This window comes from Flavobacterium sp. PLA-DH12 (genome assembly GCF_059511845.1).
Window position 1 is genome coordinate 346,029 of the sequence record NZ_JCAMPD010000001.1, and the last position, 115,343, is coordinate 461,371.

Consider the following 115,343-nt stretch of genomic DNA (forward strand, 5'->3'; position numbering starts at 1 on the left):
TAATGTGCAAAATATAAACAGGGTGTATTTTAATTTCATACTGTTATTATTTAGTGGATAATTGAGATAATTGTTCACGAGATATACGATATATAGGAATCATATTTTCTTTGCTTTTTTTTCTGATAATATTATTTGCATACAGAGAGTTTGCACCATCAGGCTCTATAAGGTCAGCTATTACATTGCTCATAGGCTGTTGAGAATCAATAACAAGAGCATCTTCTGGTACAGAAACTGCTCCTTCTACAATGTTTATTTGTCCGTTTTGATTTACGGCATATTGTTCTATATGATTAAACTGGAAGGGCTGTTTTATCACTTTCACCGAAACGCCCGATACTTCAAGCACTTTTTTTACTTTCTCCGATGCTGGAAAGATTATAAATGCACCAGGTTTTGGCCGAGTAATAACAGGTGACTGGTTTACATTGTAATTAGCATTAAAAACAATGGTTGTGTCAGAAACCTTGCACTTGTCTACAAAATGATAATCTCTTTTAATTGTTTCAGGTTTTGAAGTGCTTACAGAAACACGTGTAGCTTCTACAGCATTCTTATTAGCCGTTTTAATAGCAGTTCGTATTTCCGCTTCATGATCGTGTGCAATCTTTAAATATGATAATCCTGTAAGAGCTGCCGTTTCAATTCTTCTTTTAGCCGATTTTTCTTTTTCTGATAATCCGCGAATTTCCATTAACATAGAAATTCTATTTTGCAGTGCGTAATTCGTTGCGCTTGAACGTGAAGCAATACCTCCTATATTTAGCCAGACTTCATTATCTTTCATAAAGGTGGTACAATAATCTGCAACTCTTCGGCCATGGCTGGTTAAAAAAGATTTTGTTGGCTCTACAAATACTGTTTTGATTACATCGCGAATTGCAGGATCTACATTTAGATTTCCTGTATAAAGAAATAAAATATCATAAGCCGATGTATAACAATCATTTAATTCTTTAAAATCTAATCTTGCTGGTGAAAATTCATGAAAATCTACTACTACATGAGGATCAAACTTGTTAATTGCTATTTTAAGATTTGCACTTTCTTTTGCATTAAGAATCGTAAGATCCCTATTTAAATCGACACTGTTATTGCTTGCTCTTGTTTCTGCAGTTCTTCCGTCTGCATTTACCATAGGTATAACCTGCAAAATCATATTATCGAGCATGGCAGTATTTGAAGCATCATGAGTTACCAAATACATTAAATATAGCATACCATCGGTTGATAATGGTTCATTACCATGAATACCTCCTATAAAAGTGACTCTCAATTTATCTTCATCTGCTACCTTGCTTTTACGTGTCAGTAAAACCATGGGCTGATTTTTTCCTTTTTGAGTCGTTCCAATCGAACTAACCGTCATTATATCTGGGTATTTGGCCGCTAATTCCTGAATAAAAGAAATCACATCTTTATACTTAGTAAAGTAATTAAATGTCGAATTCCCTTTTGTAATTGGCAATGGCATATCTGTTGCTGGGTCTGGAAAATATTTTTGATAAATATCTTCTGTCTGCCCCTGCATTACGGAGACAGAACAGATTGTAAACATGATAATTAATAGTGACTTTTTCATTTTCGCTATAATTGAAGAGTAAACATTATTTGACCATATATATTTCCCTTTACATCAGGTGTTTTTAACATGTCTTTGTATTCCTGATAACCCACTTCGGTCTGAAGTTTTAAATTATGCCCGCTAAAATAAAAGGTTCCAACACAACTGTAATAACGGTTCATATCTGCAAAATTGGCGGTATTAGGATCATTCTCGATATATGAGTATCTGCCAGATAAGGCAAATGCATTAAAGCAATATCCCACTTGCACATTGAATCCGCTTCCAACATTTAATCGGCTAAGCACCGTATTTTCAATCTGTTCTGGAGTTTGGCCAGTATATGGCGTAAATTTTCCGCTTGTGTTAAACTCTCCCGCAATACCTGAAGGCACTTTAGCATGAGTATAAACATATTCGCCTAGAGAATACCATCCGCGATATTTGAACATGTAGTCAATTCCCGTCTTAATTAAATCAGGCAAAAGCTCATTCTGTGCTGCATCACCATAAATATACCTTCCTCCATTGGTTCCCTTTGCTGAACTAATACCATCATTATAACTAAAAGTAGGACCGATTATTAATTTCGGCACACGTTCATGCACTAAATCATCCATAAAATATTCACCTCCTTTACTAAAGGTTCCAAAAGGCAGATAATCTAAACGAATACCATATTTAAATCCGCCGTAATTCTTTTGCAAAGCAGAAGTTCCGTCTCCGGTAGTGATGGAAACATACGGTTTGAGGACATTTCCTCCAAAACGATATACGCCATAATATCTTATTCCATAATCAAATATTGGATCAAAGGCTGTAGATATGGCACTTCTTTCAATAAAGCCAAGAGACTCCCCTTCTATCCTAGCTTCTCTCGAGTCGTCATAATTGGCACGCACACCAAAATTGATTCGATGGTTGGGAGTTGGCCTATATTCTATTAATGCGTCTTGTAAAGTACCATTATAAGAACGCGATCCAGTTGTCGTGCTCTGGTAATTTCCCACTAGATTTACACGGAGTCTTACATATACTTTTTCATTGAATAAAGTTCCTCTAAAATTAAACCTAGCTCTACGAATATTAAATTCTGAACTGTACGTATCAAAGCCGTCAGTAGAATTGACACCTGCCAACAACTGCAGACTTTGCGTAAAGTTAAGCCAAGTGCTTTCAGATTCCAGCGTCAATCCATCACCTAATGAATAGCCTTTTTTCAAACGCATGGCCTCAGATACATCTTGAGTTTGAGCTGTCTGTTCAGAGTCCATTTCGTTCCTTACCTCCAGTTCGTCATCTTCCTGTGCTATTGCAAAGTAGCAGTTTGAGAAGAATAACAGCAATAAGAATAGTTTTATTTTCATATTTATCTAATCTTTCTTTTCAAAACTTCCGCGTACTAAAATTTCTTTTTCCTTCATCATAACTCTACCTCGAGCTATGACATCCGTCAAATTAAAATTGGAATCAAACAAACATAAATCGGCGTCACCTCCTGCGAAGACTCTCCCTTTTTGTGTAAGTGATAAATTACGTGCAGGACCTGATGTTACCAACTGAATAGCTTGCCCTATAGGCATATTAGCTTCTTTCACCAGTTTTTGCACCTGCTTATAATTCAGATCAATGGGTGCTTTTTTGAAGCCTACCAAATTACCATCTTTGTCATTTACTCCTAAACCAGCGTTACCATCACTGCTGAAGGTCATATTTTCTATTGGAACTCCTTTATCTAGAGCATAAAGCACTTGTTTATACGGTTCGTCAAATTTAGTTCCGCCTGTTGTTATATCAATCATTCCGCCCAGTTTGGCAAAACGAATCGCTTCCTCAAATAAAGGAGCTGTTCTGCCTACATGTGTTGGCGATATATTTCTAATAGGAAAATCGTATTGTTCTACCAAATCAAGCAATAACTGCATGTTGGTTTTGAGTGCTCCGAGATGCACATGCATAATTCCTTTTTTACCTGATGTCAAACCGCCAACATGCACATCTTTTAAAATAGACAACAGTTCTTTGGCGGTAGGAAAAGAAGAGCGTTCGTCACTGATTGCTACTTTGCATCCTAATACTTTATCTATAAACAGCATATCTTCTAATACTGAACCCATCATAGTGATTGGGGGCAAACCAAAATAGCTGGTTAGCATATAAGCGGTAATGCCTTCATTGTCTAGCGCTTTGGTTTTAGCGTAAAGTGCTTTCAGACTTTTTGTTGCTCCATCTGTACCTAACAGTCCCACTACAGTTGTTGTTCCGCAGGTAATAAATTCAGTCAAAGCAATTTCTGGCGTAAGCGACTGAAAGCCGTGCTTACCGCCAGCACCTGTAATATGCACATGCTGATCTATAAATCCTGGCGTTACTGTTTTTCCGTTTGCATCAATAATCTCAACATCTGGAAGATTTGGGTTTATTTTATCACTGATTAGCGCGATTTTTTCTCCACAAATCAGAATATCTTTTTTCCCCAATGATTCGGGAGCATATAGGATTGAATTTTTTATCAGTTTAAACATCTTTATTTAAGTTTTAAATAAAATAATGAAATACAAGCATAAACAATAAACCTACTGACATGGGAATTACGTTGCGTTTTGCAAGATCCATTGGCTGAACCTCTGCTATTTTAGCGATACCTACTATTACACCCGCAATTGGCGATACGGCTCTTCCCATGCTTGATGAAAGCTGCATTGGCAAAATAATTCCTGCTGCTGATGTATTAAATTTGGCTGCGATTCCAGGAACTAATGGCGAGAAAGAAAAGAAAGAAGCATTACCGCTACCCATGAGTACAGAAGCTAGGAAAATTATAATAGTCATTAATATTCCAATACCTACTATTCCAAGTCCTAAACTCATTGAAGCATTGGTTAAGCTATCAATAAATCCTAGTGAAATTAATCCGTTAGCGAATATTTCCGCACAAACAATTAGTGTAACAACAGATGCAAATACTTTACCCATTCCTTCCCAAAATATTTTAAGTGAAGCAAAAACTCCTTCGACATTTCGTAACCTAATTATTTCCATTGCCATAGAAATAACCAATGATATAAGCATTGCAGTTGTCGTATCAAGATGAACAGGTTTGCTAAAAATATTAAGAATTGGAGAAAATACAATTAAGAGCAATAATGGTAAAACAGGCAACACTGCATAAACCAAAGGTGTTTTTAAAACAATTTCATCAGGATTATAATTTTCATGATGTTCTTTTGGCAATTTTTGGTCATAATGTCTGTTTACAAAAAAATAGACTATCATAAGAAGCGTAGTCATCGGAATTACCAGTGGCAGCTGATACTTAATAAAATACTCTACATTATGCATATCTAGGAGTTGCGATGCACGGGCAGTATTTGCTGATGCTGGTCCCATATCAAAAACAGTACAGGCAGAAATAACAGCCACAGCCGAAACCCTACTTACTCCTAATGAAACTAATATTGGAAAAAATGATGCAACCAATAATAAACCTAATCCTGTTGCAGATGGTGTACAAATAAAAAGAACCTGACCGATAGGTATCACTATAGAAGCTGCGATGTACGGAAACTTTTTAAAAACCCCAAGCGGTTTAACAGCAACATGCACTAATGCATCGCTAGCTCCAATCGCTTTCATATAAGCAACAAATCCGCCAATTGTCATAATCATGAGCCCGACATTGGCAGTTTTATCAGATAATGATTCTTGTAAGCGTTTAAATAAGTCGAATACGAAAATTCCTGTTGGCTGCGCTACAGGAGTAATAGGGAAATTTAACAAAGTAGCCATGACCATCATCAATATGCCAGCAAAAAGAAGAACAGCTTGCGGATTGAATTTTTTCACAAGCAGATATGCTGTTACGGCTATAAATAAAATACTAACCACCAAACCTAATACATTCATAAACAATTAGATAAGTTAGACAATAAAAATATTCGATTAAATTTAGCTCTTTTTTTGTTTTATTTTAACAACCTTATTAAAATTAGCAATTAAGCAAATCACGCTCTGTTTATGCAGTTTTTTATTAATAAATCTTAAAGAGGAACACCTTTTTATGCAAATAAATCAAATAGAACGGTTTTTTCTTAAAGCCTCTTTTTCTAAAAAACATACAGCATTGACTGTAAAATACTTAACAAAAGGTAAATAAGATTTATTTTACAATATTTTCAAACCATAAGATTGTCTAAATATGAATATAGAAAAATGGAAACTTAGCTTTTTGAAGTTCATAGAAGTAACATAAAAAAAGCCTATTTTCGATGGAAATAGGCTTTTTTATTATGGTTTTAATTTAATGCTAAGCATGCTTTAACTCCATTCCGGAAACTGAGTTTTATTTAAATCCAATTTTGCAATCGCTTTCATATCAGCATCATCAAGCTTAAAATCAAATATATTTAGGTTTTCTAAAATATGTACTTTTTGAGAAGATCTCGGAATAGCCACAATACCGCGCTGGTAATGCCATCTTAAACTTACCTGTGCAGTAGTTTTACCATGCTTCTTCGCAATTTGAGTTAATACTTCATTTGTAAAAAGATCGTTTCGGCCTTCTGCAAAAGGCGCCCAAGCTTCTGTTTGGATATTATGCTGTTTTAGCACCGCATAATCATTTGTCTGCTGAAAATAAGCATGGGTTTCAATCTGGTTTACAACTGGTTTTACCTGAGCATAAGACAAAAGATCTGTCAATTGAGCTGTATCAAAATTACTAATTCCAATAGCTTTTATTTTTCCTGCTTTATAAAGTTCCTCCATTGCTTTCCAAGACCCTTTTACATCACCTCTCGGACGATGTATTAGATACAAATCAAGATAATCAAACCCCAGTTTTTGAAGCGTTTCTTCAAAACCTTTTTTGGCATTTTCATATCCAGCATCATCAACCCATAGTTTTGAGGTCACAAAAAGCTGTTTTCTATCAATTCCGCTTTGTTTTATCGCTTTTCCAACTTCTATTTCATTCCCATACACTTTTGCAGTATCGATAAGACAATAACCTGCAGATATAGCTTCTACAACAGATTTTTGACATATATCACCGCTTAGTCCGTAAGTTCCAAACCCGAGCATAGGCATTTTCAATCCATTATTCAATTTAACATCTGGAATGCCTTTAGCATTTGTATCTATCAATACATTTCCGAATACTTTAGGCGTACCTAAAATGCCCAAGTAAATTCCAACAGTCGCTAATGAAGTATTTCGTAAAAATTTGCGTCGGTTTATTTCGCTTTTTTGGTTTTGAGAATCCATGATTTTTGGTGTATTAGTCAGTTCGTAATCAATTAATAAAAATATATATTATATTTTAGATACAAGATCTATTTTTCTTCAATATTCGTCAATTAAAACACTACAAAAACTTACAAAGAACCTGCTTTTACAAAAGTCTGCCATCCGCGCATGGTTTCGATAAAACGTTCGCTAAGTCCGCCCTGTCTCAGGAAATCCGCCATTACAGGCAGCTGCGGACTATCGTACATTGGGTTTGCTTTTACCTGAAGAGGAAAATCACGCTGTAAAATTGCCGCACGCGCAATAAGCACAAAATCGCATCCTTCATCTAGAAGTTCTCCGGCACGCTGTGCACTCATAATTTTTCCTGCCGCTCCTAAACGCACACCTTTACGAGGAAGTTCTGTAAAAACACTCAACATGGTTTTTCCTTTAAAAGTTCCTTCACGAACAATTTGAGCTGAATCCCAAAGTGCTAAATCCAAATAATCAATTAATTCCCTGTCAAATATATCAGCCGTAATTTCTCGAAGTTCCTCCAAAAGCAATCCATAACGTTCAATCGACAATCTCCAACCAATCTGAAAATCGGGACCGCAAGCTCGACGAATTCCTTCAATAACCTCAATAGTAAAACGAGCGCGGTTTTCTAAACTTCCTCCATACTTATCGGTACGATCGTTTAAGTTTGGCGACATAAATTCAGAAAGAATCCATCCGAAGGCTCCGTGAACAGAGATTCCGTCAAATCCTGCCAGCTGCGCTCTTTTTGCCGCGGCAATAAAACTGTCGCGAATTCTTTCTACTTCTTCAGTCGTAATTGCTTTTATCCCTTCTAAAGTTTTACTCGAAGCTGGAGCCGGAATTCCTCCTATAGAAGGTTTAGCACGATGTCCCGCATGATGCAATTGCACCGCAGACAACGCACCACCGTCACGAATAACCGATGCCATTTGGGTTAAACTAGGCAAATGATCATCACTATGAATACCTAATTGGCGTTCGAATGCTATACCTCCAGCCTCCACTGTTGCAGCGCTGGTTTGAATTAATCCGTAACTGCCTTGCGCAAGCTGTTCCATCCAAAATTGATCGTATTGAGATGCAGTGCCATCAAATTCGCTCTGCTGGCTTGTTAAAGGTGCCAGCATAAAACGATTCTTCATTGCTGGACCATGCAGTAATGTAAGCGGTTTAAATAAATCAGAAACAGCCATTTTATTTTTTTTAAAGTTCAACTTAAGTGCATTATTATCTTATGCAAAGTTGTCAAGATCATCTCTCCTGAGAAATGGATGATTTTTACTTTATAATGGACGTTTTAAATCTAAATTCTTCTAAAAACTTCTCATAAAAATTCTCCATCATAAAGTAAATTTCCTCCATTCTCTAACAGGTATTGGCGTCAGATCTTTGCGGTGTTATTAAAACTTATTCAAATGAAAAAAACAGCTATTATTATTCTTTCTGACCCAAAAGCGGGTTCAGAAGAAGCGTTAGGACGTGTATTCAATGCTTTAGCATCAGCTTATGAATTTAAACACGAAGGTGAAGATGTAAAAATTATTTTTCAAGGTGCAGGTATCAGATGGCCTGAACAGCTTGACCAACCAGAACATCCTGTTAATGCTCTTTATAAAGAAGTAAAAGATCATGTTCACGGACTTTCTAAAGGTTGTGTTGCTGTATTTGGCACCGAAGTATCGGGTTATGAATTATTAAATGACAACAAAGTTCCTGGAACTCCAGGTCTTCCGAGTTTTGTAAACCTTAAAAAAGAAGGTTACGATATTCTAATTTTCTAAGCCAAAATTTAAACTGCCCTTTATTTAGTAACAGGGCAGTTTAAAAATTGCAATAGAATTCGACCCATCTAATCCAATAAAGCAGTTGCTTTTTTGAGTAATTTAGCTAAAACTGGATTATTCCTTAAAATCAAAATTTAAGTTTAAAGTTATGCAAGAAGATTTTCAATATTATATGCATCAATGTTTAGATCTTGCCAAAACAGCTCTTAAAGCTGGAAATCCCCCTGTGGGCGCACTGATTGTGCTTGATGGTAAAGTAATCGGTACGGGAATTGAATCTGGAAAATCAACGGGAGATATTACCAATCATGCCGAAATATTGGCGGTTAAAGATGCATTAAAAAACGGATTTTCGGATAAGTTGCATCTGGCAAAAATGTATACGACGCACGAACCCTGCATTATGTGTTCTTATATGATTCGTCATCACAAAATTGCTGCAATTATTTATGGTACATCTGTGCCTTATGTTGGCGGTTTTACTTCGAAATATAATGTTCTAAGTGCTGAAGATGTTCCTAAATGGGGACAGAAACCAAAAGTCGTTGGCGATGTTTGTGTTGATGAATGCAGTGAATTAAATGCTCAATTTTTAGAACTACTTGGCAAATTATAAAGATGTTATCACAATCTGTACATACTCTGGTTAATCAGCAAAACGGAAATTTATCTTTCAAGGTTTTTGAATTTGATAATGCTAGTTATTTTGATCATATTCAGCGTAATAACTATTTTACGTTAATTATAATTACTTCGGGAGAAGGATTAGCCAAAGTTGATCTTTCTGAATATGCATTCAAAGAAAACACTTTATTTGCCTTTTATCCGTATCAGCCTTTTATGCTAGCTTCAGAAGGGCCAATTGCTGGTGTTTCCATTCAGTTTCATCATGATTTTTTCTGTATTTATCGACATCATAAAGAAATTGCAGCAAACGGAATTCTATTCAATAATGTTTATGAGCAGCCTTTTATTCTTTTAGATCAAAATAACAAACAGACATTGATGAATATTGTCAGAGAAATTGTCAATGAGCTGAAAATGGAAGCTTTGAGAAAAGATGAAGTTCTGGTTTCTTATTTGAAAATATTCTTGGTTTTTGCCACACGAATAAAACTCGAACAACAATCTGTGAAAGAAATAAACGGAAATGAAAAACAGCTTTTTATAATTCAAAATTTAAGAAATGCTATTGAAGATCATTTCCGAACGAAACATTCAGCCAGTGAATATGCCGAAATCCTTCATGTAACTCCGGTTGTACTTGCGCGTGCAGCAAAAAATCATTTTAATATGACACTTTCTGACTTAATTACAGAACGTATCATTGTGGAAGCAAAAAGAGAATTGTACCTCACAAACAAAACAGTCAAAGAGATTGCTTATGAATTGGGCTATGATGACGAATACTATTTTAGCAGAGTATTTAAAGGCAAAACCGATATTTCTCCGCAATCCTACAGAGAAACAATAGGTTTTAACCGAGGTGCGTCTTGAAGATTCTAATACATTTATTTTTATCCTAATTATCAAATAACCAAAAACGATGCAAACAGAAAATTTAGAAATTCCGAAAATAAATTTTGATGCAAATGGAGAATTAATAATAACGGCCTCTCCCACTTCATCGAAACATGATTTTGATTTTTTTGAAGGAAAATGGAAACTTCATAATAAAAAACTCAATTCGAGATTGTCTAATTGTACAGAATGGACCGAATTTGAATCTACACAAGAAATGTATAAGGTTTTAAACGGAATCGGTAATATTGATAATTTCCTTGCCACATTTGACGGACAGCCATTTGAAGGTATGACCGTTAGATTATTTAACCCGAAAAGCAGATTGTGGAGTATTTATTGGGCCGATTCTAATGAAGGAAGATTAGACCCGCCAGTTTTAGGTTCTTTTGAAAACAATGTTGGCCATTTTGTGACTAAAGACATTTTTAACGGAAAAGATATTCTTGTGATTTTTCGCTGGGATGCAAGAGATAAAAATAACCCTGTTTGGAGTCAGGCATTTTCTGAAGATAATGGAAATTCTTGGGAATGGAACTGGTACATGTATATGTCTAAGTTTAATCCGGAAAACTAATAAAAGTAAAGCCGCATCAAACTTCCTGTTGATACGGCTTTCTTATTTTTTATTATATTTCTTTTAAATTCACTTCTTTCTTTTCCCCATCCTTATCAATAGTTACACGCTTCTCAATGTTAGCTTTATCACTATAAGATTGGCTAGCTGTGCCATAATTGGTTGTAGAACCTTGATAGCCAAAATAATTATAATAATTGGTATATCCTGATACGTATGAATAATTATAAGAATTTGTAAAATCAAAGCTCACCATAACCACATAAGTTCCCGGCATTAGATCTGCAAACTCAAAATGTCCCTGATCGTCATATACTTTGGCTTTTTTAACCGAATAACCAAAATCGTTATCCAAAGGAACTTCTGGCATTTTTTTCTGTTTTCGAATTTTCTTGTTCACTTCCAGCCATTCTTCATAATAAGCAGAACTTGGAAAAAGTGTAATTTCTGTTCCTTTTGGAGCATATTGTTTCTTAGCTGTATTAACTAAGCCTCCTAATTTTTTACCAGAATCGGATCTTGCGTAAGCGGTACCAATTATAACACCATTGCCATTAGAAATCTGTCGGGCAACTTCTTCTTTATTAAATTTGTTTTTAATAGGCTGATAATCTAATTCTTCGTTAACTGTGATTTCCCACATTCCGTTTGCCATAGACATTTCTCGCTGCCAAAGACGGTGGTCTTTTTTGTCTATAATATAATTGTAATAAGCGTTGGTGCTTTCTTCTAGAACTGAAACAATCCATGTATCGTGTTTACCAGTTCTCGGAGAATTGTAGACGTAACTTTTAACCTCTTTGATGGTGTAATATTCAACCAGCACATTTGACTCATCATTATAATAAAATTGAGGGAAACGGCCCTTATAGCCTACATCCAATGGTAATGTTCCGATTAAATGATCCGTCCAGTTGAAGTCAAAAAATTCTTCTTTAGGCTTCAATTTTAGCTTTTTATCTTTTTTGGTTTTCTTCGAATAAAAATTACCTGTAATCGTTTCGCCAAAATTAAGGTTTAGTTTTGCATTCTTCGTTTCATCAGAATAACTAATCGCTTTCAACGTGAGAGCATCTGCTGTACTAATACGCGTGGTAGGTTTTCCGTTATCTTTGGGAGTGAAAGTATTGTTTAAAGTTAATTGATTGTTGGCTAAAACAATATCGTAGGTCAATGCTCCCATGTTTTTCCATTCTGTACCTTTTACATAATAAACGGTATAAAGCGATTTTTCGGGTTTAATGTATTTGGTATTGATATCTTTACTTCCAGGAACTATCTCTTTTTGACCGAATGCAATAAATGGAAGCAGCATCATTGCATATAAAAGGGGTTTTACCAAAATTGCTCTTCTATTTTTTAAAAATGTTAATTTCATTGATAAAAAACTGCCTAAACTGTTAACTTTCATTGGAAACTATTTGATTAGGCGCAAATTTACTGACGCTATCTACAGAAAACAATACCTGATTTCATGGTTATTTCCAATCAAAATTCAGCTTCATTATCATTGTTCTTTTCTAATCTGTCCAATTCCGTTTTTATAGTTTGTTACGGCAAAATCTGGGAATCGTTTTCTAAATTTTGAGTCATCAAAAATATTGTCGTGTTCGTATCTCGGAAGCAATTCCTGTAGCTCTTTTAGCCTCTTATTGAAAAGTGCTCCTATTTTAAACACAAACTTTGGTATAACAGCATATTTTAATTCGCTCTCGTATATTTCAGAAGTCAGCGCAATAAATTCTTTATAATTAAGATGACTATCATCAACAGGTAAATGCCAAGTCTGACCAAAAGTGTCTGGTGTGTTTCCTATTAACGCAGTAGCGCGGCTTGCATCTGGTGTCCAAATTAAGCTTCTTTTTTTAGTATCACTTAAAGGCACTTTTAGTTTTTTATCTTTTCTGATGTTATCAAAGATTAAAGTATTGGTAATACTCTGTGTTTTATCTGGACCATAAAATTCAGGAGCACGACAGATAACTGCTTCTAATTGACCTGACTTTATTTCGTTTAAAACCATTTCTGCCATTTCTTTTCTAACAATACCTTTTCTTCCTACTGGTTCAAATGCTGTGTCTTCTGTAAGCCTTCTATCATCCTGCGGATACATATAAGTATTATCAAAAAAGACAAGTTTTGTTTTATTGATTTTACAAGCTTCGATAGTATTTCTTAGAATTAATGGAAATTGTTTCTCCCATAGATCAGAATCCATTGGAAGTCCTAACGTGAAATAAGCAATTTCGCTACCTTTTACAGCTTCTATGGCTTTTTCTTTATTCATTAAATCTGCTGAAAAAACCATATCGGTATCATTTACTTTTTTAGCTTTACGGCTTACAATCCGAACATCTGAAGTAAAATTTCTTTTCAGTTCTCTAGCCAGTTCTTCGCCAATCTGTCCGCTGGCTCCTAATATTGTCTGCATTCCGTTAAATTAGCTTTTCTTTAATACTTATTGTTTAACAACTTTTTTTATTCTTATAAAGAGAATAATCATTTAAAAATATTTCGAATCGCTTTTCCGATTTCAGCAAAATCATCATGACTGCTGACTGACCTTTTTTCGGTATTGTTTGAAGTAGTTTTAGAAAAAGGATAGATAAGCATGTAGTTGTTGTTATTAAATTTTAGATTTAAAAGATCTGGAATATCTCGCATTCGCGAAAAATACGAGTGCATTCCCTTATCTCCCATCATAATAATTAATCCTTCATTTTCTTCAATAGTCAGGGCGGTTTGCTGAGCATCTTCCCAATTGGAAAAAACATCAAATGTTGCTTCTATAGAGGCTTTTTTAGCGATTCGTTTTAAGATATTTAGTGTTTTTTCTTTTCCGTAGAAACTCATTTTGGCTCCAGAATTACGGCCAATATTCCAGATTCTTAACATCGAATGAAAAAATCCTGCATCCAATTCGGCATCTGCTGGAATAAAAACCAAATATCTTTTGATAGTCGCTGCTGGCTGAACCGCATGATAGACCATTAAATTGATATTTTTATTTCGCAGATAACCATTATACAAATTGTATACAAATGAAGCCGAAAAGCCTTTTCCGCCTTCCAGACCTACAATAAGATCGGTAATATCTTTTTCCTTTATCACATTGCTTATTCCCCCAGCTGTATCATTGTCATGGCGTGTAATTGGATGTAGTTCTACATCTGCAGCCGAAGCAGCTTTTATCGCGCTTTCTAGTATTCTTTCGGCATTTTTTTCAGAAGATTCATTGGCATCTTCATTAATCACATTTACGGCGTAAAGCTGTTTATTAGATGCTGTTTTTACCATCAAGCCAAGATTCACCATTTTTTCTACCGTAGCTTCATGATTCACAGCAAGCAGTATATTTTCTTTTTCTTTACTATCGCCCGACACTGTATTGTCTTTTTCTGCTTGTGCAATGCGTTGTGCACTCGCCATAGAGACAAACGATGATATGGTACAAGAAACCAAAATAAGAAGAATACTGCCGTTAAGCACATGTTCGTTTAAAAGTCTTATAGGTTCACCCGCATCATTTTCGCCAATAATTATATTGTAACCAACCATGACAGAAGCCAATGTCGCCGCCGCAGATGCCGAACTCAGTCCAAAAATTAACTGTCCTTCATCATTTGTTAGTCTAAATGTTTTCTTTGTCAGAATGGCTGCAACATATTTACCTCCTATTGATGCGACCAACATAATTGACGCTACCCATAAAGTTTCCCAACTTTGTATAAACGCATTAAAATCAATCAACATTCCAACACTAATCAAAAAGAAAGGAATAAAAATGGCGTTTCCGACAAACTCGACCCTGTTCATTAAAGATGATGTATGCGGAATTAATTTATTTAAGGCCAATCCAGCAAAAAAGGCACCAATAATAGATTCGATTCCTGCCAATTCAGCCAAAAGCGCTGCCAGATAAATCATAACCAATACAAAAAGATATTGCGAGATTTTGTCATCCACCGTTTTAAAAAACCATCTGGCAATTACCGGAAAAATGAGCAGTACAATTAAAGCAAAGACAACCATTGAAACGGATAATTTTACCCAAAAAGCTGTTCCGACTTCTCCCTGCGACATTCCAACGATAGCCGCTAAGACTAAAAGCGAAAGCACATCGGTAATCATCGTTCCGCCTACTGTTATATTTACAGCAAGGTTTTTGGCAATCCCCAAACCGCTTACCATTGGATACACAATTAAAGTATGCGATGAAAAAAGACTGGCAAACAAAATTGAGGTAAGCAGTGAAAAATGAAGTAAATAATAACCGCCTACAAGCCCTAAAGCAAACGGAACGGCAAAAGTGAAAATCGAAAAGATAATACTCTTCCATTTGTTCTTTTTAAAATCGGCCATATCAATTTCCAGACCTGCTAGAAACATGATATACAAAAGACCTGTAGTTCCTGTAACTACAACACTGCTGTCTCTAGAAAGCACTCCAAATCCATTTGGACCAATAAGAGCACCGGCAATAATAAGGCCTAGCAAATGTGGCACCTTTATCTTATTCAATAAAAGCGGAATACATAAAATAATGATAATTTCGATAAGATACTTTAAAAGAGGATCTTCGATGGGAAATGTGATATGATGTATACTCAGTAGCATAAATTACTTTTTAGTAGATGGAGTAAGTTCGACTGAGAATTTTGCGATACAATTATCCTGACCAGTTATAGTCTGTGTGCCTTTTATGATGTTTTTTTTAATATCATCTAGCACTACGCTCACTTTTATTTTGTTTTTTGAAGAGGCTTCTTTTGCAGAATCAAGGACTATTTTACTTTCTAAATATTGTCCAGCAAAAACACGTTTAATTTCGTTATTACTTAAGACGTTTGTAAACATTCCGGTAGAATCTGACACAAACTCCCAAACCTCGCTGCGCTGATCGCCAATCACATAATTGCTGCAGTTCGATTCTCTGCAGATCATCTTGCTATTCCATGCCACTTTAAGATTTTCTGGCCATTCTTTTATTTTAGGAAGTGTATCTTTTACTTTAGAAATAGATAATAAACTGTCTCTCATTTTTAAGAGCTTATCATAATCTGCTTCTTTATCTTGAAATTGTTTTTCTCTTTCTAAAAGTGCATTTTCACGCATAATAAGTTCCTGTTCTTTTTTATTGCTGCAGGAAGATAAAACAAGTACAAAAAAGATAAGGAATAGTCTGTTTATAGTCATAAAAATTGGTTTTGGATTCTACAAGATAAGCAGAAAAATCCTTTTAGCAGGCCAAAAACGGATAAAAAACAGATTTTTTTTCTCTTTCTTATGCGTAAAATCAAGATTTTGAGTGCTGTTTTTATAATAAATTTACTTTCACGCTATTTATTTTTCCTTCAAATTTAAAAGGCGCTTTTTTATAATAGCGAATAGAAACTGGTCCTCCAAGATCTTCACCAACATCAAAAGTTTCGCTGGCTGTAAAAGCTACTGGAACAGTACGTTTTACTTGCCCTTTAGCATATTCTTTGCCGTCAACTGTGATAACAATATCTGCTGGTGCACCTGGTTTTGCAATAGTCGTTAAAACCTCTATTTTATGTTTTCCTGCCGGAATTTTTTCTGAAGATTCGACATTATAGCGTTCAATAATCAGCATATTATATTCGTACACTAATTTTCCGTTATCCATAAACAAAGTCACACCGCCGCCAGAGCCTCCAAGCGCATATAAAACTCCCGAAGCATTTTCTTTTACTTCAACTTCGGCAACAACTTTATTGCTTTTTTTGCCTAAACCTGGCGCGCTAAACTCGGGCATTCTTTTGGTTGTTTCATCAAAAGTCCAAGAAGTATACGGTGCTTTAATAACATCTTCGGGATGAATGCGAAGCCAGATTCCGGCACCAATTGGATAATCTTTATTCTTTTTAGCTTCTTCATTAAAAATCTCTTGAAGCTCTTTTAATTTTTGTGGATTTTTAGCGGCTAAATCATAATACTGCGTATAATCCTCTTTTATGTTATACAATTCCCAAACATCTTTGGTCGAATCCCATTCGGCTAAACCTTTCTGAGCAGGAATCCATGGATATAAAGGTCCAAAAGTACAGGCATACCAACCGTCTTTATAAACTCCACGGCTTCCGTTATTATCAAAAAACTGAACTTTAGATACTTCTTTAGCTTTAGCATCATTGAAAGTATATTTAAAACTTACTCCATCTAATGGCATTTGTTCAAAACCATTAACCACTTTTGGTGCTTTGATATTTAAAATATCATAAATAGTAGGCACAATATCGTTTATATGATGAAACTGACTTCTAGGCGTACTATCGGGTTTAATCATTTTTGGCCAACGAACCACCATTGCATTCTGTGTTCCTCCAAAATGAGAAGCCACTAATTTGGTATGTTTAAAAGGCGTATTTCCAGCCCAAGCCCAAGCGGCATGATAATTATTCTCTAAAAGAGGTCCGCCAATTGCGTCTAATCCACCGAGTTTATCCAAAGCTTCAAGCTGTTGCTGAATGGTATTTGAAACGCCATTCTGAGCCAATAATTCACTTATAGAACCATTTTGCCCTTCGGCACTCGAACCATTATCTCCCCAAATAAAAAACACGATAGTATTGTCCTTTTGCCCATTCGCTTCAAGCGCATCCAAAACACGACCAACTTCATGATCAGCGTGTTCTACATATCCCGCAAATACTTCCATCATACGAATTTGAAATGCTCTTTCAGATTGTGGAATACTTTCCCAAGAAGCCATTGTTTTGTCACGTGCCGTAAGCATGGCGTTTTTTGGAATCCATCCCAATTCTTTCTGGCGTTTAAATACTTTTTCGCGATAAGCATCCCAGCCGTCATCAAATTTTCCTTTGTATTTGTCTGCCCATTCTTTAAAAATATGATGCGGTGCATGACCAGCCCCTGGAGCGAAATACAACAGAAAAGGTTTGTCTGCTGCGTACGATTTGTGTTGTTTCATCCATTCTATTGCGTGATCTGCCAAATCGGTTGTTAGATGATACTTTTCGTCTTTTGGAGGTTCTACTGGTGTAAAATCATTGATTAATCTTGGTTCGTATTGTGAAGTTTCTCCAGCCAAAAATCCGTAAAAATGCTGAAATCCGTAATTGACCGGCCAGTAATCAAAAGGCCCAGCAACTGTCGTTTGGTTCGCTGGCGTATTGTGCCATTTTCCAAAAGCAGAAGTACTGTAGCCATAATTCTTTAAAACTTCGGCAACGGTAGCAGCTTCTTTCGGAATAATTCCCGTGTAACCATCCCAATCTACGGCTCTTTCTGCAATTGTTCCGTTTCCTACGTGCGTATGGTTTCTACCTGTTAATAAAGCAGCACGGCTTGGAGAACAGATTGAAGTAGTATGAAACTCATTATAAGCAATTCCCTCTTTAAATACTTTGGTTAAAGTTGGCGTATTAACTCCACCTCCAAAAGTTGATGGTGTACCAAAACCCAAATCGTCCATTAAAATTATAATGATATTTGGTGCGTCTTTCGGCAAATGATCTGGCTGCGCTCTTCTTTTGTGTGTGCTTTCCGCCAATGTTTCGTTGGCAACGCTCGCACTAGGAACTGGTGGAAAAGGCAGAACATCTTGTGCATAAATTTTTGAATGACTGCTTAGAATCAAGATAAGCGATACAATCAGATATTTTTTAATGTCTTTCATAGTAGATTTACATTCTCTCTTTTAAATTTTATCCTCTATTTCAAGTCAATATCAACCTTATCAACAATTCCTGTAAACTTAAATGGAGGTTTGTACGATTTTGCAACGGGAGATCCAGAATCTTCACCAATTCCGAAAGTATCAATTCCGAAACGAGCGGCTACGGTTTTATCAACTCGCCCTTCGCCGACTAATTTATCATTGATATAAAGTTTTCCTGTTCCACCTTTTCCAGTTCCTCCGCCATCATAAGCAAAATCAAATTGCACAGTACTTTTTCCAACTGGAAGTGATTCTTTAGAAGTAATGACGTAACGGGCATCATCAAAATAATTATAGTGATAAACCAACTTTCCGTTCTGCACATATAAAGCAAATCCTGCCGAACTTCCTCCAGAAGCCACAATGATACCACTGTCTGATTTTGATTTAAGTTCAATTTCTGCTGTTATACTATGCGATTTATTTTTAGTATTTGGCGACGCTGTTTCAGCCAATCTCGTTGCTCCTGCATAAAAAGTAAAGTGTTTGCGTTTTGGGTCAGATGGCGTAGGTTTTGGCGAAATTAATCGACCAGTTCCTCTATCATCTAATGGATACACATTATACTTTTTGGCTTCTTCTGCAAAAATCTTTTTCAGTTCTTCCACTTTTTCAGGATATTTTTTAGCCAAATCAACCGATTCGCTATAATCTTCATCAATATTATAAAGTTCCCATTTGTCTTTATCCCAATTTCCTGGCGCATAATCCTGTCTCCATGGAAATGTGTGTTGGGTAGCTGCAACCCAACCATTATCATAAATCGCTCTATTGCTGAATACCTCAAAATATTGTCTAGTTCTAACTGGTTTTGCATTTTTATCACTAAAAGTAGACAAGAAAGAAACCCCATCCATAGGTTTCTGTTCAACCCCATCGACAGTTTTTGGTGCTGGCAAATGAGAAGCCTCTAAAACTGTAGGAAGCACATCAATCAGATGCACAAACTGACTGCGCATTCCGCCTTTATCCTTAATTACTTTTGGCCAGCTAACCACCATTGGGTTTCGGCTTCCTCCAAAATGAGAAGCTACTTGTTTTACCCATTGAAAAGGAGCATTTCCAGCCCACGCCCAACCTACAGGATAGTGTGGTTCTGTATCTGGATCTCCAATTTGATCAAGATGTTTTAAGTTATCTGCCAAAGGAGTGGCGATTCCGCTTAATGCTTTTACTTCATTAATTGTACCTTCCATTCCGCCTTCAGAACTAGCGCCATTGTCACCAACTATATAAAATATTAAAGTATTATCGGCATCTGGAAGTTTGCTAATGGCTTCTAAAAGGCGTCCCGTTTCATGATCGGCAAACGAAAGATAACCCGCATAATTTTCCATCAAACGCGCAAACAGTTTTTTCTGATCTGCCGAAAGTTTATCCCAAGGTGTAACCCAGTCAGGTCTTGGAGTCAATTTTGTTCCTTTTGGAATAATTCCCATTTTTAACTGACGTTCGTAGGTTTCTTGTCTTACCACATCCCAGCCTTTATCAAACTGACCTTTAAATTTGTCACGCCATTCTTTTGGTGCATGATGTGGTGCATGTGCCGCTCCTGGAGCAAAATACATCATAACTGGTTTTTGAGGTGCAACCGATTTACTATATTCTAACCAATTAATGGCTCTATCGGTCATATCGGTCATAAAATGATAACCTTGTTCTGGAGTTTTATCTGGTTCTACTGCTTTCGTATTTTCAAAAAGAACTGGATAATATTGATGCGTTTCACCACCAATGAATCCGTAAAAATAATCGAAGCCTAACCCCGTAGGCCAACGGTCAAATGGCCCTGTAATACTACTTTCCCAATCTGGCGTATTATGATTTTTTCCAAACCAACTCGTACTATATCCGTTTCCTTTTAAAATTCTACCAGATGTTGCAGTAGTTTTTGGAATCATACAATTGTAGCTTGGATATCCTGTTGCCCATTCGGCCAAGAACCCAGAACCCGCATTATGATGATTTCTCCCTGTCAACAAGGCTGCGCGCGAAGGCCCACAGATGGCTGTAGTATGAAAACGGTTATATTTTAAGCCATTTGCGGCAAGTTTATCTAATTCTGGTGTTGGAACCGGTCCTCCAAATGTGCTTACCTGTCCAAATCCAACATCATCTAAAAGAATGATAATCACATTTGGCGCTCCTTGCGGAGGCGTAACCAATTTTGGCCATTCTTCTTTTGAGTCTTTGTAGGTTTCTCCAATTTTTCCGCCAAAAGGAGGTTCTGGAATTGGCAGTATTGTTCGATCTAGTTCTCCTGAATCGGTTTTTTCTGTTACAGAATCGGTTTTCTGAGATTGATTGCAGCTGAAAAGAAATACAGCTAAAATGAAGAGCAGTTTTGGGCTAATAAACGGTTTCATATTACAAGATTTTGTTATTCGTAATAAATTTACAAACATGGGTTTTACAAAATCTTTTGATGATGTTTCAAATTATAATTTGCAACAAAGTTTTCATTATTTTCTGTTCCAACTCACCCAATCTCTCGATTAAAATCAGTAATTCATTCTATCAATATGTTATTTATATCAAAAAACGCTTTAATTAAAAACTATAGCTTTTAACCTTAAAATTATTTCATAACCCAATTGACAATCTTCGTGATACTAAAATTTAAAATGTACTATTGACACACATTTAGACAAATTCGAAACATTTATAGTAAAAACTGAAACACGGTTTTCGTAGTCCCTTTTAATTTCGCTTTAAAGATATTCAGCCAAACCGAATATCAATAAACCGATTACACTATGAAAAAAACCTTTAACCTATTTCTGGCACTTGCATTTACCGCATTAAGTTCTTCTGCAAAACCTGTTCTAGAAGATCCATCGCCACTTTGGTTTACAAAAACAACCGAAGTAATTCATTTTCAGTTAAACAAAGCCGCGCAAACTTACAAACCTGGAAAAAATCCGAGATCTGTTAATCCAGACGGAACTGTTCGTCTTGCAGGAATAACTGATTGGACAACAGGTTTCTTCCCTGGAAGTTTGTGGTACGGTTATGAACTTACAGGCGATAAAACAATGGCAGAAGAAGCGAAGAAATTTACCCTTGCTTTAGATTCTATTCGAAATATCAAAAACACGCACGATGTAGGTTTTATGCTGTATTGCTCTTATGGAAATGCCTACAGAATTACCGGAGACAAAATTTATCTCCCTGTTTTGGCAGACGGTGCTGCAAATCTTTATGCACGTTTCAGCCCTGTAGTAGGAACTATTCGCTCTTGGGATTTTCCGTGGCTGCACTATCCCGTAATTATAGACAATATGATGAATTTGGAGTATTTGTATTGGAGTGCTACTGAGTTTAATAAGCCTGAATATGCAAAAGTGGCAGATACACATGCTTTAACTACCATGAAAAATCATTTTAGAAAAGATTACAGTTCATACCATTTAGTAGATTATGATCCGAATACAGGTAAAGTTTTACGCAAAAGAACACATCAAGGTGTTACAGACGAATCTTCTTGGGCGCGCGGACAAGCTTGGGGATTGTATGGTTACACGATGTGTTATGCAAACAGCAAAAATCCTAAGTTTTTACAGCAGGCAGAAAACATTGCCAAATTTATTATGAACCATCCTACAATGCCAAAAGACAAAGTGCCTGTTTGGGATTTTGATGTTCATAATGCTTTAGATACCGACGAACTTGCTCCACGAGATGCTTCAGCTGCTGCTGTTATTGCTTCTGCTCTTTTAGATTTAAGTACTCAAGTTAAGGATGGAAAAAAATACGTTGACTATGCCGAAGAAATACTAAAATCCTTATCATCTGATGCTTATCTGGCTAAACCCGGAGAAAATCATTTCTTTTTGTTAAAACACAGCGTGGGCGCTTTTCTGTACAATTCTGAAATTGATACACCGCTAGATTATGCCGATTACTACTATCTGGAAGCATTAAAGAGATATGCGGCAATTAAAAAAATTGAAATCTAAATTAGATGAAAATGCGTCTTTTTATAAAAACTTTCGTCTTCTTCTTTATTTTACTTTTAATGCAAAAAACTTTTGCACAAGATGTTAAGATAACCAAATCTAGCTTTAATGCCATAAACTTAGATTATAAAGGACTTGAAAAAGTAAAAAAACTAGTTTCTTCATCTAAATATGAAGAAGCAGCAAACCGACTATTAGATTATTATCGAAATCGTACCGATGTTCAGCATTTGAATTTTAATGCAGCTGATGTAGAAAAATTAAAAGGGAAAAAGGTTAACAACAATACCTTAGAACTTGCCAATAATATTCTGATACACAAATTTAAACCGCATAAAGGGTATCCAGCATATGATTACGGACAAGATATTAATTGGCAATATCGTCCTGTACAAGATCAATTACTGTCTACCTTTTTACATCGAACTGCTTTCTGGGAATCATTAGGTATTGTCTACAATAGTACGGGAGATGAAAAATATGCCAAAGAATGGGTTTTAGAAGTACGCGATTGGATTAAAAAAAACAAGCAAGGCACATATTCTGACGAAAAAGATTTTGCGTGGAAAGCTTTTGTGGTTTCTTTCAGACTTAATCATTGGTCTTCGTATTTCAATATGTTTTTGAATTCGCCAAACTTTACTCCTGCTTTTTTAATGGAATTTTTGAATTCTTATAATGAACAGGCAGAATATGTATCCAACAATTATACAGATGTTGGAAATCATAGGTTGTACGAAGCCCTACATATGATGTACGCAGGTAGTTTTTTTCCTGAAATGAAAAATGCTGCTGCTTGGCGTAAAAGCGGAATTACCGTTTTAAATGAAGAAATTAAAAAACAGGTATTGCCTGATGGCATCCAATTTGAACTTTCGCCTTCTTATCATATCGGAACCATTAAAATATTTTTAGATGCTTTACAGATAGCCCAATTAAACGGAATCGAAAATGAATTTCCAGAAAGCTATAAAAATCTAGTCGAAAAAATGGTGCTTGCGGTTGGTAAATATTCATTTCCAGATTATACTTTCCCGTTGTATGGAAACTCTTTTTTAACAACCAAAAGTGCTATGTTAAAGAGTTATCAGATCTGGGAGAAAGCTTTTCCAAAAAATGAAATTATTAAGTATTATGCATCAAACTTTAAATCAGGAAAAAAGCCTGACTATTTATCAAGCAGTCTTCCATATGCTGGTTTTTATGCTTTTAGAAATGGCTTGGATACCACTGCAACCGTAATGCAGATTAAAGCTGGGCCTCCAGCTGAGTTTCATTCTCATCCTGACAATGGCAATTTTGCACTTTGGGTAAAAGGTCGAAATTTCACTCCAGATTCAGGCAGTTTTGTCTATGCAAATGTCGGCGATCAAGAGAACTCTAAAAGAGATTGGTACCGCTCTACTAAAGCGCATCAAACTTTAACACTTGATAATCAAAACATAACAAACGATGCCAAACTATTAGAATGGCAACCTGATGGAAACACTCAGATTTTGTCTTACAGCAATCCGAGTTACAAAGATTTAAGCCACGAAAGAACTTTCCTTTTTATCGATAACACTTTCTTTCTCATTATTGATCAAGCAATTGGAAACGCAACTGGTAATCTAGGAATTCATTATAATCTTAAAGAAGACAGCAATGCTTCAAGCAATTCTTTAGACAATAGCATTACAACTCATTATGAAGATGGAAATAATTTATTGATACAAGTCGCTGATAAAGAAAAAATTGCTTTAAAAGAAGAATCTAGTTTTGTTTCGTACGAATATCAAAAAGAAACACCAAGACCTGCTTTTGCTTTTGAAAAAATAAAAAACAATCAGCAGACACAAGGCTTTATTACCTTATTACTCCCATTCGCTGGTCAAAAGGCTCCAACAGTAAAAATTACAGAAAACCCCGAGCATAATATTTCTAAGGGAAAAATTGATCTAAATATTACTATCAATGGAAAAGAAAGCCACATAAAGAAAAACCTTGTTCATTAGATCTAATCTGACGAAAAAATCTATCAAACTATAGTTTTATTTGAGCTTTTTCCAAAATTAAAAACAATACAAAGCTATCTTTGATATGATAATATCAACTGGATAGCTTTTTAATTATAACAACAAATTATCTAACTCACTTAATTAAAAACCTAAATGAATAATTTAAAGAAAACAACCATCTTGTGCTTTCTCTTCCTGTCGTGGTTCTTGGGCAATGCGCAAGAAAAACCAATAAAAAAAGAAAGCTTTGACATTATCAATCTAAACTACAAAGGCTTAGAAAAGGTAAACAGTCTATTTAACGCAGCCAAATACGATGAAGCAGCGCAAGAACTGCTAACGTATTATCGAAACAGAAAAACCGTTAAACATCCTGATTTTAATTCGGGAGACGAAAATAGATTTCGAGGAAAAGAAATTGGTAAGGCAAATCAGGAAAAAGCAGACAATGCTCTGGAACATAAATTTCAGCCTCAAAAAGGGTATGGATTTTATGATTACGGAAAAGATATTAACTGGGAATATTGGCCCGTAAAAGACAATGAAGTCCGCTGGCAATTGCACCGCGTTACATGGTGGCTGCCAATGGGAATGGCGTATCGCAGTTCTGGAGATGAAAAATATGCCAAAGAATGGATTTCACAATTTCGCGATTGGGAGAAAAAGAATTATTTAGGAAGTTCTAAAGAAAATGATTCTTTTGCATGGCGTCCATTGGAGGTGTCAGATCGTGTGCAAAGTCTCCCTCCTACATTCAATCTATTTGTAAATTCTCCGAACTTTACTCCTGCTTTTTTAATGGAATTTTTAAATTCTTATAACAAACAAGCCGCATACATTCCGAAACATTATAGCAAAGAAGGCAATCATTTATTGTTTGAAGCACAGCGTATTTTAGGAGCGGGAGCATTTTTTCCTGAACTAAAGCAAGCTGAAGCATGGCGCAAAAGCGGTATCGAAATCCTAAACCGCGAAATAAAACTGCAAGTACTTCCAGACGGCGTACAATGGGAACTCTCTCCTATTTATCATGTTGCGTGCATCGATATTTTTCTAAAAGCTTACAATTCGGCTAAAATGGCTGGCGTAGAAAAAGAATTTCCAGATACTTATTCGAAAACCATCGAAAAAATGATTTTAGCTTCAGCAAGCATGATGTTTCCTAATTACAACAATCCGATGTTTGGCGATTCTTGGCTGGTTGAAAAAGAAAACCGATTAAAACAATTTAAGATTTGGTCTAAAGTGTTTCCCGAAAATGCGCAACTCAAATATTTTGCAACTGACGCTGCTGAGGGAAAACAACCAGATTATCTTTCAAATGCCTTACCAAACGGCGGATTCTATACTTTTAGAAACGGGTGGAACGACCAATCTACGGTAATGATCGTTAAAGCAGGACCTCCAGCAGAATTTCATGCGCAGCCAGATAACGGAACTTTTGAACTTTGGATAAAAGGACGAAATTTTACACCAGACACAGGCTGCTACATTTACAGTGGTGATGAAGAAGTTACTAAAAAAAGAAATTGGTTTCGTCAGACCAAAGTCCATAACACTTTGACACTAGACGATCAGAATATGGTGATTACCAAAGCAGAACAAAACAAGTGGCAAACGGCCAAAAACCTAGATATTTTAACGTATACCAATCCAAGTTATAGCGACTTGAATCATCAGCGCAGTATTTTGTTTATTGATAATAAATACTTCCTAATAATCGATAAAGCAATCGGAAAAGCAACTGGTAAATTGGCCGTTCATTTTCAGTTAAAAGAAGATAGCAAACCTGTTTTTGATAAAATAAATAACAAGGTATATACGGCCTATGAAGACGGAAATAACCTTTTAATTCAATCTTTAAATACAGATAAAATTGCATTAAATGAAGAAACAGGAAAAGTTTCCTATGCTTATGCAAAAGAAATTTCCAGACCAGCATTTGTTTTTGAAAAAACAAAAAATGATGCAAAAACAGAACAATTTATCAGCATCCTTTATCCTTTTGCAGACAAAGCTCCAGATATCAAAATTCAGCCCAACAAAGACAATGATTTTGAAAAAGGAATCATTAGTTTAAACATTCTAATTGATGGCAAGAAAAGTGAGATTAAAACTCGACTAAACTAAACATTAAAATTACACTTCTAAAAAAACGTCTAAATTAATTTTAGACGTTTTTTTTTAATTATTAAAATATAGCCCGTGGTTTCAACCACTGGAACACCATCAAAAAACAATCCGTATCTCCCGTGGTTGAAACCACGGGTTATGTTTCCAGCAGAATGAAATATTTATAGAAATTATAATTGTTCTTTTGAAAAAACTCGCAATAAGATGAAATATTTCCGTTTTATATAATCCTAAAATCTGCATAAAGAAACATTTTTTCTATTCTTTGTTATTTTATTTTTTTCAATTAATAAGGTTAATCTGAAACTCTTTTGTTCAAACAAATCTTCAACTCGAATTTGAATTTGTAAAGATAATTTTACGTAACATTTTACTTCATTTCACTTAACTTATAATTTTTACGCAAACGATTTAGAGATTACTCGTAATTGCTAGCTTTGCATCAAAAATTAATTCAGCAAAAAAACACTAAATTCAAATTAAACCCTGATTTTAAAGGACTTTAAACATTGTATTAATCAAATTCAATAGTATTTTGGACGCATTCAAAACTGTCATGAAAACCCGATTTCTATATTTGTTTCAATTAAAAATCAAAAAAACATGACTAATCCAAAAAAAATGACCAGGCCTTTACAAAATTTAAATCTCTTTCCTAAACCTAAAATTCCGTTGCCCTTTTTTCAAGTTATTTAATTGTTATGATTTTCTCCACAACAGCTATCTAAAAAATATTGTGGTGATTTTTTAACAAAACCTAAAACCAACTGAAATAACATCAACAGGAATTATACTCAGTACTTATTCCTCTTTAAAAGAAAAAATTATGAAAAGGATTATATTTTTATGCTTACTGCTAACCACATGTAAGATGATGTATGGGCAGGACAAAGTAACCGTAACAGGTAAAGTAACCGATGCTCAAAATCTGCCAATGCCAGGAGCAACTGTTACAGAAAAAGGAACTAAGAATGCTACCCTAACATCAATGGACGGGGAGTATCAAATTAAGGTAAAACCAAATGCCACGCTTGTGTTTTCTTTTATTGGTACCAAGACGAAAGAAGAACAAGTTAAAAACAGAACGCAAATCAATACCAAACTGATTGATGACACCAACAATCTTGACGAGGTAGTTGTTGTTGGTTACGGAACTAAAACCAGAAAAGATCTTACTGGAGCTATTTCTTCTGTAAAAGGTCAGGAATTGGCCAAAGTTCCTGTACAGAACGTAGCACAGGCATTGCAAGGTCGAATTGCTGGTATGCAGGTAACTATGTCTGACGGAACTCCAGGATCTGAACCTTCGTTAAAAATTAGAGGTGGAACTTCTATTACTCAAAGCAACGAACCTTTGTATGTTGTTGACGGAGTAGCACAAACGGGCGGATTAGGATTTTTAGATCCAATGGACATCGAATCTATCGATGTTTTAAAAGATGCCGCGTCGACTTCTATTTATGGTGCACAAGGTGCAAACGGAGTTGTATTGGTAACAACCAAAAAAGCTAAAGGCGGAAAACTTACGATAAGCTACGATACTTATGGCGGTATAAAAACGATTGCCAAAGAACTTAAAGTAATGAATCCGTATGATTATACCAAGTTAATATACGAATCTGCTACAGATGATGCCAGAATGCAAAAGTTTGTAGGCGCTTATGGAACGTATGATGAATTAGAAGGTTTATACAAAAACAGAAAAGGAATTAACTGGCAAGATGAAGTTTTTGGAAATGCTGTTGTAAATCAGTACCATAAAATTAGCATTAGCGGAGGTGAAAATGACACTAAATACAATGCTTTTTATTCTGTAAATGATGATGAAGGAATTATGCTTGGAACGGGTTCTGTAAAGAACATCGTGAAATTGAACGTAATCAATAACATCAGCAAAAAATTCTCTGTAAATGCAATTGTAAACTATTCGAATCAAAAAATTACTGGACTTTCTACTTCTGATGGCGGAAATGCGAGATTGAGCATGCTGCAGAATTTATTGCAATACAGACCAACTATCGGGAAAAATGGATCTGACGAAGATCTAAAAACTTTAGTAGTTGATCCGTTAGACAATCAAGATTCACCAACATTCCAAAGTCCGCTTATTACAATTGACAGCCAGAAAAGAGAAGCCATCAACAGATCGATTAACATGAGCTTACAACTGCAATATAATATTACACCAAACTTAATTTACCGCGGATTGGTAAGTTATACAGACAACAGTAATAAAAGCAAGTTTTTTAACGACTCGAGAGGTATTCAGGCTATTAGAGCTGGTGGTGCAAATGGAGGTGTAACGCATAATATTGGAACTCGTTTAAACTATAACAACGTTTTAACGTACAGCAATACTTTCAACAAAAACCATAAATTTGACGCTACTCTTGGACAAGAATACATTTACAATTATACAGAAGGCGTTACTGCAACTGCATCTGCTTTTCCTAATGTAAACTTAAGCTGGGATAAATTACAGCTTGGAACCATTGCCGGAATTCCGACAACTTTTGCAGAAGATGACAAATTGCTTTCATTCTTCGGAAAAGCCAATTATGCCTTCAAAAACAAGTATTTATTCGCGGCTAGTTTAAGAGCAGATGGATCTTCAAAATTTGGAACCGAAAACCAATGGGGCTACTTCCCTTCTGCATCAGTTGCTTGGAGAGTTGTTGAAGAGAATTTCATGGAGAAACTTCCAGTGTTTTCAGATCTTAAACTTCGTTTAAGCTATGGTGAAGCAGGAAACAATAGAATTGCTAATTATGCTGCTTTAGGAATTTTTAATTCTGGTTCTTATCCGTTAAACAACCAGACTAATATTACCGCTTTTCAAAACAACCTTCCTAATCCGTTCTTAAAATGGGAAGCTACAAAATCGACTAATATTGGTCTTGATTTAGGATTTTTTAAACAAAGAATCTCGTTAACGACTGAATTGTATGAGAATAAATCAAAAGATCTGCTTTACAACACTCGTGTACCGGCTAGTTCTGGTTTCAAAAAGCAGTTTCAAAATATTGGAGCAACTTCTAATCGCGGTTTAGAATTTACACTGAATACAATAAATGTTAAAAACGATAATTTTATCTGGAACACTACTTTTAATATTGCTTTCAATAAAACAAAAGTGTTAGCTTTAAGCGAAGGCGAAACTTCATTAATAACAAACAGTTATACAGATAAAAACGATTATATTCTGAAAGTTGGTCAGCCAGTTGGAACCATGTACGGTTATGTAAATGATGGTTTGTATCAAGTTAGCGATTTTGATTACAATGCAACCACAAAAGTTTATACTTTAAAATCGGGCGTTCCAAGCGATAATATTGTTGTACAGCCTGGATTTATCAAATTTAAAGACATAAGCGGTCCTGACGGAAAACCTGATGGCGTAATAAACGATTTGGATAGAACGATTATTGGAAATGCAAATCCGAAATATACTGGTGGTCTAAACAATACTTTCAGCTACAAAGGAATTGATTTGAGTGTTTTCCTTGATTTTACAGTGGGCAATGATATTTACAATGCCAACGTTTTAAACAATTCAAGGCTTAACCTAGACAACTTAAACACTTTTGCAATCTACGCTGATCGATGGACTACGATTAATAATGCTGGACAACGCGTTACCGATCCAGATGAATTGACAGCCTTAAACGTGGGCAAAAAGTATCCAGCTTTTAATGGTAATACTACTGGACGTTTGTATAGCGATATTATCGAAGATGGTTCTTTCTTAAGAATTAACAACATCAGCTTAGGTTATACATTGCCAAAAGACTGGCTTAAGAAATCTAAAATCTCAAACCTAAGAATCTATTTTACGGCGTATAACTTATATGTATTTACTAAATATTCTGGTTATGATCCTGAGGTAAATGTTCTTAACAATGCCATTACCAGAGGAGTAGATTTTAGTGCTTATCCTAGAAGTAAATCCTTTGTTACAGGATTAAATATTTCATTATAATTTAAAGTTTAAAAAGATGAAACACAATATATTTTCACGCAAAGCAATGGTTATAGCAGGTGTAGCCTGTCTCCTATTGCCTCTTAATTCCTGTGACAAAGATTTAGACGTTACTCCATACTCTTACTTTACCACAGCCAACTTTTTTTCTGATGTAAACGAAGCCAACATGGCAACGCTAGGAGTTTACGAATCAATGTCGTCAATGGACAGTTACGGATGGAACATTTCACTAATTTTTGACGCTGATACCGATATTGAACAAATGTCGGGAATTGGTGCCGATGACTGGCGAACAATTGCACATTATCAAGGTATTTCGCAAACCAATACTTTTTATCTGGCTTGGAGTAAATTGTACGAAGGAATTGACAGAGCAAATGTGGTGATCGAAAGGATTCCGCAAATGGAATTGTATACTAACGGAACAGAAACTCAAAAACAGCAATTAAACCGTTTTCTTGGCGAAGCTAAATTCCTTCGCGGATTTTACTATTCAGAATTGGTGCGTTTATGGGGAGATGTGCCATTTAAAACAAAAAGTTCACAATCGGGAGATAAACTTAGCGGTGCTTTAGTAGATCGTCAGGAAATATACAATCAGATTATAAAAGACATGCAAGAAGCTGCTTTGCTTCTGCCAGACCAGATGCCAACAGACGAACGCATCAATAAATGGGGCGCAAAATCTATGCTTGCCAGAGTGGCTTTATTTGCTGGAGGATATTCTTTAGGTGCAGACGGCGTTATAAAACGTCCCGCAAACTATAAAGACTATTATAAAATTGCACAAACAGAAATCAATGATGTAATGGCACAAAATCCATACAAATTGAACCCATCTTATGCTAAAGTATTTAAAAACCAATGTCAGCATGTTTTAGAACCAACCGAAAATATTTTTCAAGTTGCCTTCTATAATCCATCAGGAAATATTGGAAATGCTTCATGGGTTGGCAATTTTAATGGTCCTACAACTGCAAGCGGCGTATATCCGTCAAATATTGCTAGATGTTTAGTTCCGAAACCTTTTTACAACAGTTATAACGCCGCAGATCAAAGAAGAGATTTCTCAATTGCCACTTATCAAATTAATAATTTGGGGAATAAAATTCCGCTTTTGACTACCAATCAGGACGAAAGATGGACCGTTTCAAAATGGAACAGAGAATTTATGACTAATGCAACCGCAGAAAGAGTTTACACGCACATTAATTGGGTAATTATGCGTTATTCTGACTTGCTATTAATGCGTGCAGAAGTGGAAAATGAATTAAACGAAGGTCCAAATGCACTTGCTTACGAAGCTATAAACCAAGTTCGAAAAAGAGCTTTTGGCGCTGACATTCAAGGAAGCCGAATTGCAATTGACTTAAAAACAAAAGGAACTGGCTATACCAATGCTGCAAATGTGGTTATTCAAATTACTGGAGGCGGCGGTACAGATGCTGCAGCAGCAGTCGTTAACCTTGCCAGCGGAGGTGTAAACACTATCGGAATGCTTCGTTCTGGAGACGGTTATACTTCTGTGCCAACGGTAACTATAACTAGCACAGACGGAAAAGGTTCTGGAGCAACAGCAACAGCGAGATTATTGCCTAAACCAACAACTGCCGAAATAAACTTGCCAAGCGGACTTGATAAAGTGGCATTCTTTAAAGCTTTACAGCAAGAAAGAGCGTGGGAGCTTTCTTTTGAAGGAATGCGCAGAGCCGACTTAATCAGATGGGGAATTCTAGCAGATAAACTGGCAGAAACAAGTGCAGCAGTAAAACAAATACGTGCTACGTACTTCTACCCTTCCATCACCAATTTTGTTACTGGAAAACACGAATTATATCCTTTTCCACAAAATGAGACTGATGTAAATAAAAGTATCACACGTCAAAATCCCAAATACTAAGTGCTTACTATTTTAGAAACCATTCATGTTTAATGTTAGTGCAGAACTTCGGTTCTGCATTAACTGTTATTAAAGAAAGCTGATTTTAGACGAAAAAGCGTTGTTTTTAGCTAAATCTAATAGCATTTTGAACAAATTCAAAACTATAAATAAACAAGGATTGGTATTTTCGTTTTTAGATTTAAAGCATTAAAATAAAAGAATCCACTAGTAAAATAGAGATGAAATTTCAAAAAAACATATTCGTTCTGTGCCTCTTAGGAATTTTAAATATTCCATTACTAAATCATGCACAAAATGCTGATCGTCCGAACATTTTAATCATTATGACCGATCAGCAAACTGCTGATGCGATGAGCAACGCAGGAAGCTCAAACCTGCATACGCCTGCGATGGATAAACTGGCTCAAAATGGAGTTCGTTTTACTAAAGCCTATTGCGCACAGCCCTTGTGTTCGCCATCACGTTCTGCCATTATGAGCGGTAAAATGCCTTATGAGACCGGCTTTATTGGCAATGCTCCAGAAAAAGACGGACAATGGCCCGATGATTTATTAATGATGGGAAAAATTTTCCAAAACGGAGGATATAAAACAGGTTATGTTGGAAAATGGCATCTTCCCGTTCCTACTTCCAAAAAAAGTCAGCATGGTTTTGAATATATAGAAAACACCAATTTTCAGGATTATAACGATGCAGCGACACCTTCTTTCTGTGCACGATTTATTAAAGAAAATAAAAATACGCCTTTTTTACTTGTAGCCTCTTTTTTAAATCCGCATGACATTTGCGAATGGGCACGCGGAGAAGATCTTAAAATGGATGTTCTAGAAAATGCTCCATCTCCAGATCAATGTCCGCCACTTCCCGCCAATTGGAAAATTCCAGAATACGAACCCAAAATAGTACGCGAACAGCAAAAAGTAAGTTTTAGAACTTATCCATCAGTAAACTGGACACCAGATCAATGGCGTCAATATCGTTGGGCGTACAATAGACTGATTGAAAAAGTAGATAGTTATATCGAAATGGTTTTGGCTTCACTCAAAAAATACGGAATCGAAAAAAATACAATCATTGTCTTTACTGCCGATCATGGCGACGGTTACGCAGGACACAGCTGGAATCAGAAACAGATTTTATATGAAGAGTCGGCTAAAATTCCGTTTATTATTTCAAAAATTGGAGAATGGAAACCAAGTACAGACGAAATGTTGGTTTGCAATGGAACAGACATTATTCCAACCATTTGCGGTTTTACAGGAGTTTCAAAACCTTCTGATTTAAAAGGAATTGATTTAAGTAAAAAAATAGCAAATCCAGCTCTAAAACTTCGCGATACTTTGGTTATAGAAACCGATTTTGCCGATAACGAAGAACTTTTAGGAATTAGCGGACGTGCCGTAATTACTCAAAATTACAAATACATTGTTTACAACAAAGGTGATTTAAAAGAACAGCTTTTTAATCTAACCACAGATCCAGGAGAAATTACAAATCTAGCCGTAAACAAAACGTATAAAAAAGAATTGCTCAACATGCGCCGGTATTTAAAAGAATGGTGCAAAAAGAACGGCGATTCGTTTCAATCTGGATTATAAATCATTCAACACCAAACAAATGATCAATAAAAAAACATATACAGTTGCGTTACTTTTGGCAGCCTTCTCTGTTTTCAGTCAGAAACAGCAGGCTGTCATAAAGTTAACCACCGAAAAACTGCACTCCAGAGTACGCGAATGGCCGTATCCTGTAGACGGTGTAACGGTTCCAACAAACGCTCCCGCTCTTCTCTGGCCTGGAACTAACGGCAAAGAAATGGTGAAACCAATGGAAAGCGGCAGTGAAGTTAAAGAAGATCCAAATATTGGCAACGTACGATATAAAGTGATGCTTGCCAGCGATAAAAACTTTACCAAAAATGTAATTGCCAGCGCAGAACAGCGTTGGGCCGTTTATCCTCTGCATCAAGCGTTAAAAACTGGAAAATGGTATTGGAAATACGCTTATGCCTTAAAAAACAGCAATCAATGGACATGGTCTCCAACTTACGATTTTGTAATTGATGCCAAATATGCAAACGAAAAAGTTTCTCCGCCAGTAACCGAAGTTTTAAAACGAAATGAAGGAGCACATCCGGTTTTGTGGGATATGCGTACTATTGGCGACGACTTTTATCGCAATAACTTGAATAATCCCGAGGCAAAAAAGTTTATCGCTTTCGCGGAAAAATTAATGCTGGCGCCTCTTCCAACTGAGAAACCACAACGCGTCATTGATACAACGGGCAAAAATCCTTTAGAAAAAAAGATCATTATCGAACGAATGTATCATGGCTTTGGAGATGCTGTCGGAACTCCTGTTCGCAATTTATGCATTGCCTATCAGCTTACTAAAGATGAGCGTTTTATCTTAGATGCGAAACGCAGAGCGATAAACATTGCCAACATGAATCCTGACGGACTAGCAACAGGCGATGACTTTACAGGCGGTGCCGTACTCGAAGCTTTAGGATGGTTTTATGATGCAGGTTATGAATTCTTATCTCCGCAAGAAAAAGAACTTTTTAAAAACATTATTAAACTGAGAGCCAAAAGAGTTTACGATCATTTACCTAATCGTTTTGAATTGCACGTTAGCGACAATCACGTTTGGCAGATTACCATGCGAAACCTTGCTATTGCAACAGTTGCGGTTATAAATGATGTGCCTGAAGCAAAAGAATGGCTTACGTATTTATATGAAGTCTGGTCGGCGCGTTTCCCGGTTTTAGGCACAACAGATGGCGGCTGGCATGAAGGAAACGGCTATTTTAGAGTTAACTTTAAGTCGATTATTTATCTCTCTCAAATGTTTGGCGATTTTAGCGGAGTCGATTATTTCAAACTGCCTTGGATGCAGAATCTGCCTTACTATATGCTTTATACACATCCTAATAAATCGGCAAGCACTGCGATTGGCGATATGTGGGAGAATATTCCCTACATTACAAAAGGTGAAGCTTGGTTTGCAGATGCGCTTACTTATAAAATTGCCAATCCGTATTTAAATTGGTATGTTGATGGAATAAAAAGAGAATATCCATCGTATTATCATGGTACAGACGATTATCTTCTTTTCCGACTTTTAAATTATAAACCAAATCGAAATTTGCCTGCTTCCTCGCCTTCTGTTTTACCAAAAACACGCAAATTTGGAGATGTCGGTGTTGTCGCGATGCACGAAGATTTAGCTAATGCCGATAAAACGCTAAGCAGTTATTTATTGAGCAGTCCGTTTGGTTCTTCTGGACATGGACACGCTTTGCAAAATGCTTTTACTATCAATTATAAAGGAAAAGTAATTTTTGGAGGAACGGGTTATTACAGCAATTTCAGCGATAAACACAATCTTTTAGATTATAGATCAACAAAAGCTTATAATACCATTTTAGCAGACAGTTTAAATCAGAAAATTGGTGAAGAAGGTTACGGATGGATTCCGAGAGCGATCTCAGGAAAGCGCATTCAGTATGCTTTAGGAGATGCCAGCAATGCGTATGGCGAAATTAAAAGTGAATTTTGGCTGAATAGATTTGAACAAATCAAAGTAGTTCCGAGCAAAGAAAATGGTTACGGAGAATCTGGCGTAACATTGTACAGAAGACATATGCTGCAATTAGAAGGCGGATATATTGTTTTATATGATGAATTGGAAGCTAAAACTCCAGTAAAATGGACAACTCAGTTTCATTGTCCTTATTACACAATTGAAGGTCAGAATTCCGAAAACTCAAATCAGCAGCAATTTGCAGTTAAAACCGATTTAGGAAATGTTACGGCCAATGTTTATGCTGAAAGTCCGTTAAAAATGGCGGTACACAATCAGTTTTTCGAAGCTGCTGTAAACTGGAATAAAGTGACCAATGATGAAGGACAAATTAAAGATTTTAAAGATCAATGGCACGCGGGAATCACTTCTCAGCCAAAACAAAAATTTAGATTCTTAACCATCATCCAAATTAGAGATGGCATAACAGAAGCCATTAAAACACTATCCAACAAAGATGGATTTACAGCTTTACAAGTTGGAGACTGGAATATAAAAGCGCAATTAAACGGAGAAAAACCTGCGGCATTGCAAGTTTCAGGAAACGCAGTCAAATCAATGTTTAGTTACGGAAATCTGCCAATTCAATTTGAAGGAAAAAAATACATGCCAAACATCGATGGAAGTTCTTTATTGCTTGAAATTGATCATGCTAAAGTAGTCCGACAAGAAGCTATAGATGAATTGCCAGATGTGGCTAAATATGACAAAAATTAAGAATAAAAGTGTTTTCTTTTTGTTTAAATTTAAACATTCAGTAAAAACAAATAACAAATTATAATTCAAACCTTTATGAAGAAAACGATTGTCTTTTTTACGTTTTTCTACATAACTCTTTTCAGTGCTAAAAGTTATGCCCAAGTGCAAGACCGCTATTTCCGAACCATTTCGGTCGATAAAGGCTTGTCGCAAAGTTCTGTTTTTGCCATTCAGCAGGATACTTTGGGTTTTATCTGGATTGGAACACAAGACGGATTAAATCGTTATGATAGTAAAGGTTTTAAAGTCTATCGCCCAATAAAAGACGTTAAAACCAGTCTGCAATCGTATTACATTCGAAGTTTGTTTACCGATCATAAAGGACAATTATGGGTTGGCGGCAATCAAGGCATTAGTGTTTACAATTACAATACGGATAGTTTTATCAATTATCCGCTTCCGCGAAATATTGGCGAATGGTACATTTCGGCCATTACAGAAGACAATCAGCATAGAATTTGGGCTTCCTCTATTGCTGGAGATGTTTTTGTGCTTTCTCCAAATGAAAAGAATTTTGTTCCGATAAAGTTTAATGCTTCTTCGCATGAAATCAAAAAAATAGCATACATCGGCATTTGGCAAAAACAGATTTTATTGGGAACAGATGTGGGGCTTTTCCAACTGAATTCACAATCTCATCAGCTTTCAAAAATAAATCTAACTTCAAAAAAACCTTATATCAATGATGTTTTTATTGAAGGAAAAAAATTATGGATCGCTACAGAAGGCGAAGGTGTAATTGAATACAATGCAGAGAATAGAACTCTCATTTCGCTTCTTCATAATACCGGAAACAATAGTATTGCCGATAATAACATTAGATGCATTAACAAAGATACCGAAGGAAATTTATGGTTTGGAACGTTTAAAGGTTTGAGTATTTATAACCTTAAAAACAAATCATTTAGCAATTATTCGCACCAAATTTCACAGCCTTATACAATCAGCCAGAATTCGGTACGCTGTATTTTTAGAGATAAACAAAACGGAATCTGGTTGGGAACCTATTATGGAGGTTTGAACTATTATCATAAAAACGATATTAAGTTTAATCTTTTAAGTCAAAACTCAGGAAAGCCATCTTTAAACGATGAAGTTATTGGCGTTATCAAACAAGACGTTAAAGGCAATTTCTGGATTGGAAGCAACGATAAAGGGCTGAATTACTGGAACAAAAACACCAATACCATCAGTTATTATTCTAATAGCGAAAACAGTCCAAACAGTTTAAGTTCGAACAATATTAAAGCCATTGAATTTGACAATAACGGAAATGTCTTAGTGGGAACACATAACGGCGGATTGAATGTTTTGAATCCGAATACTGGTTTGGTGCAGCGCTTTCGCCACGACGAAAACAATCCGAACAGTATTGCTGGAGATTTAGTTTATAGTTTACTGAAAGATTCTAAAGACAGAATTTGGGTCGGAACACGATCTGGATTGGATCAGTTTCATCCCGAAACCAAAACATTTACGCATATTCATTTGGATAAAGCAGGAAAAAGACCCGCTTCTGACGATATTACTTTTCTTTTTGAAGACAGCAAAAAAAGAATTTGGATTGGCACCACCAACGGCGTAACGCTTTTTTATCCAGAAACGCAATTATTTGGCACTATTGGCCACGGAAAATTAAGCGATGATATTGTAAACTGCATTACAGAAGATCCAAAACACCGAATCTGGATTGGAACGCGAGAGGGCTTGCGATTGTACGATGAAACGCAGGAATCATTTATTAGTTTTAAAGCAAGAAAAGATTTCTTCAAAGAAACGATTTACGGTATAATCCCAGACGATGATAACTTATGGATTTCTACCAACACGGGATTAATTAAGTTTAATCCAGACAAAGGTTCTGTACAGACTTTTGACGAAAGTGATGGTTTACAGAACAAGCAATTTAACGATTATGCTTTCTGCAAGGCTAAGGACGGAATGCTGCTTTTTGGCGGTATAAAAGGAATTTCATACTTCTACCCGTCTATGGTAAAACAAGGTCCGCTTCCTTTAAAATTGAGTTTTACAGCTTTAGAAGTTCTCAATAAAACCGTTGCTGTTGGCGACGAAACTGATATTTTGGAACAGCATATTGATCAGGTTAAAGAATTGGAAATTGGACCAGAATACAAACAGTTCAGTATCTTTTTTAATACGTTCAATTACATTTCTTCCAACAGAACATATTATTTCTATAAGCTGGAAGGTGTTGATAAAGACTGGCAAAGAACAGACCAATTGAAGGTAAGCTACAGCAATTTATCTGCAGGAAAATATAATTTTCAGATAAAAGCTGTTGGTCCAAATGGCGAAATGAGCGCTGTTAGAAGTTTGCAAATTGTAATACTTCCGCCTTGGTACAAAACGATATGGTTTTCTTTGTTGTTGCTTGCTATTATTGGTACAGCAGTTTATATCGGTTTTAAGATCATTAAGGAAAGAATTCAAGCCGAGCAGCAGTTAAAACTGGAAAGAATTGAGAAGGAAAGAGTGAGTTATATCAACCAAATCAAAATGGATTTCTTTACTAATGTATCACATGAACTCAGAACCCCTTTAACGTTGATTCTAGCGCCTTTAGAAGAATTATTAAAAATGCCTTTTGCAGATAAAATCACCAAAAAGAAACATGAATTAATGTTCATTAATGCCAAACGGCTTTACAATTTGGTCGATCAGCTGTTTGAGTTTAGAAAAACAGAAATGGGAACGCGTCCGTTAAAAGTGGGTAAAAGTGACATTGTTCGTTTTACACAGGAAATTTTCGAGTCGTTTAAACCGCTTTCAGAAAAAAACAACATTCATTATACTTTTCATTCAGCCGAAACACAGCTTGTATTTCTTTTTGATAAAGATGCGATGGAGAAAATTTTGTTCAATCTCTTGTCTAATGCTTTTAAATATACCAAAGAAGGACAAAGTATTCATGTTGAATTATTGAAGAAAAACGATACGGTACAAATAAAAGTCGCTGACACGGGAGTCGGAATTAGTGCGGAGAATTTATCTAAAGTCTTTGATCGTTTTTATCAAGTAAACAACCGCGAAATGAATTTGGGCTCTGGTGTTGGTTTGGCTTTTACAAAACGTTTGGTCGAATTGCATCATGGCGAAATTAGTGCCGAAAGTGCCGAAGAGCAAGGAAGTACTTTTACAGTTGCCATTCCGATCTTGGATCAGGTTTATAAAAACGATCAGCAGATAGAAGAATCATTATACGATTTGTCTATTGTTACCGATAATGAATTGGATAATGAAAATGAAATAGAAGAAGAAAATGAAGTAATAGACAGCAATCAGCCAGTGAAATTACTAATTGTAGACGACAACAAAGAAATACTAGACTATCTGCAGGATTATTTTAGCAAAACCTACAATGTAACGGTTGCGTACAATGGTCAGATGGCATTAGATTTATTAGAAATTAATCCTTTTGATTTAATTATCAGCGATGTAATGATGCCTGAACTGGATGGTTTGCATTTTTGTAAACGTGTAAAACAGAACATTAATACGTCGCACATTCCGCTGATGCTCTTAACGGCACGAAATGAAACCAGCCAACAAATAAAAGGCCTTGAAATGGGAGCTGATGATTATATTACAAAACCATTTTCGACGCCACTATTGGCTGCAAAAATCACTAATCTATTGCGTTCTCGTAAACGATTAAAGGAATACTATTCAGTTGGAAAAGAAATGGTTCCAGAGAATATCGCATTCAATACTTTAGATGAAGAATTTTTAAAAGAAGCCATTAGAATTGTCGAAGATCATTTGGCAGATTCTGAATTTACTGTAGATCATTTCAGCCGTGAAATCGGAATGAGCCGTTCGAATCTTTATATCAAATTAAAAGCAATCACGGGCGAATCGGCAATGGATTTTATTAAACGAATCCGTTTTAAAAAAGCTGTAGAATTAATGCAGAGCAAGCGATATACAATTGCTCAAATAACCTATATGTGCGGTTTTAATTCGCCATCTTATTTCTCAACCGCTTTTAAACAGCATTACGGTTGTATGCCGAGTGAATATTTAGCCCGATTAGAAAATACAAAAGAATAAAAATGCAAAAAAATAAATTTGATACAGAGATAGAACCAATATATAAAGAAAAAGCTTTCTTTAGAAATAAATGGATTTTTTGGTTTAGTATATGCGCTATAATCATTTCTATTATTGCTTCCATCATATCATTCAATAAGTCTGGAGCTTTCAAATATATAATTTGGGGAACAATTCAATTTTTATTTTTTGTTATAGTAGTATCAAAACATGCTAAAACAATAAAGGCTTTAAAAATACTTTCGACTATTACATTACTATATCTGACAAGTTTATATCTATTTGATGCTTTAACTTTAGAAAATAAAAAGCTTGTATTTCAGCAAAAAGATTTAAAAATCGTATTGATATTAATAATAGTATATTTTGGAGGAGACCAATATATCGAAGTGAGAAAAATACAGACCAATAAAAATCCACACCACAAGAATGGAGATTAACGTGGTTAATAGAAAGATGAGATGTAAGAATTGAATTTTTTTATCAAAAATTCTTATCAATTCACATTGAACTAAGTAGATAAACATACACACTCGCATAACATTATTGAGTTAGATATGAACTAAGACAAGGTACTTTAGAATACTAAAAATCATTTACAAATTTCAATTTTGAAAATTATAAAACCGCCCAAATGAAGCTGTCATTTTGGAGCGAGAAGCCGAAACTATGCCTTAACGGAACCAACTATTAAATAAAATTTAAAACATAAAACATCAACTATTATAATGCTTACTAATTAATACAATTACAATGAAAATCATTAAAACCCTCTTTTTTCTCGCTTTTACTTTACCCTTTACTTCTTTCGGGCAAACAATGGCAAGTATTACTATTCAAAATAATTTGACTGTAGATCAAACGGAAACTGTCGTTTCTGTAAAATGGAAAGAGATACTTTCCTTCTATCCGCAAATCGATACTGCAAACTTTATTGTAATTAATACCAGCACAAAAAAGCAAATTCCGTTTCAATTGGAACATAAAGGTTCTGCTGCTGTTCAAAATTTATTACTGCAAGTAAATATTAAAGCGAAATCAGTGTTAAACCTTTCTATTCAAAAAGGAAAACCGGAAACTTTTGCAGCAAAAACATATGCTCGCTACGTTCCTGAAAGGTTGGATGATTTTGCTTGGGAAAATGATAAAATCGCTTTTCGCGCTTACGGGAAAGCTCTGGAAAAAACAGAAGGCGATGCTTACGGTTTTGATGTTTGGGTAAAAAATACTTCTAAACTGGTTCTAAATGAACGTTATAAACGTAATGATTATCATATCGATCATGGTGACGGACTTGATTACTATCATGTTGGCTATACTTTGGGCGCAGGAAACATGGCTCCTTTTGTAAAAGATACTATCCGCTATTCTGGAAATTATCACCAATGGAAAATATTGGATAATGGTCCGCTTCGCACGACTTTTCAACTGATTTATGACAGCTGGAATGCTGGCGGAATTAAAGTGAAGGCTACAAAAACCATTTCTATAGATGCTGGTTCACAGCTTAATAAAATTGAAAACAACTATACTTTCGACGATAAAAACCCTTTGCCTGTTGTGGTTGGGATTATAAGACGTGATAAGCAAGGCATAATTGGCTTAAATGAACAACAGGGAATTATGAGTTATTGGGAACCCACTTTTGAAAAAGAAGGAACTACAGCTGTCGGTGCAATATTGAGCACTCCTGCCCAAAAAATGTGGGTAGATAAAGAACAGCTGCTAGCCCTAACTTCGGTAAGAAATAACGAACCTATTGTTTATTATTCTGGGGCTGCTTGGGACAAAGCGGGGCAAATAACCAATTCTAAACAATGGCAGGATTACTTAGATCGTTTCAATCAGAAACTTCAAAATCCTTTGATTGTAAATGTAAAAGAAGCATCACTAACAAAAAAATAATTAAGAATACTATTAACCAAAAAACAAAAAAAATGTCAATTAACTTATTTGATTTAACAGGGAAAACAGCGCTAATTACAGGAGGAGTTCACGGATTAGGAATGGCAATGGCCAAAGGTCTTGGACATGCAGGTGCAAAAATTGTAGTAAATGATCATTCTTCGCAAGAAGCTGTAGACAGCGCAATTGCAGAATACAAAGCAGAAGGAATTGAGGCGTATGGCTATTTATTTGATGTTACCGACGAAAATGCAGTAATAACAGCGATCAGCAAAATTGAAGCTGAAGTTGGGCCTATCAATATTTTGATCAATAATGCCGGAATTATTAAAAGAACTCCGATTATCGAAATGGAAGTTGCCGATTTTGAAGCGGTTATAAAAGTAGATTTAACGGGTCCTTTTATTGTTTCTAAAAATGTAGTTAAAGGAATGATTAACCGTGGTGGCGGAAAAATCATTAATATGTGTTCTATGATGAGCGAACTGGGAAGAGATTCTGTAAGTGCGTACGCATCGGCAAAAGGAGGTTTGAAAATGCTAACCAAAAACATGGCGACAGAATGGGCTAAATTCAACATTCAAACTAATGGAATTGGTCCTGGTTATTTTGCTACAAGTCAGACCGCGCCAATTCGTGTAAACGGCCATCCATTTAACGAGTTTATCATGGGAAGAACTCCTGCAGGACGTTGGGGAGATCCTGAAGATTTGCAAGGAGCGGCAATATTTTTAAGCTCAAAAGCCAGTGATTTTGTAAACGGACACGTGGTTTACGTTGATGGCGGAATTCTAGCTACAATTGGAAAACCTTCAAACGAATAATAATTTCTACAGCTGGTGCATTGGTTTATTGAAAATCGATGTACCAGTTTTATTTTATCGCTTAAAATTCAATTGACTAATCAGAAATAAAAAATACCTTTTCTAAAAATGGTCTTCCTAAATCGGTAAACATTTGATTTTATAAAAATCAAACTTTTTACATTCTTCTTAATTGTAGCTGGTTACAACTTCAAAAACATCCATAAAATCAAAATATGCGATGCCGTAAATATTCTTAAAAGCGCTCAGATAGTGTTTTTTTTTTGATATAAACCCAAGGAGATTAAAAATTCCATTGGAGCCTCCATATCTATAAAACATCATCTATCAAATTTGATAAAAGTGAATATTTAAACAAATTCAAAACATTTATATCCGAATTTGAAATATCATTTTCATTCCCGCATTTAACTTAGTCATCCGAAACCACAAAATCTCTTTGGCTATTAAATGCGACCCAAAGAAAAGCTTATTTACTAACTCAACCAAAACCAATTAATTATGAAAAAAAGTTTACTTGTTTTACTTTGTGTATTTTCTTTATTAGAAAGTAAGGCACAAAATTCCAATTGGGAATATAACTTTGGCATTACCGCCTCGATGCCATACGCATCTACTGCTTATAGTTCAACTTATTTGCCTTCACCAACGGCTGGCGGAGGTACTGCTAGTGTAAGAGCTTCGTCTACTACTGAAGGTTTTGTTGAACTCACTTCTTCTAATTTGGCAGGAGGTTCGGGAGCCGAACTTAAAATGAATGGTGGTACAACCGTATCGGGTGCAAAATTTGGCTTGGGGCCTTTTACAGCTACAGCCATTGCAGCATTTGAATGCAAGATCAACATTACATCAGGAACTAATGGCAGATTCTTAATCTATTTTGGCAATGGTAGCAATTTTACCAACGGTAGCGGAATAAGTTTACCGCAAACATTTGCTGCTTTAAGACTGTCTCCTACTCCCACCGCTGTAAGCCTCGATTGGCTTTCGTCTACGACAAGTCCAAACTATACAACAGCAGGACTTTCGCAGGTTACAATAAATAAAAGTCAGGTTTATGTTCTAAAATTTTTTATGAACAACAGTAATGCTGAAACTTCCTATACAAGCGGAAGTGCGTCTAACTTAACTACTCATACCCTTGCCGCAGGAACTTTTGACATCTGGATCGACAATATCAAAGTACTTACTAATGCAGATCCTGGAACTGGTTTTCTTCCGCAAGGCACTAATATTAACAGTATGAATCTGCTGAATGTGGGAGCAGGATCATCAGCACCTGTAATGTATATGGATGGTATTGTTTATTCTAACTCTTTAATTGCAACACCACCCACACCACATGCAACAATTACTGGTACCCTTGTTACTGTTGACTATGAAAGTGGTACAGCAAACTCTGGAATTTCAAACTTAACTACAACACATGCCACCGCTAGTGATGCGGAATACTTGGTAAGTCCTGGCCGTACTGGCAATTATGCTATAGCTCACCGTGTGACCATTGGAGATTCGGGATATTTTTCTGATAACCATTGGCGAAGCGAGGCAGCCACAGCTCAAATGCCTACAGACGGGAAATATTATCCGGGAGATGAACGCCGTTTTGAAGTGAGTCTATTGCTGAAAGATTGGGAATCTTATACTCCAGGAATGGCTCAAAATGGTGATATTATTTTTCAAGGCAAACAAAGTGGAGGAGAAAATCCTGCATGGTACTTAAGCGCAAAACGCAATAGCATTACCTTCCGTATACCTAACGACAATATTGAACCCTCTATCATAGACGATTTTCGTCCTTACATCAATCAATGGATTGATTTTAGGATTGATGCAAAAATGACAACTGATAATACAGGTTACTATAAGGTTTATTATAGGTTACCTGGACAAAATGATTATACATTGGCATGGCAAGTGAGCAATTTTAAAACTTTCAATCAGGATGTTCCTGAAGCTAATCCTTCTGGATATTTGAAATGGGGTTTGTATCGTCCCGGACAGTCTATTACATCTGATCCTCCTAATGTTATGACACGTATTATTTATCATGATGACATCAAAATTTTTGAGCTGAATAATACTAGTGCACCTGTACAAATCTGGGGAAACACTTTCACTGGAAATAATGTTGAATTTATTGCGCCTATTACGGCAGGAAACACCACAAATCCTAATATAATCAGTGACGGAAGTACGGCACCAAATTTTTATTATGGCACTAGCGGCGGCCTCAATACAGCAGGCGTAATTAGTGGTCGTGTTTTACTAAATGGCTGGACTAGCAAAACAAATACTTCAGATCCAGCTACTTCATTTAATCCAGATCAGTATTTTGAGTTCAAACTTCAACCTAAAAATGGCTACAAAATAGATTTTTCCAATCTTCAATTTACGGCTAGAAAAGGAAACGCTTCTGATCCAAGCACATACGTTATAAGATCCAGCATAGACGGTTTTACAAGTGATATCACGGCACCTCAAACCTTCACTGGAACTGCTGCAACTTTGCTTACTTATGACTTAAGCCCTCTGACCAATATCAAAACCCCGATTACATTGCGTTTATATTGGTACGGATCAAACAGAATCTCTGGAACTTCTTTAGTGGGTATTGATGACTTTTCATTCAACGGTCAAGTTAAACCAGTACTTTATCTGCCTGAAATGTCAAATATTATCACTAACACTAATACGGGTTTGCCTACCTATACAGCACAAGCCAATGAATTTGACATCACCGCATTAAACAACTGCAGTAATGTTGCTTACAGCTATTTGCTTACCGGAGCAACCTCTGCTACTGGTAATACTACATTAGCCAATAAAGTTTTTAATAAAGGAATTACAACTGTTACGTGGACAGCAACCGATGGATGCAATAATAGTTCGACTTCTTTCCCTATTACAATTAATGATACAGAAAAGCCTGTTTTTGCAATACCTGCTCCCATAACGCTCTCAAATGACGAAAATCAGTGTGGAGCAGCATTTATATTAACTCAACCAATAGTTACTGATAATTGCGCTGTAGCAAGCATTATCAATAATGCACCGACAGTATTTCCTGATGGTACAACAACTGTAATATGGACAGCTACCGATGAAAATGGCAATACCGCGACAACTTCCCAAACAGTAACGGTTACTGATGCACAAATACCAACTGTAAACTCAGTTGCTTCTGTTGTTCTTTGTTATGAATCAAGCGGAAATTACAATATCCCTTTAGCAACTGCTACCGATAATTGTGCAATTGATACCGTTACTTATACGATTACAGGTGCAACTACAAGAAACGGAAATGGATTAGATGCAAGTGGAAATTTTAACGTAGGAACATCCGTTATAACATGGACCGTTACTGATAACGCAGGAAATAACAGTACCAATACCTCAACAGTAATCATCAATAATCCGATTGCGGCTCTCATTCCAGATGTATATGCTGTAAATCCGGGAGGAGACGCTAATACTATTTACTTAGGATATGGCACTTCTTCTTTAACATTGAATGCAATGCCTACAAATGGAACAGCACCTTTTACTTATTTGTGGAGTAACGGAGCTATAACAGATGCTATTTCTATTAATCCGTCAACACCGGGAGTTCACGATTACAGCGTAACTATTACTGATGCGAAAGGCTGCTATATTACCATAACAAAACAAATAAAAGTAATCGATATTAGCTGTGGTGCAAAAAAAGTACTAATATGCCATACGAACAATAAAAGTCTTTGCATTTCTGCCAACGCTGTGTCTGCACATTTAGCACATGGCTGTCATCTAGGCTCATGCGAGGCTACTTTATCTTTAAAAAATACTGCAACAAAAATTTCAGAATATCAAATAGATGATTTTATAGTTAATGCATCGCCAAATCCAACAAAAACTGAATTTCAGATAAACATCATCGGAGGTGATGAAACACAAGCTATTTATATTAATGTGTTCGATATATTGGGAAGAAAAATAGATACTGTCAAATCAAATTACACGTCGGCTATAATATTAAAAAATAACTTTAGTGCAGGAATATATCTTGCCGAAATATGCAATGGAACAAATACAAAAACCATTAAGCTTATAAAACAATAATGTAATTCTTATTTGCAAAAATTCATCTCATAAAAAAACTGCCCGGAAATAGTGTTTAGCTATCAGGGGCAGTTCCTATTTATTAACTTATTGCTTCTACTGTATTAAGCCTTTAAGTCGAATCTATCTAGATTCATTACTTTAGTCCATACTGCAATAAAATCTTTCACAAATTTTTCATGTGCATCAGAAGCTGCATATACTTCTGCAATTGCTCTTAATTCTGAATTTGAACCAAAAACAAGATCGGCACGTGTTCCAATCCATTTAGGCTGTCCGGTGCTTCTATCGTTTCCTGCATAAAGTTCCTGATCATTAGAAACCGATTGCCATTGCGTGTTCATATCTAGCAGATTTACAAAGAAATCATTTGTCAAGCGACCTGGTCGAGTGGTAAAAACACCGTTTTTACTTCCGTCAGCGTTAATATCCAAAACGCGAAGTCCTCCTAAAAGCACTGTTAATTCTGGTGCTGTAAGATTCAATAAATTTGCTTTATCTATAAGAAGCTCTTCTGTTAGAACAGATGATTTTGTTTTTCTATAATTTCTAAAACCGTCCGCTTTCGGTTCAAGATAGCCAAAAGATTCAACGTCTGTTTGCTCAGCAGAGGCATCCATGCGCCCTGGAGAAAAAGGAACAGAGACTGAAGCTCCAGCATCTTTAGCCGCTTTTTCAACAGCTGCAGAACCAGCCAAAACAATTAAATCGGCTAATGAAACTTTTTTATTACCATTTACGTCATTAAATTCTTTTTGAATACTTTCTAATTTATCTAAAACCACTTTTAATGCAGCAGGATTATTTACTTCCCAGTCTTTTTGTGGTGCAAGTCTTATGCGTCCACCGTTTGCACCGCCTCGCTTATCTGATCCTCTAAACGTAGATGCAGAAGCCCAAGCTGTTGAAACTAACTGAGAAATACTTAAACCTGAATTTAATATTTTCTCTTTCAGCTGAGCTACATCTTGATCATCAATTAATGTATGATTTACTTCTGGAATAGGATCTTGCCATAGCAATTCTTCTGCAGGCACTTCAGATCCAAGATAAAGAGTTTTTGGCCCCATATCACGATGTGTCAGTTTGAACCATGCGCGAGCGAAAGCATCTGCAAATTCATCAGGATTTTCAAAAAATCGGCGTGAGATTTTCTCGTAAGCTGGGTCTAGTCTTAACGATAAATCGGTTGTAAGCATTGTTGGCAAGTGCTTTTTATTAGGATCAAAAGCATCTGGAATAATTGCTTCAGCATTTTTTGCCACCCATTGATGCGCACCTGCTGGACTTTTAGATAGCTCCCATTCAAAACCAAATAAGTTTTCAAAGAAGTTGTTGCTCCATTGTGTTGGCGTTTTTGTCCAAGTCACTTCAAGTCCGCTCGTAATTGCATCTGGACCTTTTCCTGAACTATAACTGTTTTTCCATCCTAGACCTTGCAATTCTAAGCCAGCCGCTTCTGGTTCTTTACCTACGTGATCAGATGAAGCAGCTCCATGAGTTTTACCAAAAGTATGTCCACCAGCAATTAACGCTACCGTTTCCTCATCATTCATTGCCATACGTCCAAAAGTATCACGTATATCTTTGGCTGCTGCGATTGGATCAGGATTTCCATCTGGCCCTTCTGGGTTTACATATATAAGTCCCATCTGCACTGCGGCAAGTGGTTTTTCAAGATTTCTGCTATGAATATTTCCATCTGCATCATCATCTGATGAAACAACACCATGATCTTTTGGAACTCCCTCTGAACCATCTTTATAACGTTCATCGCCACCAAGCCAAGTAGTTTCAGATCCCCAGTACACAGATTCGTCTGCTTCCCATACATCTGCACGTCCTCCTGCAAAACCAAATGTTTTAAAGCCCATTGACTCCAAAGCAACATTTCCAGTTAAGATTAGCAAATCGGCCCATGAAATTTTTTGTCCGTACTTTTGTTTTATTGGCCAAAGCAGTCTTCTTGCTTTATCAAGACTCACATTATCAGGCCAGCTATTAAGAGGTGCAAATCGCTGTTGTCCAGCACCAGCTCCTCCTCTACCGTCATGCACTCTGTAGGTTCCAGCGCTATGCCAAGCCATTCTAATAAAAAGTCCGCCATAGTGACCAAAATCGGCAGGCCACCAATCTTGTGAATCAGTCATAAGAGCATGTAAATCTTTCTTTACAGCTTCAAGATCTAGACTTTTAAACGCTTCTGCGTAATTAAAATCCGTATCCAGCGGATTTGACAATACTGAATTTTGTCTCAGGATATTTACCTTTAACTGTTTAGGCCACCAGTCACGATTCTTCGTTCCTGAAGCTGCTTGCTTGTCCATGCTCCCGTTATGAAAAGGGCATTTGCTGATGTCATTTGATTGATTATCCATAGTTGAAAAATTTTATTTTTTACTAAATTACAAACTAATGAAAGAGAAAATTAGGGCTGTGGATTGTAAATACTACTTCCAAAATAGACAAAATCTATTTATCAACATTTTTCATATTTAAAATCCTTATAACTCACATAGTACGCAAAAAAAGATATTTCTTGAAAAAACATTTTTTTCTGCTATGAGATATTGACTACATAAATTTAATAAAAAGAATCTTTTCATTTATAAAAAATTATAGCCCAGTCACTTGCTGTAAATATTATACACCAATGGAACATTTTTGAAGAAAAGAGAGTTGTATCAATCTTTAAAAATATACAAAAAATATAGCTCGGATTTTTGTGTACGTAAAAACGTACTTTATTGCTCCTGCCTAAAATTTATATTATTCAACTTTACACTTTCGGTTCCCAAATACCGTAATCTACTATCTATTATTACTAACTATTAATCATTTACTAACCTTAAAACTAAAAAAATGAAGAAATTCTTAAAATTAACCAGCGTATTATTTATTACAGCATTGGTGCTTAATTCTTGTGAAAAGGAACAAGAAGATGTAAATGCGCTTCAAACCGCTAAAAAAGAAGCCCAGCAAATTGCTAGTAAAGATACGCTTGCATCTAATTCTGTATTAGAAGGCAGTACAACAGCTAAAGGAACAGCTGGAGCAAGAACCATTACATTGCAAACTAATACATTATCTTGTCCTGGCGGTTTATGCACATCATACGGCGTTTGGTCTACGGGTGTCTATACTGTTTGGTTTCAAATGAAATTTAACAACGGATTTTATTGGAGCCGAGGTGGAAAATGTGGATATGGAATCTTAATTGGTGACCAAAACACAGGTGGTGACGCAGCATGGGACGGAAATGGCGGAAGTGCCAGATTTATGTGGTACTGCCCAAATGGATCTAACACAGCTAAAGGAAGTGGCGCTTATCTTCAGCCTTATGTGTATTACAGAGATCAGCCTGGACAATATGGCAATGATTTTGGAAAAAAATATTACATTCAAGAAGGTGTTACGTATAACTGCCAGATATCTGTTAAACTGAACACTGGATCAAATACAGACGGATACGTTAAATATTATGTGAATGGCACAGAAATATTAAATGAAAAAATTCGCTGGGTAACTAACGATGCTAAGCGAAATGTAAATGCTGTAAGTCTACACACTTTCCGTGGCGGAAGTCAAGATTATTGGACAGCTCCAGTTACAAGTTCTATTTATTATCCAAGCGCATCTTGGGATGCTCTATAATGTATAGACTTTAAAAACAATTTGGGCCGGAAAAATTAAACTCACAACTTCGATGCTTTTTATTATTTGCTAATAACAACATCGAAGTTGTTTTTACTTAGAGTTAAAGCTCTAATTCTTTTCTAAAACAAATACTGGTTTCGATGCCAGCATATTGTCCATAATTTTCAGTAACTGCGTAACCGCTTTTAGTATATAGTTTAACTGCTTCGACCTGCACATTACTGGTTTCCAAAACGGTCGCTGCATAACCTAATTCTTTTGCCCAGTTTTCAAGTTCATTTAAAATTTTATGTGCTATGCCTCTTCCTCTAAATTCTTCAGAAACAAACATACGTTTTACCTCAACAGATTCACTGTCAAATTGCTTTATGGCTCCGCAACCCACTGCAGTGCCGTTGACAAACGCAATAATAACATGCTTAATACTGTCCAATTTATTAAATTGATTAAAGTATTCCTGCATCTCCCCATTTCTGCTTGCTAAATTGGCATCCAATTCTACAATTAATTTTGAAAAATCTGCATTCTGAGAATTAGTTCTTTCGAGTTTCAAATCTTCTGTATATCCGTATATATTCATATCGATTAAATTTTGTTCACCCTTTCTGTAGTCTTTCTTTAAAAGTCCTTCGTATATAAACCCAGCGCGTTCAGCAACTTTAATACTTGCTATATTTTCCTCAGCAATTTTCATAAAAAGTCTATTAAACTTCTTTTCTGTAAAACACCAATTTTTAAATGCATTTAAGGCTTCTGCTCCGAAATTATTACCGCTATGCTGTTTAAATATAAAGTAGGCCAGTTCACCTTTAGGTATTTTCCAATCGATTTCTCTTACCGATATATGTCCTATAAGTTCCTTGTTTTCTTTTTTAAATATTCCACAAGCATAACTTTTATTCTCTTTCCAATCCAAATCTTTCTGCTCGAAATACTTTTTTGTTGATTCCAAGTTGTCATTAACCTTGATCATATTAGCGAAATAATCGTATAAATGATCGCTGTTATCATTTAAAGCATTTAAAAAGCGTTCTGAATCTTCCTGTTTATAAGGCTTTATTATAAGTCGTTTGGTTGTAATCATTATTTTGGTAATTTGTAAAGTAAGAAAGTAACGAATGCTCTTTCAGAAGATAAAACTAAACAAAAACCTTATGCTTAGAAATGCTATTTTTTTATTTGTTAATGCTTTTTTTGCATTACTATCATATTGATGCTAATCGGAATTAATTTAGATAGATGTTATTATCCTGCACTCTCTTCTTTTTCTTCAGGATCATAAAGCATAGCAGTACATAAACAGTTTTTTCTTTCTTTGCTCATTAAAATGGAACAGTTTACGCAGGATTTGCAGTTTTCCCAAAATGTGTTATCTGATGTTAATTCTGAAAAAGTAACGGGTTGAAATCCTAATTCGTGGTTCATTTTCATTACTGCAAGACCAGATGTTAAACTGAATATCTTGGCCGTGGGATACTTTTCGCGGCTAAGTTCAAATATTTTGTCTTTAATTTTTCTGGCAAGACCGGTATGACGAAATTCGGGTGCTACAATAAGGCCAGAATTTGATACGTAACGCCCGTTTTCATAAGAAGAAATAAAAGAAAAACCAGCCCATCTTCCGTCTGAAGCAAAGGCAATGACGGCTTCTCCCGTACTCATTTTCTTTTCGAGAAATTCTGGTGAACGACCTGAAATACCTGTTCCGCGGGCTATGGCAGACGATAAAGTAACCTCGCAAATTTGCTTGATCCAAAAAGTATGGATTGATCTGGCTTTTTCAATTATAAAATCAATTGGAGATTCAGCCTCTTGATCAGATGAAACTGCTTTATTACTTGGAGGCAAAATAGAGAAAAAGCTCTTTTTTGTCAGGTTTATATTTGGATTGATTATGGGATTTATAATTTTCATTGGTACTGTATTTCGTTTAATTAATAATAGTCAAAAGTGTAAAATTCATATGCGCAGTTTACACCATTTGAGCTATCAGAAAAACAGCTATAAAAAAGACAATGCTAAAAACCATTACATTAATAAACCGGTCTTTATTTTTCATTGATTTATTGGATACATATTCTTTTGTAATTTTCTTGCTTCGAGTTTTATCTGTTTTCATGTTATTGTTTTTTGGTTCTTATTTTCATCAGCAAAAACAAAGCACATGCCAAAACATTAAAAACTAAAACAACACATTAATTATCAACAACTTGAAGTAAATCCATTTTTAATCATGATACAAATACCTATCAAAATGAGAAGATGAGCATTTCAAAATGAGAATTAAATTCCATACGTTCCAATATTTAATATTCCGCTAGGAAAGCTCATAAATAAAAAAGCCTCAAATAGTACTATTTGAGGCTTTTCTGCGTATATTTTTATACAATTATCGCCAACCCAATGCAGGCGCAACGTGTTCTAAAATAGACGATAAAATATGTATGTTATAATCAACACCTAAAGTGTTTGGAATAGTCAACAACAATGTATCTGCTTCTTGAATCGCTTCATCTTGAGCTAATTCTTCGATCAATATATCAGGTTCGGCCGTATAGCTTTTACCAAAGATTGCTCTTTTATCTTGCTCGATATACCCGAAACTATCATTTCCCTTTGCCTGCCCACCAAAATAATATTTATCCTGATCGTTGACTAACGCAAAAATCGAACGACTAACAGAAACTCTCGCTTCACGCTGATGTCCTGCTTTTTTCCAAGCTTCTTTGTACAATCTTATCTGTTCTGCCTGTTGAACATGAAACGGCTTGCCATTTTCGTCATATTTAAGCGTAGAACTTTGAAGATGCATTCCGTTTTCGGCTGCCCAGATTGCTGTTGCATTTGAGGCTGCTCCCCACCAGATTCGCTCTCTCAATCCTTCAGAATGTGGTTCGATACGCAACAATCCTGGCGGATTTGGAAACATCGGGTACGGATTAGGTTCTGCAAATCCTTCTCCACTCAATTTATCCAAAAATTCTAAAGCTTTCTTACGTCCCATATCGGCATCGGTTTCACCAGCATCAGGTTCATAGCCAAAATAACGCCAACCATCAATAACTTGTTCTGGCGACCCTCTGCTTATTCCGAGTTGTAAACGTCCTTCTGATATCAAATCGGCAGCTCCAGCATCTTCAACCATATACATCGGGTTTTCATACCTCATATCGATAACTCCTGTTCCAATCTCTATTTTGTTCGTCTTAGCACCAACCGCCGAAAGCAGAGGAAAAGGTGAAGCTAACTGCTGTGCAAAATGATGCACACGAAAATAAGCGCCATCTATTCCTATTTCTTCAGCCGCAACTGCCAAATCGATAGATTGCAACAAGGTATCTGCTGCTGTACGAGTTTTGTATGATGGATGATTAGACCAATGCCCAAATGATAAAAATCCTATTTTCTTCATAATGGCTTCTATTTTTTTATTCTCTCAAATATACGCATAACTGAGAAGAAAAAGAAAACCATGTCTTTTTCTTGAAAAGGACATGGTTTTGCTCATTATATAAACTTTTAAAATAGACGATTTGCCTATCTACCTTTTTAGTTATTACTTAGTATCGACACTCAAAGGCGGAAGATCAACTTTCTTTTCATTCATCATTTTTTTCACTTGTTCGATTGTTCTATAACGCTCTATCTGCATTTCTCCAGTAAAAGTTTCACTCTGAGGCGCTCTTGGAGGTATTTTAGCATACGTTTTCATCAAATCGGCAATAGCTTGATTAAAAATGATAGCTGTCCATGTTTTCTCTGTCCAGCTGTTCATGAATAAATCATAACGCTCTTGTGGATCTTGCCATAAATTATAAATAGCAGGAACTGTCGCTACATAACTTTCATCTCCTCTCCAACCAAGCTGCTGTCCAGGTGCATCACTTCCGGCAATAGCACCATTATCTCCTCTGGTATTAAATACTGCTTTGAATTTTCCAATACGCACAGCTCCTGGCGATAATTCTGCTTCTGTAAAATAAAACCATTTATCACGAAGTGGTGTTCCTTTTTTAAATAACACATTAGACATATCATAACTGTCAAATACAATATCTACACCGGCTCTATCTTTTTTAGGAAGTTCTACACCAGCAAGACTTGCAAATGTTGCCATAAGATCCAGTCCGCCTACAATATCATGACTTTGGCTTCCTGCTTCAATTTGTCCCGGCCACCAAGCAATTGCAGGTACACGGCTACCTCCTTCTCTATCCGTTCCTTTTGTTCCTCTAAAAGGCGTATATCCAGAATCAGGATGCACATCTTGCCAAGCACCATTATCTACCGTGTATATTACGATAGTATTATCAGCAATACCTAAAGAACGAATCTTATCCATGATGCGCCCTACATTGTAATCCATCTCTACAACAGCATCTGAGTATTTGCTTTTACCTGGCGATTTGCCAACAAACTCTTTGGAAGGAAGATTAGGCTGATGGTTTTTAGCAAAGTTGATACACATAAAGAACGGATCTTTGCTTTTTCCATACTCATCAAGTTGTTTCAAATTGTTCTCAACCATCATCATATCTAGCTCGGCAATATTATCTTCTGTAACTTTGCTTACTTCACGTGCTTTTCCGCCTGCTTCACCTTCAAGTATACCGGTAGTTACCTTTTTAAAAAATGCTAACATTTCTGGAGACATCTCTGGATTCCAAGACTGAAAAGCATACGTATAAGCATTTAAATGATAAAGCACTACATTCTGCATTTTATCAAAACCGTGAGCTATAGGCATAGAATAATCTGCTTCTCCAAGGTGCCATTTTCCTGAAAAATAGGTTTTATAATTGGCTTTTTTAAGTACCGAAGCCAATGTCCATTCTTCTTTTGGTAATCCGCCTCCTTGTCCTTGAAAAGCAACAGTCGTCATTCCGCTTCGATTCGGAATACGCCCTGTTAGCATCGCAGCTCTTCCCGGAGTACAGCTAGGCTGTCCGTAAAAAGACCAAAACTGCATGCCCTCTTTTGCCATTCTGTCCAAGTTTGGTGTTGGCATTCCGCGTCCGACTCCTCCTCCGTAAACTCCTAAATCTCCCCAACCAGTATCATCAGAAATTACCATAATAATATTAGGTTTCTTCTTGGTTTGTCCGCTTACATTTCCAAGGAAAGTAAAACTAAGCAAACCTGCAAAAATTAGTTTTAAGGCATTTTTTTTCATGATTTTTTTAGGTTTTAATTATTTATATAGCTTGCTTTTAAGTCGCACGAAATCATGTGATTTTGTATATAATTCTTGAAGAATTCACATAAAAAAAACGACTTTTTTGAGGAAGTAAATTACAACTATTAGACAAGCCTTATTTTTTAAACAGGTTGCAAATTATAACTTGCAACAAGAATTATGAATGCTTTTTAACGATTGAGATACAACCGAAAATACTTTTACTATAACTCCATTTTCCAACATTAAACTTTCAAGTTTAATTTCTGTAGATATTCCATTATGCTATGATTGTCTGTTTATTGCACAAAAAAGTGCAGCTTGTTTTAGCAGTAAACCCTGTAAACATTGCGGCTTCATTTACACCCTCACTCTCTTTATTCTACACAAATAACTGATTTTCAACACCAAAACAATCAAAAATCACTGTATAAAGTTTCATTTTATTTTGTTGCAAATTATAATTTGAAACATCTACACCTTTCAATTTGTACAATTATTCTCAGTTTGTAGCCTATATTTGAGGGATGTAAAAAAAATCTGTTTTACAAGCCCTCCCCTTATCTTTCTCCTATTCCTTGATTTTCATAATCAATTATTGATATATATCTAAACTAAAAACAAATAATTATGGATTGGATTATTACTACATTAAAAGATTATCCCGAACTGGCAGTTTTTCTCACACTATCCTTAGGCTATTTTATCGGAAAATTTAAAATTGGAAGCTTCTCTCTAGGAACTGTCACCAGTGTTTTGCTTGTGGGAGTCTTAGTCGGACAATTAGACATTGTGATTTCTCCTAACGTAAAATCAGTCTTTTTTCTCATGTTTCTTTTTGCTGTAGGATATAGCGTTGGGCCTCAATTTTTTGGAGGTTTAAAAAAAGATGGACTGCCTCAAATGTTTTATGCAGCTATAGTATGTGTACTATGTTTAATATGTCCCTATCTAATAGGTAAAATTATGGGCTACGATATGGGCTTAACCTCTGGTATGCTCGCGGGTTCTCAAACCATATCTGCTGTTATTGGTGTTGCTTCAGACACCATCAATCAGCTCAATATACCGGCCGATCAAAAAACGGCTTTAATCAATAAAATTCCAGTCGCATACGCTGTAACCTATATTTTCGGAACAGCAGGTTCTGCTTGGCTATTGGCTTCTATCGGTCCAAAATTATTAGGTGGCAATTTAGTAGAAAAAGCAAAAGAACTTGAGATTCAGCTTGGAGGAGATGCCATTAGTGATGATCCAAGTATTGCCTCTGCTTATGATCGCGTAATATATAATGCCTATCAGATCGCTGCACATTCTTATGCGAACAACAAAACAGTTGCAGAAGTTGAAAACGAGCTCGAAAGAAATAACAGACGTTTATTTATACAGCGAATTCGAAGAGGAAAAGAAATTATAGATGCTACTCCAGAATTTGTAATTAAAGAAAATGATGTTGTTGCTTTAGGCGGAAGAAGAGAATACATGATGAACTATGTTGCGGTGAATGAAAAAGAAGTTCTAGATATCGAGCTTCTTAATTTCCCTGTAGAAGTATTAAGCATATTAATTGTAAAAAAAGAAGTCATAAACAAAACCATTGCCGATTTGCGTCATTTAAAATATATGCACGGTGTTGTGGTAAGATCTCTAAAACGATCAGGGATTCAGATGCCTATATTACCCAATACTGTTCTTCAAAAAGGAGATATGATCGAACTTATTGGCATTAAACGAGACGTAGATCAAGTAGCGACACATATTGGATATCCTGACCGCCCTACAAATACTACAGATATGGCTTTTGTAGGTTTAGGAATTGTATTGGGAGGATTGCTTGGCGCTCTGACGATTAAAGTTGGCGGAGTTCCAATAAGCCTTAGTACTAGTGGAGGTGCCTTAATATCTGGACTTTTCTTCGGGTGGCTAAGAGGACAGCATCCTACTTTTGGACGAATTCCAGAGCCTGCCTTGTGGATTATGAATAATGTTGGTTTGAACATTTTTATAGCCGTTGTGGGTATTACAGCGGGGCCAAGTTTTATTGTAGGTTTTCAGGAAGCTGGCTGGGGGCTTTTCATTGCTGGTGCAGCGGCAACCGCTATTCCGTTAATCCTAGCACTTTTTATCGGAAGATATATTTTCAAATTCCATCCTATTATAACCTTAGGATGCGCTGCTGGAGCAAGAACTACTACAGCGGCCTTGGGAGCTTTACAAGATGCTGTAAAAAGCAAAACCCCTGCATTGGGTTATACCGTGACCTATGCCGTTGGGAATACGCTGCTCATTATATGGGGCGTCGTCATTATTTTAATTATGAGTTAGTCGAATTTTTTATATAATCTCTAAACATTTTAGTTATGGCAATTGATATTTCAAAAATAAAAACATCAAGAGAGGTAGAAAAAACACTTCAGACCCTCAGTCCATTTGAAATTAAAAACGAATTAATTCATCTGGCAGAAGAAAGCGCGCTTAAATCGACAGCGATAACGCTTAATGCAGGAAGAGGAAACCCAAACTGGATTGCTACAGTTCCGAGAGAGGCTTTTTTCCTATTCGGACAATTTGCATTAGAAGAATGTCGTAATGTTATGGAAGAACAAGGCATTCTAGCAGGAATTGTACAGAACAAAAGCGGAGTCGCTTCTCGTTTTGAAGCATTTTTGGCTAAACACAAAGATAGTCCTGCTGCATCGCTTTTAGGGAAAACATATCATTATGGTATAGACAAACATGAGTTTGATGGTGATGCGTGGATTCGCGAATGGATAGAAGCTGTAATCGGATTTAACTATCCTGTCCCAGATCGTATGCTAAGTCAGATAGAAATTATTGTTCATGACTATTTGGTGCAGGAAATGTGTGGCGCAGGAAATGACAAAGGCAAGTTTGATATTTTTGCCGTTGAAGGTGGAACTGCCGCAATGTGTTATATTTTTGATTCGCTTATGCAAAATCACCTTACCGAACGCGGTGATAAAATAGCATTGCTTACTCCTACTTTTACCCCTTATATTGAAATTCCAGAATTAGATCGATACAAATTTGATGTCGTTTACGTAGAAGCAAGCGGCGTTGGCGAAAACGGATTCCATACTTGGCAATATCCAAATTCTGAGTTAGATAAGCTTAAAGACCCAGCGGTTAAAGTTGCTTTTGTGGTAAATCCGAGCAATCCGCCATCTTCTGCAATGAGTACTGATACACTTAATTATATTGCTGATATAGTAAAAAATCATAATCCTGGTTTGATGGTGATTACAGATGATGTTTATGGAACATTCGTTAATAATTTTAGATCATTAATGGCTATTATTCCACAAAATACGATCACAGTATATTCCTTCTCAAAATATTTTGGCTGTACAGGCTGGAGACTAGGAACAATTGCCATTCATCAGGACAATATTTTCGATAAAAAAATTGCCAATTTAAGTCCTGCTCACAAAAAAGAACTGCACGATCGTTATTCTTCTCTGACATTACAGCCAGAAAAAATCAAGTTTATTGACAGACTTGTTGCCGATAGCCGTCAAGTGGCTTTAAACCACACAGCAGGACTATCCTTGCCTCAGCAATTTCAAATGATGCTTTTCTCTGCATTTTGTTTATTAGATACTCAAGATGTATATAAAACGCTTACTCAATCTATTATCCAAAAACGTCTTAGCTTATTATGGGAAGGACTAGAAGTTCCAATTCTTGAAGATCCAATGCGTGCAGGATATTATTCTGAAATTGATGTTATGGTGGCTGCAAAACATTTTTACGGAGATGATTTTGCGAATTGGCTGAAAAAGAACTTTGAACCTGTTGATGTTTTATTCCGCTTAGCCGAAAAAACAGCGATTGTACTTTTAAATGGTGGCGGTTTTGCCGGGCCTGAATGGAGTATTAGAGTTTCGCTTGCCAATCTTCCAACAGATAGCTACTTAATTCTTGGAAAAAACATCCGTAAAATTTTAATGGAATATGTAACCAGCTGGGAGAACTCAACAAAGTAATAAAAGTTAAATTAAACACATCTGATCTATGAAAAATTTATTTACATTATTATTATCGGTTTTATTAGTAACAGGTATTTATGCTCAGAAATTACCTAGAATCAAGATACTTGCAACCGGAGGAACCATTGCGGGAAAAGGAGCTTCGGCAGACCGTTCTGCTTATAAAGCGGGAGAATTGCCGATAAAAGATTTGATCGCGGCCGTTCCGGGAATTGAAAAAGTTGCCGAAATTACAGGAGAACAGATTTCAAACGTAGGAAGTCAAGACATGACCGTAGATATCTGGATTAAGCTTAATAAAAGAATAAACGAAATTTATAAAAATAATGAAGCTGATGGTATTGTAATCACTCACGGAACCGACACACAGGAAGAAACAGCTTATTTTTTATCGTTAACCGTAAGATATGATAAGCCTGTAGTTATTACTGGCTCTATGCGTCCGGCAACAGCCATAAGCGCAGACGGTCCAAAAAACTTGTATGATGCGGTGACTTTAGCAGCTTCAAAACAAGCCGAACACAGCGGTGTTTTACTAGTATTTAATGAGTACATTTTGACTGGAAGAAATGCTGTAAAAACTAGTACAACGCACTTAAATGCCTTTACGGCTCCAAATAGTGGCCCGATCGGACAAGTTTATGATGGAAAAGTTACACTTTATGAAACTCCAGTTCGAAAAGCCAATAAAAATACCCCGTTTGATATTACAGGTTTAACCTCTTTACCTGAAGTAGCTGTTGTAGAATTATATGCTGATGCTCCTGCAACTGCATTAAATGCTTATGTGGCTTCTGGAGTAAAAGGAATTGTAACGGGCGGTCTTGGCAACGGAAATCTTAATAAAGTAAACTCAGATGCTGCAGTAGCAGCAATTAAAAAAGGAATCGTTGTGGCGAGAGCCTCAAGAGTTCCGTCAGGAAGGGTGACCTTATTTGATGAAACTGATGATCAAAAGCTTGGTACCATAGTCGCAGATGATTTAATTCCGCAAAAAGCGAGGATTCTATTAATGTTGGGGCTTACACAAACTACTGACAGTAAAAAACTCCAAGAATACTTCTTCGAGTATTAAACCAATTGAAATTGTAAACTATGCGTATCTTAACTTCAATAATTTTGGGCGTTTTTCTGGTGGCTGGCGCTTATGCACAACAGGAAAAACAGACTGATACCATCTTAAATCATAAAACACCATTGATAAAAGCAACCAAAGTTGATTTGCTCAATAATGTTGATTTAATTTTTAACACTCAATTAGGCTTTAATACCTATGTCGACGACGGAAAATATACTGGCAGTAAATTTGAAGTAAACCAGTTTAGATTGGAAGTAAAAGGAAAAGTCTATAAGGATAAAGTATTTTTTAGGTTTAGAGACCGTTATACTAAAGAAACCGAACCGCAATCTACAGATAACATCAGCAGTTCTACAGACTTGGCTTTTATTGGGTATAATATATCCAATAGAACCAGTATTGCTATCGGAAAAATGACAGCAAACTGGGGTGGTTATGAGTTTGACATGAATCCGATTGACATCTATCAATATAATGATATCGTAGATAATTCAGATAACTTTTTAACTGGAGTTCAAGTAAACTGGAAATTAAATGCCAATCACGTTTTTTCTGGTCAGATTTTAAATTCGAGAACAAAAACTTTCTCTGAACTGTATCAAAATGTACCCGATGTTGAAGAGGCAAAATTTCCTGCTGCATACGTCGGAAACTGGAACGGAAGCTTTTTAGACGGAAAATTTAAAACTATTTATAGTTTCAGTATTTTTCAGGAAGCCACAAAAAATGGAAAACCTGTAAATATGTATTATACAGCGTTAGGGAATCAGTTTAGAACCAAAAAATGGCTTTTTCAATATGATTTCAAATGGAGCAGCGAAGATCTAGATCGAACAGGAGTTGTGAGCAATATTATTCCAGACACTGTTTTAGATCATGCAGCAGAAAATGTGTATTATATTGAACATTGGCTTAGAACTGTATATTCTCTAAATGAACAGTGGAAACTTACAGTAATCGGAATGGTAAGCAAGGCTTCATGGAAAGAAATCCCTGATCCAAATGTGAGTTCAAACCGAATTCGTACCGCTTGGGGCGTTATTCCAACAGTAGAGTTTTATCCGATTAAAAACTTTAACTTGAAGTTTTTTGCCACTTATGTAGCTCGATGGTACGATTACAGTGATTATTCGAAAGCAAGCTTGGGACAATCTAATAACAATACTGGCAAAATTATGCTTGGTGTAATTTCTCCGTTAGTCGTGTTATAAAAATTTAAGTAACTAACTCAATTCAAAAGCTGGAGCAAATCGTAAAATATGATTTATTCCAGCTTTTTTTATTTGTTTTTATGAAGATTTAAATAGGCTTTAAAAGCTAGTTTATTTTTCCTCTCGCAGATTAAGCAGATTAATTAGATTAATTAGATTAATTAGATTTAAGAATCATTCGCAATTCACAATTCACAATTCACAATTCATAACTCATAATTCATAATTCATAATTCATAACTCTTTTTCAAATATCTTAAACGAATAAAACAGATCGTACTGTAAAAAGCAAAAAGCAGAATAAGATGCAACAAAACAGACGGATTATCCCATAAACTTGCCCCAGACTGCACAATAGAGGTATACAAAACAATAAATGGCGTTGTTGGCAAAAGATTAGACAGCCACTGCAATACTAGCGGAAGCGATTCAAAAGGCCAGCTGTATCCAGTAATCAAGAAAATCGGATATGTAGAGAAAGCCATCATCTGCAAACAAAGCAATTGCGATTTGAAAAGCGAACCAATAAACTGAGCCATCGGAATTAAAGTAACGATAAACAAAAGCAATAATAAACTTAATTCAAACCCGCTGCCTCTCATGGGCAAATTAAGCAGTTTATAATTTACATTTAAAAAGAAAAAACCATACGAAGAAAAAAGTATCAGATAAAACAATCCTTTTCCCCAAATACCATTAGAAATGCCAGAACCCAGCCATTCGCCTAAACGAGAACGCTGACGCTCACCAGCAACACTTTCGCACAAACCAATCAACAAGGTCTGCTGTAAAATCAAGGCCAGCAATCCTGGCAATAAAAATGCGCCGTAACTCGATCTTTCGTTAAACAAAGGGCGATAATCTAAATTTACAGGCATTACATTTTCCATCGCAATAGTAGTGCTCATGCCTTCTTTTTTCTGATAATACTGAAGCCTCACTCCTGCTCCAACTGTCAGACATATCTGCTGTACATTCAATAACAAATCACTCGAAGGAAGAAATCTTGCAGCATTGATTGCCAATACCACATTGCTTTGTTTTAAACTCAATAAATTGGCTTCTGTTCCTTCTGGAATGTAAAAATAGCCTTGGCAATTTCCTTGATACATCTGTTCTTTTGCCTGTTCCAAATTTGAAAAATGAATGAGTTCTACTATTGGCGAATCATCTATATTTTGCTGCAGCAAACGCGATAATCTGGAGCCATCATCATCAACAACCGCCAATTTTACATCAAATTCTTCTTTGTTGATATAAATGCTTCCGTAAAAAAAAGCGTAAAGCAAAGGAGCAATAAGAAGCGTAAGCAGTAAACTATGATCCTTTACTACTTGCGAAGCTTCCCTCAAAAAGAGACTAATCAGTGATTGTTGCGGTTTCTTTTTCATCTTTAATCGAATTAAATTGACGTTTAAACAACAACATCGCTGTCGGGTACATTACCAGACAAAACAATAAGAGTTTGGCCATTTCTCCTTGAGCATATCTCAAAGGCAAATTCATATAATACACCTTAAAAAAACCGTCCAAAAAAGCGGTATAAGGCATAATAAGCGCATAATATTGATCGTACCAAGGCATTGCCCATCTCGGAAAAGTAAATCCGCTGAACACAAAAGCGGGCGAAGTATAAAAAAGAGCAACATCTCCCGAAAGCATAACATCTTTAAACAAAGCCGATATAAACATTCCGATACCAATGCATGCCAAAGAAAGCATGGTGTATAGCACAAAAAACTTTCCTGTGGCTGCAGGAACACCAATATCGAAAAAAGTAAAAATAATTCCTGCAATAATGAGAAAATTAATCCAGCTGATGCTGAGATGCGCTATTGTTTTTCCGATAATAACAGCAACAACAGAACCTTTTGATGAATCGTAAAGTTCCTGCATCGTTCCTGTAACCCATTCATAATTTAAAGCCAGCATAGAACTAATAATCAAAATCATCTGCATTCCTACTGTTATCAATCCCGGAACCAAATATTCTTGATAATTGTAAGTTGGATTATAAAGCTGATACGTTCTCAGACTAATCGGGTTTGCAATTGCCATTGCCTGATCACCTTTCATTCCGGTTTTTACCAATTTCTGCAAAATTACGCCTGTACTTCCTGTAATTACAACTTCGGCAACAGCCTTATAAACTAACTTAGCAGGAACAAGCGCGGCGGCATTGGTGTACAAAGTCACATTGCTCGGATGACGGCTATAAATATTCTTCTGCAGATTGGCAGGAAAATGTACCGCACCCAATATTTTTCCTTCTTGAATCAATTTTTTAACTTCGGCTTCACTGCTTACTCTTCTGGTAATTTGAAGCGTTTCTTTTTGTTCTAATAAAAAAATCAGCTCTCGGCTTATCGCGCTTTGATCTTCATCCCAAATAGCAAATGCCAAATTCTTAGCATCCTGCTTTTGGTAAATAAGAGCATAGAAGAAAAACAAAGCGACAGGAACTACAAGCATTACCAAATAAAATACCTTTAGACTTAGAATGCGCTTCCATTCTCTAATAATTATGTTCAGCATAAAAATCATTGAGGAAGAATTAAAGAAGCGGTCATTCCAGAACGAAGTCCTTTAATTTGTGCAAGGTTTTCGGGTTTTACTTCTATTGTAAAAGTTCTCAGTTCAAATTCTCCTTTATCCTTAGACGGAACCCAATTGGCAAATTCTAATGTTGGCGCAATAGAATGCACAACGGCATCAAACGTTTCTGGTTCGCAACCGGGAACTTTAACCGCTGTCTTGCTTCCAACTTTAAGCAGATTGGATTTGTCTTGTCTGATATTAAACTTAATTATAGTGGAGTTTTTTTTCTCTATGGTCATAATCGGATACCCAATAGAAATAATTTCGCCCTGATGTGTAACCAAGTTAGAAATTACGCCATCTGCAGGAGCATAAACTCTTGTATTATCGCCAAGTGCTTTGGTCAATTCATACGCTTGTTCTGCTTGTTTTACAATAGCATTTGCCGTTTTTAGTAATTCTGGTCGAGTTCCGTTTTTTAACATCTGAAGATTTAACTGAGCAGTTTCCATTTCCTTTTTAGCCGCTTGAAATTTAAAATAGAAAACATCTTTTTCTTGTCCCGATATTACATCTTCATTATACAATCGTTCCATACGATCATAAGTTGTGCTAAACAATTTATATTGCTCCTGACTAATTTGATATAGTTTAGAAGTCGCTTCTATCAGTTCTGGTCTTGCTCCTTGTGTAAGCAGTTCCTGCTGTCCTTTTGCGGCATCAATTGCCGATAATGCCTGAGCTTTTATGGCGTTTATTTCGTTAGAACGAAGTACAGCCAGCAATTGTCCCGTTTTTACGGTATCACCTTGTTTTACAAGCAACGAATCTAACCTTCCTGGAAATTCGGCCGCTACGTCAACACTTGTTGCATCAACCATTCCTATGAAATTGTTGTCTTCTTTGTTATTGTCTTTTAAGAAAAAAATCAGTCCTGCTATTACTACAAAGATTGGAATGATCAGCGCCCAGTAGTTTTTAAATATATCTTTCATCTATTTAATAAATTGCGTTATTTGACTTGGATTTCCTAAACTATTAAAATATTCAGCTAATGCTAAGTAGTATCCTAAAACAGCGGTATAATACCCTTTTTCTATTTCTGTTTCCACCAGCAAAGCATCATTAACGTCTTTTGGCGATGAAAGCTGATTGTTCATTCTTTTGGTAATTAAACTGCTAGTCGTATTGGCTTCTTTTCTGGCCGCATCCATAGCCATAACATCATTTTGCAGCGAACTCATTTTATTCTTTGCCACTCTCGACTGCACTTGAAGCATTAGACTGGAATTCTCCTCTCCTAACTTGGCTTCTTCAATAAGCTGTTTGGCTGCTAAAGTCTTTTTATTGGTCTGCCCGTTATACAAAGTCCATTGCAATTCTAAACCTACGAACCAATCGGGAATAGAAACTGGCAAATCTTTCTGATACAAATTATAATTACCTATCGCAAAAACATTAGGCAAAGCCATAGATTTACTAATTTTTTCTGCAGTTTCTGCATAAGAAATTTTGTTGTTTGCAATTCTGTAAACTGGATTGGTAAGCCAATACTCTTTCATAGGTTTTTCTAGATTGATTTCGGCATATCTTAAAGTATCAGAAATCACTATTGTGGTGTCAAGGTCAACCCCCATTAATTTATTCAATTCAAGATGGGCATTTTGTTTTTCCATCTTGATATTATTGTACTGGCTCTGCGCCTGAATTAAAACCACATTGGTCCAGTTTTGTTGGTACGGAGGCAGAATTTTGTTTTTGACCAATTCTTCGGCGTAGTTTCTATTTTTATCTAAAGCACTTACAATTTGTTCCTGCTTTTTAATTAAAGAGTTGAGGTACAATATTCTTAAATACTGAATTGCAATTAAAAAATCGACTTCTTTGCCCGCAATCTCTACTCCAATTCCCGCCGAATTGGCAACCGATTGAGCGAGATCTATACTCGAATTTATTTTGTTTCCAAGAAAAATAGGCTGACGCACTCCCACTCCGGCAACAAAATAAGACTGCTTGCTTAAACTCGGATTATAATCGGGATAAATCCCACCAATGACCGTTTTTGAAGCATTATAAATACGGTCTTGCGCAGCCTGAGACAAATTGCCTCCTGTAATTTCATGATAGATTTCATTTGCCGTGTTGACACTTTGTTTAGACGAGCCTTCAACAACTCCGTCTCTAACGGTCTGCAAGTTTATCGTTAGCGGACTGCTCAAATAAGAATAACTTGATAAGAGATCTACTTTTGGCAGATAGCCTTTCTTTTCGGCCTGAAGATTATATTCGCCTGTTTTTAATGCAGATTTTGCCTGTTTGATCGTAATGTTATTTTGCTGTGCTATAGAAAAACATTCTTCAAGAGAAGTGGTCTGCGCTTTTGTTTCTAGACAGGACAAAAAGCAAAACAAAATAAAAGGCTTTAGAAAATGTAGTCTTATATGCATCTATTTAATATTCTTTTAATTGAAATTACTTTTAACTAGCGACTTCTTTGCTGTTTAATCAAAAACAACAGGATAAAATAGAAATGAGATAAAAACTTATTATTCAGATAAATTCTGAAATTGTTTGAATGTATTTAAAATATACTGTTTACGAAAATATGGGGTTCTTAACCTAAACAGCTACAAAAAGTATAACAGCAAAAAACACATATAAACCGATATACCAACTAGTTAAAGATAAAGATTTTATTTTATAAGTGCTATTTTAATTTATAGAAAATCAGAGACTATATTAAATATAAATTTTATCAACTGTTTCTCTAGACAATCGATTAAAAATTAGAAATCAAATAGTTTTAAATCAACAAAACTTTCAAAATAGCTGCGTTTTCCCAAAATCATTGTTTCAGATTATAACTTGCAACCTGTTTCAAGCTAAATATCAGACTTTTAATACTCTTTCTTAATAATTTTATACAACTGAGAAAAAGCTTCTATTCAATTTACATAAGATAAAGCTTAACTACTTCTCTCTAAATCGTAATAATTTTAAATCATTTTTCAACACTCCATAATCCCCTACCCCTACAATACAATTATCCATGTTTATTAATTTCTAAAATCAATACTTATGAAAAAGAAAATTCCTGAACTCCTATTAATGATTCTATTAGCGGTATTTATTTGCGATGGCGCAAAAGCACAAAATGCAAATTCAAACAAAAAAGAAGCTAGTACCTTCACCAAAAAGAAACAGGAAGATCTGCTTTCTTATCTTCCTTTTAATGACAATACCGATTATGAAAATGCCCGAAAAGGCTTTATTGCAACTCTTCCTGAAGGAGAAATAAAAGACGAAAAAGGGAATGTTGTATATAGCATGAAACAATATGATTTCATAAAAGGTAAAGCTCCTGCAACTACTAATCCAAGTTTATGGAGACAAAGTGAGATAAACAGTATTCATGGTCTTTTTAAAGTTACTGACGGTATCTATCAAATACGTGGATTCGATCTTGCAAATATGACCCTTATTGAAGGAAAAACAGGATGGATCATAATTGACCCTCTTTTGTCTCCTCCAACGGCTAAAGCAGGACTAGAACTAGCCAATCAGAAGCTGGGAAAAAGAAAAGTGTCTGCCATTATTCATACACACAGCCACATTGATCATTTTGGAGGAATTAGAGGTGTTGTGGATGAAGCCGATGTTAAAAGCGGTAAAGTCCCAATATATGTTCCCGAAGGATATTTTGACGAAGCCATTAGCGAGAATGTTATGGGAGGAAATACCATGGGAAGAAGAGCTTCTTATATGTATGGAAACCTCTTGCCAAAAGATGCCAAAGGAACTCTCGGAACTGGATTAGGCCAAACAACTTCTACTGGACTTGCAGGAATATTGGAAGGAACAGAAATCATTAAAAAACTTGACGGAGAAAAAAAGATAATTGACGGAATAACGGTTGAGTTTATTTATACACCTGAATCGGAAGCGCCAGCAGAAATGATGTTTTATTTCCCAGAGTTTAAATCTTTCTGTCAGGCAGAAGATATTAGCCATACGCTCCATAACTTATACACTCTTAGAGGCGCAAAAGTTAGAAATGGACAAAAATGGAGCGAGTACATTGACTTATCACTGCAAAAATGGGGTAAAGATGTACAATCAACATTTGGTTCTCACCACTGGCCAACATGGGGTAATGAAACAATCAACACCTATTGGAAAAGCCAGAGAGATTTATATCGATTCATTCACGATCAAACACTTAGATTAGCCAATGAAGGATATACGCCTGTTGAAATTGCCAATATGATCAAACTTCCAGAAAGTCTAGACAAACAATTTTATAATCGCGGATATTATGGTTCTGTAAGCCATAATATTAAAGCGCAATACGATCTTTATTTTGGGTGGTTTGACGGAAATCCTGCAAATCTTGACAAATTGCCACCAGAAGAAGAAGGCAAAAAGTATGTAGAATTTATGGGTGGAGCAGCAAATGTATTAACCAAAGCAAAACAATCTTTTGATAAAGGCGAATACAGATGGACAGCTACAGTGCTTAACAACTTAGTTTTTGCCGATCCTAAAAATCAAAGTGCCCGTAATCTTCTTGCAGATACTTACGAACAATTGGGATATCAGGCAGAATCTGGACCGTGGAGAAACTTTTATTTATCTGGCGCAAAAGAATTGCGAGAAGGAGTTAAAGTAATGCCTTCACCAAATACAGCAGGTCCTGATATGGTAAGAGGAATGTCTACAAGTTTGTTTTTTAATTTCTTAGCTATGAAATTTAAAGGTACAGAACCTGACGCGGCAGCCATGAAATACAACTTCAATATTACAATGCCGGACGTTAACGAAAAAGTGGCGCTTCTAGTAGAAAATGGCGCTGTAAATCCAAGAATTGGCAGTAATGTTAATGAAGATGTTACAGCAAGTCTTACTATAAATCGTAAAGATTTAGATCGAATCAGCTTAGGAGAAAGTTCTTTTAAAGACCTGGTTGATAATGGCACAATTAAAATTGATGGAGATAAAAATGCCTTTATTAAATTTTTAGGAAAAATTGACAGCTTCAATTTCTGGTTCCATATTGTTGAACCTTAAGTAAAACTTCTAAAATCTCAAATACACCACTTTTCGAGTCTTCGAAAAGTGGTTTTGTTTTTCTTAATTTCAAATTATCTATTAAATCATTTTAAAATAGTTCGTATTCACTGGCATATTTCTTGAAAATTATTCTTCATTATTAACTGATTTAAAACTATTTACCATGAAAATTACTTACTACGGACATTCGTGTTTTTCTGTTTATGCCAACGGAAAACACCTTCTTTTTGATCCTTTTATTACACCAAACGAATTAGCCAAAGAGGTTGATGTTGATGCCATAAAAGCAGATTATATTTTTATTTCTCATGCGCATTATGATCATATTCTAGATGTAGAACGAATTGCTAAAAATACAGGAGCAAAAGTGCTCGGGAATTTCGAAATCTATAATTGGCTATTGAAAAACGGAATCGAAAATGCGCATCCTATCAATCCAGGCGGTAAATTTGATTTTGATTTCGGAACTGTAAAATGTGTCATAGCACAGCATCCAAGCAGTTTTATGGATGGTTCTTATGGCGGAATTGCCTGTGGTTTTGTTCTTACAACCGCCGATGGGAATTTCTATTATAGTGGCGATACCGCTCTGACTTTAGACATGCAGCTTATTCCAAAATTCACAAAACTTGACTTTGCTGTTTTTCCTATTGGTGATGGACTCACAATGGGAATTGAAGAAGCAATAGAAGCTTCTAAACTTGTTGGAGTAAACAAGATATTAGGCGTTCATTATGATACTTTTGGTTTCATCGTTATGGATCATCAAAAAGCTTTAGACGCGTTTAAAAGTGCTTCGCTACAATTATTTCTCCCTAAAATAAACAGTACGATAAATATATAAATTGGGTGTTTTCTTTGCTATATTTCGCTAAAAGACAGCTTTTAGCGAAATATCATTTGCCATTAGTTCTGGGAAAAAGCCTGATTTTTTTTTACATAAAAAAAAGGAATAGCTGCTAACACTATTCCTTTTGCATATAATTAAGTTATGCTGATGAACTTAAAATTATATGTATTCTATAAAATTGATGATATACTGTGCTGTCAATTCAGGATATTGATGCTGAGGTCCATGTCCTGTTCCAGAATACACGATCATTTGCGCATTTGTCATTTGATTGATAATCGGATACCAATTGTCTACCGCAAAACTGATATCATGATCTCCAGAAATAATCAAAATTGGTGTTTTTATCTTTTTAAGCTGTTCTCTGAAATTTAAAGCATCTTCTCTAAAAGTATCTCCTCCGCCAAAATACAATTGAAAAACATCCATTGTAGAAGGAATCTTTTCTACTTCAATCCTTTTATGAATTCTATCATGCGAAGCCTTTGCTGCCAATCGGCTAGATTCTGATTTTGGTTCAAAAAATAAAACAATTTCATCGTCAAAATCATTTAATGGTTTTAACGCAGCATCAAAAAATGCCTGTTCGATCGGAATCTCATTTTTCCCTGGCGGATTTGTTCCTACTAAGATAGCATGCGTCACCAAATTAGGATATAGTAAAGTTGCCGTTTGCGCTACCAATCCTCCATAAGACCATCCTAAAACAATAACCGAATCGAGCTTTAAGAAATCTGCTAGATCTTTAACATCTTTGGCTACAACTGTAATATCTGGAGTAAGATTTCCTGTAGAAGAGCCAATTCCAGAATAATCAAATACGATAACATTGAACTTTTTTGCCAGCTCAGCAATAAATAACGGATCCCAAGTATCCAGCGTTCCTCTAAAACGGTTCACAAAAATTATTGCTTTTCCTTTTCCGTAAGAACGATATGCAATTTTACGGTCACCAAGTTCTGCGAAACTTGTTTCTGTATTATAAATTTTTTCCATAATTATAATTTAAAAGATTGAACCCTATATTATTTTTTAAAGAGGCAGACAAAGATTAAACCAAAACGCAGAAGCTTAAAAATAAAGCACTTGCAAGCTTTTTTTAGGTATAAACTGATGATATTTCAATAATCAAAACTTGATTTTAACGATATATAATAACTCAGAAATCATCTGCGCCAGCAATTCTTTTATAATCAATACTTTACAAAAAAGGCATCTCTTTTGTTTTTAAAGGTGTATTGGTTTTCTAGAAATTAACCTAATAGCTTCGATATGATGTATTTATCTAATAAAAAAACGATTATGTTTGTCACTGGAGCATTTGTAAGCCATACTTGCTGGAAAGAATGGATTGTTTTTTTTGAAAGTAAAGGATATAAAACTGTCGCACCGCCCTGGCCACACAAAAACGAACTGCCTGCCGTTTTAAGACAAACACATCCCGAGTCAAAAATTGCCCAAAATGGTTTAAATAATCTATTGGATTATTATATCGAAATTATGGACAAACTCCCCGAAAAACCTATTATAATTGGTCATTCTTATGGAGGTCTTTTAACTCAAATACTAATTCAGAAAGAGCTATGTTCTGCTGGAATCTGCATTAATTCTATTCCGCCCGCTAATGTGCTTTATTTTAATTTTCCTTTTTATAAAACGATCTGGAAAACTTCGGATTTTTTCGGTTCAAAAAGGAAAACCTATTTGATGCCTTTTAAGGATTGGCAATACTATTTTACTGGTAAAATGACTTTTGAAAAACAAAAAGAAAGCTATGAAACGTTATTAATTCCAGAATCGAAATTAATTATGCGTGATATTTTTACCAAAACAGGAAAAATAGATTTTAAAAAGAAACACAATCCACTTTTGTTTATATCGAGCTCAGAAGATGTTTTTACTCCCGTTTCTTTGAATTATTCCAATTTTAAAAAATACAAAAACCTGCATTCCATAACTTGCTACAAAGAATTTCAAGATTCAAATCATCTAAGTATCATTCAGGGAAACTGGGAAAATATTGCTGAATTTATCGCAAATTGGTTAATGAAAATTACTTAATTGATCGCGGATTTTTTTTGTGTTCCCGTGGTTGAAACCACAGGCTATATTTCTAAATGTGACTAAAAACAGAATCAACATTTCTACTAAATAATCCCTTTCTTTATTTCCAGCTTTTTAATTTTAGAATTCAAAGTCGACGGATGAATATCCAGAATTTCAGCAGCGCCGCCAGATCCCGAAATTTTTCCGTTGCATTTTTTGAGAATATAGAGAATATAGTCCCTTTCGTTTTCTAATATCGTTTTTATCGAAAAGGATTCAGAAACTGGTTCAGGATGCATTTTTGATGACATAGAAAGCTCAATTTCTTTAATCGTATTTCCGTCAGTCAGTAAAATTGCTCGTTGTATAACGTGTTCAAGTTCTCTAATATTTCCTGGCCAGTTGTAATTCATAATCTGCTGCAAAGCCGCATCAGAGAGAATTGGTGCTTTTCTTCCCATTTTATCACTGTAAACCGCAATAAAATGATTGGCTAAATCTGGAATATCTTCTTTTCTCTTTTTTAATGGTGGCACCATAATCGGGAAAACGTGCAGACGATAATACAAATCCATTCTAAACCTTCCTGCAGCTACTTCTTCTTCTAGATTTTTATTGGTTGCTGCGATAATCCTAACATCAATTTTCATAGAAGAAGTACCGCCTACGCGTTCAATTTCTCTTTCCTGCAAAACACGAAGCAGCTTTACCTGAAGTTCTAGAGACATTTCTCCTACTTCGTCTAAGAAAATCGTTCCTCCGTCTGCCAATTCAAATTTACCGATACGTTTATCCAATGCGCCTGTAAAAGCCCCTTTTTCATGTCCAAAAAGCAATGATTCTGCAAGATTTTCAGGAATAGCTCCACAATTAATAATAACCAATGGCTTATCTTTTCTTGGAGATAAGGCGTGAATACTTTGCGCAATTTTTTCTTTTCCTGTCCCACTTTCACCAAGAACGAGAACCGAAGTGTCAGAAGGCGCTACTTTTCGGATATAATTAAAAACAGAATTCATTTGCGAACTATTGCCAATAATGCCTTCAAAACCTTCTTCGGCAACAACTTTAGCATTTTTGATTTCAGCTTTTTTGGAAGACACGTTTAAATCTTCTTTCAAATAAATTTTAGCTACAAATTGACTGAAAACGGGTTCTAGCGAACTTAAAATTCTTAAATGCTCCTGAGAATAAACATTCAGGTTACGGCTGTAAAAAGTAAAATGATAATTCTGAATCGCAGCAATTGAAAGCGGAAAAACCAAATACGATTTTATTCCGAAATTATGAGCAATCAAAGCCTTTATTGGAGCTTCCTGAAAGTTATTTATCAGTGCTTCCTCACTATAAATTATTGACTCTTTATCTGTTTTTGACTTTTTATAAGTTTCGTTTATCTCTTTTTCAGATAATTCTGTTATTTGAGAAAGTTTCTGTAGGTTAATAATCTGATACTGATCTATATTTCTGCGAACAATTCCGAGATTATCATAATGTGTGTCCGTTACAAAACCCGTTTCTAAATAATCAAAAGGAATAAAAGTCTGAACCGCTTTTGCAAAAGCCAACAAAGCCTCTTCCTTCTTTACATCTGAAATTATAATTTCTGAAATTAATTTCTGAAGCTGAAACTGCTGCCTCAACTGACTTTCGAAACTATATTGCTGACGATAAAAAGCGATCTCGAGAGTTGTAAGAACATCTTGATCTCGAAATGGTTTTACAATAAACCCGTATGGCTGTGTGGTTTTTGCTTCGTCTAAAATACTTTTACTGGAATTGGCCGAAAGAAATATAAAACCTATATGTTTTTCTTTAAGAATATGTGCTAGTTCTATACCATCTCGCTTACCTTTTAGCATGATATCCAAAAATACCAAATCTGGTTTTTCATTCTCAATCTGCTCCAAAGCCTGCTCTACCGATCGTGCAATTCCTGTAACTTCATAGTTTGCTTTTTCAAGAATTAACTGTAAATCGTGTGCCTCAATAAACTGATCTTCAACAATTAAAATTCGCTTTTTTAATGCTGAAAGACCAGCTTCAAATCCGTTATCGGCAGACTTTTTCATAAGTGAGTAAATTTTGTTCTATATTACACTTAATTAATTGATACAAAAATAGTTAATTATCGTAATTAAAATTAAGCGTATCCAAATTTAGCTAAATAAAAATCATATTTTACCATAATTTTCGTGTTATTTTGCAACCCAAACACAATTGTTTCTCTTTATATTTGTGAATTAAACACTTACTAAAATTTAATTCTAATAAAACGATGAAGCCACTGTACTTTTTTTGTTTGCTGTTCTTTATTACAATTAATTTCGAAGCACAAAATCATCCCGCAACAGCTGGTTATGATTTAAAAAAGAGGCGTCTATTAATACATACCTGTTCGTCCTATTTATACAATTCCAATCAAGGATCAATAGATGCAGACAGTGCTGTAGTTTTAACTTGTAAAGCCTATAAACTTCCTGTCTCTTTAGCTTATGATGAAGGTTATAATGATGGTTCTTATCTAATTGGAAATGATTTAATTGAAAAAGGAAATATAGAAGCTGCCAAAAAGCTTTACCACAAATCAAAAAACGTCGATAAAATAAAACTGGCTCTGCAATTGGGAACTTTTTATTTATTCAAACCTTTTACAAAACCAGACGACATAAAAAACGCTAATCTTTATATATCTGAAGCCGTTAAAATCAGTAATCAGTTAAAAATTCAAAAATGGCAGCATCAGAGTTTGATGTTATTGGGAAAGTTTTATTCTCAAATTAACAACTATCCTGAAAGCAAAAAGTGTTTTCTTCAAGTAGTAAATGAGTGCCGAAAACAAAATGACAAAGCCGCACTGGCAGATGCATTATTTAATCAGGCTAGCAATCAGCACGATTTAGATCCCGAAAAAGAAAAAATCTTAATAGAAGCGGAAGCTTTATATAAAACTTTAGGCTTTGAAGAAAAAAGACTTGTAACGAAAGCACGAATATGCACCATTTATTTTTGGCACGGAAAAATAAATGATGCCAAGAAAATCCTTTATCAAAATATTGCCGATATGCGAAAAATCGGTTTTAGGCAGCAGCAATTTAGCGAAACCACAATTGCTTATATCGAAGGCGTGCAGTTTAATATGAAGAATGCGCTGTATTATGCCCTAAAAAGTGTCGAAAGCATGGAATCTACCAATGATTACACCTTTGCCGATATTTTTTATATGCGATTGGGATTAATTTATTTAAATATGGGTCATATTGACGATGCAATGAAGGCTGCTGAAAAAAGCATTAAATATGGACAAAATGCCTATAATAGCGGTAGTTGGTACAAAAGTTTTATGACAGCAACTGTAGCTTTATCGATGAAAGGGAAAAACAAAGAGGCTGTTGAATACATGAATTCGGTAACGAGCAAATATCCGCCACCCAATAAGTTTGACAATATGCTTATGAATTATGGTTACGCTAATTGCTATTGGCGAATTAAAAACTACGGCACCGCAGAAAAATATTTTATAAAAGCAGGAGAAGCTGCCGATGGCTTAGATTCACCACAAACGTATCGAGATATCTGCAATACCTACTCGTCAATTGCTTTGTTTTACTCAAACCGAAATAACCTGCAGAAAACAAAATTGTATATCGATAAGATTGCGGCCGTTTCAAAAAAGTATAGTCAAAACTACAATTCTGAAGCGCTACAAATGTCTTTATATAAATTAGATTCCTTGAATGGCGATTTTAAATCGGCTTTGGCGCATCATAAATTATATAAAAAAATGAGTGATTCTCTTTTGGATTATGCTAAAAACAAACAGATTGAAGAACTTAGAATACAGTATGAAACTGAAAATAAAGAACAGAAAATCAAATTATTAGACAAAGAAACAGATCTACAGCAAACGGCATTAAAAAAATCAAAATTATTAAACACTGTATCGATCTGGAGCTTGGTTTTATTGGTTCTTTCAATTGTCTTATTGTACAATCGCTACCGTTTAAAACAGAAAACCAATGCCGAATTAGAACTGAAAGAAAAAGAAATCAATCAGAAGAACATCAATCTAAGGCATTTGCTTGATGAGAAAGAATGGCTGTTGAAAGAAATTCATCATCGTGTAAAAAACAATCTTCAAACTGTAATCAGTCTTTTGAATTCGCAATCGGCTTATTTGGAGAATGATATGGCATTATCGGCTATTAAAAACAGCCAGCATCGTATTCATTCCATGTCTTTGATTCATCAGAAATTGTACAATTCAGAGAACATTTCGACGATTAATATGCCCAATTACATCAAAGAATTGGTAGAGTATTTAAAAGAATCTTTTTCGCTTGGACAGCGCATTCGTTTTGAACTCAAAATTGATCCGCTTGAATTAGACGTTGCACAAGCTGTTCCGCTCGGACTTATTTTAAACGAATCGATTACCAATTCTATAAAATATGCTTTTCCAGACAACAGAACCGGAATGATTTACGTGACATTGCAAGCCACATCTGAAAACAAATATCTCTTGACTATTGCAGATAACGGAGTTGGTTTTGATATGAATATCAGCGATAAAAAAATCAATTCGTTTGGATTAAGTCTGATAAAAGGCTTAAGTGATGACTTAGATGCTACTTTTTCTATGGAAAATAATAACGGAACGATTCTGAAAATTGAGTTTTCAAAAGAATTTCCAATCAATGAAAAAAGAAGATAATCTAAAAAATAAGCGTGAATTGATTTTATAGCGAAATCTCACTAATATAAATTTGTTTAGCGATATATAGTGCTTTTATATCGACAAAAATAACGATAAGTTCCTATTATCAAACACTTTAAAGCATGGCATATAAATTGTTTTTTTGAAAAAAAGTTAACTTTTATAAGATTCAAGACAAGAAATTTTAAAAGAAATTCTAACATTAATCAAATAAAAAGAATCATGTCAAAATCAAAAACAATTGTACTGATACACGGAAATTTTGTCAACGACAAAACTTGGACCGACTGGAAAAAGTACTATGAACAAAAAGGATATACTGTTTATGCCCCTGCCAATCCTGGGCACGATGGAAATCCTGCCGACTTAAGAGCAAAACTTCACCCAGATCTGGTTAAAACTGGATTTATAGATATTGTGAATAATATCAGTAGATTAATAGATACTTTACCCGAAAAACCTTTGGTAATTGGGCATTCAATGGCAGGAATGGCTACGTTAAAATTGGTAGAATTAGGAAAAGCTACTGCCGGTGTAAGCATTGACGGAGCACCTCCAAAAAATGTTTTTCCGCCATTTCAAACCTTAAAAACTGCATTGCCTGCTTTTGGTTTCTTTTCTTCTAAAAAATATTTCATGGGAAGCCGTGATTGGTACGATTACGCTTTTTTTAATACTATGCCTGCAGCAGAAAAGAAGAATGCTTTTGAAAAATTTGCGGTACCCGAAAGTTATAAAGTAAGTCGAGAATTGGTTTTAAATTCTTTCTCTAATATCAATTTCAAAAAACCGCATGAGCCAATTCTATTTATTGGCGGTGGCAGCGATCATATTTTTCCTCCAAGCCTTACCGAAACAATAGCTCGAAAATACAGCGATAATGCGGGGCGAGTTGATCTTAAAATATTTGATGGAAAAAGTCACTTTATCTGCGGAGAACCTGGCTGGGAAAATGTTGCCGATTATATTTTAAACTGGTATGAAAAACTATAAAAAAATTGTTAGCCAAATAAAAAGCCCTGCATCTTAATTGATACAGGGCTTTTTGACTCAAAAAAACAACACATTGTTTATTTCACATCAAACCATAATTTGGTTGTCAATAAATCTTTTCCCTGTTCTGTAACAGCGGCTTGATAACTAGCTCCGTTTAGTGACTGCTCAGTACCAGGATAGAAAAGACGCGATGGAATTTTTCCGTCCAAAACAGTAGCTGGACCAGCTGTTAATACTGGATAATCTAATCTTCTCCATTCTGTAAAAGCATCAAGACCTTGTCCGAAGAAAGCAATCCATTTTTGCGTACCAATCGATTTAGCATAATTTGAAGCGTCATATTTTACACTTGCCTGATTCAGATAAGTTGAAATAGTGGTCGCATTGGTAACTCCAAACTGATTTAAAGAAGCCGTAATGGCACTATTATAATACTGTTCTGCATCTCCAGAAATATAACCGCGTGCAGCAGCTTCTGCAAGATTAAACAGAGTTTCAGAGTAAGAAGCAATTACTGCTGGCGAAGCCGATGTCAGGAAATAAGTCCCTGGTTTTGATGTTTTAGCAAAACCTTGGCTATTTGCATCACTATTTGATAATCCGTTTGCTCCTCCAACATATTTGCCTACGCTTGCGTCTGACGGCAATTGTGCAAAAACCGATAAACGTGGATCTGATAATGCGTACAATTGATCTACCATAGTTTTCGAGATACGAAAATCATCTCTCGTTTCAAACCAAGCCGAAGCAGGGTTTTGCTGTGGCGAACTGGTATAAACAAATTGGAATGTTTCGGTATTACTGCTTATTAAACCTGCCGCATCACTTGTAGCGTCAATAGCAGTTTGTTTGGCCAAAGCAGGTTCTCTGTCGGAAATTCTCAAAGCAATACGCAAACGAAGTGAATTAACCAGTTTTTTCCATTTCAAGATATCTCCTTTATAAGCTAAGTCTCCAATAACACTTCCGTTTGCAGGATTTAATAGCGATTGCGCTTGTTTTAAATCTTCCAATAATCCTGTGTACACTTCTTTTTGAGTATTGTACGCTGGCGTTACATTTTGCCCCGCTTCTTTGTACGGAATGCTTCCGTAAGCATCTGTCAGCAATAAAAATGTCCATGAACGAAGCGTTAAAGCGATACCTTTATAATTAGAGTTAGCTTGCGCATCTGGAAATTTTAAAATGGTGTTCAAATCTGTAATTAGAGTTGAATATCCTTTATCCCACAATGTTGTGAAAGAAGCATTCGAAACATCGTATCGATCTGGTTCTGTATATTGGATTTTTGCCCAATGCTGTACAAATAACAAAGTTGAGTTAAAGTTATTTACATCTCCCCAATACAAATCTGCTCCTTGTTTCAAAGTTCCTGTCAACAAATAAGGCGCTAACGGAGTTTCAGTTGCATTTGGGTTTTTATTTATATCGTCTAAAGTATCACTGCAAGAGCTCAGTGCCAATGCAAACAGTATTGTATATGATAGTTTTTTTAGCATGATTCCGAGTTTTTAAAATTTAACATTAAGATTAAGACTGAAGTTTCTGGTTGTTGGCAACGCTAAACTTTCTAATCCTTGTGCATTTCCTGTATTGAAAGCCGTTTCAGGATCAATATTTGGTGCATCTTTGTAGATAAAGAATAGGTTACGGCCAACAGCAGTAACACTTGCTCCTTCTAATCCCAGTTTTTTAATGAGCTTTTTGTTAAAATTATAAGTAAGCTTAATCTCTCTCATTTTTACAAAAGTTGAGCTGTAGATATACGCTTCGCTAATGTTGTAAGAAGCTTTGTAATATTCTTGTGCACTAATCACTTTATTGTTTGGAGTTCCGTCTGCAAATACACCTCCGAAAATCATTCCATCGTCATAAACCGTTACTCCGCTTGGAGCAGCTCCACCAGCTACCAGAGTTTTCGGGTTAGCCGTATTGTTTCCTGGATAGTAATAGCTTAATCCGCCGTTTTCAGCACCACGACCTGGAAGAGTCTGTGCTAAAACTCCAGTATAGTTTCCTGTTCTATTAGTTCCAGAGAAAAGTTCGCCACCAACACTAGCATCAACAAGGAATGAAAGTTCAAGATTCTTGTATGTCAAAGTATTTGTAAGACCTGCTAAATAATCTGGCGTATAATGTCCTAAAACTCTTTTTGTCGGATCTGCTTTTGGAAGACCGTTTGCTCCTACCACAATATTACCGCTTGCATCACGCTCGTAGGCTGTTCCGTAAAGTGCTCCGTAAGCTTGTCCTACAGATGCCAAAACATCTACACCTCCAGAAGAACCAATTGTGTAGTTTTTAATATCTCCCGCGTAATCTAGAATTTCTACTTTACTTTTATTTTTTGAATAATTTAAAGCCACATTCCATTTGAAGTTTTCTGTTTGAACTGGATTTCCGTCCAACTGCACTTCTATACCTTGATTGTTAATTTTACCTGCATTGATTAACTGTGAAGTATAGCCACTCGCCGCTGTCGTTTTTATTTCTAAAATCTGGTCAAAACTATTCGTATTATAATACGCTACATCAAAATGAAGTCTGTTTTTCCAGAAAGAAGCTTCAAGACCTACCTCAGTAGAACGAGTTGTTTCTGGTTTTAAGTTTTCATTTAATTTCTTTTGAGAAGAAGTCTGGATCGGATTTCCGTCAAAAGCAGTTTGGAAATTATAAACTGTAGCCAATTGGTACGGATCTGCATCGTTACCTACTTCAGACCAACCACCTCTAACTTTTAAGAAATCAAGCGTACTGCTCTTAATGTTTAATGCATCGGTTAAAACTACACTTCCGTTAAAAGAAGGATAGAAATAAGAACGGTTGCTGCTTGGTAACGTAGAAGACCAATCATTACGTGCCGTAACGTTCAAGAAAGCATAATTTCTAAAACCAAACTGAGCAGAAGCATAAGCGCTGTAAACTCTCAATCTAGATAATGAATTTGATGACGTTAACGGATCTCTAGAGTTGGTTAAAGTATACAAATCTGGAACTGCTAAACGTGGCGCTTTCTGATAGTTGTTGGCATCGCTATGGTTACGAATGTTGAATCCAGCAAGTGCATCTACAGTAAAATCATCATTAAGCTGTTTTGTGTATTGAAATATACCCTCAGTATTTTGTTCATTTACAGTATAAGCATCTTCTGCATACGATCCGAAAGGAGTTCCGTTTGTACCATACTTGATAGTATATTTTCTGCGATCGTTGTAATAATCAACACCTGTACGGAATCTAAAGTTAAGTCCTTCAGCCAATTTCGCATCTAAGTGAATATCTCCAATTATACGGTTACGCTGTTGGCTTGTTGTATTGTAATACGCATTCCAATATGGGTTGCTATAGTAACTGTTATTCCAGTTAGTGTTCCAGTCTTTATCCAATTCATTGATGTCAACTTGACGTCCAAACCAAAGAAACTGCAGCATTACACCTGCCGCACGTCCACCAGATGGACCTCCTGGCAATTGTGGAGAATTCGTTACAATATAATTCGCATTAACCCCAACTTTTACATTTTCAGAAATCTGATAATTGGTATTAATTGTAAAGTTTGTTTTGTTTATTTCACTGTTCGGTACAGTTCCAAGCTGTTTTTGGTTGTTTACACCTAAACGGAAATCCGATTTTTCATTCGATTTAGCAATAGAAACGCTATTATCATAAGTAAGTCCTGTGTTAAAGAAGTCTTTCACATTATTCGGATGTGCCACAAAAGGAACTGCTTCACCTTTAGAATAAAACTGCGGAATAAGACGACCGTCCAATCTTGGTCCCCAGCTTTCATCAACACCATCATTAACTCCCCCTCCTTTTCCGTCTACGTAGCTGAATTTTCCATTAGAACCTTGTCCAAAACTATTCTGGAAAGAAGGTAATGTAGCGACTTGAGAAACGGTTATACCAGTATTAAAAGTAACTCCATATCCTGATTTTTGGCCTTTTCCAGATTTTGTAGTAATAAGCACTACACCATGCGCAGCACGCGATCCGTAAAGAGCAGCAGCATTTGGTCCTTTCAAAACTGTCAAAGTTTCAATGTCCTGCGGATTTAAATCGGCAATTGCATTTCTAAAATCACGTGTAGCTCCACCAAAATTCAGTTGTGAGTTATCTACAGGAACTCCGTCTACCACAAAAAGCGGCTGGTTGTTTCCTGCGATAGAAGTTTCTCCACGAATAATAATACGTGAAGATCCCATATCTCCTTGTGAATTTGTAATACGAACACCTGCCACTTTACCCGAAAGAGCATTCAAAAAGTTGGTTTCTTTTGTAGTTGCCAATTCTTTTCCTTTAACGGCTTGAGTCGTGTATCCTAAAGATTTCTTTTCTTTTGAAATTCCAAGTGCCGTAACCACTACTTCAGATAATGCATTTTGTTCTTCGGTAAGGTCAATAACAATTGCGTTTTTGTTGACTACAACTTCTTCTTTTTTATATCCTAAATAACTAATTAAAAGCGTATAAGGAAATTTTTGTCCTGTTTGGAAGAAAAATTTTCCATCTGTATCTGTGATAACACCATGTGTAGTTCCTTTAATAGTTACTGAAGCCCCGATAATTGGCTCTTTTGTAACGGCATCGACTACTGTTCCTTCCAGTTTAGACTGAATCAAAGGCTGAGTATCTTGAGCTTTAACTCCTATGGAAATCAACAAAATACATAACCAAGCATATCTTTTTAATTTTATTTTCATTACTTTGTTTTAGTTTAATAATAAGGCGAGCTGTGAACAGATTTTTACTATTCCTGCTTTCCTTGTAGAGATGACAATTTCTTTAAACTCTAACCATTTCTGCTGCAACAGAAATGGTTTCTTTTTTTATCTGCAACACATTCGTTTTTTCATTTTTACTTTTTTTAGATTATTATTTTATTTGGCCTATACAATTTTTACCCTTGTTCAGGATAGTGTTATTAAAAATCTATAATGAATTTAAAAAGAGGAATTTTAACCGTAGTGATGCATAAGGTGTGAATCTCTTATGCTTTTATATTTCTGAAAATGAAATGATAAGGTTTTAATCTCTGTATTTCTAACTAAATTTTAAACTCTACTAATTTGATAGAACAAAAGTATATTAAAAATTTAAGTTCCCAAATTTTAATTAAACTTTTTGCAAAAAAAATGTTAATCAATTTAAACAGAAAACCTTAAACAATTAAAAATAAAACAGTTAGATAAAATTAGGTTTTTTATCGTTTTATAAGAATTCTACTAAAAGCTGAATATTTTCACTTTGCGAATCCCGATATTTATCGGGAATGTGTCCATTGCTCTATAGCTTTATATTTTTATCGCAAAGTGCGCTAAGATTTTTTAAATACAATCCTAAGCAGAACATAATTTAAGTTCGCAAAGCTTTGTGAACTTTCATTCTTAAATGATTCTTAGAAAAAAACTTGGTGCACTTTGCGAAAAACCTTTGCGCTCTTTGCGTTAAATATTACTCGCAAAGTGCGCTAAGATATTTTTATTGTGAGACTAAAAAGGATTTAAGTAAAGTATAAACAAAAAAAAGCTCCAAGATCATAAGACCTTGGAGCTTCTATATTTAATTATTGAAATATTACAATTCGTTGAACTCGTGTAAAGATTTCAATGTAGTTTCGTAAAATAAGATTGCAGCGATAAGATTTCCTTTATCAGAATAAGGCATCATTTTTCTTTGGAAATCTACTGTAGTATCTAAGAAAACATTTGTGCCTTCTGCCTGTCCATCTAAGATTTTTTTATTCTCACTAGTGTCCGGAATACCTAAATCTGCCATTGTTACACCAGGTTTAGTAACCAAAGCAATGTAAGGAAGTGTTTTTACAAGAACTTTAATACGTTCAATGTACAATTCTAAAAGTTCTCCTTTTTGCATACCACTTAATTCTTTTTGGTCATGGTATTTACGGATTAAGGCTGTTGTACTAATGATACTTCTTGGTGCATTTTTTGCCTGTGCAGAAACGGCAGCAGTTGTCAAGAAGAAAAGGACACATAATAAAATAATCTTGCTCTTCATTTTCTTAATAGATTTGGTTCTTGAATAAAAACAAAAATATATAAATTATGTTAAAATGCAACTTTTATAATTTCTTTTTCACAATAAAATTATATTTGTGACGTTGCGATAGGGAAAATAGTACAGCCAAAGCAAGAATTTTGGCTATTTCAGCACATTTTTCCAAAAAGTTATTTTACTGTTTTACGACTTAATTATTCTAAAACGGCTCGGATATTTTATCCATAAACTCTTTTTGTTTCCATAATAGTCCATAAATTCTCCACAGACAAAAACAGCATGAACTTTTGACCAAGCCACAACGCCGCAATAGTCTGTTCCTGATTCTTTTTTTAATTTTTGAATCTGTTTGCCTAATGCAAATCCGAGGTATTTGTAAATTGTTGGAGTATACACTGTCCCATCTTCTAAATCTTCCAGTGCTTTGTCAAAAGTAGATTCTTTATCTATAATCTGTTTGTATTTTGCCATTACTGCGTAAGTCAGCTCTGCATAATCGGTAATTTTTTCGCTATCGCAATTGTCTTTAATATAAACAAAACCAGCAGATTCTTTGGCTTTATTTATTTCACTGCTATTCAGATTAAATGTTGCGTTGTTTTTTAGTGTGATTTTATATAAATCGTCGTTTAACTTTTCGCTCACAAACAAGTTGTCTAGACCATAAATGTTTAAAGACGCTTTAATAAAAGCAATAGATGAACAATTGGTGCGTTCGCCTTGTTTAAAACTCTCGAATATTTTATCAGAGCTCAGTTGTGAGTAAGAACTTGAACAGACAAACATTAAAAGTAAAAAAACTGAAGTAACCGATTTCATGCTTTGTATTATATAATTGTTTCCCTATTATGGGATAGTATTGTATTAGATTATTACAAATCTATAAAAATCAAATCATATTTTTTACTTCTTCTCTTTTATCTCTTAAAAAAAGTCGTTTAAAGGCAATAAATGAATTTGGTATCAAAAAAAACGCCTCAAACAAACTTGAGACGTTTCTGTATTATTTTTTTTCTTCATTATTCAGCTTATCATCGAGTTCAGGTTCTTCACCTTTAAACTTTTTCGTGTCAACATCATAATTTTCATCATTTGTCAAAACTTCGTCATGTTCTTTATATTGATGTTTTCTCGTGTCATTTCGATGATCTCCTCCGCCCTGTTGTTTAGGATTCGGATTTTTCTGGGTTTGATTATTCTTTTCCATAATTCTTCCTTTTTAAATGATTATTAAAATTACTTCAAATACAATAGCTTGGCTTATATAATCATTTTTAAAAATTATAAAATAATCCTATAAAACACTAAAAATCTAACCTCATAAAGATTAACGATTTATTCTAACATCATTTAGTTATTTTTACACCTTTAAAATAAGCTACAACAGATTATGTGGACTATATGTCAAGAATGCCAAGGACAAGGCAAAATAAATCGCGGACTCACTAAAAAAGCACAACGACGTTATCAGACGGAATTGGCTGCATTTGAGAGTACACAAAGCGATGTTGCACCAATTCGTCCTAAAGCTCATTTGCATTTGTGCCAAAATTGTTCGGGATCTGGATTAATTCAGTCTGAAAATTATCTTGAACCTGATCTTACAAAACCACATGTTGCCATTATTGGTGCTGGTATAGGCGGTGTTGCTTTGGCTGTGGCATTTTTACATCGCGGAATACCTTTTACAATTTATGAAAGAGACAGCGACTTCAATGCTAGATCTCAGGGCTACGGACTTACTTTACAGCAAGCCAGTAAGGCTATGAAAGGTTTAGGAATTACTTCTTTGGATGGCGTAATTTCAACAAAACATATTGTACACAACACTGAAGGCAAAATATTGGGCGAATGGGGAACTAGAAAATGGCTAGAAACTGCCATCAAAACACCTACAAAACGCACCAACATACATATCGCTAGACAATCGCTTCGATTAGCGCTTTTGGAACAGCTTGGAAGAAATAATAATGTACAATGGGGACATCAATTAGTAGATTTTAATGAATCTGAAAACGGTGTAGAACTTAATTTTCAGGTAAACGGAGAAATAAAAACTGCAAAAGCCGATCTTGTCATAGGCGCAGATGGTATTAGAAGCGCTGTTAGAAAACTAACAATTGGAGACGAAACTACACCGCTTCGTTATTTGGATTGTATTGTTATCTTAGGAATTTGTCCTTTAAATTCGCTCGATGGACTTTCGAGCGATTTACTAGATGGCGCAACGATATTTCAGACGGCCAACGGAAACGAACGTATTTACGTAATGCCTTATACTGCAGATTCTGTAATGTGGCAGCTTAGTTTTCCTATGTCAGAAGAAGAAGCCAAAGAATTAAGTGCAAAAGGCCCAAAAGCATTAAAAGAAGAAGCCCGCAGAAGAACGCAATGGCACACTCCTATTCCTCAAATTATAGAAGCAACACAGGAAAATCTAATTTCTGGATATCCTGTTTATGATCGTGAATTATTGAGTGCAGCATTATTAGAAAAGAACCCGAATATTACCTTAATTGGCGACGCGGCACATCCGATGAGTCCGTTTAAGGGACAAGGTGCAAATCAAGCTTTATTGGATGCTTTAAAATTGGCTCGGAAAATTACAAAAGGCTGTAACGCTAAGTCAAAATGGAGAGAAAGAGGATTGAGAGTATGTGTACTAAACGAATTTGAAACCGAAATGCTCGAACGTAGTGCTACAAAAGTGCAAGGTTCTGCAGATGCTGCACAGTTTTTACATTCTGAAATTATTCTTCAAGAAGGCGATGAACCTCGAGGAAGATGCACTAAAAGAAAAAAGAAAGAGTAAAAAAGAAAGAGTAAAGAAGAAAGAGTAGAAACTCTATAAAAAAAGCTAAACAAGTCTAGTTTAGCTTTTTTTATAGAGTTAATTTTCAATCACATACATGCAAATTAAACAATAATTTAATATTATTTTATAATTAATTATGATTGGTTATTTCTACTTTTATAATCTCATTTACAAACAATTATAATAATTACGTCATGAAAGATTTACAAATAAATTTCAGTCCAAACAATGAAACCTGTACAGACCGAACTTTGGTTTGTAATGGTGATAATAACGAATTAATATTCCGTAAAACTTATGTAGGAGATTGGGGAGATTGGGACGAAAAACCAGATGATGCTAAACAAGATAAGCCTATTTATCTGGATCAAAATACAAGTTTTACAAGTGCAGTTTAAATCTGCGATATTAAGCACTATAATTGTACAATTCTATCAAATTATGCTAGAACACTAATTGTATTGCTTAAATTTTCTTTGTTTATAAAATCTAAAATAAATTCTTTTACTTCGTTGCTTGCTTCTGTTTTAGTTGCAAACGAATTAATGTAAAATTCATCGTCCTTATCGCTAATATGGATAATTTCTGTGTAGCCTTTGGTAATTAAACTGCCTTTCAGCTTAATTATGTTGACCTGCTGCTTCCCGTCAAGCTCTTTGCGAACCTGTAATTTTATAGCTCTTTCCATATTCAAATACTTTTAAATAATTAACTATCATTCAGTTACTAAATTTAAAACATTTAATCTATCGAAATCAGATTTTAACACTATTCGCAACGTATTATTTATCAACATATTATAAACATTCCTTCTTTTTTATAAAAGAAATGCCAAATACCAGTAAAATCAAGTCTTTCGAGATTACTTCCCTGCAAAATCTTTGTCGCTCAAAGTTTTCATGAATGCAATAAGGTTTTCTTTTTCCAATTCTGTAAGCGGAATTCTGTTACCATTATTTTTAAAAATAGGATCTAAATTCTCTGCTTCCAAAACACCATTGTCAAAATAATCCAAAACAGATTTTAAAGTCGTGAACTGTCCAAAGCTTCCATAAGGCGCCGTATATTCAACATTACGTAAACTCGGAACTCTAAAACTCATAAAATCAGACGGAATTCCGGTAACTCTTCCTCTTCCCGCCTCATTAGAATCTGTATTTAGCGGAAATCCAATATTTCTAAAACTATGGTCTGTAAACAATTCTGTACTATGACAGCTGGCACATTTCTGCTGAAACGTTGCATAACCCGCCGCTTCACTTTCTGTAAACGTCTGACCTTCTTTTCGTTTTACTTTGTCGTATTTGCTATTAGCAGAAATTAAAGTGTATTCAAACTGAGCAATACTTTTATAAATTCTATCAGCTGTAATTTCCTGATCTCCAAAAGCTTTTTTAAATAAGTCTTTATAAGATGCATCGTCTTTAATTTTTCCGATCACTTCCAGAATCGAAGAATCCATTTCTTCGTGGGTAATAATGGGCACTAATGGCTGTGTTTCTAACTGGAGTCTGCTTCCATCCCAATTAAAGAACTTTAAAAACATTAAATTCTGAAGCGGTGGCGCATTTCTAAGTCCGACTCTTCCTTCAATACCAATTGCTCGTGCATTATGATCTGCAAAAGCATTTCCTTGAATATGGCAACTTGAACATGAAATTGTATTGTCTGCGCTAAATCTTTTATCAGAAAAAAGTTTTTCGCCCAATTCAGCTCCATATTTTGTAGGCTTATTCAAACTCACATAACTGTTTACTTCTGGAAAATCTGTGGGAATATGTAATGAAAGCTCAGGATTATCAAAATAAGTTTCATCAGAATCACTACTGCTACAAGAAGTGAAAAAGATTACGACTATAATGAAGCCAAATATTTTTTTCATTTTAATGAATTTTAAAATAGAGCCGTCTTTTAATTTCAGACGGCTCTGAAATATAATTTAAATCAATAGATTAGATTTAGTTTTTCAATAGCCCCTAGTTTTAACTAGGGGATTTTAAAAATGCAAACTAACTAGGCTTAAGCCAAATTAACATGTTTGGGCTAAAGCCCTGTTTTTGTTAATTTTATTGACCTCCATCTAAAGATGGAGGCAATTATTTTTTAAAATCAAAGTTTAGTTTAGTTTTCTACACTAGTTACAGAAAACATTCCTGAAATATCGTTTGTTCCGTTTCCTCCCAGATTGTCCACAAATTTTACCATTTGGGCTGCAGTATGCACATTTGGAGTAGCATTATCACTCATACCTGTTCCTGTTGACAATGTAATTGTATTGATTTTTCCACTCAATAATTTATCAAAATCAGCTTTAATTTTGATTTTTGGAGCTTTACTTCCAACCACTGCATTTGTTGTAAGACTTAATGTAACATCTCTATAAGCATTTACACCTTGCGTGTAAGCTCCTTCTGTTCCAGCAACAGTACTTCCGGTATGAATAGACATTACTTTGTTATCTGTATCATAAAAACCTTCTACTTTTGTAAAACGGTATCCAGTTCCCCATTCCCACATCATCTGCGTATCATTAGCTCCAGCTGCTGCATAAAATTTAGGAAATCTTGTTTGGTCTAAAGTATTTTGTTCTGTCTTGATTCCTAAACCAAATTTAATCTGCTTGTATGTTGCAGATGGCACATTACTCAAAACATAACTCAAAGAAGCTGTTTTTGCCTGATCAATAACCGTTGCACCTTTATCTAAATCATTTACATTGTAAGGCACTTCACTTCCGTCATCTTTTATAAGACGAATGTTACTGATCACATATTTTACTTCAGAAAAGTGATGAATTTGTCCTGCAGCAGAAGTATTTGTAGTTGCAGAAGCCGAAGTCGCATCTCCTAAAACAATTGTCTTGTCTTTGAAAGTATTATTGAATTCCAGCGTTAGATTGTTTGCCGCTGGAGTGCTATCATCATTTGAACAAGATGCAAATGCCAAAGCAGCTGCTGATAATAAAAGGTATTTTTTTAAAGTTTCCATTATATGATTTTAAATTTTTGTAAGGTATTCTATTTTTATAATTGACAAGGGGCAATTACAAAATAGGCGGCGGTACAAAAATTTCGAGACAAGGTTCTGTCTGATCGGTTTCTTTATAAAGAGTAACTTTTTTAGAATGTATAACTTTTGGAACAGAAACTGCAAATTCAATATTGGAGATTAAAGCGATATCAATCTTTTTGCTAATGCTTCTCAATTCTAGATCTGTATTTTTCTCTGTTTCCTGAAGCTCTTTTTTTAAATGGCATTTACCATGACATTGCAATTCTGGCTTGGCTTTATTGACACAAAACTCTTTTTCTATGGCATTTTGATTCAGTTTAAAGTGCACAATGATAAGCGCCTGCTGGAATGAAACCAGCAGGAACAGAATTGTCATTGTGATACTAAAAACCTTTTTCATTTTTATTTACTAGAAATTCAATTTTAAAGACGTGAAAATATTGCGTCCCATTCTCGGGATATTTCCCCAATCAGCATACGTGCTGTAGTATTCGTTTAATAAATTCTCAGCTCCAATCTGTACTGTGCTTCTAACTTTATTGATTGTAAAAGAATAATTGGCAGAAATATTCCAAATTGCATAAGCCGCCGTTAAATCTTCACCATATTCAGGACTATAGTTAATCTGTTCAAAATCCCCATTTACAGAAGTCTGGATTCCAAAGTTTTTATACATATAATGCAATGAAGTCACGTAACTTAACGGACGTATAAATGGCAGATTTCCTCCTTTATTATCCATTCCGCGGGCATAAGTAAGCGTTCCTTTCCAATGAAGATGTTCCAAAATATCATAACTCACATTCGCAGACATATTCAAAAGTGTTGCATAATCTAGCGAAGTATATCCTTTTACTCCAACCGATTGATAATTCATCGGACTTCCTAAACTCAAGATTTTACCAATAATATAATTATCAATGTAGAAATAGTTTATTTTTCCCTGAATGCTTAATCTTTCATTTGTAAAACCTGCGCTTGCATTTCCTTCATACGAAATTTCATTTTTCAAATTAGGATCTCCGATGTAATCATAACGGTCAAAACTATTATAAATGTAATATCCGTAACCCTCAGAAACAGAAGGCGCTCTATGGCCGTAACCTGTTCCTACAGAGAAATTAAACTGATCTATATTTAATTGATAACTAGCATTTAAACTTGGTAGAAATCTCGTTTTTTCCTGAGGCGCTCCAGGATGAAAAATCCAGTTGAACTCTATATACTTAGAATAATTGTAATTTACTCCCAAAGAACCACCTAGATTGACCGTGCTTTTCTCCGAAAGTTCCCAAGAATTATTCATGGAAAGTCCAGCAAAACGAGTCGTTACCCAAGGCCAGCTATAAGCAAACATCGTTCTCTCGCTTCTATCTTGCGGGTACATACGCATTTCTGCAATCGACAAATTATCATAAGCATTCAACTGAATTTCAGACGAATAATTATTCTTTTTCAAATTGGCTTTAGAAACCAATCCGTAAGTCGTGCTCCAGCCTGGCATATCCATGTGAACCAAATTTTCTGGTCGCGTTGTATCATCCATATAATGCTCAATGGCATTAAAATATACTTTTGTATCTACCACTCTTACCAATCCTTCTTCAAACAATTGCTTATAAGAAGCCGAAGTAATCAACGCGCGCGAAAGCCACAAATCCATTGGCAAAGCAGGATAACCTACATCTTTTGCCACATCAAAAATCGCATCCAATCGTAATGACGATAAGTCGCTTGTTTTATACGCTAATCCTAATGAAGTGTTGAATTTATTGTATTGCGAATGCTTTACTTCATCGTTATTTCCATCAGAATAATTATCGGCTGTTCGGTACGAAATGCTTCCGTCTGCCACAAATTTAGTTCCCGAATAAGAGATATTTCCTAAATTGAAAAACTGCTTATTATTAAACTCAAATCCAGTTTGATACGCTCCATTCCATTTCTTTTGAAGACCAAACGGCGTGCTTTTTCGTTTTAAATCGATGCTTCCTGCAATGGTTGATCCGTGCAGACTTCCCTCCTGTCCCGATTTAATATCAATTGCCGCTAGATTATTACTTTCTACATAAGAGGTAATCGGGTCCATCTTGTCAGTACAAGCGCCAAAAACGTGCATTCCGTCAATAGTTACCGTAGAACGTTCGGTGCTCATGTTGTTCAATAAAGGTTCCCAAGCATAAGCTCCACGCTTTATGAAACTGATATTATCCGATGATGATAGAAATTCATCAACAGAAACTGCCATTTTCATCTCGGTTTCAATTTTCTTTTTTGTCGCATTTTTTACGGTTACTTCTTCTAAGTTTTTGATGCTGTCGTGGTGTGCATGCTGATTTTGTGCTGTTACCGACAATCCCAAAAAAAGCAACATTATAATATATTTCATGTAATTAGAATAAAGTATCAATATATAGTTCGCTTTTCACGCCTTCTACTCCTGGCGTGTGATCCGTTGGAACTACAGTTCCTTTTACGATTAATCCGTTCTGATTCATCATAATTAAATTCAAGGTCCAGTTTCCTGTCATCGTGTAATTAACAACACCATGATAGAAACCATCATTTTCCTGCATCAAATCCTTGTTATTTGGAGAAGAATGATTTCCCATAGAAGGTTCAGGCATTCGAGGATCTAACTTTAAAGTATATCCAGCAACTTCTGAATACGAAAATTGCGTTGGATCTGGAAAAGCTCCAGCAGGAGTTGTTGGTTTATTGTATTTGTAAACTCCAGCCACAAGCGGGTTTTCTGAAACTGTCGGTTTTTGAGGTGAAACGAGTGCGATTACATATTGTTCTCCGTCATTTCCTGCAAAAGCCGTCATGTTTAGATTCTTATTGGTTTGTTTTTCAACTGTTACATCTTTATTGATTTCCTGTTTTTGGTTATCAGCCGTAAAACTGATGTACAATTTCCAGCTTGCCGTAGTTGAGCTTTCGCCAGTAAAAACAGAATAACCGCTATAATATTTATTAGCAGCATCGTACGCCATATTATACTCATGCGGACATGAGCTTTTGCTTCCGTCAGCGTTGCTTAATATTGGCAGAAAAGTTACAGCAGAAGAAATCAGTTCTTGATTATTCTGAGTATTGACAATTTTTAAATGAAGCTCATTATATCCTTTGTAAAATGTTCCGTTTAAGGCATCTATAGTAATTTTATAGTTGCCACTTGTTAAAGAAGTTGCTTCTTTAAATTCGTAATTTCCAGGAACCTCAGAACCGGTTTCAGCTTCGTAATCTGTTTTATCAATTGTACAGGAACTAACCGCAAACAATAATACGATAATCCAAAAATTAAAAGATTTCATTTGATGATGTTGTAAAAAACGTTTAAAATTTAGCATCATGTCATAAATTTTTGAATACCAAAAAAAGAGTCAAAATGCTGTGAATGAGCCAAAGGATTGGCAAGTGTAAATGAAAATGGAAGCGTTTTTCCCTTTCAATTACAAAAGAAGATCAAAATTAGTTTCAAAAAAGAAAAACAGATTATACAGAGCCAATCCAAAAGTTAGAATTTGGAATTTGGAGTTTAAAATATTTGGAATTTAAAACTAAAGTGACCTCTACGCTGTATAGAGCGGAGGATGAAAAGTAAGATTAGAAGCCCCGATTGGTTTCTTATCAAATAAAATAGAAGAATTATCTTTTGATTCGATAATAGGAATTGCTTGAAAACTAATTTCAGCAGTATTTTGAACGTATACAAGCTCTAATTTGTCTTTTAGACTGTCTTGCATTTTTCGTTCGTTATCAGAATATTTTTTAATGCTTTTTTGAAGTTCGCATCGACCATTACAGCTATTAAAAGCCTGCTTACGCTGCACGCAAATGGTTTTCGCAATTTCTTTTTGATTAATTTTAAAAGAAGCATAAACGAACAAGCTACCAAAAGATGGCGACAGAATTAAAATAGAAAGTGCTATGATGATTACCCTTTTCAATTGCTTGTTCAATAGTTGCTCGCAAAAGTACATACTATTTTGTATTTATTTTAACTAATTCTGCATTTTTTATTGGATGGAACTATTCAAATCCTATTTGCGAAAAAGCGAACTCCTCATCAATTAACGAAATATCGCAAATAAAAAACTTCCTCTTTTTGATAAAGCCTTTAAAATAAAGCAATTATAAATAAGGCACACTAATTGGCTAAAATCTGGCATCATTTATAAATATAAAAATGCAAATATGATACACAGCCAAATTTCCTTCTGTATACAAGCCTTGGCGCATATTAAACACAAAAAATTTCACTTCTTAATCTAGATTAACCAACAGACCTTTCACTCTGTAATACATTTGCAGTGTAATCATAATAAAACAAAACAGAATACCATTTATAAGTTTAAATTTTAAACCAAAAAATCAATTTAAATTAAAAATATAAACAAATATTAATCTTAAAATCAAAAACCATGAGCACATTTACAGTAAAAGACGGAGCAGAAATTTATTACAAAGATTGGGGACAAGGACAGCCAATTGTTTTTCATCACGGATGGCCTTTATCAAGCGATGATTGGGACGCACAAATGATGTTTTTTCTTCAAAAAGGATACAGAGTTATTGCACACGATCGCCGCGGACACGGACGTTCTAGCCAAACTTCTGAAGGAAATAATATGGAAACTTACGCATCAGACATTGCTCAATTAGTTGAAGCTTTAGATTTAAAAGATGCAATTCACGTTGGTCATTCAACAGGAGGCGGTGAAGTAATTCGTTATGCAGCAAAATACGGAAAAGGACGTATCTCAAAAGCAGTAATTATAAGCGCTGTACCGCCAATTATGGTACAAAGCGAATCGAATCCAGAAGGTGTGCCTTTGTCTGTTTTTGACGAAATCAGAAAAGGAACAGCTTTTACGAGATCACAATATTTTTATGATTTCCCAATTCCTTTTTATGGATGGAATCGCGAAGGACAAACCGTTCAAGAAGGAATTAAGCAAAATTGGTGGCGTCAAGGAATGATGGGTTCTGTTTTGGCTCATTACGAAGGAATTAAAGCTTTCTCTGAAACCGATTTTAGAGAAGATCTTAAAAGTTTAGACATCCCAGTTTTGGTTTTACATGGAGAAGATGACCAGATCGTTCCGTATCATCAAGCACCAAAATCGGCTGCATTGCTTAAAAACGGAAAATTAATTTCTTACCCAGGATTTCCTCACGGAATGCCAACTACAGAAGCAGAAACAATCAACAATGATATTCTGGCTTTCATAAAATAACTCCAAAACACAACTGTCTGCAAAGAAGTTTTGCAGACAGTTTAAACTCTCCAAACCATGAGTTCTATACAACAACCCTATTTTGAAACCGTTACAGAAGCTTTACAATGGCTGAATGTACAAGGTTTTACAGAAAACTTTAATCTCGATTCAGATTGTATTCGATACAATAACAATACGCTTAGTATGTCTCCAGAAGAGTTCAAAATCGAATATTTATTCCGTTTTGAAGGCGACACCGATCCTGGCGATGAAGATATTGTATACGGCATAATCTCTGAAATCTACAATATAAAAGGTGTTTTAACCAGCGCTTTCGGGATTTATGCAGATTCTGTTTCTGCCGAAATGATCAAAAAACTTTCTACGCATTAATATAACCCAGTTGCGAAATATCGCTAATAGCTAAATATCCCAACAAGCTTAACTAATTATAAATCTAAAAATAATAAACATCATGAAACCATCAGTAAACTTATTAACTCCAGACAATCACGCATTAGTCCTAATCGATTTTGAAGGCCAGATGGCTTTTGCAACAAGCAATCTTCCTGTGCACGAATTGCGTACCAATGTGGCAATCGTTGCTGGAGCATCAAAAATCTTTAATGTGGCAACAGTGGTAACTACGGTTGCAGAAGAAAGTTTCTCGGGTCCTGTTTTTCCTGAAGTTGAAGAATTTTATCCAATTGCTACTTCTGGATATATAGACCGAACCACGATGAATACTTGGGAAGATGAAAACGCTTATAAAGCTATTGTAGCAAAAAACAAAAAGAAAATTGTCCTTGCGGGTTTATGGACAAGCGTTTGTATAGTTGGCCCAGCTTTGTCTGCTATTGAAGAAGGTTATGAAGTTTACATCATAACAGACGCTTGCGGTGATGTAAGCAACGAAGCTCACGAACGCGCGGTTCAGAGAATGATACAAGCTGGCGTGATTCCGATTACTTCTATCCAATATTTATTAGAACTTCAGAGAGATTGGGCTCGCGAAGCGACTTATGGTCCCGTAACTTCTTTAATGAAAAAATATGGCGGTTCTTACGGTTTAGGTATTCAGTACGCGCACACGATGCTAAAACACTAATCAGGAAACCCAAATTTAGTATCAATCTCTTACGCTTCATTATCTTGGAATCATCAAAATCCATATTGCCAAAAATCCTTTTGCTTGTTATTCTTGCTTTTCTTTTAATGGGAAACAAAATATCAGCACAAAATTTTAAACTCTTGCGTTACGATGAAAATTATGAGTTTTTAAAAGATTCAAATCGAAACTTTTACGAACGATTAAAATTCATTCCCTTAAATCAGAAGAAAGACATTTATATGTCAATTGGCGGTGAAGCTCGATATGAATATGTTGATTTTAATAATGAAGATTGGGGAAGATTTAATATCGGACATAACAATTTCCTACTTCAGCGCTACGATCTTCATGCCGATGTTCATTTAGGAAAAACCTTTAGAATATTTGCTCAATTAAGAAGTGCCTTAGAAGATGGCCGAACAAATGGAGCACGCGGGATTGACGAAGATCAGCTGAATGTTCAGAATTTATTTTTGGATGTGAATGTCTGGCGGCATAAAGACAAAAAAATAACGATTCGTGCCGGAAGACAAGAATTAGATTATGGTTCTGGAAGATTGATTTCTGTTCGAGAGGGTCCAAACGCAAGACTCTATTTCACAGGAGGAAAACTAATGTATACCTCGTCAAGAGTATCAATTGATGCTTTTGCGATGATGGCAGATACTGTTTATACAGGTGTTTTTGACAACAAAATGTCTAAGCAACTTAACCTTTGGGGAGCTTATTCTAAAATAATATTTCCAAAAGCAGGAAATCTCGATCTGTATTATCTCGGGTTCAGAAGAGATGCCTCTGTTTTTGAAGAAGGAATTGCTCCCGAAAGACGCCATACAATAGGTTCCAGATTATGGAAATATGGCGGTGGTTTTATTTACAATCTCGAAGCAGCTTATCAATTTGGGACATTCGGATCGGGAAATATCAACGCTTGGACAGGCTCAATTGATATCGGATATATGTTTGAAAATGTAAAATTCAAACCAACCATCAATCTTCGAAATGATTATATCTCAGGAGATAAAAATCAAGGCAATGGAAATCTCCAAACGTTCAATCCTTTATATCCAAAAGGAGGTTATTTTGGTTTTAGTCCGCAAGTTGGCCCAGTAAACCTTATCGACATTCATCCGTATGCAACTTTTGATTTGCTTTCGAATTTAAAAATGCAGGTCGATGTAGTTTTAAATTGGAGATATTCAACACAAGACGGAGTTTACAGACCAAGCGGTATCTTAAACCTTCGTGGAAGCGATTCTGATGAAAAGTATATTGGAACGGCTTATCTCGCCAATTTTACATATGGTATCAACAAATATATTTCGGTTGTCAGCGGTATTCAGTACTTCAAAACAGGAGCTTTTATCAATGATGTCATTCCGAATTCTAAAGACGGCGTTTTCTTTAATGCCAGATTAACATTCAAATTTTAATTGTCAATTATCAATTGTTAATTATCAATTTCTCACAAACTAAACCCTTAACCATGAAAACAAACACTTCAACATACAGAATTAGATTTTCGCATCTACTTCTTTTACTTATAACATTTGCAGGCTCACTTAGTAACAATGCATTTGCACAAACTGCTTCAATAGGTTCTACAGTAACTTGGGGGAAGGTAGACGGAATTGCAGTAAACGGATTGGTCCAAGGACCATCTGCAGCAGAAGCTGATTTACAAGTTGCCTGCGTTTTTGAATATACAGAAGGTGATATTTTTAACCCTCCTGCCCTTCCTGCAAACTTAAACGGAATGGTACATCTAGACGATGCGTTGAAAGGAATTATAACTGAATTACGCAAAAGCGGTAAATTTCAAGGACATGCTCTAGAAACTTTGCTAATTACACCTCCAAAAGGCACTTTAGCCTCCAAACAATTATTATTAATCGGATTGGGAGACCGCAACAAATTTACACCCGATTTAATGATTAGCGTTGGAAGCACTGCCATGCGCGAAGCCTTACGTTTAGGTGTTTCCAATTATTCTTTTGCAAGTGATATTAAAGACGCTGGAATCGATTCTCCAACCGCTTTAGTTGCCGAAAATGTAGTTTTAGGTTCTTTCGAAGCCTATAGAACGCAATCTTATTTAAAAGAAAAAAAGTTGACGGATTATAAGCCTTTAACAAAAATTATTCTTCTTGCAGGCCCTGCATATTATACTGTTGCAGGAGAAGGAATTAAAGAAGCAATTGCAAAATTAAACTCAAAATAATTTAATTATGAAAGCAGATTTAATTTTATTCAATGGTAAAATTCATAGTTTCAATCCAGAAACACCAGATGTTACTGCAGTTGCAATTAATGACGGAAAATTTATTGCCGTTGGAAATGACAGCGATATTATGAGTTTTGCTTCTGAAGAAACCAAAATAATAGATCTTCAGAATAAGAGAGCTGTTCCTGGAATCAATGATTCTCACATTCACCTTATTCGTGGCGGATTGAACTATAATTTAGAATTGCGTTGGGATGGCGTTCCTTCTTTATCAGATGCGCTTCGAATGCTGAAAGAACAAGTAGATCGCACACCAAATCCGCAATGGGTTCGTGTCGTAGGCGGCTGGTCAGAATTTCAGTTTGCCGAACGCAGAATGCCAACTTTAGAAGAAATTAATGCTATTGCGCCAGACACTCCTGTTTTTATTCTGCATTTGTACGACAGAGCCATTATAAACAGAGCGGCACTGAGAGCTGTTGGCTACAACAAAAATACGCCTGCTCCACCGGGCGGACAAATAGAACGTGATTCCAAAGGAGAACCAACAGGACTTATAATTGCTACACCAAATGCAATGATTTTGTATTCGACTTTGGCTAAAGGTCCTACTCTTTCGTATGAACATCAGATTAATTCGACTCGTCATTTTATGAAAGAATTGAACCGCTTCGGAATCACAAGCGTAATTGATGCTGGCGGCGGATTTCAGAATTTTCCAGACGATTATAAAGTGGTCAATGAATTGAATGAAAAGAACCAATTAACGGTAAGAATTGCGTACAATCTTTTCACACAAAAGCCAAAACATGAATTTGAAGATTTCTCCGATTGGATTGATACCGTAAAATTATATCAGGGAAATGATATGTACCGCCACAATGGCGCTGGTGAAATGCTGGTTTTTTCTGCAGCCGATTTTGAAGATTTCCTGCAGCCAAGACCCGATCTTCCTGAAAATATGGAAGCCGATTTAGAAAAAGTGGTGCGCCTTTTAGTCGAAAATCGTTGGCCATTTAGACTTCACGCAACTTACAATGAAAGCATTACCAGATTTTTGAATGTTTTTGAAAAAATAAATCAAGATGTTCCTTTCAACGGACTTCCGTGGATATTTGACCATGCTGAAACTATTGATGAAAGAAACATCGAACGCGTAAAAGCTTTAGGAGGTGGAATCGCTGTACAAAGCAGAATGGCATATCAAGGCGAATATTTCACCGATCGTTACGGTGCAAAAGCGGCTGAAAACACACCGCCAATTAAAAAGATGATAGAAATGGAAGTTCCTGTTGGCGCAGGTTCAGACGCTACGAGAGTGAGCAGTTACAATCCGTGGGTTTCTATGTATTGGATGACTGTTGGAAAAACTGTCGGTGGATTGCAATTGTACAATGAAACGAGATTGAACAGACAAACTGCTTTAGAATTGTATACTAGAGGAAGCGCATGGTTTTCGCAGGAACAAACTAAAAAAGGAGATATTAAAGTGGGAATGTTTGCTGATTTAGTGGTTTTAGACCGAGATTATTTTACCATTGACGACGAAGACATTAAAAAAATCGAAGCTGATTTAACCATTGTGGACGGAAAAATTGTGTACGCCAATGGAGATTTTTCTTCTTTCTCTCCGCCTCATATTCCGATACTTCCTGATTGGTCGCCAACGAATATCTATAACGGATATCCTGTGAGAAGCGGTCTACAAAGTGCTATCGAAAAAAATGCAAAAGAAGATGCAAAACCTAAACTGACTTCGCAAATTCATAGCTGTTCAGGAAGTTGCGATGTTCATTTACACAATCACGATGCTGCACGAATGAGCAATGTTCCAGTTAACAATTATAATGCATTTTGGGGCGCTTTGGGCTGTTCTTGTTTTGCTTTTTAAACTTAAAAAATGATTGATATTATAAAACAAATCCTTTATTCCGATTTAGGAACAGCATTCAACAATGCGGCGCTTTTAGTATTTAGAATTCTGCTTGCCATTGAATTGTTCAGAGTCCACGGAATGAAGAAATTCAGAGTCGAAGACGGACAAAAAGAACATGTCCCGAATCCGTTGCATTTACCTGAAAAACTAAACGGTCTAATGGCAACGTTTTCAGACACTGTAATTCCGTTTTTCATTATTCTCGGACTTGGAACAAGGCTCGCTGTCTTGCCTACAATTGGCGTAACCGCAATTGGCTATTTTGTGGTTCACAAAAACGATTCGCTCGAAGTGCGCGATGTACCATTTATGTACACTTTATCCTTATTACTGCTTCTTGCCCTTGGCGCAGGAACGTATTCACTTGATTATTATCTAATAACGTTTCTAAACAATTAATTTAAATACAAAATATTTTTAACACATAGAAACATAGCTTTTTAGAGCGAGTAAAAGGCGTTTCACTTGTATTAATACACATAGCTTTATCAACTTTGTCAAAGTTTAAAACTTTGACAAAGTTCTCGCAAAGAACTATGTGTTAGAAACTAGTTTCTTTCTTTATTCTTTTCAAAACAAGGAGAAAAATTATGTTACTATGTGTTTATTCATTTAGATTCCTTCATAACTCATAACTCATAATTCATAATTCATAACTTAACAAAACCTAATTTAAAAATGAAAGCAAACATCGGAATCAAACAAGAGAACATCTCAAAAATCGTCGAAATTTTAACTAAAGTTCTTGCAGACGAATTTATACTTTATACCAAAACAAAAAGAGCACACTGGAACGTAGAAGGTCCAGACTTCTACAACAAGCATATTTTCTTTGAACAGCAATATGATGCCATTGACGAAATTGTTGATACTGTTGCAGAAAGAATCCGTTCTTTAGGTCATTATACACCAGCAACTTTAAAAGATTTCTTAGCTTTAACACATCTTACCGAAGAATTACAAGAGAAAAACGACAGTAATGGTTTTATTAAAGAATTACTTTTAGATCACGAAAGCATTATTATATATCTGCGAGAAAACATCAATCTAATTGCTAACGAGCTACAAGATGCAGGAACAAGCGATTTTATAACTGGTCTTGTAGAAAATCATGAAAAAATGGCGTGGATGCTTCGCGCTCATTTAAACTAAAAAGAAATTATGGAACTAAAACAAAACAATATTTGGTACGTAACCCTGCTTCTAACAATCATAGCAGGGTATTGCGATACCGTAACTTTTGTTGCCGCCGATTCGATATTTTCGGCTCACGTTACGGGTAACTTTATCGTATTTGCTTACCAGATTATCAAAGGCTCAGATCTTCATGCGTGGATAAAACTGCTTACTTTTCCCATATTTATTATGGCAGTAATTATTGGTGGAAGAATTGCATTAAAAGCTACTAATCGTTATACCATTTTACTTTGGGAAGGCATAATACTGCTTTTAAGCGGCATTGCTTCTTACGCTTTTGGCTATTTGCAAAACTTCGAACAATGGACCATGTATACGGTCGCCATGTCAACCGTTTTTGCAATGGGACTTCAGAATGCTTTTGGAAAACTTTACGCAAAAGAAACCTATGGCCCGACAACTATGATGACAGGAAATGTCACTCAAGCTTCTCTTGATCTAGGAAATCTATTAAAAAACGGATTCAAAGATGCTGAAATCCTTGCAAATTTTAAAAAACAGCTTATTACTATAATTGGATTTCTTGTCGGCTGTTTTCTTGGAGCTGTTGCAGGAAAGTTTTTCGGATTAGGAACTTTAATTCTGCCAGGAATTGCAATGATTATTTGCTATTTATATCATCGAGACAGCCAGTAAACAAGCCTTTTTGAATTGCAGTTTACTAATAAAATAGTATCTTTAAAGAATGGTTTTATCTCTTTTTCCTAAAAAAAGAAATAACTGAAATACGTATAAAACAGAAATATAACCCAATAATATGGAAACAATAAAACTAGAATTAGACGAAAAAAAACATGGCGCTTTTAATCTTTATGTTGATGATAAAAAATTAGGAGAAATGACAGTAAGCATCAAACCTGATTTACTAACGGTTTATCATACTGGAGTTGAACCAGAAGCTGAAGGAAAAGGTTATGCAAAGAAACTTTTAGAAGAAATGGTGTCATACGTTCGCGCCAATAATTTGAAGGTTTTACCGCTTTGTCCTTATGTTCATGCGCAATTCAAAAGACATCCAGAGGAATATGCGGATATTTGGAAGAAGTAAAAAAGATGAAAGAAGAAAGATTAAAGATTAAAGACGAAAGACTGGAGATGAAAGTCTCTAGTCTCTAGTCTCTAGACTAAAATTAAAGATTAAAAACTATGAATACAGATATATTAACAGACGGTGTTCCTTTAAACGAAGCGAAAAAAGCTTTAATTATGATTCACGGACGCGGTGCAAGCGCTCATGATATCCTTTCTATCGCAAAACATCTTAAAGTGGAGGATTTTGCTTTGGTTGCTCCTGAGGCAGAAAACAGAACTTGGTATCCGTATTCGTTTTTAGCGCCGCTAAACGAAAATGAACCTTCATTTTCAAAATCTTTAGAAGCAATTCATCAGGTTGTGGTGGCTATTCAGCAAAACGGAATTGAAAAAGAGAATATTTATTTCTTAGGCTTTTCTCAAGGAGCTTGTCTTGCTTTGGAATTTACAACCAGAAATGCAGCAAAATATGGCGGAATAGTAGCTTTTACAGGGGGACTTATTGGAGATAAAGTATATGAAAATCATTATTCTGGAAACTTTGAAAATACGCCAGTTTTTATTGGAACAAGTGATCCTGATTTTCATGTTCCCGTAGAAAGAGTAAATGATACTGAAACACTTATGACAAAAATGGGTGCAGACGTAACTAAAAAAATCTATTCAAATATGGGACATACCATCAGTCAAGATGAAGTAGATTGCGCAAATGCATTGATTTTCAATAAAAAACAATGATCACTATAACTCGTGTTTACAGCGATTCCAACGGAGAAAGCCATTTTGAAGATTTTCAAGTTCCGCTGAAAAATAATGGCGATATCGGATTTTTATCTGATGATGAACCTGTCCAATCTATTGTTTTTAGAGAAGTAAATGCTTCTTATGATTACGATTTTCATAATGCGCCAGACCGCCAGTATATTGTTTTACTGGAAGGAGGCGTAGAAATCGAAACTTCACTGGGAGAAAAAAGAACATTTCCAACTGGTTCCATTTTATTGGTAGAAGACACTACTGGAAAAGGCCATAAAACTAAAAATATTGAGCCAAAACTTCGAAAATCAATCTTCATAAAACTATAATTTAAAAAACTGCCACTCCCGATAGCTATCGGGATAAAGGATTCAATGGTTTCTTTTGCCACGAAGACGCTAAAACACAAAGTTTTCTTTTAAAGAATAATAAAAAGGAATCTCGCAAAGACGCAGAGTCGTAAAGTTTTTTTCTAACTAATAATAAATTTAAATCTGCTCAAATCTTTTTATCCCGATAGCTATCGAGAGCGTGAAAAAATATCAATAGTAAACACAAGACTATGTGTATTTATATAAGTGAAACGCCTTTTATACACACCATAAAAGCTATGTTTCTGTGTGTTAAAAAAATCCCTCCTCCCGATAGCTATATTTCATATCATTAAATCACGATATATCGTGTAATATCAAATTTAATTTTTCTTAAAAAACCCTGAAAACAAAGCGTTTAATCAAATGGAATAGGATTTGGTTATTCTTTGAAAATTTTAGAAACGCACCGTATTTCATTTCTTAATCTAGGTTAATCGATGCAGAAGCATAACGGACGTAAATTTGTAAAAGAAAATCAAACAACAATTTAATATTACAAATACCATGGAAAATAAAATATTAGGCTTACACCATATTACTGCAATCGCAGGTGACGCTAAACGCAATTTTGACTTTTATTCAAAAGTTTTAGGATTAAGATTTATCAAAAAAACAGTAAACTTTGACGATCCTGGAACATACCATTTTTACTTTGGTGACGAAGTTGGAAGCGCTGGAACAATCTTAACTTTTTTCCCTTGGGGAGAAGGAATCCAGCAAGGAAGAAAAGGGTCTGGAATGGCAACCGAAATTGGGTATTCTGTTCCAAAAGGAAGCTTAGATTTCTGGCAAAAACGTTTTGAAAAATACAATGTAATTTACAACAAACCTGCTGAAAAGTTCGGAGAAAAATATCTGACTTTCTTAGATCCAGACGGACTAAAATTAGAGTTAATCGAATCTAAAACAGACGATAACAGAAAAGCTTGGGAAACTGACGAAGTAAAAGCAGATGTAGCTACAAAGGGTTTTCATAACATTACTTTGACTTTAAACAACATCAAAGCAACTGCTGCCATCTTAACAGACATATTCGGTTACAAATTAATCGATCAGGAAGTAAATCGCTACCGTTACGCAACAGATGCTGTAGAAAGCGCTGCCATTGTTGACTTGGTAGAATTGCCAGAGGAAAAACGCGGTTTAAATGCAAATGGTACTGTTCATCACGTAGCATTCCGTGTTCCAAATGATGAAATTTTGATGAAATTCAGAGAAAAAATCGAAGATTACGGATTGTCTATTACTCCACAAATTGACAGACAATATTTCCATTCTTTATATTTCAGAGAACCAGGAGGCGTTTTATTCGAAATTGCAACTGATAATCCTGGGTTTACTGTAGACGAAAGCTTAGAAGAATTAGGTCAAAACTTAAAACTTCCTGCACAATACGAACCTCAAAGAGCTGCTATTGAAGCGCATTTGGTTAAAATTAATTAATTGAAAAACTAAGCCGGTTTGTTTTAAACCGCAACACAACTATTTGAAAAAAGAGGTTTTCTTTTGAGAAAACCTCTTTTTTTGTAAGCTTTCGAAAAGCATAAAAAATGTGTCGCTCCGCTGGAGCTTTTTCCCATTTGTCTTATTGAAATTCTCTAAATATTTTGCCCCGCTGGGGCATTACCTAACAATTTACAATATAAAGCTTTAGAAGATTTCTCTTTACACGCTTCGGAGAAGCGAAATATTTATAGCAAAAATTGAACATTTACAATATAAAGCTCCAGAGGAGCGACATATAAGAATTCAAAAAATGTCCCTCCGCTGGAGCTTTTTTTCATTCATCTTATTGGAATCTATAAATATTTTGCCCCGCTGGGGCATTACCTAACAATTTACAATATAAAGCTTTAGAAGATTTCTCCTTACACGCTTCGGAGAAGCGGAATATTTATAGCAAAGATTGAACATTTACAACATAAAGCTCCAGAGGAGCGACATATTTTACTCCACTTCGAAATTTAATCTTCTGCAGCCATTAATTCTAATTTAGCCATAATCAATGCAAGATTATTTTCAATCTTAATTTTTCCATCACGCCATTCTTTTTTATTTGATCCTCTTGAAATTCTAAAAATAAAATCGCCTGTAAAAAAATACCCCCAAGTTTCTCTCAGACCATTTTTGATTAGTCTTTTTTGTGCTTCTCTTAAATCAACTTTAATTTCAGTTCCATTATTAAAGCAAACCGTATCCAATCCGTCGAGACCTTTTCTAAATTCATGTCCACGGTATCGAACCAGTTTTATAAAAGCATTCATAAACAGCAAGGCACGATTCAGGTTTTCGACAGAAACGCTCAAATCCAAAATCTCCAATTTATCGGCTAGAACGTCATCATTTAAAATTTTACTTTCCCAATACTCTTTAGTCGAGGTAATAATATTAATTGACTTATCGAGCTTTACATCAATAGTCAAAGGAGCTTGAGAGTCATTTTTTATACTTTGAGTTAAATCAAGCAAAGGAGTAGATTTAGCAGGAACTCTAAGTTGCATTTCGTACGTCTTTTTAAAAATAGTAATCTCATTACTTCCGTCAAAATCTAACGGTAACTGTGGAATGATTTTTCTCTTATATTCTGGTCCAACCCAATGTCTGCTTTTTGGCAGCGGAATCTTCATTTTTTCGCACGCATTTTTTATTCCCATACTGGAAACTTCATAATGTTTTGCAATCTGTGGAATCGGAAATTTCCAAACCAAACCATAAAGTTCTGATCGGGTAAAAGTAATTTTGTCCATAAATCAGTAAATTCAATTCAAAAAGAAATTCACCACCTCTACAATTGCTTAAAGAAATGGTGAATCATCAAAAATTAAGTGTTACTCTACTCCGCCTCCTAAAGCACGGTACAGGTTAATTGCTGCATTCAGCTTTTCGAGTTTTATTGTTACCAGATCCAATTCGTTTTGAAGCGAACTGTTCTGGGCTGCGATTACTTCAAGGTAATTCGCCATTCCGCTTTTGTAAAGCAAAGAAGCATCCGAAGTTGCTTTGTCTAACGACTCTGCTTTATCTTTCGCTAAAATCATACGTTCATCGGCATATTTTAATCTAGACATAGCATCGCTTACTTCTCCAACTGCGGTTATAAAAGATTGTTTGAATTGTACAACCGCTTTTTCTTGTTCGATAACAGCCACTTCGTAAGCTGTTCGCAATGCCTTTTTTCTAAAAATTGGCTGTGCTAAATTGGCTGCAATCGTTTTGGTAACAGAACCTGGAAAATTAAACCAATTTTCGAATTCAAACGAATTAACCCCAATTGACGGATTCAAACTCAAAGTCGGATACATAGTTGCTTTTGCCAGTCCGGTTTTAGCATTAGCAGACATTACGGCATATTCACTGGCTTTTACGTCTGGTCTTCTACTTAAAAGCGAAGCAGGAATTCCTGCTGGAAAAACAACGGCAACTTCGGCTGCATCAATGTTTCCTGCTCTTTCAATCTTGTCTGGATATTCTCCACATAAAATCTGCAAAGCATTTTCTTGAACCGCAATATTCGCTTTCGCTAAAGGCACCAATAATTCAGCTGTTTTTTTCTGAGCTTCAGTCTGATTAACAGCCAAAGAACTAATTGAACCTGATTTATACTGCAATTGCATCATGTTCAAAGTATTGGTACTCAATTCGATATTTTTCTCTGCAATTTTCAATTGTTCGTCTAAACCTAACAAATTATAATAAGATTGCGCTACCTGAACAATAATTCGGGTTTTTAATGCCGAAAGATTTTCTTTTTGAGCAAAATATGCTGCTTTTGCATCTCTTTTCTGCATCGCTGCTTTTCCCCAAATATCTACTTCCCAAGAAAGACGAAGATTCGCACTGTAATCGTCCATATAATCTTTACCGATAAACTGCTGGCTCAAAGATCCGTTCAAAGAGTTTTTTGATGGATAAGCACGGCTTGCACCTGCATCAAAATCAAGTGTTGGCATTAGAGACAATTTGGCTTGTTTATAGTTCAAATCAAGCTGTTCCATGCTTTTCATGGCAATGATAACTTCATTATTTTTAACCAAAGCCTTTTCAATCAAAGCAACCAGAAGAGGATCTTTGTAATAGTTTTTCCACGGAAGCAAAACCGTATCTCCAGTTACCGCGATTTCCTCGCGGAATTGGTCTGGAGCATTTAAATCTGTACGGGAATATTTTTTTCCTACCACACACGACGTCATAATCGCTCCGGTAAATAAAACAATTCCGATTTTATATAGTGTTTTCATTATTATTCTTTTATCGTTTGAACTTGAGTCGCGATCTTTTTTCTTGATACTTTTTCCTGTAAATATTGGAATACAATGAAAAGCAACGGAATGACAAAAACACCCAACACAACACCGCTAAACATTCCGACAGCCGCACTCACACTGATAGATCGGTTACCAACTGCAGTTCCTCCAGAAGCAAACATCAACGGAATCATACCTACAATAAACGCTAGCGAAGTCATGATAATTGGTCGCAACCTTGATCTTGATCCTTCAATTGCGGCTTCGATTATCGTTAATCCTGCCAAACGTCTCTGCAAAGCAAATTCGACAATCAAAATCGCATTTTTAGCCAAAAGTCCGACAAGCATTATTAATCCGACTTGAACGTAAATATTGTTATCTAAACCAACAGCTTTAATTCCGGCGAAAGCTCCTAAAATTCCTGTCGGAATAGAAAGCAATACCGCAAGTGGCAATAAATAACTTTCGTATTGAGCAGCAAGCAGGAAGAATACAAACAATAGACACAACCCAAAAATGGCAACAGTCTGGCTTCCTCCTGCTTTTTCCTCAAGACTTAAACCTGTCCATTCGTATGTATAATCAGATGGAAGTTTATCTAAAACTTGTTCCAGATTTTCCATAATTTGTCCGTTACTATAACCAGGCAACGCCATTGCTGTAATGTTTACCGAATTATAAAGATTATAACGGTTTACCGATTCTGGTCCGTACACTTTGTGGAACTTCACAATTGATTTTACTGGAACCATCTGCATATCACCATTTCTAACGAAAATTTCATTAAACGCATCTTCATCCATTCTAAAAATACCGTCGGCTTTTACATTCACACGGTAAAATTTACCAAATCTCGAAAAGTCAGCTGATTGATCTCCTGCAAAATAGGTTTGGATATTTCCTAAAAGCTCTTTGATATTTACCCCCATTTGGCGTGCTTTGTCTTCGTCAACTTCCAATTCCAACTGCGGATAATCGGCTCTAAAAGTCGTATAGGCATATTGCACTCCAGGCTGTTTCATAATCTGTGCGATTACTTTATCAGACATGGCTTTTAAAGTTTCTGGACTTCTCGCCATTCTATCCTGCAACACAATCTCAGCACCGCTCGTTACCCCAAAACCTTCTACTGGAGGCATTCTGAAAACCATAATCTGACCTTCTTTAATTTTTGCCAGTTTTCCGCTTACGATATTCATAATTTCTTCAATATCCTTAACTGCTCCCCTGTCTTTCTTTGGCTTTAGTTTAATAAAACCTAATCCATAAGCAGGGCTTGCACTGTTACTCAAAATATTGAATCCTGTAATACTCGTATTAACATCTATAGCTTCTATTGGAGCCAATTCTTTTTCTAATTTTTGAATTACAGCAGTTGTACGATCAAGCGCCGTTCCCGGTGGCATTGATAAACTGTACACCATGAAACCATCATCTTCAAGAGGCACAAAACTTTTTGGCGTAGACATCATGGTATATACCGCAATGGCAGTAATTCCTGTAACCACTCCTGCCGCAAGCCATTTTCTTCCAATTAAGAAACGAACACCTTTGATATATCTTCCCGTTAAATTGTTGAAACTTGAATTGAATCCAACGAAAAAACGATCTTTAAAACTTGTTTTATGTTCCTTATTATCTCCATGCTTATGTCCGTGATTCTTTAGCAAAAGCGCACATAATGCAGGCGTAAGGGTCAAAGCGTTTACAGCAGAAATGATAATTGCAATCGCCAGTGTATAAGCGAATTGTTTATAGAAAATCCCTGAAGACCCCGTCATAAATCCAATCGGAATAAATACCGCTGACATAACCAGAGTAATCGAAATTACCGCTCCCGTGATTTCTGCCATTGCACTGTGCGTTGCTTCTTTGGCCGAAATTCCTTCGTCTTCTTCCATTTTACTGTGCACCGCTTCGACAACCACAATCGCATCATCGACCACAATTCCGATCGCTAAAACTAAAGCAAAAAGCGTTAGAATATTAATCGTAAATCCGAAAACAAGCAGGAAGAAAAACGTTCCCACAATCGCAACCGGAACCGCAATAGCCGGAATAATCGTCGAGCGAAAATCCTGAAGGAAAATAAATACTACAATAAATACCAGAATAAAGGCTTCTAGCAAAGTCGATTTTACCTGTCCTGTTGCTTCATCCAATCTTTCTTTGGTACTCATTACGTTAACGTATTTAATACCCGGAGGAAAAGATTTAGACAATCGTTCTACTTCTTTATTAATTCCGATTTCGATGTCGTTGGCATTTGACCCCGAAGTCTGTAAAATAGCCATTGTAACGGCATTTTTACTATTCGATTTATTATCACCGCTGTACGAAATAGAACCAAATTCTACTCTCGCTACATCTTTAAGTCTTAAGACATTACTTCCGACATTCTTAACCACAATATTTTCGTATTGCTCTGGCTTGTTCTTTTTTCCTTTGTAACGTATTACATATTCTAATGCTGCTGAAGATTCTTCTCCCAATTTTCCTGGAGCCGATTCTAAACTCTGTTCCGCAATAGCTTGAGTAACATCTGACGGAACCAAACCTGCATTGGCCATTTTACGAGGATCTAGCCAGATTCGCATTGAATAATCTTTCTGCCCGAAAATCTGAACCTGTCCTACTCCCGGAACACGTTTCATTTGAGGCACTAAATTGATATTGGCGTAATTCTGGAGGAACAGCTCGTCGTATTTGCTATTATCATCTGTATACAAGTTGAAAATAACAATCATACTATTTTGCTGTTTCGAAGTCGTTAACCCCATTCGGATAACTTCCTGAGGCAATTTTGGAGTTGCCTGCTGCACTCTGTTTTGCACGTTTACGGCAGCCTGATCTGGATCTACACCTTGCTTAAAAATGACGCTTATCGAAAAAGATCCGTCATTACTCGCAGTAGATTTAATGTACTGCATATTTTCAACTCCGTTAATCTGCTCTTCTAAAGGCGTTACTACCGAACGAATAACGGTTTCACTATTTCCTCCCGGATACGAACCGCTTACCATAACAGTTGGTGGCGAAATATCTGGAAATCGCGTTACCGATAATCTGGTAAGACCTATAATCCCCAGTATAACCAGTACAATAGAGATAACTGTGGCCAATACTGGCCTGTCTATTATTTTCTTTAACATGGAAATGTTATTTTATTGAATGAAAAATTATTTACTGCTGGTGTTTTTAGCAGCGATTTTTGGAACGACTTCCATCCCATCGTAAAGCACATCGATATTATTGAGTGCCACTTTATCTCCAGCTTTCAAACCAGATTTTACAAAATAATCTGCTCCAGCGCTTCCCGCGATTTCAATTGGAACCATGGCTATTTTGTTTCCTTCTTTCAGAATAAATACAAAAAATTTATCTTGAATGTCTTTTACGCTCGCCATTGGAATTGTAATTACAGATGATAAACTTTTGTTCAAGACAATTCTTGCCGAACCTCCAGAACGCAATTCTTTTTTAGGGTTTGGAAATATGGCTTTCAAAGCAATTGTTCCTGTTGCACGATCAATGTTTCCGCTGGCCACTTCCAATTTTCCTTTTTGATCGTACTCGCTGTCATCGGCCATAATTAAACTTACAGTCTGATTGTTTTTTGCATCTTTTGAAAAAGCCAAATAATCTGCTTCTGTCAAAGAAAAATATACAAATACGCTATTAATTTCTGAAAGTGTGGTTAATGGAACGGCATCATTTGGCGTAACCAAGTTTCCGATACGGTTTGGAATACGGCTAATATAGCCGCTCACAGGAGCTTTAATCAAAGAGAAATCGGCATTTAACTGAGATGATCCTAAAGCGGCTTTTGCTTGTGCTACTTGTGCTGTTGCGGCTTCGTAATTGGCTTGAGCTGTTTTTAACTGCATGTCTGAGAAAACTTTACCTTCAACCAAAGGTTTGATTTTCTCTACTTCCAATTTCGCATTCGCCTGATTAGCTAAAGCGCTTTTGTAAGCTGCACGGCTATTATTTACTTGTTCAGCATAAACATCGCCTTTAATTTTAAAAAGAGATTGTCCCTTGGTTACATAGTCTCCTTCTTTTACATAAATAGCTTCAAGATATCCTGAAACCTGAGCTTTTATATCAACGTTTACAGTACCTTCGACTGTTCCTGGATATTTCTTTTCTACTTCTCCTGTAACCGAATTGGTCTGAAGAAAGTCTACTTCTGGCTTTGGAGGAGCCATTTGCGCATCTCCGCTTTTTCCGCATGAGGAAAGGGAGATCATTATCAATAAAATTGCAATCCTGCCAATTGCTTTATTATTTTTAAAAAACTGTTTTGTCATTTTACTTTTCATTTTTAAATGAATTACCTCAAATTTGGCAGCAAAATAACAGCGTAAAACCGTTTTTTTAAGGAAGAAATTTACCCAAACGACATATTTTGATACTGAAACGTTGACTTAGGTTTATGCCACGAAGGTGCTAGGGCGCGAAGTTTTTTCTGCCACGAATTTTTGCCACGAAGACACTAAGACACAAAGTCTTTTTTTAAATAAACAAAAAAGGAATCTCGCAAAGACACAGAGTCGAAAAGTTTCTTTTTGCCACAGATTAAAAGAATTAAAGAGGATTTTTTTCTCGAAAATTAAACGCATTCTTTGTCATCCTGACGAAGGAAGGATCACACTAGAAACTCGACGAAGATTTGCTATAGATTGCGGAGCTACTTACGAAGATTTCTCGTTCCTCGAAATGACAAACGTTATAGTAAAATGTAATAAAAGAAAACTTCGTGCCTTAGCGCTTTTGTGGCAAAACAAAAAACCTTAGAATCTTAGCATCTCAGAACCTTAGCACCTTTCTTACCTATCCATCCACTGCTTAAAGAAAGGAGTTTTTTCACGACTAATGATTACCTCTCGTTCGGGATCGAGTTTTAGTTGAATTTTAAGTTTTGCGTTGAAGTAGTTCGCAATAGATTTGATGCTTTCAGCACGAATGAAAAACTGGCGGTTGGCACGGAAAAAGATATTCGGATCTAATTCCTGCTCCAGTTCTTCCATAGTTTGCGGAATAGAAATAATGACACCAGATTTAAGAAATAAATTGCTGGTTTTAAATTCCGAATATATAAAGTCGATATCTGAAACGTCTACACTTTTGTAGCCATCTCGATAGGTTACTAAAAAGCGCATTCTGAAAACTGGCTTTTCAATCAGTTCTTTTAAAATTCCAGCGATATTGGTTACGTTGGATTCGTTTTTATTTAAAGATTTGAATTTGGTTAATGCAAATTCCAATTCGTTCTTTTCAATAGGTTTCATCAAATAATCGATGCTGTTAACCTTAAAAGCGCGAATTGCATATTCGTCATACGCTGTGGTAAAAATGACTGGACAAGTGATATTGATTTCATCAAAAATAGCAAAACTTAATCCGTCGGCTAGACGAATATCCATCGTAATTAAATCGGGAGCTGGATTTGATTTTAACCAAGCCACAGTATCTACAACTGTATCAATAATGCCTAAAATCTCACAATTGGGTTCTAGTTCTTCCAACAGCCTTTTTAATCGGCTGGCGTTAATGCTTTCATCTTCTACAATTAAAATTTTCATAACTTTTAAATTAATGGCAGACGTACCTCATAATAGCTGCTTGATTCATTAAAAATCGGCATTCTTTCGGATAAAATTTTATAGCGGAATTCGATATTTTTATTTCCAATTCCTGTTGAAACCAGACTTTTTCCAGCAGTTCGCTGCAAGTTATTACGAACAATAATATCACCAGAATCAGAAAAAACAGTAATTGTAAGCGGATTGGCCAATGTTGCCATATTGTGTTTTACTGCATTTTCTACCAACAACTGCAAGGTCAAAGGCGGTAAATGAAGTGCTAAAGAAAGAGAATCAACCTCAATTATTAAATCGATTTTATCCCCCAGTCTTTTCTTTAGTAAATAAAAATAAGCATTAAGAAATTCTATTTCTTCTTTTACGGTAATAGTATCTTTATTCGAGTTCGAAATCATATAACGATATACTCTCGTTATATTTTCTAAAAACGAAGCCGCTTCTTTCTGATCTTTATAAATCAATTCGGTTAATGTGCTGAAATTATTGAAGACAAAATGCGGATCTAACTGCATTTTTAAAGATTCTAATTTCGAGCGCGTTACTGCTTCTTGCAATTCTGATGCTTTAACTTTTAATTCAGCCGTTTCTATAGCATTTAAACGCCATCTGTTCAGCAGAAATATTCCAGTATGAATAGCACTTATGAAAAGCGAAATAATGGCTGCCATAATTTTAGACTGCCAAATAGTAACCAAATCATTTACTTCTAAAGCTGTACATGGATATAAATAATCCCAAAGCCATGAAAAAAAGTAATTTAAAAGTATATTTCCTGCAATTAAGCAGATGAA

At 35.6% G+C, this 115,343-nt stretch carries 84 protein-coding genes (2 of these 84 cut by a window edge); 41 read left to right on the forward strand and 43 right to left on the reverse strand.

Going from position 1 to position 115,343, the window contains the following annotated elements:
* The 7 genes from AC5ZCW_RS01575 to AC5ZCW_RS01605 all read right to left on the reverse strand — a co-directional run.
* Positions 1–39, reverse strand: the beginning of a protein-coding gene (locus AC5ZCW_RS01575; RefSeq protein WP_496117467.1) for a hypothetical protein. It extends 1,245 nt beyond the left edge of the window; only the first 39 of its 1,284 coding nucleotides appear in the window; the start codon lies at positions 37–39; the stop codon falls past the left edge of the window.
* Between the two features lie 7 nt (positions 40–46).
* Positions 47–1,585 (reverse strand): M14 family zinc carboxypeptidase, encoded by a 1,539-nt coding sequence (locus AC5ZCW_RS01580; protein WP_496117469.1) that lies wholly within the window; start codon positions 1,583–1,585, stop codon positions 47–49.
* A 5-nt stretch (positions 1,586–1,590) separates the two neighbouring features.
* On the reverse strand, positions 1,591–2,934 hold the full coding sequence (locus AC5ZCW_RS01585) for a putative porin (protein WP_496117471.1): 1,344 nt from the start codon (positions 2,932–2,934) through the stop codon (positions 1,591–1,593).
* Between the two features lie 6 nt (positions 2,935–2,940).
* Positions 2,941–4,092 carry a beta-aspartyl-peptidase gene (gene iadA / locus AC5ZCW_RS01590; protein WP_496117473.1) on the reverse strand — a complete coding sequence of 384 codons (1,152 nt, stop codon included), beginning with the start codon at positions 4,090–4,092 and terminating at the stop codon, positions 2,941–2,943.
* 13 nt (positions 4,093–4,105) lie between these two features.
* Entirely contained in the window at positions 4,106–5,473 is a 1,368-nt protein-coding gene (gene dcuC / locus AC5ZCW_RS01595) for a C4-dicarboxylate transporter DcuC (protein WP_496117475.1), read from the reverse strand.
* 411 nt (positions 5,474–5,884) lie between these two features.
* Positions 5,885–6,832, reverse strand: coding sequence for an aldo/keto reductase (locus tag AC5ZCW_RS01600; protein WP_496117477.1), 948 nt, complete (start codon positions 6,830–6,832; stop codon positions 5,885–5,887).
* Positions 6,833–6,942: 110 nt separating this feature from the next.
* Positions 6,943–8,031: an NADH:flavin oxidoreductase gene (locus tag AC5ZCW_RS01605; RefSeq protein WP_496117479.1), complete on the reverse strand. Its 1,089-nt coding sequence runs from the start codon at positions 8,029–8,031 to the stop codon at positions 6,943–6,945.
* Between the two features lie 222 nt (positions 8,032–8,253).
* Between AC5ZCW_RS01605 and AC5ZCW_RS01610 the strand changes: the two genes are divergently transcribed.
* The 4 genes from AC5ZCW_RS01610 to AC5ZCW_RS01625 all read left to right on the forward strand — a co-directional run bounded on the left by AC5ZCW_RS01610 (position 8,254) and on the right by AC5ZCW_RS01625 (position 10,720).
* The gene (locus tag AC5ZCW_RS01610; protein ID WP_496117481.1) at positions 8,254–8,619 is read left to right on the forward strand and encodes a DsrE family protein; all 366 of its coding nucleotides are present in this window, start codon (positions 8,254–8,256) and stop codon (positions 8,617–8,619) included.
* Between the two features lie 151 nt (positions 8,620–8,770).
* Positions 8,771–9,238, forward strand: coding sequence for a nucleoside deaminase (locus AC5ZCW_RS01615; RefSeq protein ID WP_496117483.1), 468 nt, complete (start codon positions 8,771–8,773; stop codon positions 9,236–9,238).
* Between the two features lie 2 nt (positions 9,239–9,240).
* Complete coding sequence (locus tag AC5ZCW_RS01620) at positions 9,241–10,119, forward strand: helix-turn-helix domain-containing protein (RefSeq protein ID WP_343544457.1); 879 nt, start codon at positions 9,241–9,243, stop codon at positions 10,117–10,119.
* A gap of 49 nt (positions 10,120–10,168) precedes the next feature.
* Entirely contained in the window at positions 10,169–10,720 is a 552-nt protein-coding gene (locus tag AC5ZCW_RS01625; protein ID WP_496117485.1) for a hypothetical protein, read from the forward strand.
* Between the two features lie 52 nt (positions 10,721–10,772).
* On the opposite strand, the gene AC5ZCW_RS01630 is transcribed toward AC5ZCW_RS01625, so the two are convergent.
* The 6 genes from AC5ZCW_RS01630 to AC5ZCW_RS01655 form a co-directional block, all read right to left on the reverse strand.
* Positions 10,773–12,131: a DUF3108 domain-containing protein gene (locus tag AC5ZCW_RS01630; RefSeq protein ID WP_496117487.1), complete on the reverse strand. Its 1,359-nt coding sequence runs from the start codon at positions 12,129–12,131 to the stop codon at positions 10,773–10,775.
* A gap of 96 nt (positions 12,132–12,227) precedes the next feature.
* Positions 12,228–13,151 (reverse strand): NAD-dependent epimerase/dehydratase family protein, encoded by a 924-nt coding sequence (locus AC5ZCW_RS01635; protein ID WP_496117488.1) that lies wholly within the window; start codon positions 13,149–13,151, stop codon positions 12,228–12,230.
* Positions 13,152–13,219: 68 nt separating this feature from the next.
* Positions 13,220–15,337, reverse strand: coding sequence for a cation:proton antiporter domain-containing protein (locus tag AC5ZCW_RS01640; protein ID WP_496117490.1), 2,118 nt, complete (start codon positions 15,335–15,337; stop codon positions 13,220–13,222).
* 3 nt (positions 15,338–15,340) lie between these two features.
* Complete coding sequence (locus AC5ZCW_RS01645) at positions 15,341–15,916, reverse strand: hypothetical protein (protein ID WP_496117492.1); 576 nt, start codon at positions 15,914–15,916, stop codon at positions 15,341–15,343.
* Positions 15,917–16,037: 121 nt separating this feature from the next.
* Positions 16,038–18,383 carry an arylsulfatase gene (locus AC5ZCW_RS01650; RefSeq protein ID WP_496117494.1) on the reverse strand — a complete coding sequence of 782 codons (2,346 nt, stop codon included), beginning with the start codon at positions 18,381–18,383 and terminating at the stop codon, positions 16,038–16,040.
* A 35-nt stretch (positions 18,384–18,418) separates the two neighbouring features.
* Positions 18,419–20,791 carry a sulfatase-like hydrolase/transferase gene (locus AC5ZCW_RS01655; protein ID WP_496117496.1) on the reverse strand — a complete coding sequence of 791 codons (2,373 nt, stop codon included), beginning with the start codon at positions 20,789–20,791 and terminating at the stop codon, positions 18,419–18,421.
* A 390-nt stretch (positions 20,792–21,181) separates the two neighbouring features.
* Here AC5ZCW_RS01655 and AC5ZCW_RS01660 point away from each other — a divergent pair, with 390 nt between their 5' ends.
* The 12 genes from AC5ZCW_RS01660 (at position 21,182) to AC5ZCW_RS01715 (ending at position 47,644) form a co-directional block, all read left to right on the forward strand.
* A complete protein-coding gene (locus AC5ZCW_RS01660) occupies positions 21,182–22,384 on the forward strand; it encodes a glycoside hydrolase family 88 protein (RefSeq protein WP_496117498.1) in 1,203 nt (400 codons plus the stop codon).
* Positions 22,385–22,395: 11 nt separating this feature from the next.
* The gene (gene hepC, locus AC5ZCW_RS01665; protein WP_496117500.1) at positions 22,396–24,378 is read left to right on the forward strand and encodes a heparin-sulfate lyase HepC; all 1,983 of its coding nucleotides are present in this window, start codon (positions 22,396–22,398) and stop codon (positions 24,376–24,378) included.
* Positions 24,379–24,534: 156 nt separating this feature from the next.
* Positions 24,535–26,511, forward strand: a complete 1,977-nt coding sequence (gene hepC / locus AC5ZCW_RS01670; protein WP_496117502.1) for a heparin-sulfate lyase HepC — start codon at positions 24,535–24,537, stop codon at positions 26,509–26,511.
* Positions 26,512–27,340: 829 nt separating this feature from the next.
* Entirely contained in the window at positions 27,341–30,493 is a 3,153-nt protein-coding gene (locus AC5ZCW_RS01675) for a SusC/RagA family TonB-linked outer membrane protein (RefSeq protein ID WP_496117504.1), read from the forward strand.
* A gap of 16 nt (positions 30,494–30,509) precedes the next feature.
* Entirely contained in the window at positions 30,510–32,396 is a 1,887-nt protein-coding gene (locus AC5ZCW_RS01680; protein ID WP_496117506.1) for a RagB/SusD family nutrient uptake outer membrane protein, read from the forward strand.
* Between the two features lie 221 nt (positions 32,397–32,617).
* A complete protein-coding gene (locus AC5ZCW_RS01685) occupies positions 32,618–33,997 on the forward strand; it encodes a sulfatase family protein (protein WP_496117508.1) in 1,380 nt (459 codons plus the stop codon).
* A gap of 19 nt (positions 33,998–34,016) precedes the next feature.
* The gene (locus AC5ZCW_RS01690; protein WP_496117510.1) at positions 34,017–36,701 is read left to right on the forward strand and encodes a DUF4962 domain-containing protein; all 2,685 of its coding nucleotides are present in this window, start codon (positions 34,017–34,019) and stop codon (positions 36,699–36,701) included.
* A 75-nt stretch (positions 36,702–36,776) separates the two neighbouring features.
* Entirely contained in the window at positions 36,777–40,814 is a 4,038-nt protein-coding gene (locus AC5ZCW_RS01695) for a hybrid sensor histidine kinase/response regulator transcription factor (protein WP_496117512.1), read from the forward strand.
* Between the two features lie 2 nt (positions 40,815–40,816).
* Positions 40,817–41,254 carry a hypothetical protein gene (locus AC5ZCW_RS01700; protein WP_496117514.1) on the forward strand — a complete coding sequence of 146 codons (438 nt, stop codon included), beginning with the start codon at positions 40,817–40,819 and terminating at the stop codon, positions 41,252–41,254.
* Between the two features lie 313 nt (positions 41,255–41,567).
* Positions 41,568–42,719, forward strand: a complete 1,152-nt coding sequence (locus tag AC5ZCW_RS01705) for a BT3233 family polysaccharide utilization protein (RefSeq protein ID WP_496117516.1) — start codon at positions 41,568–41,570, stop codon at positions 42,717–42,719.
* A 32-nt stretch (positions 42,720–42,751) separates the two neighbouring features.
* Complete coding sequence (locus AC5ZCW_RS01710) at positions 42,752–43,543, forward strand: gluconate 5-dehydrogenase (RefSeq protein ID WP_496117518.1); 792 nt, start codon at positions 42,752–42,754, stop codon at positions 43,541–43,543.
* A 501-nt stretch (positions 43,544–44,044) separates the two neighbouring features.
* Positions 44,045–47,644 (forward strand): heparin lyase I family protein, encoded by a 3,600-nt coding sequence (locus AC5ZCW_RS01715; protein ID WP_496117520.1) that lies wholly within the window; start codon positions 44,045–44,047, stop codon positions 47,642–47,644.
* Between the two features lie 104 nt (positions 47,645–47,748).
* Here AC5ZCW_RS01715 and katG read toward each other — a convergent pair whose 3' ends face one another.
* On the reverse strand, positions 47,749–50,022 hold the full coding sequence (gene katG, locus AC5ZCW_RS01720) for a catalase/peroxidase HPI (RefSeq protein ID WP_496117521.1): 2,274 nt from the start codon (positions 50,020–50,022) through the stop codon (positions 47,749–47,751).
* 484 nt (positions 50,023–50,506) lie between these two features.
* Between katG and AC5ZCW_RS01725 the strand changes: the two genes are divergently transcribed.
* Positions 50,507–51,298, forward strand: coding sequence for a polysaccharide lyase (locus tag AC5ZCW_RS01725; RefSeq protein ID WP_343544484.1), 792 nt, complete (start codon positions 50,507–50,509; stop codon positions 51,296–51,298).
* A gap of 103 nt (positions 51,299–51,401) precedes the next feature.
* Here AC5ZCW_RS01725 and AC5ZCW_RS01730 read toward each other — a convergent pair whose 3' ends face one another.
* The 5 genes from AC5ZCW_RS01730 to AC5ZCW_RS01750 all read right to left on the reverse strand — a co-directional run bounded on the left by AC5ZCW_RS01730 (position 51,402) and on the right by AC5ZCW_RS01750 (position 56,474).
* Positions 51,402–52,385, reverse strand: a complete 984-nt coding sequence (locus tag AC5ZCW_RS01730; protein WP_496117522.1) for a GNAT family N-acetyltransferase — start codon at positions 52,383–52,385, stop codon at positions 51,402–51,404.
* 161 nt (positions 52,386–52,546) lie between these two features.
* Positions 52,547–53,215: a GNAT family N-acetyltransferase gene (locus AC5ZCW_RS01735; RefSeq protein WP_496117523.1), complete on the reverse strand. Its 669-nt coding sequence runs from the start codon at positions 53,213–53,215 to the stop codon at positions 52,547–52,549.
* Positions 53,216–53,273: 58 nt separating this feature from the next.
* Positions 53,274–53,420, reverse strand: a complete 147-nt coding sequence (locus AC5ZCW_RS01740) for a hypothetical protein (RefSeq protein ID WP_496117525.1) — start codon at positions 53,418–53,420, stop codon at positions 53,274–53,276.
* 270 nt (positions 53,421–53,690) lie between these two features.
* Positions 53,691–54,713, reverse strand: coding sequence for an LLM class flavin-dependent oxidoreductase (locus tag AC5ZCW_RS01745; protein WP_496117526.1), 1,023 nt, complete (start codon positions 54,711–54,713; stop codon positions 53,691–53,693).
* Between the two features lie 144 nt (positions 54,714–54,857).
* A complete protein-coding gene (locus AC5ZCW_RS01750; protein ID WP_343544489.1) occupies positions 54,858–56,474 on the reverse strand; it encodes an arylsulfatase in 1,617 nt (538 codons plus the stop codon).
* A 633-nt stretch (positions 56,475–57,107) separates the two neighbouring features.
* On the opposite strand from AC5ZCW_RS01750, the gene aspT reads away from it, so the two are divergent.
* Genes aspT through AC5ZCW_RS01770 form a run of 4 tightly spaced genes read left to right on the forward strand, consistent with a single transcriptional unit; the run spans position 57,108 to position 62,776 of the window.
* On the forward strand, positions 57,108–58,802 hold the full coding sequence (aspT, locus tag AC5ZCW_RS01755) for an aspartate-alanine antiporter (protein ID WP_496117527.1): 1,695 nt from the start codon (positions 57,108–57,110) through the stop codon (positions 58,800–58,802).
* Between the two features lie 35 nt (positions 58,803–58,837).
* Positions 58,838–60,484, forward strand: a complete 1,647-nt coding sequence (aspD, locus tag AC5ZCW_RS01760; protein ID WP_177209752.1) for an aspartate 4-decarboxylase — start codon at positions 58,838–58,840, stop codon at positions 60,482–60,484.
* Between the two features lie 28 nt (positions 60,485–60,512).
* Positions 60,513–61,562, forward strand: coding sequence for a type II asparaginase (locus tag AC5ZCW_RS01765; RefSeq protein ID WP_343544491.1), 1,050 nt, complete (start codon positions 60,513–60,515; stop codon positions 61,560–61,562).
* Positions 61,563–61,582: 20 nt separating this feature from the next.
* Positions 61,583–62,776, forward strand: a complete 1,194-nt coding sequence (locus AC5ZCW_RS01770; protein WP_281632413.1) for a porin — start codon at positions 61,583–61,585, stop codon at positions 62,774–62,776.
* Positions 62,777–63,003: 227 nt separating this feature from the next.
* On the opposite strand, the gene AC5ZCW_RS01775 is transcribed toward AC5ZCW_RS01770, so the two are convergent.
* Genes AC5ZCW_RS01775 through AC5ZCW_RS01790 form a run of 4 tightly spaced genes read right to left on the reverse strand, consistent with a single transcriptional unit; the run spans position 63,004 to position 67,761 of the window.
* Positions 63,004–64,167: an ABC transporter permease gene (locus AC5ZCW_RS01775; protein WP_496117530.1), complete on the reverse strand. Its 1,164-nt coding sequence runs from the start codon at positions 64,165–64,167 to the stop codon at positions 63,004–63,006.
* Positions 64,136–65,311 carry an ABC transporter permease gene (locus AC5ZCW_RS01780; RefSeq protein ID WP_496117532.1) on the reverse strand — a complete coding sequence of 392 codons (1,176 nt, stop codon included), beginning with the start codon at positions 65,309–65,311 and terminating at the stop codon, positions 64,136–64,138. Before AC5ZCW_RS01780 ends, AC5ZCW_RS01775 begins: the two co-directional genes overlap by 32 nt.
* Before the next feature lie 5 nt (positions 65,312–65,316).
* A complete protein-coding gene (locus tag AC5ZCW_RS01785; protein ID WP_343544494.1) occupies positions 65,317–66,309 on the reverse strand; it encodes an HlyD family secretion protein in 993 nt (330 codons plus the stop codon).
* Positions 66,310–67,761, reverse strand: a complete 1,452-nt coding sequence (locus tag AC5ZCW_RS01790) for a TolC family protein (RefSeq protein ID WP_496117534.1) — start codon at positions 67,759–67,761, stop codon at positions 66,310–66,312.
* Positions 67,762–68,392: 631 nt separating this feature from the next.
* Here AC5ZCW_RS01790 and AC5ZCW_RS01795 point away from each other — a divergent pair.
* Entirely contained in the window at positions 68,393–70,381 is a 1,989-nt protein-coding gene (locus tag AC5ZCW_RS01795; protein ID WP_496117536.1) for an alkyl/aryl-sulfatase, read from the forward strand.
* A 166-nt stretch (positions 70,382–70,547) separates the two neighbouring features.
* The gene (locus tag AC5ZCW_RS01800; protein WP_496117538.1) at positions 70,548–71,228 is read left to right on the forward strand and encodes a metal-dependent hydrolase; all 681 of its coding nucleotides are present in this window, start codon (positions 70,548–70,550) and stop codon (positions 71,226–71,228) included.
* A gap of 165 nt (positions 71,229–71,393) precedes the next feature.
* Here AC5ZCW_RS01800 and AC5ZCW_RS01805 read toward each other — a convergent pair whose 3' ends face one another.
* Positions 71,394–72,230, reverse strand: coding sequence for an alpha/beta fold hydrolase (locus AC5ZCW_RS01805; protein WP_496117540.1), 837 nt, complete (start codon positions 72,228–72,230; stop codon positions 71,394–71,396).
* 276 nt (positions 72,231–72,506) lie between these two features.
* On the opposite strand from AC5ZCW_RS01805, the gene AC5ZCW_RS01810 reads away from it, so the two are divergent.
* Positions 72,507–73,295, forward strand: a complete 789-nt coding sequence (locus tag AC5ZCW_RS01810; protein ID WP_496117542.1) for an alpha/beta fold hydrolase — start codon at positions 72,507–72,509, stop codon at positions 73,293–73,295.
* A gap of 86 nt (positions 73,296–73,381) precedes the next feature.
* Here AC5ZCW_RS01810 and AC5ZCW_RS01815 read toward each other — a convergent pair whose 3' ends face one another.
* The gene (locus AC5ZCW_RS01815) at positions 73,382–75,352 is read right to left on the reverse strand and encodes a sigma 54-interacting transcriptional regulator (RefSeq protein ID WP_496117544.1); all 1,971 of its coding nucleotides are present in this window, start codon (positions 75,350–75,352) and stop codon (positions 73,382–73,384) included.
* A 206-nt stretch (positions 75,353–75,558) separates the two neighbouring features.
* Here AC5ZCW_RS01815 and AC5ZCW_RS01820 point away from each other — a divergent pair, with 206 nt between their 5' ends.
* Positions 75,559–77,994, forward strand: a complete 2,436-nt coding sequence (locus AC5ZCW_RS01820) for a histidine kinase dimerization/phosphoacceptor domain -containing protein (RefSeq protein WP_496117546.1) — start codon at positions 75,559–75,561, stop codon at positions 77,992–77,994.
* A 225-nt stretch (positions 77,995–78,219) separates the two neighbouring features.
* Positions 78,220–78,990, forward strand: coding sequence for an alpha/beta hydrolase (locus tag AC5ZCW_RS01825; RefSeq protein ID WP_496117548.1), 771 nt, complete (start codon positions 78,220–78,222; stop codon positions 78,988–78,990).
* A 77-nt stretch (positions 78,991–79,067) separates the two neighbouring features.
* Here AC5ZCW_RS01825 and AC5ZCW_RS01830 read toward each other — a convergent pair whose 3' ends face one another.
* From AC5ZCW_RS01830 to AC5ZCW_RS01850, 5 genes are all read right to left on the reverse strand, one after another.
* Positions 79,068–80,492 carry a SusD/RagB family nutrient-binding outer membrane lipoprotein gene (locus tag AC5ZCW_RS01830; RefSeq protein ID WP_496117550.1) on the reverse strand — a complete coding sequence of 475 codons (1,425 nt, stop codon included), beginning with the start codon at positions 80,490–80,492 and terminating at the stop codon, positions 79,068–79,070.
* A 12-nt stretch (positions 80,493–80,504) separates the two neighbouring features.
* Positions 80,505–83,696: a SusC/RagA family TonB-linked outer membrane protein gene (locus tag AC5ZCW_RS01835; RefSeq protein WP_496117552.1), complete on the reverse strand. Its 3,192-nt coding sequence runs from the start codon at positions 83,694–83,696 to the stop codon at positions 80,505–80,507.
* 874 nt (positions 83,697–84,570) lie between these two features.
* Positions 84,571–85,014, reverse strand: coding sequence for a hypothetical protein (locus tag AC5ZCW_RS01840; protein ID WP_177209761.1), 444 nt, complete (start codon positions 85,012–85,014; stop codon positions 84,571–84,573).
* 183 nt (positions 85,015–85,197) lie between these two features.
* Positions 85,198–85,833 carry a hypothetical protein gene (locus tag AC5ZCW_RS01845; protein WP_281632400.1) on the reverse strand — a complete coding sequence of 212 codons (636 nt, stop codon included), beginning with the start codon at positions 85,831–85,833 and terminating at the stop codon, positions 85,198–85,200.
* Between the two features lie 184 nt (positions 85,834–86,017).
* On the reverse strand, positions 86,018–86,221 hold the full coding sequence (locus tag AC5ZCW_RS01850; protein ID WP_177209763.1) for a hypothetical protein: 204 nt from the start codon (positions 86,219–86,221) through the stop codon (positions 86,018–86,020).
* A gap of 183 nt (positions 86,222–86,404) precedes the next feature.
* Between AC5ZCW_RS01850 and AC5ZCW_RS01855 the strand changes: the two genes are divergently transcribed.
* Both AC5ZCW_RS01855 and AC5ZCW_RS01860 read left to right on the forward strand, forming a co-directional pair.
* Positions 86,405–87,826 carry an FAD-dependent oxidoreductase gene (locus AC5ZCW_RS01855; protein ID WP_496117555.1) on the forward strand — a complete coding sequence of 474 codons (1,422 nt, stop codon included), beginning with the start codon at positions 86,405–86,407 and terminating at the stop codon, positions 87,824–87,826.
* 197 nt (positions 87,827–88,023) lie between these two features.
* On the forward strand, positions 88,024–88,227 hold the full coding sequence (locus AC5ZCW_RS01860) for a hypothetical protein (protein WP_177209765.1): 204 nt from the start codon (positions 88,024–88,026) through the stop codon (positions 88,225–88,227).
* Positions 88,228–88,268: 41 nt separating this feature from the next.
* Here the strand turns inward: AC5ZCW_RS01860 and AC5ZCW_RS01865 are convergent, their stop codons facing one another.
* From AC5ZCW_RS01865 to AC5ZCW_RS01895, 7 genes are all read right to left on the reverse strand, one after another.
* Positions 88,269–88,517, reverse strand: coding sequence for a hypothetical protein (locus AC5ZCW_RS01865; RefSeq protein WP_177209766.1), 249 nt, complete (start codon positions 88,515–88,517; stop codon positions 88,269–88,271).
* A 174-nt stretch (positions 88,518–88,691) separates the two neighbouring features.
* Positions 88,692–89,711: a cytochrome-c peroxidase gene (locus AC5ZCW_RS01870; RefSeq protein WP_496117558.1), complete on the reverse strand. Its 1,020-nt coding sequence runs from the start codon at positions 89,709–89,711 to the stop codon at positions 88,692–88,694.
* Positions 89,712–89,950: 239 nt separating this feature from the next.
* Entirely contained in the window at positions 89,951–90,817 is an 867-nt protein-coding gene (locus tag AC5ZCW_RS01875; RefSeq protein ID WP_496117560.1) for an MbnP family protein, read from the reverse strand.
* 55 nt (positions 90,818–90,872) lie between these two features.
* The gene (locus AC5ZCW_RS01880) at positions 90,873–91,241 is read right to left on the reverse strand and encodes a hypothetical protein (RefSeq protein WP_177209769.1); all 369 of its coding nucleotides are present in this window, start codon (positions 91,239–91,241) and stop codon (positions 90,873–90,875) included.
* Between the two features lie 9 nt (positions 91,242–91,250).
* Positions 91,251–93,230 carry a TonB-dependent receptor plug domain-containing protein gene (locus AC5ZCW_RS01885; protein WP_496117562.1) on the reverse strand — a complete coding sequence of 660 codons (1,980 nt, stop codon included), beginning with the start codon at positions 93,228–93,230 and terminating at the stop codon, positions 91,251–91,253.
* 4 nt (positions 93,231–93,234) lie between these two features.
* On the reverse strand, positions 93,235–94,197 hold the full coding sequence (locus tag AC5ZCW_RS01890) for a hypothetical protein (RefSeq protein ID WP_496117564.1): 963 nt from the start codon (positions 94,195–94,197) through the stop codon (positions 93,235–93,237).
* Positions 94,198–94,416: 219 nt separating this feature from the next.
* On the reverse strand, positions 94,417–94,827 hold the full coding sequence (locus tag AC5ZCW_RS01895) for a hypothetical protein (RefSeq protein ID WP_496117566.1): 411 nt from the start codon (positions 94,825–94,827) through the stop codon (positions 94,417–94,419).
* Positions 94,828–95,268: 441 nt separating this feature from the next.
* On the opposite strand from AC5ZCW_RS01895, the gene AC5ZCW_RS01900 reads away from it, so the two are divergent.
* The 13 genes from AC5ZCW_RS01900 to AC5ZCW_RS01960 all read left to right on the forward strand — a co-directional run bounded on the left by AC5ZCW_RS01900 (position 95,269) and on the right by AC5ZCW_RS01960 (position 106,139).
* Positions 95,269–96,084 carry an alpha/beta fold hydrolase gene (locus tag AC5ZCW_RS01900; protein ID WP_496117568.1) on the forward strand — a complete coding sequence of 272 codons (816 nt, stop codon included), beginning with the start codon at positions 95,269–95,271 and terminating at the stop codon, positions 96,082–96,084.
* A gap of 57 nt (positions 96,085–96,141) precedes the next feature.
* The gene (locus tag AC5ZCW_RS01905; protein WP_496117570.1) at positions 96,142–96,459 is read left to right on the forward strand and encodes a phosphoribosylpyrophosphate synthetase; all 318 of its coding nucleotides are present in this window, start codon (positions 96,142–96,144) and stop codon (positions 96,457–96,459) included.
* An 82-nt stretch (positions 96,460–96,541) separates the two neighbouring features.
* A complete protein-coding gene (locus AC5ZCW_RS01910) occupies positions 96,542–97,174 on the forward strand; it encodes a hydrolase (RefSeq protein WP_496117572.1) in 633 nt (210 codons plus the stop codon).
* Between the two features lie 143 nt (positions 97,175–97,317).
* Entirely contained in the window at positions 97,318–98,610 is a 1,293-nt protein-coding gene (locus tag AC5ZCW_RS01915; protein WP_496117574.1) for an alginate export family protein, read from the forward strand.
* A gap of 53 nt (positions 98,611–98,663) precedes the next feature.
* Positions 98,664–99,398: a M17 family peptidase N-terminal domain-containing protein gene (locus AC5ZCW_RS01920; protein WP_496117576.1), complete on the forward strand. Its 735-nt coding sequence runs from the start codon at positions 98,664–98,666 to the stop codon at positions 99,396–99,398.
* A gap of 7 nt (positions 99,399–99,405) precedes the next feature.
* Complete coding sequence (locus AC5ZCW_RS01925) at positions 99,406–101,292, forward strand: amidohydrolase (protein WP_496117578.1); 1,887 nt, start codon at positions 99,406–99,408, stop codon at positions 101,290–101,292.
* A gap of 9 nt (positions 101,293–101,301) precedes the next feature.
* A complete protein-coding gene (locus tag AC5ZCW_RS01930; RefSeq protein WP_496117580.1) occupies positions 101,302–101,736 on the forward strand; it encodes a DoxX family protein in 435 nt (144 codons plus the stop codon).
* A 279-nt stretch (positions 101,737–102,015) separates the two neighbouring features.
* Positions 102,016–102,489 carry a Dps family protein gene (locus tag AC5ZCW_RS01935; protein ID WP_281632382.1) on the forward strand — a complete coding sequence of 158 codons (474 nt, stop codon included), beginning with the start codon at positions 102,016–102,018 and terminating at the stop codon, positions 102,487–102,489.
* A gap of 9 nt (positions 102,490–102,498) precedes the next feature.
* A complete protein-coding gene (locus tag AC5ZCW_RS01940) occupies positions 102,499–103,170 on the forward strand; it encodes a YoaK family protein (protein WP_496117582.1) in 672 nt (223 codons plus the stop codon).
* A gap of 121 nt (positions 103,171–103,291) precedes the next feature.
* Positions 103,292–103,582, forward strand: coding sequence for a GNAT family N-acetyltransferase (locus AC5ZCW_RS01945; RefSeq protein WP_496117584.1), 291 nt, complete (start codon positions 103,292–103,294; stop codon positions 103,580–103,582).
* Between the two features lie 98 nt (positions 103,583–103,680).
* Entirely contained in the window at positions 103,681–104,304 is a 624-nt protein-coding gene (locus tag AC5ZCW_RS01950) for an alpha/beta hydrolase (RefSeq protein WP_496117586.1), read from the forward strand.
* Positions 104,301–104,651, forward strand: coding sequence for a cupin domain-containing protein (locus tag AC5ZCW_RS01955; protein WP_496117588.1), 351 nt, complete (start codon positions 104,301–104,303; stop codon positions 104,649–104,651). Before AC5ZCW_RS01950 ends, AC5ZCW_RS01955 begins: the two co-directional genes overlap by 4 nt.
* Positions 104,652–105,200: 549 nt before the next feature.
* On the forward strand, positions 105,201–106,139 hold the full coding sequence (locus tag AC5ZCW_RS01960) for a ring-cleaving dioxygenase (RefSeq protein ID WP_177209778.1): 939 nt from the start codon (positions 105,201–105,203) through the stop codon (positions 106,137–106,139).
* A 521-nt stretch (positions 106,140–106,660) separates the two neighbouring features.
* Here AC5ZCW_RS01960 and AC5ZCW_RS01965 read toward each other — a convergent pair.
* The 6 genes from AC5ZCW_RS01965 to AC5ZCW_RS01990 form a co-directional block, all read right to left on the reverse strand.
* Positions 106,661–107,443 carry a hypothetical protein gene (locus AC5ZCW_RS01965; protein ID WP_496117590.1) on the reverse strand — a complete coding sequence of 261 codons (783 nt, stop codon included), beginning with the start codon at positions 107,441–107,443 and terminating at the stop codon, positions 106,661–106,663.
* Between the two features lie 81 nt (positions 107,444–107,524).
* Complete coding sequence (locus tag AC5ZCW_RS01970) at positions 107,525–108,934, reverse strand: efflux transporter outer membrane subunit (RefSeq protein WP_496117592.1); 1,410 nt, start codon at positions 108,932–108,934, stop codon at positions 107,525–107,527.
* Positions 108,935–108,936: 2 nt separating this feature from the next.
* Complete coding sequence (locus AC5ZCW_RS01975; RefSeq protein ID WP_496117594.1) at positions 108,937–112,095, reverse strand: efflux RND transporter permease subunit; 3,159 nt, start codon at positions 112,093–112,095, stop codon at positions 108,937–108,939.
* A gap of 27 nt (positions 112,096–112,122) precedes the next feature.
* On the reverse strand, positions 112,123–113,256 hold the full coding sequence (locus AC5ZCW_RS01980) for an efflux RND transporter periplasmic adaptor subunit (protein WP_496117596.1): 1,134 nt from the start codon (positions 113,254–113,256) through the stop codon (positions 112,123–112,125).
* A gap of 519 nt (positions 113,257–113,775) precedes the next feature.
* Positions 113,776–114,531 (reverse strand): LytR/AlgR family response regulator transcription factor, encoded by a 756-nt coding sequence (locus tag AC5ZCW_RS01985; RefSeq protein ID WP_496117598.1) that lies wholly within the window; start codon positions 114,529–114,531, stop codon positions 113,776–113,778.
* 5 nt (positions 114,532–114,536) lie between these two features.
* On the reverse strand, positions 114,537–115,343 hold the 3' portion of the coding sequence (locus tag AC5ZCW_RS01990; RefSeq protein ID WP_343544530.1) for a sensor histidine kinase. The gene runs 288 nt beyond the window's last position; the window shows 807 of its 1,095 coding nt (coding positions 289–1,095); its start codon lies off the right edge, out of view; it ends in the stop codon at positions 114,537–114,539.

Bases quoted from the DNA above. Each gene is read 5' to 3' on its own strand.
- AC5ZCW_RS01580 (WP_496117469.1), bottom strand. From the start codon at position 1,585: ATGAAAAAGTCACTATTAATTATCATGTTTACAATCTGTTCTGTCTCC.
- AC5ZCW_RS01585 (WP_496117471.1), bottom strand. From the start codon at position 2,934: ATGAAAATAAAACTATTCTTATTGCTGTTATTCTTCTCAAACTGCTAC.
- iadA (WP_496117473.1), bottom strand. From the start codon at position 4,092: ATGTTTAAACTGATAAAAAATTCAATCCTATATGCTCCCGAATCATTG.
- dcuC (WP_496117475.1), bottom strand. From the start codon at position 5,473: ATGAATGTATTAGGTTTGGTGGTTAGTATTTTATTTATAGCCGTAACA.
- AC5ZCW_RS01600 (WP_496117477.1), bottom strand. From the start codon at position 6,832: ATGGATTCTCAAAACCAAAAAAGCGAAATAAACCGACGCAAATTTTTA.
- AC5ZCW_RS01605 (WP_496117479.1), bottom strand. From the start codon at position 8,031: ATGGCTGTTTCTGATTTATTTAAACCGCTTACATTACTGCATGGTCCA.
- AC5ZCW_RS01610 (WP_496117481.1), top strand. From the start codon at position 8,254: ATGAAAAAAACAGCTATTATTATTCTTTCTGACCCAAAAGCGGGTTCA.
- AC5ZCW_RS01615 (WP_496117483.1), top strand. From the start codon at position 8,771: ATGCAAGAAGATTTTCAATATTATATGCATCAATGTTTAGATCTTGCC.
- AC5ZCW_RS01620 (WP_343544457.1), top strand. From the start codon at position 9,241: ATGTTATCACAATCTGTACATACTCTGGTTAATCAGCAAAACGGAAAT.
- AC5ZCW_RS01625 (WP_496117485.1), top strand. From the start codon at position 10,169: ATGCAAACAGAAAATTTAGAAATTCCGAAAATAAATTTTGATGCAAAT.
- AC5ZCW_RS01630 (WP_496117487.1), bottom strand. From the start codon at position 12,131: ATGAAAGTTAACAGTTTAGGCAGTTTTTTATCAATGAAATTAACATTT.
- AC5ZCW_RS01635 (WP_496117488.1), bottom strand. From the start codon at position 13,151: ATGCAGACAATATTAGGAGCCAGCGGACAGATTGGCGAAGAACTGGCT.
- AC5ZCW_RS01640 (WP_496117490.1), bottom strand. From the start codon at position 15,337: ATGCTACTGAGTATACATCATATCACATTTCCCATCGAAGATCCTCTT.
- AC5ZCW_RS01645 (WP_496117492.1), bottom strand. From the start codon at position 15,916: ATGACTATAAACAGACTATTCCTTATCTTTTTTGTACTTGTTTTATCT.
- AC5ZCW_RS01650 (WP_496117494.1), bottom strand. From the start codon at position 18,383: ATGAAAGACATTAAAAAATATCTGATTGTATCGCTTATCTTGATTCTA.
- AC5ZCW_RS01655 (WP_496117496.1), bottom strand. From the start codon at position 20,791: ATGAAACCGTTTATTAGCCCAAAACTGCTCTTCATTTTAGCTGTATTT.
- AC5ZCW_RS01660 (WP_496117498.1), top strand. From the start codon at position 21,182: ATGAAAAAAACCTTTAACCTATTTCTGGCACTTGCATTTACCGCATTA.
- hepC (WP_496117500.1), top strand. From the start codon at position 22,396: ATGCGTCTTTTTATAAAAACTTTCGTCTTCTTCTTTATTTTACTTTTA.
- hepC (WP_496117502.1), top strand. From the start codon at position 24,535: ATGAATAATTTAAAGAAAACAACCATCTTGTGCTTTCTCTTCCTGTCG.
- AC5ZCW_RS01675 (WP_496117504.1), top strand. From the start codon at position 27,341: ATGAAAAGGATTATATTTTTATGCTTACTGCTAACCACATGTAAGATG.
- AC5ZCW_RS01680 (WP_496117506.1), top strand. From the start codon at position 30,510: ATGAAACACAATATATTTTCACGCAAAGCAATGGTTATAGCAGGTGTA.
- AC5ZCW_RS01685 (WP_496117508.1), top strand. From the start codon at position 32,618: ATGAAATTTCAAAAAAACATATTCGTTCTGTGCCTCTTAGGAATTTTA.
- AC5ZCW_RS01690 (WP_496117510.1), top strand. From the start codon at position 34,017: ATGATCAATAAAAAAACATATACAGTTGCGTTACTTTTGGCAGCCTTC.
- AC5ZCW_RS01695 (WP_496117512.1), top strand. From the start codon at position 36,777: ATGAAGAAAACGATTGTCTTTTTTACGTTTTTCTACATAACTCTTTTC.
- AC5ZCW_RS01700 (WP_496117514.1), top strand. From the start codon at position 40,817: ATGCAAAAAAATAAATTTGATACAGAGATAGAACCAATATATAAAGAA.
- AC5ZCW_RS01705 (WP_496117516.1), top strand. From the start codon at position 41,568: ATGAAAATCATTAAAACCCTCTTTTTTCTCGCTTTTACTTTACCCTTT.
- AC5ZCW_RS01710 (WP_496117518.1), top strand. From the start codon at position 42,752: ATGTCAATTAACTTATTTGATTTAACAGGGAAAACAGCGCTAATTACA.
- AC5ZCW_RS01715 (WP_496117520.1), top strand. From the start codon at position 44,045: ATGAAAAAAAGTTTACTTGTTTTACTTTGTGTATTTTCTTTATTAGAA.
- katG (WP_496117521.1), bottom strand. From the start codon at position 50,022: ATGGATAATCAATCAAATGACATCAGCAAATGCCCTTTTCATAACGGG.
- AC5ZCW_RS01725 (WP_343544484.1), top strand. From the start codon at position 50,507: ATGAAGAAATTCTTAAAATTAACCAGCGTATTATTTATTACAGCATTG.
- AC5ZCW_RS01730 (WP_496117522.1), bottom strand. From the start codon at position 52,385: ATGATTACAACCAAACGACTTATAATAAAGCCTTATAAACAGGAAGAT.
- AC5ZCW_RS01735 (WP_496117523.1), bottom strand. From the start codon at position 53,215: ATGAAAATTATAAATCCCATAATCAATCCAAATATAAACCTGACAAAA.
- AC5ZCW_RS01740 (WP_496117525.1), bottom strand. From the start codon at position 53,420: ATGAAAACAGATAAAACTCGAAGCAAGAAAATTACAAAAGAATATGTA.
- AC5ZCW_RS01745 (WP_496117526.1), bottom strand. From the start codon at position 54,713: ATGAAGAAAATAGGATTTTTATCATTTGGGCATTGGTCTAATCATCCA.
- AC5ZCW_RS01750 (WP_343544489.1), bottom strand. From the start codon at position 56,474: ATGAAAAAAAATGCCTTAAAACTAATTTTTGCAGGTTTGCTTAGTTTT.
- aspT (WP_496117527.1), top strand. From the start codon at position 57,108: ATGGATTGGATTATTACTACATTAAAAGATTATCCCGAACTGGCAGTT.
- aspD (WP_177209752.1), top strand. From the start codon at position 58,838: ATGGCAATTGATATTTCAAAAATAAAAACATCAAGAGAGGTAGAAAAA.
- AC5ZCW_RS01765 (WP_343544491.1), top strand. From the start codon at position 60,513: ATGAAAAATTTATTTACATTATTATTATCGGTTTTATTAGTAACAGGT.
- AC5ZCW_RS01770 (WP_281632413.1), top strand. From the start codon at position 61,583: ATGCGTATCTTAACTTCAATAATTTTGGGCGTTTTTCTGGTGGCTGGC.
- AC5ZCW_RS01775 (WP_496117530.1), bottom strand. From the start codon at position 64,167: ATGAAAAAGAAACCGCAACAATCACTGATTAGTCTCTTTTTGAGGGAA.
- AC5ZCW_RS01780 (WP_496117532.1), bottom strand. From the start codon at position 65,311: ATGCTGAACATAATTATTAGAGAATGGAAGCGCATTCTAAGTCTAAAG.
- AC5ZCW_RS01785 (WP_343544494.1), bottom strand. From the start codon at position 66,309: ATGAAAGATATATTTAAAAACTACTGGGCGCTGATCATTCCAATCTTT.
- AC5ZCW_RS01790 (WP_496117534.1), bottom strand. From the start codon at position 67,761: ATGCATATAAGACTACATTTTCTAAAGCCTTTTATTTTGTTTTGCTTT.
- AC5ZCW_RS01795 (WP_496117536.1), top strand. From the start codon at position 68,393: ATGAAAAAGAAAATTCCTGAACTCCTATTAATGATTCTATTAGCGGTA.
- AC5ZCW_RS01800 (WP_496117538.1), top strand. From the start codon at position 70,548: ATGAAAATTACTTACTACGGACATTCGTGTTTTTCTGTTTATGCCAAC.
- AC5ZCW_RS01805 (WP_496117540.1), bottom strand. From the start codon at position 72,230: ATGGAAAAAATTTATAATACAGAAACAAGTTTCGCAGAACTTGGTGAC.
- AC5ZCW_RS01810 (WP_496117542.1), top strand. From the start codon at position 72,507: ATGATGTATTTATCTAATAAAAAAACGATTATGTTTGTCACTGGAGCA.
- AC5ZCW_RS01815 (WP_496117544.1), bottom strand. From the start codon at position 75,352: ATGAAAAAGTCTGCCGATAACGGATTTGAAGCTGGTCTTTCAGCATTA.
- AC5ZCW_RS01820 (WP_496117546.1), top strand. From the start codon at position 75,559: ATGAAGCCACTGTACTTTTTTTGTTTGCTGTTCTTTATTACAATTAAT.
- AC5ZCW_RS01825 (WP_496117548.1), top strand. From the start codon at position 78,220: ATGTCAAAATCAAAAACAATTGTACTGATACACGGAAATTTTGTCAAC.
- AC5ZCW_RS01830 (WP_496117550.1), bottom strand. From the start codon at position 80,492: ATGCTAAAAAAACTATCATATACAATACTGTTTGCATTGGCACTGAGC.
- AC5ZCW_RS01835 (WP_496117552.1), bottom strand. From the start codon at position 83,696: ATGAAAATAAAATTAAAAAGATATGCTTGGTTATGTATTTTGTTGATT.
- AC5ZCW_RS01840 (WP_177209761.1), bottom strand. From the start codon at position 85,014: ATGAAGAGCAAGATTATTTTATTATGTGTCCTTTTCTTCTTGACAACT.
- AC5ZCW_RS01845 (WP_281632400.1), bottom strand. From the start codon at position 85,833: ATGAAATCGGTTACTTCAGTTTTTTTACTTTTAATGTTTGTCTGTTCA.
- AC5ZCW_RS01850 (WP_177209763.1), bottom strand. From the start codon at position 86,221: ATGGAAAAGAATAATCAAACCCAGAAAAATCCGAATCCTAAACAACAG.
- AC5ZCW_RS01855 (WP_496117555.1), top strand. From the start codon at position 86,405: ATGTGGACTATATGTCAAGAATGCCAAGGACAAGGCAAAATAAATCGC.
- AC5ZCW_RS01860 (WP_177209765.1), top strand. From the start codon at position 88,024: ATGAAAGATTTACAAATAAATTTCAGTCCAAACAATGAAACCTGTACA.
- AC5ZCW_RS01865 (WP_177209766.1), bottom strand. From the start codon at position 88,517: ATGGAAAGAGCTATAAAATTACAGGTTCGCAAAGAGCTTGACGGGAAG.
- AC5ZCW_RS01870 (WP_496117558.1), bottom strand. From the start codon at position 89,711: ATGAAAAAAATATTTGGCTTCATTATAGTCGTAATCTTTTTCACTTCT.
- AC5ZCW_RS01875 (WP_496117560.1), bottom strand. From the start codon at position 90,817: ATGGAAACTTTAAAAAAATACCTTTTATTATCAGCAGCTGCTTTGGCA.
- AC5ZCW_RS01880 (WP_177209769.1), bottom strand. From the start codon at position 91,241: ATGAAAAAGGTTTTTAGTATCACAATGACAATTCTGTTCCTGCTGGTT.
- AC5ZCW_RS01885 (WP_496117562.1), bottom strand. From the start codon at position 93,230: ATGAAATATATTATAATGTTGCTTTTTTTGGGATTGTCGGTAACAGCA.
- AC5ZCW_RS01890 (WP_496117564.1), bottom strand. From the start codon at position 94,197: ATGATGCTAAATTTTAAACGTTTTTTACAACATCATCAAATGAAATCT.
- AC5ZCW_RS01895 (WP_496117566.1), bottom strand. From the start codon at position 94,827: ATGTACTTTTGCGAGCAACTATTGAACAAGCAATTGAAAAGGGTAATC.
- AC5ZCW_RS01900 (WP_496117568.1), top strand. From the start codon at position 95,269: ATGAGCACATTTACAGTAAAAGACGGAGCAGAAATTTATTACAAAGAT.
- AC5ZCW_RS01905 (WP_496117570.1), top strand. From the start codon at position 96,142: ATGAGTTCTATACAACAACCCTATTTTGAAACCGTTACAGAAGCTTTA.
- AC5ZCW_RS01910 (WP_496117572.1), top strand. From the start codon at position 96,542: ATGAAACCATCAGTAAACTTATTAACTCCAGACAATCACGCATTAGTC.
- AC5ZCW_RS01920 (WP_496117576.1), top strand. From the start codon at position 98,664: ATGAAAACAAACACTTCAACATACAGAATTAGATTTTCGCATCTACTT.
- AC5ZCW_RS01925 (WP_496117578.1), top strand. From the start codon at position 99,406: ATGAAAGCAGATTTAATTTTATTCAATGGTAAAATTCATAGTTTCAAT.
- AC5ZCW_RS01930 (WP_496117580.1), top strand. From the start codon at position 101,302: ATGATTGATATTATAAAACAAATCCTTTATTCCGATTTAGGAACAGCA.
- AC5ZCW_RS01935 (WP_281632382.1), top strand. From the start codon at position 102,016: ATGAAAGCAAACATCGGAATCAAACAAGAGAACATCTCAAAAATCGTC.
- AC5ZCW_RS01940 (WP_496117582.1), top strand. From the start codon at position 102,499: ATGGAACTAAAACAAAACAATATTTGGTACGTAACCCTGCTTCTAACA.
- AC5ZCW_RS01945 (WP_496117584.1), top strand. From the start codon at position 103,292: ATGGAAACAATAAAACTAGAATTAGACGAAAAAAAACATGGCGCTTTT.
- AC5ZCW_RS01950 (WP_496117586.1), top strand. From the start codon at position 103,681: ATGAATACAGATATATTAACAGACGGTGTTCCTTTAAACGAAGCGAAA.
- AC5ZCW_RS01955 (WP_496117588.1), top strand. From the start codon at position 104,301: ATGATCACTATAACTCGTGTTTACAGCGATTCCAACGGAGAAAGCCAT.
- AC5ZCW_RS01960 (WP_177209778.1), top strand. From the start codon at position 105,201: ATGGAAAATAAAATATTAGGCTTACACCATATTACTGCAATCGCAGGT.
- AC5ZCW_RS01965 (WP_496117590.1), bottom strand. From the start codon at position 107,443: ATGGACAAAATTACTTTTACCCGATCAGAACTTTATGGTTTGGTTTGG.
- AC5ZCW_RS01970 (WP_496117592.1), bottom strand. From the start codon at position 108,934: ATGAAAACACTATATAAAATCGGAATTGTTTTATTTACCGGAGCGATT.
- AC5ZCW_RS01975 (WP_496117594.1), bottom strand. From the start codon at position 112,095: ATGTTAAAGAAAATAATAGACAGGCCAGTATTGGCCACAGTTATCTCT.
- AC5ZCW_RS01980 (WP_496117596.1), bottom strand. From the start codon at position 113,256: ATGACAAAACAGTTTTTTAAAAATAATAAAGCAATTGGCAGGATTGCA.
- AC5ZCW_RS01985 (WP_496117598.1), bottom strand. From the start codon at position 114,531: ATGAAAATTTTAATTGTAGAAGATGAAAGCATTAACGCCAGCCGATTA.